Genomic DNA, 115343 nt, shown 5'->3' on the forward strand with positions numbered 1-115343 from the left:
GGGATAGAAGCCCATTGCTGTAAAGACATACCAAGCAGAAGTTTGTCCATTATCTTCATCGCCACAGTAGCCATCGGGATTTGGGGAATACATTCTATTCATCGTCTCTCGTAACCAGTATTGTGCTTTCCAAGGTGCTCCAACATGATTATACAAATAGATCATGTGCTGTATAGGTTGGTTTCCATGTGCATACTGCCCCATATTGGCAATCTGCATTTCACGGATCTCGTGTATAGGGAAGCCATAATAAGAATCGTCGAATACCGGAGGAAGATGAAATACAGAGTCTAGTTTAATTTCCATGGCCGCATGACCGCCCATCAGATTCGCTAATCCTTCGATATCTTGAAATACCGACCAGCTATAATGCCAACTATTGCCCTCAGTAAAGGCATCGCCCCACTTAAATGGATTGAATGGTGTAGCCCAAGAACCGTCCTTGTTTTTTCCGCGCATCAGCCCGGTGGAAGGATCGAATAGCTTTTTATAGTTGAAAGAACGTTTCTGATAAAAGTCAAGTTCCTCCTGAGGTTTATTTAGCGATTTGGCTAATTGATAGATAGCAAAATCGTCGTATGCGTATTCCAGCGAGCGAGCAGCATTTTCATGTATTTTTACATCATACGGTACATAGCCTAACTCATTGTAATATGTCGCGCCTGCGCGCCCTACAGCCGTCATCGGTCCTGCATTATTTGCGCCCTTCTTAACAGCTTCATATAAGGTTTCAATATCCTTCGATTTAACACCTTTTATCCAGGCATCTGCAACAATCGACGCAGAGTTATTTCCAACCATAATATTTCTATAGCCCGGGCTCGCCCATTCCGGTAGCCATCCGCCCTCTCTGTAAGCATTTGCAAGTCCCTCTTGTATCTTCTCATTCACATCCGGATACATCAAATTCAGGAATGGAAAAAGACAACGGAAGGTATCCCAAAAGCCTGTATCGGTAAACATATAGCCTGGAAGCACTTTTCCGTTATAGGGTGAGTAGTGAACGACCTGGCCTGCAGCATCAATTTCATAAAACATACGCGGAAACAAAAGCGAGCGATACAAAGCCGAATAAAAGGTGCGGATCTGATCGATGCTTCCACCTTCCACCTGTATCTTTGCGAGCTCGCTATTCCAACGTTCTTCGCCCTTTGCTACCTGTTCGTCAAAGCTAGTGTTATCGAGTTCTTTAAGATTGAGATTAGCTTGTTCGGGACTGATGAAGGACGATGCCACTTTAACGAGCAGCTTTTCCCCGGCATTTGCGGTTTTAAAACCAACCAGGGCGCCTACATGATTCGCTTGTATCTTCAGGCGGCCATCGGTTAACACGGAGTCAGCGAAGGTTGCAACGTTCGCAAATGGACGGTCGAACTCCATAACAAAGTAGTTCTTGAAATTATCCGGAACTCCGCCGCTATTCTTAGTGCTATAGCCGATGATCTTCTGCTCGCGAGGGATGATCTCGACATAGGAGCCCTTGTCGAAAGCATCGAGCAGGACGAAAGCAGAATCTGTCTTAGGAAATGTAAAACGGAAATATGATGCTCTTTCCGTCGGAGTTACTTCGACTTTGGTGTCATAATCAGCCAGATAGACGGAATAGTAGTGCGGCTTTGCAACTTCTGCTTTATGAGAAAAATAACTAGCGCGTTTATCCTGATCAAAGGTTTTATTGCCAACCATCGCCATCACTGAGAATTGCCCATAGTCGTTCATCCAAGGCGAAGGCTGGTGAGTTTGTTTGATTCCTCTTATTTTTTCAGCCGTATAAGTATACATCCACCCATCTCCCATCTTGCCGGTCTGTGGGCTCCAGAAGTTCATGCCCCAAGGCATTGCGACGGCTGGATAAGTGTTACCACTGGAAAGAAAATATGTAGATTGTGTACCAACGAGCGTACTAACCATATCAATGGGACGTTCGATTTTCCCTATCTTTTGTGCGTAAGTGCTAAGGATAGAGCTCCCCAATAGGAAAGCTGTAGCAAGAAGTTTTAATCGCATAGGCTTTTTAGGATTAATTCGTTGTCTAAATATAGAAAATATTCCTTGAAAATAGACTGCTAAAAGTATTTAGCCCTCGAAAGAAAGGATAATTTTGCCGAAATGATCTTTACGCTCGATTTGACGATGAGCTTCCTCCGCATTTCGATAATCGAATACCTGACTGACTTCTACTTTGAAGGTTCCATTTGCTATAAGTGGGATAACTTTTTCTTCAACCTCTTGTGCAAGCGATGATTTAAAAGCAATATCCCGCGCCCGAAGTGTTGAGCCTGTAAGGCTTATCCGCTTTTGCATAAGTTTTAAAAGGTTCAGTTCCACCTTGGCTCCCTGCATCGCATTGATATAAACCAAGCGCCCATCGGGATTCATGATTTTTATGTTCTTTGCAAAGTATTCTCCTCCAATCGAATCTAGAATGACATCCATGCCGATGTCCGCCAATGCCTCGACAAAATCTTCATCTTTGTATATTACTGCTTTAGTAGCGCCTAATCCCTCTGTGAGAAGCTTTTTATCGATGCTGCCAACCGTAGTATAAACATGAGCACCAAATGCTTTTGCGAGCTGTATCGCAGTTGTGCCGATTCCCCCTGCTCCGCCATGTACCAGAAAATTCTCTCCGCTCTGCAACTTGCCGCGCTGAAAAACGTTATGCCATACGGTGAATAAAGTCTCGGGAAGCCCAGCGGCTTCGACGAAGCTGACATTGCTAGGCTTCGCCATGCACATCCCTTCGTTTACCACAACAAGCTCGGCGTATCCGCCACCAGCCAATAATGCCATGACCTCATCGCCTACTTTGAAGTTGGTCGCCTCTGCCCCTAGCGCTTCGACGATACCGGAAACCTCTAAGCCTGGTATGTCCGCAGCAACGCCCTCAGGCGCGGGATAATTGCCTTTTCGTTGAAATACATCTGGACGGTTAATACCCGCAGCTTTCACACGGATCAACAGCTCATGTTTTTGAGGGATTGGATCTGGGCGTTCTTGGATTTTTAATACCTTCGGTCCTCCAAACGAAGTAATTACAATGGCTTTCATTATTTTTTATTTGGATAGGATTGCAATCTAATATTGAGAGTCAACATTAAATATCTTCCCAATCGATTGTTTCTAGATTCGAAAACGTCATTCCCGGCATACTCGGTCAATACACCCACGTTCTTATTTTGATCCAACAAATCATAGCATTGCAAGCGTAGCAATGCTAAATTATTCTTCATGAATGTATACTCCAGATAAGTGTTGATGATCGTTGGATTGACGTCACTTAACTCACTCACGTATCCTTTATAGAAACGTTGTGACATCTCCGCGCCTAAGACAAACTTGTTGCTGATATAACCTTTGCCCCCTAGGCTCAATAGAAAGGAATGCGCTGCAATTTTATTGCGATAAGGCAATTCGTAAATAGCCCTGTTTAGGAAATAATTGGTATTGAAAACCGACTCAAAATACTCATTCCAATTATAGCGAAATTGCAGGTTCTGATTGAAAAGCACTTGCCGGGTCGTACTTTTTCTCGAATCGATAAACGAAAGATTGTTGTAATATTCTACATCTCCATTCAAATCGAGTTGGAAATTGTCGTTGATAAACGGCGTATTGAACAGATAGTTCCATCGAACATCATAATATCCGTTTGTGTTTTCAAAAGACGTTTCCTGTATGGTCGACTCTTTCGATACGGACTTCTTCGTGCTGACGATCTTATTATTGATGAAAGTATAAGCAAAGCTGGTTTCAAAATATTGTCCCCTATTGGTAACAAACTTCCGCAAACTTGTGGATATCTTATTATAGAATTCCGCCTTCAACGCAGGGTTACCGACGATAATGTTTCGGGAATTGGAGTTATCACGAACCGGAGAGATGTGCAAGAAATTGGGCTGATTGTTTTTGCCGAGATAAGAGAACTGCAGATCCAGCTCGTCATTCACCTTGTATCGAATGTTTGTTGTCGGAATCAGGTTTACATTGCTGTAGTTATACGTTGCTGTATCTCCTTTAACTTTTCCCTCCAGGCTAAGAGGTTGTACGGAAAAGCCCAGATTCACACGGAATCTATTGTTGGGCTCGTATTGATAGTTTAAGCCTGTTTTAAAGCTTCTAAATTGATACGCATACTCGACGCCTAACGAATCGATTATTTCGAACGGTTCTTTTCTTACCACACGGCGCGCTTCGATATCCGTGATATCAATATCATACGACAATTCCAAAAGACTGTGTTTTAAGAAAGGCTCTACATACGAAATAGATGATTTTATCGTATTGAGGTCATTTCTCGCATCAACAATCTGTTCTTGTTCAAACATGCTGATCGAGGGATTCACACTGGTTGTATCATAGATGACGTAGCTTTCGTTCACACGTTCATCTTTTCCTATCGTTTGGAAATTAAATCGAAAATCGCCGACCAACTTTCTACCGGGCTTCTTGAAATACTTGGAATAGAACATCAGAACCTCCGCTGTCGGCGTAGAATTTACCGAACTATCCTTTTGCTCACCGCTCTCACTTACTCTGTAGTTCTGACGCGTCGTGTATTTATTGTTATCGACAAAAGTTCTGTTGTATGTGATCGTCGGCTTAATCTTAAATATATCCTGATTCTTGAACTTAGAATTAATTTCAAAAAACAACTTATGATAGTTATCCAAGGTGGTCGTACTATAATCCTCTTTCTTATGTATTTTAAAGTTGCTGAAAGAAGATGTTAATAGCGAGTTACCTTCCGTCAGGTTTTGACGGCTCTGGTAGTTATAGCCTCCGGATATCTGTATGTCTTTTCCCCAATTATCGGTAAAGTTGACCCCTATGGAGCCCAACTTATTCAATCCATCGGATTGATCTGCATAGTCGCCAAACTCACCCAAAGAGGTCGCTCTTCCCCCGGCGCCGTTGGGTGATCCAAATGCAAACAAACTCGTATTGGTATTATTTAACGACCCGACAACTGAGACTTCCTGGCCATCATTAAATTTGTTGATGCCCAAGCTACCGAGATATCGCTCGCGCGTTCCACCGCCAATAGTCCCTTGTCCGAATGTAATTTTCTTTTTGTTTTCCTCTAGATTGATATTGATAATCTTCTCTGGCTCGTTATTCTTAATTCCTTTCTCTGTCGATGCCACACCATAATCATTGATCACTTCAATTTGCTTTACGAACTCCGCAGGGAGATTTCTAGTCGCCGTTTGTACATCACCTCCAAAGAACTTCCGACCATCCACTTGCACCTGGGTGATTATTTGCCCATTATAAAATAGAGTCCCGTCACGTAACACTTGGAAGCCAGGAATATTCTTTAATGCTTCCTCCAGCAAGGATCGTTCTGGAAATGAAAAAGCTTTCATATTAAACTGAACAGTATCCCCCTTATTGACAATAGGAATATACTTCACTACGCGAACTTCAGGGATTATGTTGGCCTGCGGGTGGAGAGTAACCTTGGGCGCGAATATCTGATCTATAAATCGGTTGGAAGGAAAGGTCTTTTTGACAATTTGGTGCCCCAGCATACTATAAGTAACACTGATATGTTCACCCTTAATCTTATTGATTCGATAGAAACCATTTGCATTCGTCGTCACCACAATCGTATCTGCGGTACTGCTTAAGCGCACTGAAACTCCTTTAAGTCCCATACCAATGGTATCTACCACCAGTCCCTCAATGCTTCTGGCGCCTTCTTGCGCATGCAGCTTTGGAGAGATTGAAAGGCAGACCATCAGCACGGTCAAGATATAATACAGATTATGCACCTAAGATAGTTCCTATAGAGTAATTTAAATCTACTAATTCACAATAAATGAAATTTAACATTAAAACGTAGGAACTTAAAATTTTTGTATAAAAAAAGGGGCTAAAAATACAATTTTAGCCCCTTTTCTCAATTTTTTAACTTATTCACCGTCGAATGTTACTTTCACTAGATGGCGATCAATTTCCCATCTTCCTGTTCCTTCTTCTCCGATCACATCGAATAATTCAAGAATACGACGTGCAACATACTCTTCTTCAACTTGTTCCTCTAGGAACCATTGAATAAAGTTGAAAGTTACGAAGTCTTTCGCTTTCATACACTTATCAGCAATTTTGTTAAATTGCTCCGTCACAAACATCTCTTGCTCTAATGTTTGTTCAAATACACCTCTGAATGATTCAAAGTCTACCGGTACGTTAGTAACTTCTGGAGAGATCGCACGACCACCTCTTGCTGAGATATAGTTAAAGATCTTTAACATGTGAGCACGCTCCTCGTCAGATTGCTTTGCGAAGAATGCAGCTGCGTTATCTAATCCTTGATCGTCACACCATGCTGACATGGCTAAGTACAATGATGATGAGTGTGCTTCAACTTTAACTTGTGCATTTAATATGTTTTCAATCTCCTCAGAGATGGATGTTTTTAATTTCAATAAATCTTTCATAACAATTATATATAAAAATGTCCAGCGTGGATTGAATGAGTTTCAAATCCTACACTACAAAGATAACGTGTTACGATAAAAAATGTTCGTTTTTTCTGCAATACAAATTCAGTCTAAATTAGCTAATAACATAGCTAACTTATTTAGAACTAGTATAATTACAGCTTAGAATGTGAGTAGCGACCTGGAGTGTAGACAACTATGAATCACCCCATTAAGTTCGATCATAAACTTCGCTCCGGATAGGACTTCACGAAGCTGGAGAATCTCTTCTATCGATAGGATAAAACAACGCTCTGTACGGAAAGGCATGATGATCTCAAAGTCACCGTTACGAGATGAATCGGTGAGCATCGCTTCAAGATCGATGCTATCAATCTTCTTTTTAAAAGCGAAAAAATCTCTGACATTGAACGCCGTAGTGGCACCTTGAAATTCTAACCAATAACAATTTTGGCGACTACATTGGTAGACCGCGGCGTAATCGGATATAAATACTTCTTCAACGTTTGCTAAAGGACAAATCATGTTTTTCATTAGTCTGGAACAAATCTAAATAATATTAAGAATTAATCCAAATAAATAAACACGAGAAAAGTTTAATAAGCCTAAAATAAGGATTTGAACTTAAGATATTCATCTAAATATTTCTGTGTACTCACAGCATCGAGGTAAAATAATTTAGTACCAAATTCCACTTTTCGGAATTCCTCGTTTACTAAAGAGGTACTCAGGTGCTCTTCCAAAGCGTCCCATAATTCCTTTGCCAAAGGAATAAAAGCCAAATCTTTCATTCCATACGATCCTTTCCAGAATCGAATTTCAAAATCCGGATGCATGAGTTCATTTATAGCAGCAAGTAATTTATCTAAGTCTATTTCTCCATTGGAGTTAGCCAGCTGTATTGGTTTTTGATTGTAGATAAGACGTATTCCATTGTCTTCTAAAGTCTCTTTTTCAAGACAGCACATCTCCAATAATTCTTCAATCTTAAAAATTATTTCGTCGACAGCGGAATGTTCGTTTAACCACATCACTAGCTTGCTGTCGTCCATAAGGCTCCTCCCATCGACGCTTTTAACCAGCAATTCCAGTTTTTGTAATTTATTTAGGGGCATGTTGTTTGTTTTATTAACCTCAAGTTAGCAAGAATTCCTTGGGGATAAAACTATTAATTACCTATTTATATAGATAATTAACTACAAAACTACCAATCAAGTATTTGTCATGTACATACAAGAAAAATACGATCAGCATGAAGGAGCACATTTCTATTTTCACGAAAATGCTAGTTACACGAACTTTCATATTTCCGACGTAAAACGCATAACGATGAAAATATTTGAAGGACTCTAGTCAGACAGCCGCTCAGCAAAAAAGGCTGCCTAGTTGATAGACAGCCCTTCTCTTAGAGTATGTATTCCTTAGAATTCTTCTTCTTGATTTAATATTTCTTTGTGGTTACTTAAGTTTGTTCGGGTCTTTGTTTTGTGCTTATTAATCTGTCGTCGGATCGATTCGATAGCGATATCTGTAGCTTCCTCGAAAGTCTTTGCTTGTGCTTTAGCGAACAACTGGTTACCCGGCACATTGAACTTTAGTTCCACTACCTTGTTTGCTTCATCATCAACATTCTCTAAACGCAAATAACATGCGCCCTCAATAATGTTGTCCAAAAACTGATTTAACTTCTCTGATCTCTTCTTAATGAACTCAATTAACTTTTGGTCTGCATTAAATTTAATAGATTGCACTGTAATGTTCATTTTTCCTCCTTTTTTAAGCCTTTGGATGGGCTTGTTTATAAATTGATTTCAAACGTTCAGCTGAGTTATGGGTATATATTTGTGTCGCCGACAACCCAGCGTGACCTAATAACTCTTTAATTGCATTCAAATCTGCCCCATTATCTAAGAGCGCTGTTGCAAAGGTATGTCGCAGAACATGAGGACTTCTTTTCTTCTGTGAAGTGATCATACTGAGATACCTTTTAACAATTCTGTAAATGAGCTCCCGATACGCAGGCTTTCCTTCTTTGGTAACGACTAATTCTGGTATAATGTTTTGAAAGTTCTGTTGTTTTTTTTCCAACATGTACCTTTTTAGTTCTTCTAGTAAAGTGTTGTTGATAGGTGCAAAACGCTCTTTGCTCCTTTTTCCGAATATAAGTATTTTTTTATTATAAAAATCAACATCGATATCTTTGATCGTTACTAATTCCGAGACACGGATGCCGGTGCCAAAAAGCAGCTCTAACACAATAAAATCGCGCAAATCTTCGAAACTGCTCACCTCAGCGTCCATTTGGTCCAACAAGCTAACCATTTTCTCTTTTTCCACGACAGTTGGTAGTTTCTGCGGCACTTTCAATGCTTTAATTAAAGACATTGGGTTTCGGTCTACTAAACCTTCGCGAAGCATATATTTATAATACGACTTCAATGCCGAGATGGAACGGTTAATTGATCGAGCTTCCTTCTTGGACTCTCTTAGTGTTGAAAAATAATAACGGAGAAATTTGAAATCGATAGCGTCAAAGGTATAAGACTCTTGATCCACGAAAGCTAGAAATTGATCTATTTCCTTCTCATAGGCGGTCAAGGTATGCACCGAATAATGCTTTTCAAATCTAAGATATGATATAAAACTTTCTTTATACATTTCCTCTTCCCTTATTGGTAATATTAGGAATTATTTTCCGAATAAAATGTGATTTAACGCAATATAATTACTGAATTCGCTCATTTGACACGAAAATGAAAAAGGGCGAAGTGATGACTTCGCCCTTTCCATAGATTATATTAAAATTATAATTTGCTGTTCACATCAATTGCATTCAACTCTTCGAAAGCTTGAGTTAAACGCGTAACGAATGCTTCTTCACCTTTTCTTAACCAAACACGAGGATCGTAGTATTTCTTGTTAGGAGCATCTGATCCCTCTGGGTTACCGATCTGTCCTTGCAAGTAATCACGGTTCTTCGCTTCGTATGCACGAACGCCGTCCCAGAATGCCCATTGCATATCCGTATCGATATTCATTTTGATCGCACCGTAAGAAATTGCCTCAGCAATTTCCTCAGGTGATGAACCTGAACCGCCGTGGAATACGAAGTTCACTGGCTTCTCTGCTGTTAAATTAAATTTCTCACGAATAAACTCTTGTGAGTTATGAAGGATAACTGGCTGTAATTTCACATTCCCTGGTTTATAAACACCATGTACATTTCCGAATGCCGCAGCAACCGTGAATTTATCAGAAACTTTTCCTAATTCTTCAAATGCGTAAGCAACCTCTTCAGGTTGTGTATATAATTTTGAGCTATCCACATCGGAGTTATCCACGCCATCCTCTTCACCACCTGTTACACCTAACTCGATTTCCACAGTCATTCCTAGTGGTTTCATGCGCTCTAAATATTTTTTAGAAATCTCAATATTCTCTTCGATTGGTTCCTCAGAAAGATCTAACATATGAGATGAGAACAAAGGCTTACCATGCTGGGCATAAAATTTCTCACCGGCATCTAATAAACCATCGATCCATGGCAAAAGCTTCTTAGCAGCGTGATCTGTATGCAAGATTACGGCAACACCATAGTGTTCTGCTAATAAATGTACGTGCTGTGCAGCAGATACCGCTCCTAAAATGCAAGCTTGCAATCCATCATTGTTCAATGATTTACCTGCATAAAACTGCGCTCCACCATTTGATAACTGTATAATTACTGGTGAATTAACTTTTTTCGCTGTTTCCATTACGGCATTGATAGAATCCGTACCAATAACATTGACCGCTGGTAAAGCAAATTTCTCTCTTTTAGCAATCTCAAATAACTCCTGTACTTGATCGCCGGTTAAAACACCTTTGAAATCTTTTAGGCTCATAGTTTATTCGTTCTAAATATTTGTTGTGAATGCTTAAAGATAACGTTTTTTTATTATTCGAAAAAATATAGTGTAAAAATTACACTATCAGAATAACAGCCAGTAGATCCCCTTTAAACCAACAGAAACCATTTTTCTATACCATAAAATAATTGAAAAACACCATCTTTTTAAAATAACCTACCTAGGTATGCAACGTCAGACTAATAGCCATATTTAACACTATTTTGCGCCCCCTTAACGATGTATTTAATATCTTTATCCTGTTAGATTATTATTACCAAATTAATACAACATGTTACAGGTATACGGAATTAAGAATTGCAACACAGTTAAGAAAGCTCTCGACTGGTTAAATGAAAATAAGAAGGCCTATGTCTTTCACGACTATAAGAAAGAACCGGCGACTGTTGAAAAACTGGAAGAGTGGGAAAAAGAAGTAGCTTGGGAGTCCTTAGTGAACAAAAAAGGAACGACCTGGAGAAAACTCAGTCCAGAGGAGCAAGCAAAAGTAAAAGATGCGAATTCAGCGAATCAAGCACTATTATCAAACAACAGTATGATTAAGCGTCCTTTGATTGAATCGCCACAGGGCATTTTACTGGGCTTTGACGAAGAGGAATACAAAGCAAAACTTTAAACTTAACTATGAAAAGAACAATTTTTAGATGGGCGCTGGTGGGTCTCATGATCGGTTTTTACGGTCAGCAGGATAGTGTTGCCCAATCAAAAGAAAGTCAATATGATTATAAAGAGGCTTTCAACCCTATTTTCTACAAAAACAACGGCTCTCCTTATCGCTCGGCTTCCGGCAAACCAGGTCATCAATACTGGCAGAACGCAGCGAGCTATGATATTAAGGTTAGCTTGAACGACCAAACCCATGAAGTTAAAGGGACGGTCAAGATTTCCTATACCAATAACAGTCCCGACGAACTGGGTTTTATCTGGCTTCAGATCGAACAAAACCTCTTTAATCAAGAGTCTATTGGGCAGGCCACGGTTCCATTGAGCAACAGCCGATATGGGGATGCCGGCTCCAGCTTCAATGGCGGTTACCGCTTAAGCAATGTCAAAGATCAAAGCGGAAAAGAACTGAAAAACAGCATTAATGACACGCGAATGCGCGTCGATCTCCCAACTCCGCTTGCTGCTAATGGCGGTAAGACCGAGTTCAGTTTAGACTTTTCGTATATCGTACCGGAATACGGTGCTGATCGAACTGGAATATTACCAACCGCAAATGGCAATATTTATGCAATTGCACAATGGTATCCCAAGGTAGCGGTTTACGATGATGTATTGGGTTGGAACAGCCTGCCCTATACCGGACCGGGCGAATTCTATATGGAGTATGGCGATTTCAATGTAGAAATTACTGCGCCGGCAAATCATATCGTGCTGATGGGTGGCGAATTACTAAATCCGCAGGACGTTTGGACCAAAGAACAACTAGAGCGCTATAATAAAGCAAAAGATAGCGATAAAACGGTACTCATTCGCTCTGAAAACGAAGTTACCAACGCTAATTCCCGTCCACAGAAAAAAACTTTGACTTGGAAATACCGTCTAGAAAATGCTCGTGATGTCGCTTGGGCATCATCGAAAGCATTCATTATCGACGGTGCGAAAATCAATCTGCCGAGCGGCAAAAAGTCGCTTGCGCTTTCAGCATATCCAAAAGAAAGTAATGGTGGCAATGCATGGGAGCGATCGACAGAATATACCAAAGCGTCCATCGAATACTATTCAAAGAAATGGATGGAATACCCCTATCCTGTTGCTATCAACATAGCATCCAATGTCGGCGGTATGGAGTATCCCGCAATTGTATTCTGTGGAAACCGGGCAAAAGCAGCTAGTCTTTGGGGAGTTACCGATCATGAATTCGGGCATATTTGGTTCCCGATGATCGTCGGTTCTAACGAACGCCTGCACGCATGGATGGATGAAGGATTTAATACCTTTATCAACGACCTTTCAACAGAAGTTTTCAATAAAGGCGAATACAACCGCCCGATGGGAACCAAAAATTCGATGACGCAGGTCTTAATGAATCCTGCACTAGAACCGGTCATGACCACACCGCAGGGCATGAAGGAAAGGAACATTGGTATTCTTGCCTACTATAAACCTGCTTACGCACTTAGAATACTTCGCGATGAGGTTTTAGGAGCAGAGCGTTTCGATAATGCATTCAAAAAATATATTGAATACTGGGCATACAAACACCCTACGCCGGATGATTTCTTCCGTACCATAGAAAATGAAACTGGCGAAAACCTAGCGTGGTTTTGGAGAGACTGGTTTCTCAACAATTGGGCATTAGATCAAGCTATTACAGACGTTCATTACCCGGATTTAGATCCGACAAAGGGAGCCATAATCAACATCAGTAATCTAGGAAAAATGGCCATGCCTGTCGTAATCGAAGCGACAACCGCGAGTGGTAAAAAAGTGCGCACGAAATTGCCGGTGGAGATTTGGGAAAGAAACCAATCTTGGCGATTTTTGTTGAATACTACAGAGAAACTGAGCTCAGTAAAGATTGATCCGGATGGCGTTTATCCAGATAGCAATCCTGAAAACAACAGCTGGAAATCAAAATAGAATGAAAAGTCTTAAGAAAATATACATCATCGCCTTGTTGCTCATCAGCAATGTAGGCCTACTATCCGCCCAACAAATCAAAGGATTAGTCTTCGACCTAGAAAGCAGTCAGCGTTTGAGCGATGTGCAGATTGAAAATATCAGCAACAACAAATCTACGACAACCGCTTCCGACGGTAGCTTTAGCATCGAAGGAAAAAAGAATGACTACCTGGTATTAAGGGCAAAGGGCTATGATAGAGATACGGCCTTCATTTATCAAGACGGCGTCTCTAGAATTTACCTGGTGCGCGATAAAAGTATCATCCGTATTGATGAAGTGACGGTTACCCGTATGACAGATAGTCGCTTGAATACCGAAATTGAAAAAGCAAAAAACAATAGCAAAGCGGTTGAAACAAGTCAAAATCGGGGCGGATTGCGTGTGTCTCCTTCGCGCTTATTCGGAAAAGAAGCACGCATCGCTAGAAATAGTATCAAAATACTCGAGCTTGAGCAAGAGCAGCGCCTCGTTGACCGAACATTTACCGATGAACTGATCTTATCGCTTATCGCTATGCCAAATGATCAATTGGCTTTATTCAAAGATAAATATAGACCTACCTTTGCGTTCATTAAACAGGCGAGAAAAGAAGATTTGACTGCTTATATACTGGATTCATATGCAAAATTCAAAAAACAGTAAGTGCCATAGCGGGTCAAACTAAAACATACATCAATTGTTGTATAAATGCCTTGGCCGATGAAGTTCGCCAAGGCATTTTTATCTAAAAGCAAATACATATGAAAGTAGCATTAATTGGAGCCACAGGTTATGTGGGATCTCATATTTTAAAGGAATTAGTTGACAGGAACATCGAAGTGACCGCTATTGCGAGAGACGTAGAAGAATTAAAAAACAAAGATCATGTCTTAGCCGTTCAAGTTGACGTGAATGATGAAGGGCGTTTGGCGAGCGCATTAAAAGGGAACGACGCTGTGATATCGGCTTATAATGCCGGCTGGGGCAACCCGAATATTTATGATGATTTTCTGGTCGGCGGGCGCAATATCCTCGAAGCTGTCAAAGATGCTGGAATCAAACGCCTGATTGTAGTAGGTGGTGCGGGAAGCTTAAAAGTAGAAAACGACGAGCGATTAGTCGATACGACAGGGTTTCCAGGCGAAATTAAACCCGGCGCTTTAGCAGCAGCGGATTATTTGGACCTTGTCGAACGCGAGGATAAATTAGATTGGACGTTCTTCAGCCCTGCTATCGAAATGAACCCTGGCAATCCGGGGAAACGGACAGGCAGCTATAGAACGGCAATCGGGCATCCCGTATTCAATCATGAAGGCAAAAGTACCATCTCTGTCGAAGACGTTGCAGTAGCAATTGTAGACGAGCTAGAAAACAACCAATTTATCAAGAAGCATTTCTCGGCTGGCTATTAATTTAGCTAGCCAGCAACTTGCTGATCTTCAAATACCCAACTTCCAGCCTATCCTCCTCTGCATCTTCTGCAATCGCAAACTGCAGCTGATATTGTTGTTTAAATTCAGCCGGCAACATATCCTCTATCTGATAAATGTCATCTACATCGATACCATATTTATCATCAATATGTGAGGATTCATGATGTTTGTAGAAAATAGACTCCTTTGCAATTTTGCTAGCCTCAGCCAAATCATTCGCTACTACCAGGGTTTTGTAATGATATTCTTCCATGTCGTTGGGCTTATAACCCCCCAGATTAACAAAGAATAACTTCAAATCATTTGTCGCCTTAAACGCAGACTTATCCACTATGCGAACCTCATAATTTCCAACTCTTGTTACCTTACGCCAGGAATCTATATGCATTCTTCCCTCCAACGCTGGCCAAAAATTATGCATCGAAGGCACCAGGTCTTTCAGCTTATCGGCAATACCAAAAAAGACATCGTGCTGCTCCGTAAATCGATCTTCCGGCTTACCGCCAAGTACTAACATAAATAAATTCATAAGTATAGAATTTTAAGAAATTCGCCTTCAGTTTTTGTGCTATTAAAAATATAGGTTTTCAATGAAACTATGCTCAATCACTCGAATAAATTTTCAACGATAATCGCATCGTATCGTCAACCCTGCTGTAGAATGACAAAGGAGCAAACTCACGTCTGCCCCTCTGTACTAACCCTATATTGAATAAAAATAATGAACTATGGTTTCCATCCGCCTCCCAATGCTTTGTACACATTTACGACGGCGCTTAACTGTTGCTTTTTAGTTTCCAACAGCTCTAATTTTGCCTCCAATACTTCGCGTTGCGTTGTCAACACTTCTAAATAGTCCGCTCGTGCCGACTTAAACAAGTCGTTCGACACTTCAATGGATTTATTTAATGCGGCAACTTCCTGGCTTTTATATGCAAAGCCTTTCTCCAAATTATCAATATTCGAAAGCTGGGTTGAAACTTCCGTATAAGCATTCAGAATCGTCCGCTCGTAATTATAGATGGCTTGAATCTGTCGGGCATTTGCCGAGTTGAATTCTGCTGTTATTGCATTCTTATTGATCAATGGCGCCGCCAATTCGCCGGCTAAATTGTACAATAAAGATTCCGGCAGCTTAAATAAGAATGATGGCTTAAAAGCCTGCAGTCCCACACCCGCCGATAAACCAATGGAAGGATAGAACTCCTTGCGAGCCACTTGCACATCGAGCTTCGCTGCAGCAAGCTCATGTTCGGCCTGCATAATGTCGGGACGATTTCCCAACAGCTGGCTGGGAAAACCCGTCTTAACCGATGCAGGCACTAAATTCACAAAACTGTTCTGATCTCTTTCGATTGTCTGTGGATATCGACCCAACAGAAAATTGATTCTATTCTCCGTTTCTTTAATCTGCTGTAAAGTCGAAAACTCCATCCCCTTGGTCTTCGCGACCTCCGCTGTAAATTTCTGAACCGCCAACTCCGTTACGCGTGCTGATTCTTTCTGAATTTTTACAACCTCCAACGCATTTTCCTGAAGCTTTATATTTTGACGAATGATTTCCAATTGATTATCTAATGCCAAAAGCTCAAAATAAGAGTTGGCAACCTCGGCAATCAAACTGCTCAGCACAAAATTTTTCCCTTCGACCGACGCTAAATAGCGATTTACGGCTGCTTGCTCCGCATCCTTCAACTTCTTCCAGACGTCGATTTCCCAATTCGCATATGCGCCTAGCGTTAAATCGCCTAACGGATCGGGCATTTCATGACCTGGCCTGATTTCGGTGCTAGCGTCGCCCGCTCCCTGCGAGGTATAGCGCCCTACCTTTTCAATACCACCGCCCGCACGGATATCGACTTTTGGCTTTAAGGCACCTTTGCGCAATAGAATATCGTTCTTCGCAATCTCCAGCTCTTGCAGCGTGATGCGTAATTCCTGATTATTTTTTAGTGCCGTATCAATCAATGATACCAGCTGCGGGTCGTTGAAAAATGTTCGCCAGCTTAGGTTTCCTATATTCGTACTATCGACCTGCGCCGGCTCCGCAGCACCCGCATAAGAATTCGGTGTATATTTGTTTTCCTTTGCCTTCGTTGCTTGCGGTACTTTACAAGAACCGAGCAACAGGGCACAGGCAGCAATCGCCGCCCAGCCTCTCCAGGAATAATTATTTGTTGTCATAGATCTCTTCTGTTAATGGTCCTTCCTCTTCCTGTTTAATTAACTTTCTTTTGAATGCGATCGTTCCAAAGATGTAATACAAGCCCGGAATAATCAGCACCCCAAATACGGTCCCGAATAGCATGCCGCCTGCAGCAGCCGTACCAATTGTACGGTTACCAATTGCCCCTGGACCCGTCGCCATCACCAATGGGATAAGACCAGCAATGAATGCAAAGGATGTCATCAGAATCGGTCGAAAACGAACCTTTGCCCCTTCCATTGCCGATTCCAAAACCGTCATCCCTTCGGCATGCTTCTGCGCCGCAAACTCAACAATCAACACCGCATTTTTACCCAGTAGACCAATCAACATCACCAGCGCCACCTGCGCATAGATATTATTCTCCAAGCCTAGCAGCTGCAACAGTAAATAGGCGCCGAATATCCCTACTGGCAAGGATAAGATAACCGAAAAAGGCAAGATAAAACTCTCATATTGTGCCGCCAGAATCAGGTACACGAAACCCAAACAGATCAAGAAAATATAGATGGCTTCATTTCCTCGAGATACCTCATCCTTCGATATACCAGCCCAATCAATACCATAACCCTTCGGAAGCGATTTAGCCGCCACTTCATTGATCACCTGGATAGCCTCGCCGCTACTATAACCTTGTGCCGGCGAACCCGAAATCTCCGAAGCCATATACATATTATGGCGCGTAATTTCTGATAGACCATAAACGCGCTCCATATGCATGAAAGCAGAAAACGGAACCATTTCACCCTGATCATTCTTCACATACAGCTTCAAAATATCCTCCGGTAATGCCCGGTATTGCGGCAGCGCCTGCACCATGACCTTATACTGTCGGTCGTATTTGATGAAGTTGGTTTCGTAGTTACTACCGACCAAAGTCGAAAGCGTATTCATCGCATTGTCGATAGAGACTCCTTTTTGCTGCGCAATATCATTATCGATTCGTAGCATATATTGCGGGAAGGAAGCACTGTAGAATGTAAATACCGACGCCAATTCAGGGCGTTTGCTCAATTCTTTGACGAAATCTTTGCTCACCTCTTCCATCCTTTTGAAATCGTTTGAACCGTTCTTGTCCAATAAGCGCAATTCAAAACCTCCCGCAGCACCATAGCCCGGAACCGCCGGTGGACCAAAGAACTCAATCGTAGCGCCCGGAATTTCCTTCGCTACTTCTTCCAACTGTTCGATAATCTCGGTCGCCGACTCCTTGCGCTCGTTCCAATCCTTCAAATTGATCAAACAGGTACCTGTATTCGCGCCTGTACCCTCTGTCAAAATCTCATAGCCTGCTAGGGAAGAAACTGAAGACACACCATCTATATGCTCTGACTCTTCCTGCAATCTTCTTGCAACCGCATTTGTGCGCTCCAAAGTCGAACCCGGAGGGGTTTGGATAATGGCATAGATCATCCCCTGATCCTCATTAGGAATAAAACCCGAAGGAACACTGTTATTCAAGAAATAAACTCCAATACAAAAACCTGTCAATATCATAAAGGTCAGCGCACGCTTGTTCACAATCTTTTGAAGGATCGCGATATAGCGGTTCGACATCTTATCAAACCCACGATTGAAGGAGTCTAAGAACTTGTCAACGATTGATTTCTTCTTCGGTTTCCCATGATTATTCTTCAATAAGATTGCACAAAGGGCTGGCGTTAATGTCAATGCGACGATACCGGAAAGTATAATCGATGTCGCCATCGTAATAGAGAACTGACGATAGAAAATGCCGACAGGTCCGGACATAAAAGCGACAGGAATAAATACCGCTGCCATCAAAAATGTAATTGCAATAATAGCCCCAGCGATTTCGCCCATTGCCCGTTTCGTCGCCTTATACGCTGAAATATGATCCTCCTCCATCTTTTTATGGACGGCCTCGATGACGACGATGGCATCATCAACCACTACCCCGATGGCAAGCACCAATGCAAACAGGGTAATCAGGTTGATGGTAATGCCAAAGAACTGCATAAACATAAAGGATCCCACTAAGGAAACCGGCACGGCCATCGCTGGAATCAATGTCGATCGCCAATCACCTAAGAAAAGGAATACGACGATTGCAACCAATATAAATGCTTCAACTAAGGTGTGGATCACTTTCTCGATTGAGGCATCCAAAAATTTAGATACGTCGTAAGAAATTTCATATTTCAATCCTTTTGGAAAGGAACCTTTCAGCTCTTCCATTTTTGCTTTTACGTCTTTGATAACCTGCGAAGCATTACTACCGTAAGATTGTTTTAATACAATCGCCGCGGAAGGCTTACCATCTAAGGTCGAGTAGATATCGTACATAGCTGAACCAAAATGCACATCGGCAACATCTTTCAAACGCAACAATTCGCCGTTCGGACTCGCTCGTAAAACAATATTCCCGTATTCCGCCTCCGTCGTGAAGCGTCCGGAATATTTCAATACATATTCAAAGGATTGCGATTTGATACCTGAGGACTCCCCGGCACGACCCGGCGAAGCTTCTAAACTTTGCTCTTCTAGCGCCTTCATGACTTCCTCCGCAGAAATCTTATAGGCGGTCATACGGTCGGGCTTCAACCAAATACGCATCGCATATTCCCGGTTACCCAAGATGTCAGCCACACCGACCCCATTCACACGCTTCAACTCCGACATGATATTGATATCGGCGTAGTTATACATAAAATTGCCGCCTAGGTTCTCCTCTTCAGAATATAAGTTAATATACATCAACATGTTCGACTCCTCACGCGTAATCTTCACACCCTCACGAACAACGATTGGCGGAAGCTTATTCACGACCGAGGCCACCCTATTCTGCACATTTAACGATGCCTGATTCGGATCCGTCCCCAAGTTAAAGACCACCTGAATACTGGCCTCCCCGTCATTTCCGGCATCCGAGGTCATGTATTTCATCCCCGGCACCCCGTTGATCGCGCGTTCCAAAGGAATGATAACCGATTTGATCATCAATTCGCCATTCGCTCCAGGATATTCCGCGGTGATAGTCACCTTCGGTGGAGAAATTGAAGGAAATTGAGTAACCGGAAGTTGGGTCATCGCAAGGACCCCTAAGAACACGATAATAAGCGATATAACGATCGATAATACCGGTCTATTTATAAATCTAGTAAACATACTGTCTTCGTATTATGATGGATTATTCGGTTTTTAGCTTCAAATTCGAAATCGCATCATGCGGACGAACAACCGAGAATTTAATCTGATCGTCATCATTCACTTTCTGAATGCCTTCTAAGAGAAACTGATCATTGGCAGAAAGTCCAGCGCTAACCACATATAAATCTTGCAGACTCGAACCAATCTTGATTTGCTTGGACATCACTTTGCCCTGTTTATCCACCAAATACACATACTTCTTGTCCTGCAATTCATAGGTCGCCTTCTGAGGAATGATCATCGCATTCTTCATAGGCACCGTCATCTGCACTTTTCCCGTTTCGCCGTTCCGCAACAACTTATTCGGATTGGGGAATCGCGCCCGGAAAGCAATATTCCCGGTCTCGCTATCGAACTCACCTTCAATCGTTTCGACAACACCTTTTGCATCTAAAGGCTGATTATTTGCTAACAGCAAAGAAACATGCCGATCGCCGCGGTCGGCTACATGCTGCTGATAATCGAGGTACTCCGGTTCGGAAACATTGAAATAAGCAAACATCTGGCTGTTGTCGGAAAGACTGGTGAGCAACTCGCCCTCATCCACCAAGCTTCCTAATTTCAATGGAATACGGTCGATTGTACCATCGAACGGCGCGCGTACTTCCGTAAAGGAAAGGTGAAGTTTAGCAATCGCCGACTCAGCCTTCGCTTTTTCTAATTTCGCTTTAGACATGGCTAGCTCATTAGGCGAAACAACGTTCTTTTCGGCCAAATTCCTTGTGTTTTCCATCTCAATAGATGCCAAATCTACTTCAGCCATCGCCTTTTTGTATTCCGCTTCATACATTCTAGGCATAATACGGAACAACAATTGCCCTTTGCGAACCGACTGCCCTTCATCCACATAAATCTGTTCCAGATAACCTTTCTCTAGCGCGCGAATTTCAATGTTCCGCACAGATTTAATCTGCGACACATACTCCTTGGTAAAGCAAGTGTCCATCATCATAGCAGAAGTCACGGTAAACTTCTCTTCTTCTTTGTGTTCCTCTTTCTTGTGGGAACAAGCGACTTGACCTAACGTTGCCGCCAAGCCCATGAGCATCAATACTCTCTTCATTTTAAAAACAATATAGGGGGTAAACTAATTTTGACTTTAGAAAGCAGAATTGCTTTCAGTTAGGGTTGATTTCCGTCCTGAAATTAGCTTATCCAAATAAATGAGGGTATTTTAAAGCATACCATTCCCATTCCGGCAGAAGAAATTGCAGAAAAACGGAAATCGTCGAGCTTAAATCAATAAGCTACGCTTGGTAAGATACAGGGGGGTATTATAGTTCAGACTGAACGATGTCCGAGGTAAGGCATCGGGTTTACGGCCGAACTGAAAAACAATAAAAGTAAAACAAACTAAGCTGGCAAACATCGCCATCTGCAACTGTAAATCGGTGAGACTGTAGCTGTCTTCATTCTCATCGCCCAAAACATGATGTTCATCAGAGCCCTGATGTGTGTTGGATTTCGAAGAACTAAGCTGCTGCTGCGTGGAAGTTTGTGATTTTACTTTCAAATTCTGCGCCTCATGATGTTGCATGAAACTGATTGCAGGACGATAGGAGTCGCTCATTACCTCATGACTATTTCCACTCCGGATCAGGAGAAAGAAAAAGAAAAGAATTAGTGTGACTATCGCTCTCATATCGACGCCAAATATACTATAGGATTAAATACGTCAACCCGTCTTAACACTTTTTAACTAAAATAATTTTTCGAGCAGACTTCAATAGTATAATCCCCTTTCAAAGCCCTTTCAAACCCAATGTATAACCCAATCAGAACCGCTCTCAATTGGGTATGAAAGGGTTGTAAAAGGGGAGTAAATGAGTTGTGACTCGCCGAAGTCTTCATCATGCTACGTTCATGTTCTAAAGAGCAGATTAAAATTACGCAAACCATTTCCTTGCAACAATAAGAATACCAAATAGTTAATAAGCATAAAAAGCTACCCAATCGGGTAGCTTCTTACTCTTTTCGCACATGATTTTTCTTGCGACCATGAATAACGTTATTATGGATAGCGATTTACACTAGTAATTTCGTACGCATCGCACAATCAAGCCGTCATCTGTTGTAAATGTACTTGGAATTGGATAATCTATTCCTGAAGGAGATGAGATATCATTACGATAAATTTTTGCGCTAAACTTAGGACTCTCTTCAGAATTAACTTTCAATTCCAGGTATGCCCTATGTCCAGTAACACCCGACACCGGAGATAGCCAAATATAGACTGAGCCGGATTGAGCTTTTGCAGTCACACTAGGTTGAGCAATGCTATGGGTGTTAGTTGTGGAATTATAAGCTGCATAGCCTTTCATTTCAAAAGAAAGACGCTCCGACCATTGGTCTGGTGACGATTGACCATTCGTGTTCACGGTAAGCACGATCGATTTTGTTGCTTCATTAAATGTATGGCTTATGCGTCCAGTGCTGGCATAATCGTTGATATATTGTGCTAGCGCTCTACCCTGCGCGACTGTTGGATAACGCCACTTGTCGTTCAAGACGCTGCCGCCCGGTGATAAGCTTTGGCATGGATTCCCTGAATAATTCTCTATCACTCCCTTAAGCGGATAAAGATTATTAAACCTATAATAGGTGCTACCATATTTTGCGACTGATTCTCCATAAGATGCAACAGGAGAAGTAACACCATAAGGCAAGAACGTGCTTTGATAGGTCATAGATGCCTCATGGTTTCTATGTTGGAATCTAGTTAGACCTTCGTTGCCGGCGAAACCTTGTGAATCATCGTAATAAACATCTCCTCTTGACCAATTCGTATTTCCATTAGAAGAGGGTACTGCTATACCATTATCGAGCGCATAAATTGAAATGCTGGTGTATTTTCCGCGTCCCGATCTTACCTTATGCGTATAGGTTTTATTGAATACTTTAGGAGCCGATGGTCGGTCTAAAATCGTCCAGGTTTCTATGCTGGTATTAAAATTACTGATATAGTCCAAATCGCCATCAGGAACGGTGAAAAAGAAACCTTGATAAGAAGTATTCGGATAAGATGGTGTAAACGCGTAATTGTTGCGTGCTACAGCATTAACGGATGTCGCTATTAACTCCTTTTGCGAAAACGCTCCATTTTTCAAATTAAAGACTCCTTTTTTAAGCGTATTTGCCGCAACGCGAATATAGGGGCGTGCTGTAGCATTTCCAAGATAAGCGGCGTGATTTACTTTACCATTAAAACTTGATAAGTTTACCGAAAAACCCACCATAGCCATGGCATGCTTAAATGTAATCTTAACGTCCGTATTGGTTGTTTGAGTTGTTGAAGTTGCTGTTGTAAAGGTTCCAGAAGCATACAAAAAGTCTTCATTCTCCACGTTGAACTGCGGATTCGCTAGACTAGCCTGAGAAAGCGCTGGTAGCGGATCTGTTGCGTAATAGGAATAAGCATACCAACTATACGTTTTTCCTTGCTGTAGATTAGACGCCACTGGCAAAGTGCTACTACCGGCAACCCCATCGACAGATTCAACGAATTGACCATTACTATCGTAAACCAATACTCTGAAGGTTACCCCTGCTGTAAGCTGTCTCCCTGTTGGGAACCCGGCAGGGATGTAAGAATCGGGATATACTGGGGCTACCGCATATTTTTCAATGGATGATTTCGACTCTTTTACTTTGATATTTTTCGTCGAGTTTCCACCGAATTCTTCGGTTAAAATATAGCTATCAAACTCACCTCCTCGAATCAAGGTATCGTTCGATTGAAAAAGGGATTGACTATTGGATTTTAGCATGCCTGTGTTTGAAACACTAACCGGGCTCTCAGCTTCAGCACCTTCCAATTCTGTCTCGCCCTCCACAGTGAATGACACCTTTATCCCGGCAGCAGACTGATCCGAAATAGTTTCTTTTTTACAGGAAAACAATAATACGAATAGTGGGATGAAAAGTAAATATGATTTCATTTTTACAATAGTTAAATTAAATAGGCTTACCAGTTTTCGACCCCCAATACATGCGGATTATCATTTGCGTCATTTGGCGTGACATTCCAAGCTTCAACATCCGGCGAATTCGTAGCAGAAGGACCAATAAATGAGGCGGTAGCAGAACCTGTCGCTATAGAATGCTCATGACAAACTATACTTACGACAAGCCTAGGTGGTTCGTAGTTAAATTTCATATTTCAAATTAGTGTGAGTCGCAAAACTAACTGCTTAAATGGAATATTTTTTACAAACTTTTTATTAATTACTATATCGTAGTGAAAATCTTACAATAAACTAGTCTAAAAAAATAAAATATCACAAAAGCATAAAATTACACTCCTAGTTTATTTTTGTAAGTAGGTTTGATGAAGCCATGTTTTTGGGGACTATCGAAACTAATTTCATTAATTGCGATAGGTTCAAAGGTATTAAAAAGAGAAAGGGATGCAATCTGGCAATTACATCCCTAACTATTAACCAATTATAAACTTAAATTATGAGACAACAAATATAGAAATTTTTCTAATACTGTTCAAATAATTTTGCATGTTTTTGCATGTTTTATCTATCTGTCGACTTCACCAAGCACAATATCGATTGATCCTAATATTGCTATTAAATCAGCAATGAGCACCCCTTTTCCCAGTTCAGGCAGGACTGAGAGGTTGTTAAAACTTGGTCCTCTTGCTTTTACGCGTCTTGGAATATCTGTTTTCTCTGCTGTTACGAAATAAAACCCGAGCTCTCCTTTGGGGTTTTCTGCGCGAACATAGTAGTCTTGCACTTTTAGGTTGACTTTCTTCGGAACCAACGCGCGGGGATCAAAATCTGTTGTCCGTTTAAAATCAGTTTCTAATCGAGTAATACATTGCTCAATAATCTTTACGGACTCTTTGATCTCATCGACGCGTACTTTATAACGATCCCAACAATCGCCTAGTTTTCCCATCTCCCCTTTTCCGACAGGGATTTCAAAGTCTATTTCCGGATATACAGAATAAGCATCTACCCTTCTAAGGTCCCACTTTACGCCGGAAGCACGAAGCATTGGACCGGTGCAACCATAATTGATTGCCACATCCGCTGGCAACACCCCAATATTGGCCGTCCGGGAAATAAAAATTTGATTATTGGAGAGCAGGTCATCCAATTCGACTAACTTAGGCTTGAAATAGTCTATAAATTCCTGACAACGTGCTTCGAAATTAACGGGAACATCGTAAAACAGTCCTCCGATCCAAATATAGTTATATAGCATTCTGGATCCCGATGCCCATTCCAACATATTCATGATATGTTCGCGATCGCGAAAGCACCACATAAATGGTGTAAAGGCACCAATATCGATACCATAGGTTCCAATGGCAATCAAATGAGATGCGATACGGTTAAGTTCGCATACTAAGACCCGTATATATTCAATTCGCTTTGGTATTTTCTTCTCTATTCCAAGCATTCGTTCTACACCCATAACAAAGGCATGGCTGTTGTTCATAGATGCTAGATAGTCTAGCCTATCCGTAAAAGGAATGCTCTTGGTATAATTGATGGATTCAGCATGCTTATCAAAACAGCGATGTAAGTATCCTAGATGCGGGATAATATCTTTGACGATTTCTCCGTCAGTAATCAGCTCTAATCGCAGGACGCCATGCGTGGAAGGGTGCTGCGGCCCCATGTTGATGACCATTTCTTGGGAGGATACATTAGCAATCTTCTGTTCGTAATTCCTCAAGCCAGCTTCGTATTGTTCTTTCCCCATCTTACTTAACTGTTATTCCGTGAAAGGTTTCCGGATCCTCATAATCTTTGCGTAGCGGATAGCCTTGCCAATCATCCGGCATCAAAATTCTTCGCAGATCGGGATGCCCTTCAAAGTATATTCCCATGAGATCGAAGGCTTCGCGCTCATGCCAATCGGCAGTGCGCCAAATTTCAGAAACCGAAGGTAAACTGGGCAAAGCATCTGCCTGGCGCTCATTCTCCAATTTAACCTTTAGCACCAATTGCTTTTGGTAAGGAATCGAGGTGAGATGGTAGACAACTTCGAAATAATTTGCCGGATAATAATCCACAGCGGCAATATCAGCGAGAAGATCAAAATAATAACCTGCAGTATCTCGCAAGAACAAGCAGACCTGCTTGAGATAGCTAGGATCAATATAGAGCGCAGGTTGCAAACCGCTCTGCTGTACTTCGAGCACCGCATCGGCATGAATATGCTTTTGAAGATCGTGATGGATTTTTTCAATCATGTTAAGGCGCAATCCGTTTTACTGTCCATTTATCGGTTTCTGCAGTGTACACGATTCGATCATGCAAGCGACTGCTTCTGCCCTGCCAAAACTCTACCCGCGTCGGTATAAGAAGATACCCACCCCAATTTGCCGGGCGTGGAATATGATCCTCGCCAGCATATTGTTCTTCAATCGCCCTCACTCGAATCTCAAGTTCTGATCGATCGACCAAATCGTGGCTCTGTGGAGACGCAATTGCGCCTATGCGAGAACCGCGCGGACGGGACGCGAAATACTCGTCGGAATCCGTAGCTGGCAATTTTTCAACGTAGCCCTCGATACGCACCTGACGCTGTAATTCCGGCCAAAAAAACAAAGCGCTAACCGATGGATTCAATTCCATCTCCTGCCCTTTTCGGCTTTCGTAATTGGTAAAAAAACTAAAACCGTTTGCTTTGATGTCCTTCAGTAATACAACGCGAGAAGAAGGTTTAAGATCGGTATTAACGGTAGATAAAACGAGTGCATTGACCTCGACCACTTCACTGTGGCGAGCCTCATTAAACCACTTCTCAAATTGTTCGATGGGATTTCCTAACACATCCGATTCGCTTAAGCTACTCAGCGCATAGTCTTGACGAATGGCAGCAATCTCCTTATGTTGAATCGACATAGTAGATATTTTTATTCCTACAAACTTAACAAAATAGCGAACTTTTTGGCGTTTTATTGGTAAAATATATAGGTATTTAGAAACGATTTACAACTTTATTATATAAATTTGATACAAGGCAACATCAATTTAATTATGTTCAACGAATTTATCCCCAAACGTGGAAGCTTGATTTTATCTGAACCTTTTATGCTGGATCAGAACTTTGAGCGCTCAGTTATCCTTCTTTGCGAACATGACATGGAAACCGGAACCGTTGGTTTGATTCTTAATCATCGATCTATGCTATACTTGTCTGACGTAATTGAAGGGATGGATAACATGGAGGTTCCTTTGTATTTTGGTGGACCTGTAGAAGGGGACGCATTATTTTTCGTACATAAGGCTCATGACAAGCTCATGAGTGGCAATCACATTATTGACGATCTGTATTGGGGTGGAGATTTTGATCGTCTGAAAGATTTATTGAACGAGGGTTTGATCAGCAATGAGGAAGTTAAACTTTTTCTGGGATATTCAGGCTGGTCACCCGATCAACTAAATAACGAGATTCAGCAGAACTCCTGGGCAGTACACAATTCTTTCAATATTGATTTAGCCTTTATCACAGATGGTGAAGACCTTTGGAAGGAGGCTATTATCAGCATGGGACCAAAGTATGCGCATGTAGCGAACTTCCCGAAACGTCCGGAATTCAACTAAACTAGAAACAAACATCAACCATATGAAGAATACTATTTCTAAAGCGCTATTTTGCGCTGCTGCCACTACGTTCGTAGCGTGCAACGGTGCAAATTCTGCTGGGACAAACCCGGCAGATACCACAGCACAGGATACCACGAAACTACCTCCGGTAGAAACCAACAAAGGAAACACAGACTATAAGCCGGCTTTCGAAGGACAAACCCGTATTGCGGGCGTAAAAACAACAACTCCATTTGCAGGCAAAGTGGTTGCGGAAGGTTTGAAAAGTCCGTGGGGCATTGCTTCCCTACCTGACGGTCGCTTGTTAATCACCGAAAAAGAAGGCACGATGCGCATCGTAGATCCCGCAAGCGGAAAAGTATCGGATGCGATTACTGGTATTCCAAAAGTGGATACACAGGGGCAAGGCGGCTTATTAGGAATCACGTTAGACCCTGAATTCGAGAGCAACCGCATGGTTTACTGGGTATTCGCCGAGCCTGTATCCGGTGGAAATCATACTGCCGTTGGAAAAGGCAAGCTTTCGGCAGATGAGAAGAAGATCGAGGGCGCCAGCGTAATTTATCAAGCATTGCCAACCTATAACGGCAAACTGCACTATGGTGGCCGTATAATTTTTGACAAAGAGGGAAACTTATTCGTTTCTACGGGTGAGCGTTCTGATTTAGAAACTCGTCCGCAATCGCAACAGTTGAACTCTGCGTTGGGTAAAATCGTGAGAATAACGAAGGATGGCAAACCAGTTGCTGGAAATCCATTTGAAGGACAGGCGGATGCAAAACCCGAGATTTACAGCTATGGACATAGGAATACCCAAGGTCTGGCGTTTAATCCGGTTACCGGAGACTTATGGAACTCGGAATTCGGACCGCGCGGTGGTGATGAGATCAATATTGTATCGCCGGGCAAGAATTACGGCTGGCCAACAATTACATACGGTATTGAATACAAGGGTGATGCAATTGGCAACCCTCCTATCCAGCAAAAAGAAGGTTTAGAACAGCCTGTTTACTACTGGGACCCGGTGTTATCGCCAAGTGGTATGACTTTCTATACGGCGGACAATGTGCCTGAATGGAAAAACAACTTGTTTATCGCTGGATTGAGCAGTACGCACATCGCCCGATTGGTTATTAAGGACAACAAGGTTGTTGGAGAAGAGCGATTATTGCAATCAGAAGGCCAACGATTCAGAGACGTTATCCAAGGCAAGGATGGCGCCTTATATGCCGTGACTGACTCTGGAAAGGTATATAAAGTTGACAAGCAGTAAATCTGTATATTGACTGAATAATAAAAGGCGGATTGCAAGTTGAGCAATCCGCCTTTTTATTTTGATACAATAACAATTACTCGCTGATACACTACAATTATGGAGGTAATTAGGATGCTACATTTTTTTATTCCATGAAATAATATGTAGATAGCATTAACAACAAGCTTGATAAAAAGAATAAAATATAAACACTAAGAAATTTATTTTCTGTTTTTGTTATAATTATAATCTAAAAATTATTTACATTGCGAAACGTTACTTAATTTAATGAATGAAGTTAATCTTTCTAAGTTTAGAAACTATCGAAAAGAATATTGATTCTATTATTAATTTTTTCATATTAAGAAACAAATAAGTTTTTTTATAAAATAAAAATGGATGTTTTTTCTTTTATTTGACTTATATTTGAAATACACACCAACAAACGGATAATGTTTAAAATAATATAACATTACTATTTTTATAATTTAATACTTAATATTACGAAGTAATTCGGTTTATTCGGGTGTATAAGACGCATACGCATCTCTTTTTATTAAAGAACAATATGAATTCAGTTGAAAAACTCTTTATCAATCCAACTAATAAAAACCAAAAGCTCGCACGCACTGCGAAGAAGAAATTCAAAGTGTTGCAGGCTGTATATTTATTAGACCGCGCTTCAGTCAACGAACTGATGTTAAATCTAGACCTAAGCTTCCCTACCCTAAATACATTAATCGTTGATTTACTAGACCAAAAATTGATTACGCAGCATGAGCGTGGTGAATCTATTGGTGGTAGGAAGCCTAATCTATATCAACTGAAGAATGAGTTGTTTCGGGTTCTTTGTATCGAGATGGATCGATTCAACAGCAGCCTTTCGTTTATCGATAATAACGGCAATTTATTAGCAAGAACGCTACGCTATCCGTTGATGCTCAGCCGCGACGTTAGCAGCCTTCCGGCTTTTATCGATATTATCCGACAGTATGTTGCTGACCAAGGCATAGAATGGTCACAGGTGACGGGACTTTCGATTTCGATGCCCGGACTAATCAACAAGGACACCGGCGAAAACTATACCTTCTTCCATGCGGCGAACTTCAACCTGCAAACACATCTTGCGGAGACTTTCAATAAAACGACTTGTATTACAAACAGTGTGAATATTGCGTCGATTGCAGAAATGCATTATGGTCTTCTAAAAAATCGCGAAGAGGGCTTGGTTGTGTTAATTGATTGGGGAGTTTCCGTAGGCATTATTTCGGATGGTAAAGTGTTCCAAGGAAAGCATGGTTTTGCCGGGGAAATGGGGCACATCAGTTTTGTAGAAGACGGCGAACTGTGCTACTGCGGTAAACGTGGCTGTCTAGAAACTGTAGCCTCTGGCACAGCGCTCGTCAAGCGTGCAAAAAATGATATTGCAAACGGCACGCCTACATTAATTACCAATATGTTTAACGATCAGGATCTACGCCCAATTGACATCCTGAAGGCGGCAGTTGATGGCGACCAATACGCTATTGAGCTTATTTCTGATGTCAGCGCGCATTTGGGAAAGGCGATAGCGCAATTCCTTCAGGTTTTGAATCCCGAATGTATTGTCCTATCGGGAAGCTTTGCCTCCGCAGCCTCTTTGATCACCAACCCAATACAACAGCAGATACAAACTTATACGATGGGTAAAATATCGAAAGATTGTGAGCTATATGTTTCTGAGCTATCCGACAGAGGAGCGATTCTGGGGCTTAGCCGATTCTTTATTGAAAAATACTTCGCCGACAAACTGAAGCTAGCTTAAGCAATGATACTGTTAAGGTTAGGTTAGGACATAATTATATTTTGTCATTTTCCTAATTTTCGAAGGCCTTAAATTCGTATTCTACAGCAATCTTGATACCTTTGCGTATTAATTCCATGCTATGAGAGTATTTAATTTAAGGTCTTTCAACATTCTGTTGATCTCCACCTTAGTCCTGTTCGCTTCGTGTAAAACCTCGTATTACCAAGCTACAGTAAGCAACAAACAAATGCTTGCAATCGACAATAGTATCGCCGAAGACAGCAGCATTAGTAATTATATCGAGCCCTATAAAGTTCAGCTGGATGCAGCAATGAATCGTGTAATCGGTGTTGCACCGGAAAACATGATTCATAATCGCAATCTTCCGGAAACCAACTTAAGCAACTTCTTTATTGATGCATTATTGGCGATCGGAAAGAAAATAGATCCGGAAGTATCCTTTTCCTTGGCCACAAAAGACGGTATTCGCTCGAGCATTAAAGAAGGTGATGTAACGGTTCGAACAATTTTTGAATTAATGCCTTTTGAGAATTATGTTACGATTTTAGAATTAAAAGGTGCTGATGTAATAACCTTAGCGAATTTTATCGCGAAGTCCAATGGTCAACCTGTGGGTAATGTTAAAATAAAGATCAAGGATAAGCAATTAGTCGCCTTTAAGATTAATAACGAGGCCATCGACCCAAATAAGACATATAAATTAGTGACTTATGATTTCGTTGCTAATGGTGGCGATCATGTAGAAGGATTAAGCAATCCTATTCAGTCGCATACCTCATCGGAGCGTGTCAGAGAGGCTTTAATCAGTCATATTGAAGAGTTAACAAAAGCGGGTAAAAAAGTAGAAGCGAAATTAGATGGAAGAGTTGAAATCATTAAATAGAAGAGCATTCTTAAAAAGTTTGGCGGCACTGGGTGCCACAGCAAGCTTGGGCAGTCTTCCATTGGAAAGCTTTGCGAAAGCAAAGGATATTAAACTGACTATCCTACATACGAATGATGTGCATAGCCGTGTAGAGCCTTTTCCGATGGACGGGTCGCGATTCCAGGGATTAGGAGGTGTGGCGCGCCGCAGTACCTTAATCAAGAAAATCCGTGCAGCAGAGGACAATGTATTACTATTTGATGCAGGCGATATATTTCAGGGAACTCCGTATTTCAATGTGTTTGACGGGCAGGTGGAACTGGAGTTGATGTCCAAGCTAGGCTATGATGCCGGGACATTCGGCAACCATGAATTTGACAACGGATTGAATGGGTTATTGAAGCATTTTGATAAGGCTAATTTCCCTTTTGTGTCTTCGAACTATGACTTTACCGGAACCGTCATGGAAGGCAAAACAAAAGACTATTTAATATTCAATAAGCAAGGTGTGAAGATTGGAGTCTTTGCAGTCGGTGTAAATTTAGAAGGTCTCGTAGATCCAAACAGCTATAAAGGCATGAAGATTTCTGACCCAATCGAGGTTGCAAACAAAATGACGCCATTTCTGAAAAAAGAGATGAAATGCGATTTGGTCATCTGCCTGTCTCATATCGGCTATAGCTATGATACAGATCAGGTGTCGGATCTCGTCTTAGCAAAAAACAGCCGCTACATCGATCTGATCATCGGAGGCCATACACATACTTTTCTGGATAAACCTACCGAGGTTAAGAATCTGGACAACGAAATAACATTGGTTAATCAGACTGGCCGTTCCGGTGTGAACCTAGGTCGAGTAGACTTTATTTTAAACAAGCAGAAGGGAACCAAGAAAGTCTTGGCCCAGAATTATATCATTGACGCAAGTTTGGATAAAAAATCATTCGCTTAATCTAATTACGTCTTTAAATAGCATAACGTATTGAAATCACTTCTTAGACTCTATATAAATTCCTATAAAGGTTTATCTCCGGCAGCTTGGTTATTGGCATTGGTCATGTTGATCAACCGTACCGGCTCGATGGTAATTCCGTTTTTGGGGATTTACATGTCTGAGGAGTTACATTTCAGCAAGCCTCAGATAGGGATTGTACTGGGCTGTTTTGGATTGGGTTCGGTTTGTGGATCCTGGCTGGGCGGCTGGCTTACAGATCGATTGGGAAGCTATAAGGTCCAGATTTGGAGTTTAATTGGCGTAATTCCCTTATTTCTTATTCTCCCCAATTTCCGGACATTCGAAGGCTTAGCATTTATGATTTTCAGTCTTTCCCTGGTTGCCGATGTATTTCGTCCGGCAAACTCGGTTTCCGTTGCGCGTTATGCAAAACCTGAGAATATCACACGGGCTTATTCCCTAAACCGCATGGCGGTCAATCTAGGTTTTTCGATCGGCCCTGCATTAGGTGGATTTCTGGCTGGGTTTTCTTACGACTGGATCTTTTACGGTAATGCTATAGGTGCTGCTGTCGCTGCCGTAGTTTTTGTGTACTTCTTCCGTAATCGTGCGCCGAAGTCGAATCTTCAGGAAGTTCATAAGCGAAGTCTCGACAAGGATGAGGCTCCGGAACGTAGCGCCTACCGAGATGGCTTATTTATCGTATTCAGCGTATTCTGCTGCTTTTTCTCGATGGCGTTCTTTCAGTTATTAGGAACTCTATCTCTTTTCTATAAAGAAGTTCACTTGTTGAATACTGGACAAATAGGTTTATTACTAGGATTTAGTGGATTTGTGATTGTACTATTTGAAATGGTTTTGGTTCATCTAGTAGAACATCGATTCAGCGTTCGCCAAATTATGCTCTGGGGTACTGCCATCGCTGGACTCTCCTATCTGATGCTCAATATTGATTTTGGAATTGCTTGGCTATTCTTTGCGATGTTCTTATTGTCTACTGGAGAAATGCTGACCTTGCCTTTCACTGCAACAGTCGCCATTCAACGAGCGGGAAAAAGAAATCAAGGTGCTTATATGGGACTCAATTCCCTATCCTTTGCGACAGCGAACATCTTTGCGGCATACATCGGAACCTATTTGGCAGAACATTATGGCTACTCTACACTTTGGTTAGTGACTGGATCGACGTTGATCTTATGCGGGTTTGGCTTCTATTGGATTATCGGGAAGATGAAAACAGTTTAACCTACATTACGTTCGTAGGGAACACGTGTTGCAATGGAACGTCCGAGCGTAATTTCATCGACATATTCCAATTCACCTCCGAAGGAAATCCCACGTGCAATCGTACTGATCTGAATTTGAAACTCCCGCAGCTTACGGTATAAATAGAATATGGTGGTATCACCTTCCATTGTTGCGCTCAGGGCCAAGATTACTTCTTGAATTTCACCATTGCGAACACGTTCAACAAGACCTTCGATTTTCAGGTCCGCAGGTCCAACGCCCTCCATGGGAGAAATCAATCCACCTAAGACATGGTACACTCCATTAAACTGGTTGGTATTCTCAATGGCCATCACATCACGAGTGTCTTCCACAACGCAAACTAAGCTATGATCGCGTTTTTGAGAGCTACATATCTCACATGTATCGTGATCAGAAATATTAAAACAGGTCTTACAATACTTAATGTCGCTTTTCAGCCGATCCAACGAATTAGTAAAACGCGAAACATCAGCGTCAGATTGCTTCAACAAGTGCAAAACTAACCGGAGCGCAGTCTTCTTCCCTACCCCTGGCAACTTCCCAAACTCCTCTACGGCTTGTTCTAATAGTTTAGATGAAAAATTCATTCTCCAAAATTACAAAATAATAGGAAATAACAAGTGGTTGTATCATTAACGATGACAACCACATTCTTACACTATGAATAAAATTATTAGATGACTTTAGAAGTCCCTATAATCCCATGTTCCTCGGTAGGGTCTCGTCTTGAGATTGTTGGCATAAGCATTATCAAACTCCTCTTTTCTAGGATCCCATTTTAATGGCTTTTGAAGCTGATAAGCAATATTAATCGCATTACATACCGTAGCAGTGCGATGTCCGATTTCGACGTCGCATATTGGCTTAGAACGCTTTTTAATTGCGTCAATAAAATCCCTATAGTGGTTTTCGGAGTAATAGACTTTTCGGTCTTTTTCCGGAATAACGAGCTTTGGCAGGTTTCCCTTGTCAGAAGTTAGAAACTCTCGCGATACTTCAATCTTACCTTCCGTCCCTAAGAATTGAATAGCATTGAATTTTCCCCAAGATTTGTGATGTACTTTTATTCCATTCTTGTAAGTATAATACAGACCTTCTTTAGCGTTCGATTGATCTGGTGGAGTGAATGATACAGGGCCCGAATGATCCATATCAAGTGCCCACTGCACAATATCAAACATGTGTGCTCCCCAATCAGTGATATATCCACCGCCAAAGCCGTGGTATAGACGCCACATAGCCCACTCCTTTGCGTCCAATAAGGGACTCAGCACCGGATGGTATCCCCGATATAGCGACGGGCCAATCCACATATCCCAATCCAGATGTGCAGGAGCCTCCAACCAGGGCAAATCGCATTCTTTTACTGGCTCACCGACCGACACATTTACTTCTTTGATATCGCCGATGTAGCCATTTCGTATTAAGTCAGCTGCTTGACGGAAGTTGTAGTAAGAACGTTGCATGCTACCGGTCTGCAATACTCGCTTGTATTTGCGAACCGCATCGACCATCGCCCGACCTTCATCAATAGTGAGAGCAAGCGGCTTCTCACAATAGATATCCTTGCCTGCCTTTGCAGCATGAACCACGTGCAGGGCATGCCAGTGATCGGGCGATGCGATAATGACCGCATCAACGTCTTTGCGTTCTAACAATTCACGATAATCCTTATAGCCTTGTACCTGATGTCCTGATTTTTCGGCATTTGCTTTATTCGCATTCTCCAGAAATCGATTGAGTTTGCTGCTATCGACATCAGCCGCTGCAACGATCATGGTTTCTGGAAGCGCCATATGCCCTCTGAGAAGCGTACCTACTTGCTTCCCTACGCCAATATATCCCAAGTTAATGCGATCGCTCGGGGCTATAAAACCATTGCCCCCTAGTACGTGTCTCGGAAGTATTGTAAATGCTGCTGCAGCAAGTGCAGTTGAGCTAATAAATTTACGTCTGTTCATTCTTAGGTTTAGTTGTTTGCTCAAATAGGTTTATTTCCTAAATATAATTAGAGGCAGCCGATTTTCAAAATTGGGCATATCATTTGACTACATTTTCTTGATAAAAACAACGGTTTAACGTTCGAAAATTATTAAGAAAACGTTATATTACATCGAAGCTTCCCCATGGAAAGGAGGCTGAAAGGAATAAACAATTAGTATGATAAAAGACGATAAAATTAGAAACTCCTTTGCTAATAAGAATTGGCAGGAAATAAAAGTAAAAGACTCTTGGCAAATCTTTAAAATCATGTCCGAGTTTGTTGATGGATTTGAAAAATTAGCGAAGATAGGTCCTTGTGTTTCCATCTTTGGATCAGCGAGAACGCCAGATGAGCATAAATATTACCAAATGACGGTTGAGATTGCAAAATTGTTAGCGGAACGTGGGTATGGCGTGATCTCTGGTGGTGGACCTGGAATTATGGAAGCAGCCAATAAGGGTGCTTATAACGCCGGTGGAAAGTCGGTAGGCTTAAATATCGAGCTACCGCATGAGCAATTCCATAATAGATACATTGATCGCGATAAACTGCTAGAATTTAATTATTTCTTCGTTCGCAAAGTGATGTTCATGAAGTACTCTCAGGGTTACATCGTTCTTCCCGGAGGATTTGGCACTATGGACGAGCTGTTCGAAGCGATTACATTAATACAAACGGGTAAGATTGCTCGGTTCCCGATCGTCTTGGTTGGTTCAGAATATTGGAGTGGGCTATTCGACTGGATTACCAATACAATGCTGACCAACAAGTATATCTCGGAAGAAGATCTGATGTTGTATCGTCTGGTAGATACAGCCGAGGAAGCAACGGAACATATCTTCCGATTCTACGACAAGTATTTATTGAAACCAAACTTCTAATCCCAAAACGACAACATGTCACATACAGATTTAAAGAGCTATTTGCTCGGTAAGTGGAATCTTAGTTTTCGTGGATCCCAAACCGGCGAACATATCGAAGCTGATTTCCATCCGGAATGCGAAGGAAGGACCTATTATCAGTTCAATGAAGATCAAAGCGGTTCAGATAAGTTTTATATCTATAACGAAGGTTCTTGTGGGGAGCAGCCAAGCAGCAATTTCTCCTGGGAATTAAGAGACAATATACTCGTTCGGAATGAAAGCATTTCCGAAGAAGATTTTGTTGCTGTCGCAGAGTATGAAGTGTATCCCATTGATGAAAATGAAATGGAATGGCGCATACAGATTCTTTCCGATGATGAGGAACAACAGCTGTTTATGATGAAATGGCGTAGAGCAGAGTAAAAACGAAGTCCTTCCCCATAAAAAAATCCCCGCTGTTGGCAGCGGGGATTTTTATTTTCAATCAGTTTAAAACTGAAATCTCTATTAGAATGAATATCTCAAACCAACCATTGCACTCCAAGTAGTTGAAGTTCTAGTTGCTGGCAAGTATGGACGTTTAACCATTTCACCTTTATCATCCAATAACATTTGGAATTGAGGATTTGCAACTGCATTTCTGCTCACACGGCCTAAGATTGCTCTACCGTTAGTGTACATCCAGTCTTGAACTCCCCACTCCGAATTAAGTAAGTTTCCAACGTTGATGATATCAAGAGTAAATTGAAGTTTATCTTCTTTAGTTACTACATCTTTCAAGATGTTTTGAGTCCAACGAACGTCAAATCTGTTCAACCAAGGTAATAAGAAAGCATTTCTTGGTGCAATTTTACCTCTGTATTCTTCTAGATCATTCAAAGTGATATACTCGTCGAAAGCCTTTCTTTGATCTTCAACAGAATATCTAACCGATCCGTCTTTGTTAAGGATGTTAGCAAAGTTCAAATCACTAGATTCTTTAGGGATGAACGTTAAATCATTCGAAATACCATCACCGTTTAAGTCATAGCTGTGGTATAATGAATATCTTCCTTGGTGAGAACCGTTGTAATAAATACCTAATGTTGTGTTCTGAATCGTGTAGCTTAAGTTTGCAACAACGCGGTGCGGAACTGCGAAATCAGAAATACTTAAGAAATCTTGGTTAGGCGAGTTGATAACTGGAGAACCTCCCCATGCTGAACTTGCACTTGAGCCAGCATTCGCAGAAACTTCTTCTGCTTCTGAATACGTGTAGAACAATGATCCAGAAAGACCGTTCCATGGAGCAACTGAAGCACCAACCGTAGCTGAGAAAGCATAACCTTTAGACTTCGTATTTGTTAATACGGTCGCGTTGTTAGCACCGATCGCTGTGTTGTATTGGTAAGATGCTGCGTTTGGATAGAAATCTCTATCAACACCTGCATAGTCCATTTTCACAGTCGAAGCTTTTCTGTTCGCTCCTAATTGGAATACGCCATTGATATCTTTTGTATATAAGATGTCTGTAGTTAAAGTAACTGGCGAGTTAGGAATTTTGTAATCAGCAGCGATGCTTGATCTCCATACAGACGGCATTTTGAAGTTTTTGTCAACAAGAGCAAATGATGATGGAGCACCATCTTTTGGAGTCTTGATAAACACATTCTCTGCACCTGCAGGAACATTGTTCAAATGATAGTAGATATCTTCTGGGTGGAATCTAACATTGCCAATCCATCCTTTGATTTGATCGTATGATCCTGGCTCGATTGTATTTTGTAATACGCCGGCACCTGTTGGCATGTTAGTTAACCATACAAAAGGAACACGTCCTGTGAAAATACCTGTACCACCACGAAGCGTTAATGAACGATCTCCGAATACGTCATAGTTAAATCCTAAACGTGGAGAAACCATTAGCTTTTGGTTCGGCCATTTCCCAGAATTATAGTGCGTTGGATTTCCATCAACATCTAACAATTCCAACGCGTCGATTGACGGGTTAGCTGTTAATTTGTTCATGTAGATTGGCATTTCTAAACGGATACCAGCAGTAACGTTAAAACGATCTGTAACCGAAATACGGTCTTGTACGTAAGCTGATGCTAGTCCGAAGTTAATTCTAGAATAAGTATCTTGGTTCTCGTAAGGATAGGTCAAACCGTACATGATTGGAGCTACCTCTGCTGAAGTACCAGTTTTCAAGAAGTCTTCAACCGATGCATAACGGTAGTACCCTGTACCCATACGAGTATAAGAGTTACCAAATTTCTGAACGTCGAATGCGATACCTCCAGTGAATGAGTGCTTACCTGTGTTGTAAGTCAAGTTGTTTGTAAATGAGAAGTTATCGTTGATAACGTCATTTAAATATGAGAACAACTCCGTACCGAAACTGATGTAGTTACCACCTGTTGCACTACCATCCCAAATATCAACAAACGGGAATAATTTATCGCTTGGCGTTTTTCTTGTATCTTGAATCTTCGAGTAAGTAAACAAGAATTTATTAGACAATTGCGAAGTGAAGTTAGAGTTTAACTCAGCAGTAAATGAGCTAACGATGTTATTGAAAGCGTAGTTACCATTTTGGAAGGTAATCGAGTTCTCACTCACACGACCCCATGAAGAGCGTGGTTGAGGACCTGAAGAAGCATTCGCAACTTGCATAGACTCACCATTTAAGTAATTAAAACGGAATGCAGCCTTATGCTTATCATTGATGTTCCAGTCAACTCTTGCTAAGAATTTATAACCAAATTGCTCTGCTGTGTTTGCATAGCCTTCATAAGCACCCGGATCATAACCGAATTGGTTGATCAAGTGATTCTTAACTGCATCAAGGTCAGAACGTTTAACACGAGTAATATTCTTCTCGATGTTCATTGTTCCATCTTCGGAAGGAACCCAAAGGTTAGCTCCTGAAGCGTTGATACCTGTTGATTTTTCCTTCTCACCACTTACAAAAAAGAACAACTTGTTTTTAATGATTGGACCGCCTAATGTAAAGCCATAGTTTTGTTTTGTACCAGGCTCGTACTTGATGGTCTCTTTATTAATTTTAAAACCTGTTAAGTTTTCGTTGTTGTAGAAACCATAAATCGATCCGTGGAAATCATTAGTACCTGATTTCGTAACCGCGTTAATACCAGCACCTGTAAAACCAGATTGCGTGATATCAAATGGAGCAATATTTACGGAAATTTCTTGAATAGCATCAAGTGAAATAGGCTGAGCATTTCCACCTGGAAGCGCGTTTGAACTTAAACCAAAACCGTTATTGAAGTTTGCACCGTCAATTTGTAAGTTGTTGTATCTCGCATCTCTACCTGCGAATGAGTTTCCGTTTGCTTGAGGAGTCAAACGTGTAAACTCAGTAATACTTCTACTAACTTGCGGTAGTTCTTGAATTTGCTTTAATCCAACGTTCGTCGATGCGCCAGTTTTATTAACACGGCTTCCACTTCTCGTAACGACAACCTCATCAAGAATATTCGCTGAATCACCGAACACGGGGTTAAGAACGAATGGTTGACCTAATTGTAAGTACACATCTTCGTACACAACTGGATCTTGTCCAACGTATGTTACTTCGATACGGTATGGACCACCAACACGCATGTTGGATAAGTTAAAGCGACCCGCATCATTTGCAGAACCTGAGTAAGCAGTTCCTGAAGGTAAGTGGGTTGCTTTGATTGTAGCTCCTGAAGTTGTGGATCCATTGGTTTGAGTGACCACACCCGTCATGCTACTAGTGGTTACCTGCGCTTGGATAGTTCCGTAGCTCGCAAGAACCAAAGCAAAGAAAAGTAAAGATTTCTTCATATGGTTTGTTTTGTTTTCCGATGCAAAATTATAAAGTTAAATCATGTTCCGTTAATGCTTAACATAAACTTAATATACTAACAACCATAGATTTGCATTCTTTTGGCAAAATCGAGTAAACCAAAATAGTAAACATGACAACTTTTTATATTAACGACGCGCGTTGTTTAAAAAATTGATAAAAAAACTAGGCGAACATTATCAGTTTAACAAATTTTAACATTTTGTGAAATGTGGAAAAGTTTTTTCAAAATTTGAAGATAAAATGCGACGTTCGATAATTTGTAGCAAGGATTTCCAGCATTTTTATTCAAATCTAGTAGGATGTATATCAAAAACCTATCGACTCCTCTGGAAGCAGCGAGCGAGATGAAAGCTCTCGATGATCATTGAAAACCAACAACCCAAAAAAAGAGGGCGCAATATAAAACTGCACCCTCCGTCATTATGAACCACTAAACTAAACGAAACCTAAACTTGCTAATTGAAAATATAACGAAGGCCTACCTGAGCCGACCAACGCGATGAAAGGTCATGTTGGTAGTAAGGTTTTCCATCGTTCAAATTGCCAAGTCGATATTGCGGGATGTTCGTGTCCTTTTCAAAACTATCGAAAACAATCGGACGGAAACTATTATCCCAGAAACTTTGACCTCCTTGATATTGCTTACCCCAATTCTTGTTAACCAAGGCACCAATATTCATGATATCAACAGAAAGTTGAATTGTATTTTTCTTACCCCCTACATTCACAAATACATCCTGTAAGAATTTCAAGTCAAATTGATGCGAAAAAGGAGTACGATCGCCATTACGCTCAGCATACTGACCTCTTCTGCTTTTTAAGTATGGATTAGATTCTATATATTTTTCAAATTCCGCTGACTGCTCGGCAGCGGTCTTACCCTTAGGAATATCGACGAACTTAATTTCGCTCGCGTTTTTAGGAATATACATTAAGGAAAATTGATCGCTTCTTCCGGCTGAATGACCTCCCGGATCGCCCGCAATCATATAGGCAAAGCGGTTGCCCGATTGACCATTGTAAACCAATGATATCGTCGTTCCTAAGTTTCTCAAATATTCCTTATGGTATGATGCATAAGCAACAATTCGACTACCCGTACTGAAGGAATTGTGCCCCAAAGTAATATTGTTCGAACCATTGATGGTACCGGTTCTGTAGAAGTTCGATTGATTTTGTGAAGATGAACCTGAGAATAGATCCTTAGACTCCGTATAAGTATAAGCAACGGAAGCAAAGAATCCTTTATCAAAGTTTTTGGATAACTGCGCTGTTCCAGACCAAGCATAACCCTTGTTCACATTGTCTATGTAAATCACCTGCGTATAGTTTGGCAAAACAAGGCGTTTTCTTACATCTTGCTCATACATTAAACGGTTGTCTGCCCCTTCCAACTGTCCGATCGGATCTTTCACATTCAAGTCTCTAAAGCGGAAATTGCTTAAGTTTCTCGAGAACATCGCGTCTACCGTCGCCTGCACACCCCATGGTAATTGATAATCCACACCAAAAGATGCGCGTGCCATTTGAGGTAATTTCAGATCTTTGGCCAACACAGATATGTTCCCTGATGGTTTAAACTCCTCGGTACTCTTAGGCTGTTTATTAGCATCTGGAATAAAAGGAATGTTTGGCGCAACATTGCTTCGCACACTCGCCTGAACACCACCTAACAATACACCGCTCTGTGTATAAGCACCAGACGACCAAACAAACGGATATCGCGAAGTAAATATCCCAACACCACCACGCAACACTGTTGAACGATCCTTATTCACGTCCCAGTTAAAACCTACGCGTGGAGACCACATAAATGCGGTTTTCGGCATACGATTCGTCTGCACATCATAACGCTTCGCTAAAATCGAATTATTAAAATCTGTATTCTCCAAAGGACTGCTTGTATAAATCGGAATATCCACTCGCAGACCGGCAGTTAATTTAAAATTGCTGGCAACTTGAAAATCATCCTGAACATAGAAACCTAATTGCATCGCACTAACGTCTGCACCTTGTCTAGGATCCTCTGTATTACTATAGGCATACCTGAAATTGCTTGCTAGCTTGCGCTCAAAATTCTCGAGAGCAGTGTAGGGAGCATTTGTTGCCGGATTAATGTCGGTTACAGGCGAATCAGTGAACACATAACTGCCGAAGCCATTTCCGATAAATCCATTATACATTTTATAGAACTCATTATGTGTTCCAAATGTAACCGTATGGTTGCCCTTGAAAAGCGTCAAGTTATTGGTCAGCGTTAGTATATTCTGATTCAATTGGTTAATTGTCGAAAATGGCTCCGGACCGAGGTTGATATTCAAGTTTCTGCTGCTGATCGCAACACGTGGAAATGCCTCGCCCAAGTAGCCGCGCGGCTCGCGAACATTCGTGTAACCAACAACCAAGTTATTGGAGAGTGTATTTGAGAACCGACTGTTCAACTCTACGACAGCAGAATGGGTGTCACTTTTTCTATTGATACCAGCATTCTGAAAATTAGCCGTAGATGCATTGCGCCATATCTGAAAAGCAGAACCTTTCACATAACTATAACGTGCCGTCAACTTATGCTGATCGCTTAGGTTGAAGTCGAACCTCGTAAAGATCTTATCTGAATAATTATTGGATTCCAAGTCTAAATAGCCACCCGGTTCGTAACCCATTCCTTTAATGATCTCTGCGACTTTCTTCACCGCATCTAAAGAAACATTGGATGCGGACGTTCCTGGAAGGAACCCCAGCGGTGTAACATTCTCGGTGCGTTCATAGTTTGCGAAGAAAAATATACGATCCTTCATAATTGGACCACCTATACGGAATCCCATCTGCCGCTCCGTATAGCTCTCCAACTTCTTGCGAACCTCTTTATCTCTAACTAAATCCGGAGGAGTCATACCGGTTAGATTTTCATTACGCATAAAGTAATATGCAGAACCTTTCAGCGCATTTGTACCCGAACGCGTTACAGCCGAGATACCACCACCTGCGAATCCACTGGCGCGAACATCAAAAGGCGCCACTTGTACATTGATTTCCTCTATCGCGTCCAACGAAATTGGCGAGGTACCAGTACTTGCACCGTTGGTACCTGCATCATTCAATCCGAATACATCATTGCTAACGGCCCCATCAATCGTCAATTGATTAAAGCGATTATGCATCCCGCCAATTGAAATTGCCTCACCCCTAACGTCCGCTTGTGGCGTAAGACGCGTGAAGTCCTTAAGGCTCCGCGAAATTGTAGGCATACTTTGTAAATGACGATTCGAAAGCTGCGTGCTGGCACCGGTCTTTAGGTTTTGCCCCCGCCCCGCTCCTATGATGTCTACGGCATCAATGCTCGTCACATCATCACCAAATGTTGGGTTTAATTCAAAGGCTCTACCCAACTCGATAAATACATTGTTATAAACGATTGGTTCTTGCCCAACATGGCTGATTTCAATACGATAAGGACCACCAACACGCATACCCACCAAACTGAATCGTCCGGCCTCATTTGTCGAACCCGAATAGATCGTACCTGATGGTGTATGGATTGCTTTGATGCTAGCACCCTCCGTCATGATACCGCTATGTTGTTTAACAACACCCGTCATACTACTACTTGTAACCTGCGCTTGGACCGCTCCATAACTCGCAAGTACCAAAGCAAAGAATAGTAAAGATTTCTTCATTTGATTTGTTTTAAATTACAGGTTAAATATATAGAGCTTTTATCATAGTTTACTTGCCTTAACAGAAACTTAATAATTAAAAAATTTAATCTTTATTTTAATAGTAGTTAGTATTTAGACCTAGGGCGGGAATTAGATTTTAGACAATAGACATTAGATTTTAGACGTAAGGATGTGCAGGATCTTTCGTCATGGGTCTAAATACTAAGTACTAACTACTTTTTCTGAACCAGGAAAAAAAGGATTTTAGGATTGACAGGATCTGGCAGAAAGAAAAAAATATTTTGTTCAGTCGAATTAATAGAATTTAGACACGATCCTGTTTATCCTTAAATCCTTCCTTTCCTGGTTCAAGACAATCTGGTCTAATATCTAATTCACCCTTCATCCACTCAAACCCCTTACTTAACCCTTTCAAAGCCCTTTCATAACCCAATCATAACCGCTCTGAAAGGGCTATGATTGGGTTATGTAAGGGCTGTACATTGGCAGTAATACTTAGCAGTTATGCCTGATCCTGCTCAACCTTGAATCCTTCCTTTCTTGGTTCAAGACAAATAGTCTCCGTTAAAAGCGAAGTCCCCTCCTCATCGTCAAATAAAAAAGGAGCCTATGCAATTTAATGCATAGGCTCCGATTATTTTAGAACTTAAGAATTATCTATAAAATTTAGTCTAAATATGCATAGGTAATGCCATCGCCACCGCGGTCGGCATGTTCATCTTCAAAGCGAGTAACCTGATTGTATTTGCGTAAATAGTCGCGTATAAAGCGTCTTAAGATACCGTCACCTTTTCCGTGGATGATTTTTAGGGATGGGTAACCGATCATGACGGCTCTATCAAGCACAGTTTCTATTTTTTGAAGCGCATCGTCTGTTCGCATCCCGCGTACATCAACTTCTGGATGGAAGTCTGCCACACTCTCTGCCGAGATTGGGCGCGATTTCTTAACAGCCTTAGCCTTCTCTTTGCCGCGTAGCTTCTCTACCTTATTCTTTTTAACTACCGTACGCAGATCGCCCAGTGCAAGGATTAAGTTGTTTTTCGCGATTTCGATTACTTGTGCTTCATTTCCCGTTTCGAGGATGCGAACCCAATCGCCAATGGCTATCGGTTCGTCCGAAGCCTGCACAACTGTTGCTTTCGCCTGCTCCTTAGGCTTTTCTTTCAAAGAGTCCGACGCACGCTGTAGTCCTACGCGAAGATCCTTTGTCTTTTCCTTATCTGCCTTTGCCTGTTTGATTTCCGAAATGGTGTTTTCGACAAGCTTATTCGCATTTTTAATAATCTGCCGAGCTTCCTCTTTGGCTTCCTTTAAGAGACTATGTCTGTTTTCATCCAAATAAGTTTGTAGCTCTTTGACTTCCGATTGCTGGTTTAAAAGCTCTTTCTCACGCAAGGAAATCGCTGTCTTCGTATCGTAAATCTCCTTCTTCTCGCGCTCTAAATCCACTAATAAGGTATCCACTTTTTTCTGCTGAACACCTATTTTTTGCTTTGCCAAATGCAGTACCTCTTTCGGTAAGCCAATGTTTTGGGCAATCTCGAAAGCGTAGGAACTGCCGGGCTTTCCTGTCTGCAAAATATATAAGGGCTTCATCTGCTCATTGTCGAACAACATCGAAGCATTCTCTATACCTGCAGTATTGCTGGCAAAGACTTTTAAATTGGAATAGTGCGTCGTGATAACGCCCCGAATTTCTTTTTTATTTAAAACTTCCAATACCGCCTCCGCTATCGGCCCACCAAATTGCGGGTCAGTACCTGTCCCAAACTCATCAATAAGGACTAAGGTTCTAGCATTGGAAAACTGGGTGAAGTGCTTCATTTTCGATAAGTGCGCACTGTAGGTACTTAAGTCGGAGTCGATGGATTGATCATCGCCAATATCTGCGAAAAACTGTTTGAACAGCCCTAACTTCGAGGTCGGATCACAAGGGATCAATAAGCCCGACTGGAACATCAGTTGCAAGAGTCCAACGGTCTTCATACATACTGACTTACCACCGGCGTTTGGTCCTGAAACTAATAATACGCGATCAATAGCGTCGATCTTTAAATTTAATGGGACAACGGACTGATGCCCTTCCTGACGTGCACTAAGCGTTAATAAAGGATGCTTCGCATTGACCAAGCGGATTTCAGCTTCTTTAGACAATTCCGGCATTTCCGCGTCGATATCCAGCGCAAATAGGGCTTTGGCTCTAACAAAGTCTAGCTTAGTCAATAGTCCATGATAGGCAAGCAATAAAGGGACATGCGGGCGCAGCGTGCTCGTTAAATCGGTTAGGATCCGAATAACTTCTCGTCTTCGCTCAAACTCCAAGTCTCTAACTTTATTGTTTAAATGGAAAACCTCTTCAGGTTCGATATAAGCCGTTTGTCCTGTCGCTGACTCATCGTGAATCAATCCCTTGATCTTACGTTTATTCTCCGCAAGAATGGGAATACAAAGTCGGCCATCGCGAATCGTTAAACTTCCATCGGCGGTCCAGCCATTCTGCTGTGCCTGCTTATAGATGCTATCAATTCGTTTTCTCGCCTCCTGCTCGCTCTTACTAATTTGTTGCGTGATGTCTAACAATAAGCGTGAAGCATTCTCTTTCATCTTACCGCGTTCGTCGATCACCTGCTCGATACTGCGAACAATGCTTTTTTCAATAGGCAGGTGCTCAAATAATAGCTCTAAATTTGGGTATTGCTGTTCACGTTCATTAAAATATCTGATAATCGCATAAACCGTTCTCAGGGAAAGTAAGATTCGATAGAACTCATCTTCAAAAAGAAAAGCGCCTTCGACCTTTGCTTTTTCTATAATCGCTTTAATGGGATAGATATGGTCTACGGGTAATGCAGCATCATTGACCAACAAGTTTTTAAACTCATTTGCCTGACGCAAATACCGATCGATCAACTCCAGTTTTATTTGGGGTTGAATCTTATCCACCATTTCTTTTGCAGCCTCACTCAGGCATTTTTCCTTGATGAGTGCCTTTATATCTGTATATCCTAACTTATCTACTGCGTTCTTGGGGTATATCATGTTTTAATTTGCGGTCTCTAATGGCCTTCGCGGCTTTACAGGTTTTAATTGCGAACCGTCGGGAGTGCGCAATGGTCGTCTTATATCGGTAGGTCGCCCATTTCCAACAGGCTTTAACTCTTGTGGTTTTTCTTCCTGTGGCTGTACTTCTTGCGGTTGTGCCTCCTGAGGCTGTGCTTCCTGAGGCTGTGCTTCCTGTGGTAGATCTGAACTTGTAACCGTAGGCAGCTGTTGCTCAGTTACGTTTTGCGGCTGTGCTGCTGTCGCTGAAATCTGCGAAGGCTTCTCGTAAATATTGTTCTTCCAAATTATATCCAATCCTGTGGGCGATAGTGTTCGGCGCGTAACCTCGGCTATCCCATACGGCAATGTATCTGCTTTCGCGTTCATCAGGGAATTCATCCTTCCCTGCCACCTCAGGTTCTGGAAATTAGCGGTACGGATACTATCTGAAAATATGGCATTGCGTATCGAATCTTCCTTAATAAATTCATTTTCTTTTTCCTGCAATGACTTTACTACGCGATCATAGGTCTCCACCGACAAATCCGGATCACCATAGTAATAATCAAGATTCTTCGTAAACGACGCGGAATCTAAGCCATATTTGCTAAACAACTCATCATATAGCGGATCCATCAACCTCTTTGCACTATCGATAGGAATCGTAGTGAGGTAGCCATCAAGCACATGCACTTCGCCAAGCAGCTCGACCATGGTGTCTTTTTTCAATATTCCACTAGGTAGCCCTCTCTTGCAGGAACTGCTTATAAAAAACAACAGGATGAAACCAAATATTAATCGTTGCATTTTGTAAATTTGTACAAAAATACGCAAAAGCTTGCACAGCTTTGTATAAATATTCGAAGTGAACCCCAAAACATGATGAGCATTACATCCAACATACAGGACTTGCATAAAGAACTTGATCCAATTGGCGTCAAACTAATTGCAATTTCCAAAACAAAACCCAATGAAGATATATTGGAGGCCTACGAGGCTGGCCAACGCGCTTTTGGTGAGAACCAAGTCCAAGAGCTGGTAGCCAAACAAGAAGCCCTTCCTAAAGATATTGAGTGGCATCTGGTAGGCCATTTACAAACGAACAAAGTAAAGTATATCGCGTCATTCATCCATTTAATCCATTCCGTCGACTCCTTAAAAGTGTTGGAGGAGATCAATAAGCACGCTTTGAAGCACGATCGTGTAATCGACTGCTTATTACAGGTTTTTATTGCGGACGAAGACACCAAATTTGGTTTGGACCATGTGGAGCTAATTGAGCTTCTCCGTAGCGAAGAATTCAGCGCGTTGAAAAACATCCGGATTCGAGGATTAATGGGCATTGCTAGCAATACGGAGAATGAGCGAATCGTTAAAGAGGAGTTCTACGAGCTAAAAATGCTATTTGATGGTGTGAAAGCAATGTACTTCCGGAAAGATGATACATTCGATACGCTATCGATGGGGATGTCATCGGATTATACACTTGCCATCGAGCAGGGAAGCAACATGATTCGTTTGGGAAGTACCATCTTTGGAAAGCGTGTAATCAAACACTATAAAAACAAGTAATGGAGCTGAATATCCGCAGAGCAGAGCGTGAAGACTGCCCAAGACTATTAGAACTTATCAAAGAATTAGCTCTTTATGAGCGGGCTCCCTACGAAGTTACTGTTAGCATGACGGAGTTTGAAGAGTCTGGCTTTGGTGATAATCCAGTCTGGGGAGCCTTTGTGGGTGAGCTGGATGGCGTTATTGTCGGCATGTCACTTTACTACATCCGATACTCCACCTGGAAAGGTCGAAGATTATATCTGGAAGACCTGATTGTAACAGAAGAGGTACGCGGAAAAGGCTTTGGTAAAGTACTATTAGATCATACAATAGCGTTTGCTAAGTCAGAAGGCTATAGTGGAATGATGTGGCAGGTGCTGGATTGGAACGAGCCGGCAATAAACTTCTACAAAAAATATGATACAACATTAGATGGGGAATGGATAAATGTTTCAATTGATTTTAAAAAACACTAAACAAACAGCGCTAGTATTAGCATTATTGGCATCAAGCATCGCAGCTTGCCAAAGCAACAAGGTCGAAAATAGGAGCATAAGTCATCGAGGAAGCAGCATCAACTCCCGCACCGACACCCTATCCTATCAAAAATTAGAGGTAAAAAAAATAAGTCAATATTTTTCGGAAAACGATGGCACGATAGATACCACTTTTGTTCGTGTGACCTATCCGCGATTCGAGGACAGCAGCATGAACCAACTCATAACAGAAACTATTCTGTTGGAGGGGGAAGAGTCGATTGACCAATATGCGAATAACTTTATTGAAGGTTATGGGAATTTTATTGAGGAAAATGAGATCAGCTATAATCTTTCTTGGTCGAAGATAACCGACGTGGATATCGTGCTGAACAGCCCGCAATTAATTACATTAAAAAACATGACTTATGAGTTCTCTGGCGGTGCCCATGGCAACACTTTTGAACTAATAAACGTATATGATATAGAAAATTATCAAAAACTGGCATTAAATACGTTTATTTCCGAAAATAAGATGAAAGAATTTACTAAAATTGCAGAGAAATTCTTTCGCGAAGAAGAAGGTTTATCCGATACTGCAAGTTTAGACAAGGCATATTTCTTCGAAAATGGAAAATTTTCCCTCGCCGCGAACTACGGCATCAACAAAGAGGGACTCTTCTTTCATTACAATCAATATGAAATTAAGCCCTATGCTGCCGGAACGACAACCATTGTAGTTCCATTTGACGCCATACAGGATGTATTAACCGAAACAGGAAAGAACTATATAAAGCAGTTAAAAGATTATAATCATTCAATACAATAGCATAAATGCAAGTTTTTAAATTTGGTGGTGCCTCTGTTAAGAGTTCAGAAAATATCAAAAATGTAGTTTCTATTATCGAGAAATACAAAAACTCCGAACTACTAGTCGTTGTCTCGGCCATAGGAAAAACAACGGACAAGCTCGCCAAAATAACGGACAACTATGTAAAGCGAAGTCCTGAGGCCCTAACGCTCCTTGAGGAACTAAAGAACGAGCATTTCCAAATCTTAAACGAGCTTTTCGAGGATAAGACCTTCCCTATCTTCGATGATATTGCTAATACTTTTGTAGAAATTGAATGGATATTGGAAGAGGAGCCGCAAGATGATTATGATTATCTTTTTGACCAAATCGTATCTGTAGGCGAGCTATTATCGACAAAGATTATCGCGGGATACGGGCAATATATGGGTTTACCTGTCAAATGGCTGGACGCTAGAGACTATATCTTCACCGATAACACCTACCGCGAGGCAAATGTGGACTGGGTAAAAACAGAAGAGAAGATCCGTAAAGAGATACCTTCTATCCTTGATGATCATATCATCGTTACGCAGGGCTACATTGGTTCTACCTCCGAAAACTTCACCACAACACTAGGACGTGAAGGTTCCGATTATTCGGCTGCGATCTTTGCGGCTAGCTTAAACGCCGAAAACATCACGATCTGGAAAGATGTGCAAGGCGTATTGAATGCAGATCCGAAATGGTTCGACCAAACCGAGCTTATTCCGGAACTGTCCTACACCGACGCGATTGAATTGACCTATTATGGTGCAACTGTTATTCACCCGAAAACAATTAAGCCACTTCAAAACAAAAAAATCACGTTAAACGTGCGTTCCTTTTTGAACCCTGAGGCTCCAGGAACGCAAATTAAAACAACGAATCAAACACTACCGGTTCCTTCCTTTATCTTCAAGGTCAACCAAGTGTTTATCAACATCCAACCGCGCGATTTCTCTTTTATCGTAGAAGATAACCTAAGTTCCATTTTCAACGAATTCCACAAGCACCGCATCAAAATAAATATGATGCATAATTCGGCGATTAGCTTCAGCGTTAGTGTGGATGATACGGGGGAAAATGTATGGAACTTGCTTGATCAATTGGAGAAACGATACAAAGTTTCGGTTGCGACGGGCTTGGAATTGATCACCATTCGTTACTACAATCAAGAAACTATCAACCGTGTTTTGGTAAATAAGGAAATTATTCGCGAACTTAAGGATAGTTATACCTGCCAAATGCTGGTGAAGAACAAAGATGAATAAAGCAATTTTAGACAAAGAGGTTCAACATTTTATTAAAGCAAATCGCGAGAAATCGCCAACAGAAGTTGCTTTAAAGAAGAGCCCTTTCTCTACCGTTTCTTCTGCAGAACTTGCCTCCCAAATTGATGGATGGCAACGGAGCGTCCGAAAACTCCCTACATGGGCATTCAGTGAAGGGATTTACTATCCTGATAAGCTCAATTTAGAACAGTGCTCGTCGGAGCACACAGCGCTTATCAAACAAACCCTCATCCAGAAAGGTGCGCGTGTGATTGATTTAACGGGTGGATTTAGCGTAGACAGCTGCTACCTGGCACAGGAAGCATCCGAAGTAATCCACTGCGAGCTCAATGCGAATCTTTCTGAAATCGTTGAATACAATGCGAAGATTCTTCGCGTAAATAATATTAAATGTGTAGTTACCGACGGCATCAAACTCTTGGAGGAAAGCGAGGATGACGCATTTGATTATATCTACGTCGACCCCTCCAGGCGAGTGAATCAGGGCAAGGTATTTCTGCTGGAAGACTGCGAGCCCAATATTGTCGAACATCAAGATTTATTTTTTAAAAAGGCTCGTGTAGTAATCGCAAAGCTTGCTCCGCTCCTGGATATTTCAACCGCGTTGAACAGCTTGAAGCACGTAAAATGCGTGTATGTCATTAGTTTAGACAACGATTGCAAGGAATTATTATTTATACAAGAGCGTGGGTATACCGGCGAGACAAAGATTAAGGCGATCCGACTATTTCACGACCAGCTGCAGGATTTTGAATTCACCTATGCGGACGAGAAAGGTACGATTAGTCGCTTTTCTATGCCTCAGCATTACCTCTACGACCCCGACGTGGCAATCAGTAAGGCCGGCGCTTTCAAAATCGTAGGCAAATATTTCGGATTAGGGAAACTGCATCAGCATGCTCACCTTTATACCTCCGACAAGTTTACCCCTGAGTTTCCGGGTCGCATATTTGAAATCATCGAAGTAATCCCATACGGCAATTTTAAAAAGAATAACCCCTATCCTCAAGCGAATGTTGCTACGCGCAACTTCCCGGATAAGGTGGAACTCATTCGGAAGAAGCATAAAATTAAAGATGGCGGACAGATTTATCTATTCTTCACGACCGATATCAACAATAATTACATCGCTATCGCCTGTCGGCGATTGCGTTAAAATCCTACAATACTATTACAATAGCACATCGTATTTGCTCTTATCTTTGATTCTATGGAGCAGATAAAATATTCTCTTTTAGAATTAGCTAATGTTGGTAAGAATAAAACCATTGCACAGGCAATAGAACGCGCCAAAATCGGCGCGCAAACCATCGATAATTTAGGTTATACGCGTATATGGCTCGCTGAGCATCATAATATGGAATATGTTGCGAGCTCTGCCACGGCAGTATTGATCGGCCATATTGCTGCCCATACGCAGCATATCCGTGTTGGCTCCGGTGGAGTCATGCTCCCTAATCACTCTCCTTTAGTGATTGCGGAACAATTCGGAACCTTAGAAAGCATTTACCCAGGACGCATTGATTTAGGACTGGGAAGAGCCCCGGGTACCGATCAAGCGACGGCTATGGCACTGCGGAGAAACAACCTGAATACCCAGTTCTACTTCCGTGACGATGTGCAGGCCTTACAGCAGTATTTTGATGCTACAAATGCAACAGCAAAAGTTCGAGCGTTTCCTGGAGAAGGTTTGGACGTGCCTATTTGGATATTAGGATCCAGTACAGACAGCGCCTACCTCGCTGCGGAACTGGGGCTCCCCTATGCATTTGCAGCGCATTTTGCGCCTGCCATGTTGGAACAGGCAGCAATGATATACCGAACGCATTTTAAACCTTCCGAGCAATTACAGGAGCCTTATTTTATGGTCTGTGTCAATGTAGTCGCCGCAGACAGTCAGGAGGAAGCGGAGCTACTCGCAAACAGTGTATTTAACATGTTCGCGGGCATCATCACGAATCATCGAATGCCTCTATCGCCACCTACAGAAAAACCGATATATCACGGCATCTCGGAGATTGAACAAGCTGTTTCTAACATGACTAAGTGCACTTTTATTGGAACGAAAGACAAGATTGCAGAGGAATTAAGAAGTTTCGCTAATGAATTGCAAGCGAAGGAAATCATGATAACCAATAACATCTTTGACGATACTAAAAGACTTCATGCATTCGAGCTTATTGCGGATGCATTTAAAGTAGTGAATTCATAGTCTTCGCGCCGAGTATGATGGCGACAGAGTTAGGTTTAGGCTTTCCATTATACCACGACTCAACCATCGTTATCCTATAACGACAGAATTAAACGCAATAGTAAAACTAATAAAGTGCCTAGGTGCGATTAGTTTTACTATTCCTTATTTTAGTTAACAGCAAACCTAGATTAGCAACATTGAGCGCAACCCATGTTATAACATGTTTTTAAAAAAATAAGCTATTTATTTTTATTTAGATAACATTAATCGATTTTTATTGAAACTTTATCAAAGTTTACCAAAAATGGAAAACAAACTGTTTCTTATTTAAAGAGAAAATTTATATTTTTAGAACAGCATCTATGGGCTAATTGTTATGATTAGCGAACGTTTGAATATCATATATCAAAAAATTACGGACGAAACCTATGATTTGGAATTCATCTAGCTTAGACTCTGAACTCTTGAACTTACCTAACGAACTTAAATCGTTCGTTAAAACTGTAAATCAACTTCCAATCAGCTCTCCTACCGATTTCCATATCGCTATCGTTGGAGCAGGTCCAAAAGGTTTCTATGCTTTAGATACGTTCGTTAAACTTGGAAGGGAAAAAATAAATAATACATTACTCGGGAATCGAAAGATTCAGATACACTGGTTCAACAAGGACAATCATTTCGGAACAGGACCTAACTTCCACACCGATTTACCAGACTACTTTCTCGTCAATCGATATATTGCTGATATTACCTGCTGGGAGGAAGATGCGAAAAACGGCAATCCAAACCAGCAATCCTTGATCCAATGGTTGCAAAAACATTCTATATCCGCAAAAGAGCCTGCATGGGATCATTTATGCACGCGCGAATTATTGGGTTATTATTTTATTGATGCTGTAATTGCTGTAATTAAAGAAAAACACCCTTCGATTGAAATACAGCTAGTAAGAGAGCGGATTTGCGATCTCGATATCGTGGAAGACAAATCAATACTTACCGGTGCAGCAGGTGAAATACCTTTTCAATACGACTCCGTCATCTTAGCAACGGGCCATTCTTATGAAAGTACAAGCTTCTCCCATCTGAAACAAGATCCTGAAGCTTCCTACACAATTATCGACGAAGTTTATCCTGTTGAGCGACTAAGCGAGATTCCTGCTCGCGCAGATGTAGCTATCTATGGAACTGGACTTACTTTTTTAGATGCAATGCTCGAATTAACGGAGGGACGCGGGGGAATATTTTACAAGAAAGAGGACGAATACCATTACCTCAGTTCGGGACACGAGCCCATCATGTATCCGTTTTCACGTAGAAATCTGCCTAACATGCCAGTAAATGCTTACTCGAATTCCAATAAACGGACGCTCGCCTTCATGACGGACGAGTGGTTAAATGGTTTGCTGGCGCAAAATAGAAAGATTGATTTCATTGAAGAAATTATTCCAATCCTTGATCTCGAAGTAAAATATGCTTTCTATCCACTAATTCCTGAATTTAACGGACTTGATAATGAAAGTATTTTAGCATTCCTCCATGATGATAGCCAGGAGAAGTTGTTTAGTCTTTTTGCTTTGGTCAATCCCATGTTGTATTCGAAATTACCATTGGATACGAATTACCAAGAATTCATTTTGGACTTGAGCAATTACTGCTTACAAATGACAGAATTTGGAGAATTTCACAGCCCTATGGCTGCAGCGACGGCTGCACTGAGAGAAGGATTTGAGCAAATCGTAAAAATCAATAATGCTGTTGGTTTTACCGCTAATTCACAAAAAGCGTTCGAGGATAAATGGTTTCCAAATATCAATCATTTAGCTTATGGACCTCCACGCGAGGTCTCCGAAAAATTCTTCTGTCTGATGCGTGAAGGCTTTGTCAAGTTTATTTTCTCGGACACCGCCTCTGTTACACAGGCTGGCAACAGTATCCGATTAAAAAATAAATACATGGAAAAAGATTTTCAGTATTTATTGAATGCCCGAATCCAAAAGGGCAATCTGAGGATAAAAAATCATCCTTTGTATGATCGCTTGTTGAATAAAGGTATTATTAAAGAATGGGTGAATGAGCAGTTATCCACAGGAAAGATAGCTATAGATAAAAATGGAAAGCCTGCCGGATTGAAGGAACAACATAAAATTTATCTTTACGGAATACCAACGGAGGGCCAAGTTATTAGCAATGACTCGATTTTAAGAACACGAAATAACTTTGCTAAACCATGGGCAAAGGACACTTTGGCAACTTTTGAGCAAAAGTGTGCAGAACTAAACGTAAGAACGCTTTAAATCGGTCATAATATTATCCTATATATCACTTAACATAATCTTAATGCATTAGTAATGTTAACATCAAAATACTCCCCTATATTCGTATAAATAAAATTTAAAAGAAATGATTAAAGACGAAGTATTATTAGCAGAGATCAATACGATCCTAGTAGAATTCATGTATGATGGTGATGATTTTAATTCAGAAGAGGATTAAGGTCCCACCTCATACCTATTACTCCCAACCAATAACCTCCTATTAACTACAATTACTTTTCTAAATCTTACAGCAAACATAGATGATATCTATGCTTTACTGCTTTGTATCCTCGCCATCATTCTAGTATTGTCCATAAGGAATTATATAATATTGATATATTTGCTAGGCTAACCAAAATAGTTGATATGTTGCGATGAAGCCCGAAGCGTTATGCCCACCACGGGGCGCTGAAGCCACCGGTTAAAATTTAAAATCGATGACTTAGGTTTTAGGATGGCCATCAATCAAAATACAGAAAGGATTTTTCATGAAAGCTGAACTGTTAGATTTTAAGATTGAATCGAGCGATGAAATTTCTGCCCAGTTTTTAAAAAGGGAGATATTTTCATTTCGAGATGCTGCAAGATTTATACAAAATTTGGATTATGGACGAAATTCGGATAAAAACAACCTTAAAGCAGTTTTCATAGAAAATAAAGGAACCTGCAGCAGCAAACATACCCTCCTGAAAACTTTAGCAGTTGAAAATGGTTTCTATGGTATACAGCTGACTATAGGAATTTTTAGAATGAATGGTGAAAATACGCCGAAAATTAAGGATCGGTTATTAAAATATGATATCGATTTTATTCCCGAAGCACATACCTACCTCAAATACAAGGGACAGTATTTTGATTATACGAGAACAGGATCCTCTGCAAACGACTTCTTAGACGACCTTCTTTTTGAGGTTGAAATCCAACCGAACGAAATTGGAGAAGAAAAAGTAAAAATTCACCAAACGTTCTTAAATAACTGGGTGGATAAGAATCCTGAATTAAAATATTCAGCAAAAGAAATATGGGACATTCGTGAAGAATGTATTGCGGATCTTTCTAAATAATTCGTAATTTCTAACAATTATGCAAAAACTATCAACGATACTTTCAATCGCTATTTTATTAACTTTCACGCAGTGCAACTCAACGAGTAATTCGGCAATAAACAATTCCGAATTAGACACTACAGCTCAGCGGGTTGATTCGCTCGCATTAACGGAAAACCCCAGAGGAATCGAGGAAAATCAGCCCGACAGCCTTGTTGAGGGCCATATACTGTTACCAGCGAGCTATCGGATATGGGAGCAATCGGAATCCATCAGCAATATTATGGACAGCACTTGGCTTGCCCTTTATAAAAAAGGAGATCAATTCTTTATCGGCAAGATCAAATATAAGATTGAACATGCAGCCGAAGAGCCTTGCTCTGGCCAGCCTACAGAGACGATTCTACCGGAATACCGGACATACGCATTTTTCAATTTACAAGAAATGAAAGCTGGGGCAATCGATAGTATTTCAATTCAAAATTCAGTTCTGAATCCAAATGAAAGCTCTTCTTTTTCCTTCAACGGAAAGCAGTATAGCATCAAAGCCTCAGGAAGAGCTTTTGACGATCGTGAAAAGAATGGTGCCGGATTTTATAAGCTGGAACTCTATGAGGACAATCGATTAAGCCGTGTGATACTACAGCAAGATCAGTACAACGACACCCACACCGAAATTCAGTTCATTAGCGACTTTGATAAAGACGGGAAGCCAGACTTTATCTTTTCGAGTCCGAGAGATTATGAAGAGGAACGTGTAATTATCAACCTGTCCAATTCGCCTTATGCGTTTGAAGGCAGTCGGCAATTCGATTGCTAATTATCGTCCGTTCAACAAACTATGTTGGCTCGCAGTAAAGATATTACGAAAAACAATGTTAATCTCCTGCTCTGCTTGCGAAGCACGAATACCTAGTAGCGGAAATAGTTCTACGACCTGCAATCGCATATCCTTGACAAACGCTCTGGAAAAGCTCGCTAAATCCTCATATGGACCGTTATTACCTTCGAAATTGCTAGCAATAACATTCGCCCATATCGTCTTCGCCAGTGCGAAAACATGTTCTCTGCGTGCATTAAAATCAGTTTGTATAGTATCTAGCAGTTTGAACCTTTCCTTGCTGTATTGGCTCGCCCAATTCGGATCTTTAGACTTTTCGAAAAAATACTTCTCCACCAAATCTAGGAAACGGCGAAACATACCTACATAATTCACCAATAGAGTAATCTCTGCGAATGGCATAAAAGGGATATCAAACAATGGCGAATCCGATTTCTTTGCCGCAGGATCTAACAGGAACGCATTATTCTTTGCAACCTTTATATTTTGAAGCGAGAAACTATGGCTCGCGGTACATTCCAATCCAAATGACGTCCAATCATAATGAATCAATACCTGATCACGTGGTACAAAAAACGAAGATACCACTTGTTCCCCATCCTCATTGAGCACCGGCACGCCCTGATCCAATAAATTCGCATTTAAGGTAAAATGTGTCAAGTGTGGAGCGCCCGTAGCGTATTGCCACTCGCCCGAAAGGATATAATGTTCTCCATCCCAATTGGCAGTACCCGCAGCGCGACCACTCCCACCCCAGCAAACCGTTGGTTGACTGAAAATACCCTTCGCCAAGGATGGCTCCAAGAAGCCGGCGAACATATTGGCGCCAGAGCAAAGCGTTACTGTCCAGGTATAGCCTCCATCTACGTATGCCAGCTCTTCTAAAAGAGTCAAACCCTCTACCAGACTAGCTTCTAATCCGTCATAAACTTTCGGCACCCACAAGTTGAACCATTGGTTTTCATAGGCAAGCTTTAATGTGGCAGGCGCTAGTGATTTCATTTTAATCGCTTCAGCCTGCGACTCTTTAATAATTAGAATTTGTTCTGGAGTAAGCATGTGTAAGTTTTTCTTGATTTCGCATAATAAACTGCCATTTCAGGTAGCCGAAGATAGCAACAATAAATAAAAAGGAGGTCAACGCCGCAAATAGGTACAAATCTTTATGGACGAGCAATGGAATTGCAAAGGCATTGCTGATATTCAACAATATCCAATTCTCTATCTTTCGTTTGGCCAAGAGCCACATACCTGCCCATGCAGTCGAGGAAACCCAGGCATCCCAAACGGGAACATCCGAGTCCGTAAAATGACTCAATACCGAGTAAAGAACAATAAATCCAATAAAGACAATACCTAAAACAATCGTCCAATCTCGCTTATCGCAGCGCGTTATAGGCTGCTCCCGGGCTTCCTTATTCGTTACCCAATACCACCAACCATAAACGCTCATAATTAGGTAGTACATATTTAACGCAATCTCTGCGTAGAGTTTCGCACCGAAAAGCACATACATCCCTGATAGTATGCCGAGTATGCCGAAAAAGTAGTTAGACACTTTATTGTTCCTCGATAGAAGAACCTGAATGATGCTGCACACAACAGAGAACCGCTCCAGCGGCGTCGTTTGCAATAAGGCATCCCATAAATCCATAAAAAAAACACCCATAAATTATGTCCTCGAACAAAACTTATGGATGTTATATAGCAACAAGATCCTTTATCCCTACGCCAGCATTACCTGGATCAGGTTTTACCAATTAAGGTATTGGGTATAATCTCAGCCTATCCTAGCAAATGTAGGAGAAGCACCCCATAAGTTTAATAAAATCTATTTATCTAAATTCAACAAACGGTGCGTACGCTCGCGTGTCGATTGACATAGCGCTGCATCATCGTTAAGCTTTTTACCCCATGTAGGGATCATCTCACGCAATTTCTTGCGGTAGGAATCTGATTTCGCACGATCAGGAAAGCATCTCTTCAACAAGTTGATCATGATAGCAACCGAAGTAGAAGCACCCGGAGAAGCACCTAAAAGCGCTGCAATGGAACCGTCTGCACTAGAAACTACTTCCGTACCGAATTCTAGGATTCCGCCATGCTTAGGGTCTTTCTTAATCACCTGAACACGCTGACCAGCTTTTTCAATCTCCCAATCTTCCATTTTCGCGGTCGGCATAAACTGCTTCAACGCATCCAATTTATCCTGTGGCTTTTTCATCACTTCCGTGATCAAATATTTAGTTAACGGCAAGTTATCAAGTCCTGCAGATAACATCGGACGGATATTCGATAATTTAATCGACGCAGGTAAATCAAAGTAAGAACCTTTTTTCAAGAACTTAGTCGAGAAACCCGCATACGGACCGAACAACAACGCTTGCTTTCCGTCGATATAACGCGTATCTAAATGCGGTACAGACATCGGAGGAGCCCCTACCGAAGCTTTACCGTAGACTTTTGCATGATGCGCTTTAATGATATCCTCATTTGTACATCTCAACCATTGTCCACCAACCGGGAAACCACCATAGCCTTTAGCTTCAGGAATACCCGATTTCTCTAATAATAATAAAGAGTGACCACCCGCACCGATGAAAACAAACTTCGCAAGAATCTCACGCTTCTCGCCTGTTGCCAAATCTTTCACCTCGACTTCCCAACGACCATCATCCTCACGATCAATATCTTTCACCTCTTGATTCAATGAAAGCTTGATGTTATCTTTTCCATCCAAGTAGGAAACCAAATCTCTTGTTAAAGCACCGAAATTCACGTCTGTACCGATGTCCATCTTCGTCGCCGCAACTTGTTCATTGCTATCTCTACCGTTCATCATCAATGGTACCCAGTCTTGCAGCTGCTGCTTGTCTTCAGTATACTCCATACCTTTGAACAAGTTTTGTTGAGTCAATGTTTCAAATCTTGTTTTCAAGAAACGAACATCCTTCTCCCCAAAAACCGCCGACATATGTGGCACTTGACGTATGAAATGACTTGGATTCTTAATAATTCCTTTTTCAACTAGGTAAGACCAAAACTGCTTGGAAACCTCGTATTGCTCAGCGATATTGATCGCTTTGTCAATCTTAACAGAACCATCTGCTTGCTCCGGAGTATAATTTAACTCACAAAGTGCGGAGTGTCCAGTTCCGGCGTTATTCCATGCGTCGGAGCTCTCTGCGGCAACAACATCAAGACGTTCTAAAATCTCGATATTAATATCCGGACTCAACTCGTTTATTAAGGTGCCTAGTGTAGCACTCATAATACCAGCACCAATCAAAACGACGTCTACTTCCGTTTTCTTAGTTTTCTTACCCATGTGATTTTTAAATGAGTTACAAAATTAATATTCGCATTATATATAAGCGAATAATTTTGTCAGAAACATATCAGATATTTGTGATTTTATCAAAAATACCCAATTAACATTAGCGATATGCATATTTTTGACCTTAAAAAATAAATCCAAGCCTTCCTATTCGTCAACATTTTTTGTATTATGCAGTTTATTTTCCACTTTTGTGGTTAATTAAGTAAGCATTTAATAAGAATACATATGAAATTGTTAGCCGGAAAAACAGCCTTGGTAACAGGTGCATCAAAAGGAATAGGAAGAAAAATCGCTGAGGTATTCGCTCAGCATGGCGCAAATGTCGCCTTCACTTATTTATCATCTGTTGAAAAAGGACAAGCTCTAGAACAAGAGCTTCAGGCCTTTGGAACCCAAGTAAAAGGCTATCGCTCGGACGCCTCGAAATTTGATGAAGCCGAGAAATTAATCAATGATATCGTTGCTGATTTTGGAACGCTTGATATCGTAGTAAACAACGCCGGTATCACAAAAGACGGCTTACTTATGCGTATGACAGAAGAAAACTGGGACGAAGTCATCAACGTCAACTTGAAATCGGTCTTCAACGTATCGAAAGCAGCTTCGAAAGTGATGATGAAGGCGCGCAAAGGCAGCATCATCAACATGAGCTCCGTAGTAGGTGTTCAAGGGAATGCCGGACAGGCAAATTATGCCGCTTCTAAAGCGGGTATCATCGGATTCTCAAAATCCCTAGCTAAAGAATTAGGATCAAGAAATATCCGTACCAATGTTATTGCGCCAGGATTTATCCGCACCGAAATGACAGACGTATTAGACCCGAAGGTGGTTGAAGGATGGGAAGCAAACATCCCATTGAAACGCGCCGGAGAACCTGAAGATGTTGCAAACGCTTGTGTATTTCTAGCATCTGACCTATCAGCTTACGTAACTGGACAAGTAATTCCAGTAGATGGCGGTATGTTGTAGTAGCATTTAATAATTAGGAGAGGTACGAAGCAATCTTTGATAAATCAACAGATTATTTCGTACCTCTTTTCTTTTGGAAAAATTATAAAGATAGCTCCTTTATAAACGTTTCAGCATCCACGTAACCTACTAAACGCTTTAATTCGTGATTTTCAGAACTAAGTACCAAGTAAGTTGGATAGGCCTCAACCTTATATTTTTCAATTAATACCTTTCCTAATTCCGACTCACCATCTATTTTTATCGCTACGAAACTCTCTTTAAATAAACCGCCTACGATTTCTAAAGGAAACACTTCGATATCCATTCGTTTACAGGGGCCGCACCAAACCGCATAGAAATCAACAAAGACTTTTTTGCTTTCTCTTTCGGCTTTAGCAAACGCAGCAGATAGTGGCAATGCTTCAAATTTAACCCCATTCCTCCGACCTACATTCTTAATGATATTTATAGAACTCGTTAATCTCTTTTGATAAAACTCATTTTGATAGGGCAGAAATTTCTCCATTAGCTCTACTTGCTTCCGGTTAATAGCTAAGGAATCGGCACTTAGATTTGGTTTGAATTTTTCAAATTGAAAAAACTGCTGAATAGGCTTGAGATTCGGTAATTCCTTTTCCAACTCTGATAAGAATGCTAATTCAGATAGATCTGCATGTCTAAGTGAAGCGATTTTAAACAAAGGTTTGACTTCTTCATCATGTTCAATCTTTGCCTGCTGTATAAAATCTTTTATCGAATTATATAGAGAGTCTTTATTCGCTATCTGATGAAAATATGCACTCTCCGTAGCATACGCAACCAAATCTTTCCGTAATATCTTCTGAAAAAAGAAATTAACGACCGAATCACCCATAACTTTTCTATATGATTCCTGCTTTTCAATTAGATAATCAACTCGAGGGTGTTTCCTCTCGATAGTATATCGAGAGAAAACAAACCAATTCATAGGACTGGCTTTTTCCTTTTCCGAAAGACTTGCATAGTAGTCATCAATAATTTGAAATCCCTCCGATTCTTTTCCATCTTTCATGAGCTGATAGACATAGTCATTCACCAACTGAGGCGTTCTTTCTCCGTTTGTAAACCGTTTTGCGATCGAAACATCGGTTCTGGAACTATCAACTGTTTTAAGAATTGCATCTAGAAAATTGTCTAACGGCAATGCTCCTACAACCCTCCCAACCTCTTGCAAATTTACATCAGTAACAATGTAGCTTGGATATGCCCCGATTGTAAATCGTTTAGCTAAACCTTTACCTTCTTTTTCTGCATCCAACTTCAACAATATAAATTCCCGCCCTAAAGTAGACTTGGTTTTCGAGTGACCCAACACTTCGGCATCCATCTTTTTACAAGGAATACACCAATCGGCAAAGAAATCGATAATAATTTTTTTATTTTGTTCCTTACCCACTTTGAGCGCAGCATCAAGCGTATGGAAAACCTGAAAATCATGCGGCTGAACTTGTCCCCACGACAGGTGCCAGAGTCCCCCCAAAAAAAACAATACGATTATTACTTTTTTCATTTCACCTTAATTAGAAGAGTTTTTCCAACTCATATTGATGATTTTAGACAGACCTGTCCATTTGGCTTTTTCATCTTCAACCAATTCAATGGTATTCGTGTTGTTTGTCAATACCATTTTATGAATGGTCCCTTTTGTAATGGAGCTATAAGTTGCGACGTAAAGATCGGTATATACACCAGTCTGAATATCAGATTTGATCATTGTAATTTCATCACCAAAATCCTTGATCAAAATCGTCTTATCATTTCCGATACTATAATCGTACGCATATAATTTAGATCCATCTACAAAAAATAGCGCAGTACGCAAACTCGAGAAGGCATACAATGTTGATTTTGCCAAATCCGTTGAGCTACTGGTATTCACTGTATAACCGTTTCTTTTGACAGGTGTACTCGTTGATGAAAACTTATAAATAAAGTATTGTCCTGTCGTTTCGCTCTTCATCAATGCGAATGAGTTTCCTTGAAAAGATCCACCATCGGTATTTCTCGTATTTTCCGCATATACCATCGTCCTATCTGTTTGATTCCACGGAAAAGGGTCTGTTGGCCTATCACTTAAGAGGTTAACATTTGCGGCAGAGGAGCTAGCATAGACAAACCGTTTATTGTCCAAATCAAATAACGTGTAAGTACTGATGGAACCAGGACCGTGCATGATTTTCGGGAATACTTTAAAGGTAGGCGTATTGACCCCTGCTAATCTGTTCACGGGATTTCCATAGAAATCCTTGCCACCACTCGTCAAATCTGATGTGAAAGCATGGCCGGTATTTGTAACCACTATACGTCGCAAACTATTCACAATAGTGCCACCACGATTATTGATACGAGGAGCAATATCCATTGGGAAAATATTTTGTGGAAGATCATAACTTGTAAATAATAGAGACCTAAAAATGTTGTCTGGGCTGGTTTCAAAACTCGCAGGATCTACGAAATATGCATTTTCCTTGCCAATGATCCATTGCTTGTTTATGTTCGGTCGCGGAGGGTAAGCTCCGGTATGCAGGATATCCACTGCGCCCTTAAATCGTGCTGCACCATTCTCATGGGACAAGCCTTTAATAATCGTCGTATCATCAACAGACATCGCTATCATTTCCACTTCTACAAACCCTTCATCATCTTCTCCAATCAGCAAAAATCCTGTCGCAGAAGGAATCTTTATGCTCAACAAGGTATATCCAGACCAGACCACGCCCGTTTCTTTATCCTTTACTTTTAGATATAAGGTATAAATTCCCGGACTTGCCACTACAGGATAAACGAGATTTCGATCGGTCCCGATGACGGTTCCTTTTTTCGTATTAATATTCACATTTGCACTCGAAACCAACTTCCATTCATAGGTGTATCGATCGAGGTTATCGCCATCCATCGAAAATTCAATCACGGGATTTATGATCAGGGTATCCGTTTTATAGAGTAAACTGCGGTTTCCACCCAAATCTTTAATTGCAATTTCCGTTATGTCATGGTAGTTATAATTACCTAAATCTTTACTACAAGAAAGCATCAATAAGATGATTACGCTATAAGCATATATTATTTTTTTCATTTTTTTAAGGATTATAAGGTACACCAATCGTTGAAGTCCAAGAAACGCCACTAACCCACATTAATCGGCCGTCACTTTCCAAAACAGGCATTTTATTATCATATTGTTCTTGCAGATGGGCCCTCATCACCTGATTAACCACATCTCTTCGCGCATTCGGCATTGTACTAGCACTTCCGAAATCATCATAAATTAAATCCATCAATTCGCACATTAAAAGGAATTTTTTCACCGTAAATTCTCCCCAAAGTCCTCCCTCTTTCCCGGCGTTAGAAGCTCCCCACCACACGGCAGGTTTGGTAATCGCTCCATTCATTTCAATCATATGGAAACTAGCATCGAAAGTTTCCTTGCGCTCTGATTTATAATATGGAGCTAAATAATACCATGTGGGAATGGCGATATCGAAATCCTTACTCGGCATCAGATTGAGTCCTAGCGTTTTTATTTCTTCCAAAATATTATCCGACCTTAATAATTTGATTGGAATATCTGTGTACATCTCTCCTGCCTTTATAATAAAATTCGCTGCGGGAGCCTCATAATTTTCGCCAAGAATGGCTGTGCTACTATCCTGATTGATACGCAAGCCAAAGCTGCGATCGTAATCTTTCGGTCTTCCAGTTGCCATGACCCTAAGTTTGATCTCGGTCTCATCGCCCGGGATATTAATAAAATTTACGGTCGAAAAACTTTGGTATGGCCATTGGGTACTGTCTAAATGCACCGGTCCCCATTGTACTCCAAAATAGATTCCTTCCGTCCCTTCATACTTCATAAGTTCCTTTTCACAGGCGGAAAAAAGCAACAGAAAAAACAATAGACCTGGAATAATTTTAAATACTTTCATAGTTAATTTCTTTGACTGGTTTCACTTTCGGGTAGCGGGAATTTATAGTATCCTTTTTGCATCGGAACCCGATCTACACCAGGGCGACTAGGACTAGGAATGCTCGTCATTTGCTTCCGTTTGAAATAAAAGAATGACTGCCCTTCTCCCAAGAATTCTTTTAAATATTCATTTTCAATAACGAGGTTGAGTTCATCGGAGCTGCTTAACGTAATTTCAGGCAACCCGCGGTGAATATTTATTTTATTAATATATTCTGCTGATTCATCTAGCGTTGTTGCCGTTTCAGCAGCTATCAAATACATCTCTGAAATTCGAATCAATGGAAACATATAGCGGTAGGTGTTAGAAATCCCCTCTGTATCTGTAACATCTAAGTATTTCGTGAAATATAAAATCTCATTACTTGTGTTGTTCACGCGTTGTGCCCAGTGTAATTTCCTTCTGAAATCATTCTCATTCGGGTATAGCACCGGTACTCGCCCTTCTGCCACATTGCCGATGAAAGTCAATAACTGAAATTGATTTAACGTGTAGTTATATTGAAGATTCTGAATAGAAATACGGTTGGTATTGTATAGGGCGAATAGAACCTCGGTTGAGAAAATGCGATCTGGATAATCTCCTCGGTTATTTACGGCATCCGTCGTAATCCAAGGGAAGGTCTCAGATCCTGTAATTTGGCCTTTTTGAATTACTTCCAACGCCATCTCCTTTGCTTTTTGTTCATCACCGGCCCAGAGATATACGCGTGCCAATAAACCACATACTGCAAAATAGTTCATTCTATATTGCCGGTAGTTTAGCTTATTTGTATTGGGATCATCAAAATTTAATACACCTTTGGTCAGGATAGGATCTACATGCGTCAGAAGTTCTTTAGCATCTAGCAAATCCTTAATAACAAAATTGACCAACTCCTTATTGCTCATTAATGGCTGGACTTTCCGCTCATGCTGCGTCATGTAAGGCATAACTTCTTGATTTTGATCCTCCAGATAGTTGGAGCCAAACAGCCGTAGAAGATCGAAATGAAGAAATGCTCGGAGTGCGAGGCCTTCACCTTTGTAAATACCATAATAGATATCACCCAACATTGCTTTTTTATCATCAGCATGATACAACACCGCATTCGTATTGGCGATTAATTCATAGGCTCTTGACCATATAGACTCGATCCTTGATTTATATTCATCATTTGCAAAGTCATAATTTGGATATTGAGCAAAAATATGTTCCCGATTGCTGAGGTCGAAATATTGAGCCATGACATCCAACATCCCTCCCGAAAGGTTTGCACCATATAGCGCATTTTGATTCAGATCGGAATACACCCCATTTATGGCTACATTAAAGCCGTCTACGGAAGAGAATACTTGCTCTTCCAAAATATTGTCTTGCGGCTTCACGTCGAGAAAACTATTACAGCTTTCCATGATTAACAGAGCCGAAAAAAAATAGATGAGTTTTTTTATTATTCTTTTCATAATTACATACCATTAAAACCTAGCAGAGATGGAGAATGAAACCGTTCTGGCAAAAGGATAATTAATACCTCGCTCATTCGTTACGGTCGATAACCTAAATATTTCATTTAAATAGAGTCTTGATTGTAGAGACTGAAAACCAAATCTTTTAGTCCAGCCTCCATTAGCCTCATAACCAAAAGAAACCGACTCGCAGCTGAAAGTATTTTCATCAGCAATAAATCGGGAAGAAATTGGCGTTGGATTGGTTAACGAAATTCCTTTGAACTGCGTTTCATCTCCTTGCTTTTGCCATCTTTCGTATAGTGCGCGTCTATCTTGATTGCTCCGAAGGCCTTCGAGGGTTATGTTTTCCACTTTGTTAAATAAGGTGTTTAGGAAAATTTGCCCACCATATCGATATCGGAAGTTTGCCGAGAAACTGAAGCCTTTGTACGCGAGCATCGTACCTGCCACTCCTTCCCATGTAGGCGTTGAGTTTCCTAAGACTTGCTCATCCTTGAAATCATGAACGAATGTTTGAGTGCCGTCTTTCTTCAAAAATACTTCCCTTCCTGTCGCCGGATCAATCCCTAATGACTTCACAGCCCATAAATCAGTCGTACTTGCACCATCATAATATCGCTGAAGATTTCGACTCGTATTTTCCACATTGAGGTTATTGAGAGAGTTGCCGATATCATAATACGTTGATTTTAGATTCCGCGCGTTAAAATTGATATTCCAAAGCAGGTTTTCTTTAACAATCGCACGGTATGTGAAATTTGTAGTGAAGCCGGTTGTTTTTTGGGCACCCACATTTTGCGCAATTTGATTGGTTCCAGTAGAGGTTGGAACCTGCACATAAATCAATAAGGGATCTGTCGTTTTAAGGAAATAATCTACATTTAAATAGAACTTTCTATTTAGAATCTCGAGATCCAATCCGAAGTTACGATCTAATGTTTTTTGCCACTGCAAGTGCGGATTCCCCCAATCTCTGATGATGGCGCTTAGTCCAAAAGGATTCGGGAAGTTGAGGTTGTAAATGTAATTGTTCATGGTCATATAGGCATCGAAATTCTGATTACCAGGATTTCCGATGGACGACCGAATCTTGAACATCGACACATATTTGCTAAGCTCCGCCATAAACGCTTCTTGGTGCAAGTTCCATGCTGCACCGACCGCCCATGTTTTGGTGAATTTATTTTTCAAGCCAAACAGAGACGAACCGTCCACTCTATAGTTGAAATCAAACAAATACCGGTTTCGGTATGAATATCCAACATTAGAATAGTAACTCAACGATCTTCGATCGTTGAAGGTATAATTTGGACGTGATCCTGCTACATAACCCATTGAAAATTTGGGTGCCCAATATTCTTCATCTTTATAGCCTGCCACGGAATATGAACCCAATTCATTTTGGGATAAATTGGCACGAAAACCCATCAATGCGTTTAAGGTGTGGTAACTGTTCGTTCCGAACGCTTTGCCATAGGAAGTTGTAAAATCAAAATCGAAGTTTTTGGTCTGACCGTTCGATTCGGTATATCTTCCTTTGTTCTCGGTAGTTGAATTTATGTAAGCATTAGCAAACGGTGAACTGAAAATCTGTCCTCTGGAGTTACCTTTTGCAAAAGAAAATCTCCCTCTGATTCTTAATTCATCAATTAGACGCCAATCAGCCTCAAAATTATTGCGAAATTCTGTATTATTCCCTCTATTGAAGCTTTTAAGATAATAATCGTACATCGGATTATACAATTCTGTATTGGGTCCAAAAGCATTGACAAAGCTCTCTACTATCCTTAATATCTTCCCGCTCTCATCATATTTACGATAATATGGGTTCATTTTAGAAAATGCGGAGAAATCTACAGTGTTATTCGCATTCCTGCTATAATCAATGCTGAAGTTATTGGAGAACGAGAACCTATTTAGTCTATATATCAACCTAACATTTCCTCCAATCACATTTCGGTCCGATCCTTTCATAACCCCAAGATTATTTCCATAGTTGAAACCAAGGCCATACCTTACTTTTTGATCACCACCTTCAACGTTTAAATTGTGTCTGTTGGAAACGACTTTTCGCAGGGGTTCGCTCATCCAATAGGAATCAACACCTCTCTTTACGTCGGCTAATCTTGCATTGTATAATGAAGCTTGATATTCATCGATGATGACTTTATTCTCATCTAATTGACCATATAAGCCAGATAAGCGTTCAAAAGTTAATTTTTCTTCGGCATTCATCAGATTATAATCTGTTAAATCTGCGAAACTGAAATTCGTATTATTGCTATAGGTAAGCGTTAATTGTCCGGGTTTAGGCTTTACAGTTTCAATAACAATAACACCATTTGCAGCCTTTGATCCATAAATCGCGGTTGCTGCAGCGTCTTTTAATATGGTAATGGATGCGACCCGATCAATCGGCAAATCGAAAATAACGCGAATGTTAGACTCGAAACCATCTAAAATAAACAGGGGTTGGTTAGGATCGGTTCCAAATTGTTGCCGCAAACCGATCACACTAGTTTTGCCGCGCACATTCACGTCGGGTAATGCATTCGGATCCGAGCCAAGTAAATTATTCTCTTCAATCGCAAAAGCCGGATCTAATGATTTTAGGGCTACCAACACATTTACGTTGCTGACCATCTTCAATTCCTTAGCGGTATAAGTTTGGGAAGACCCTGAAAAACTTTCTTTATCCCTAGTATAAATCCCGGTGATTACCGACTCTTCAAGCCGAGTAATCTTATCTTCCAAAACGACTTCTACTGAACGACGATTTTGAATTCTCGCCTCTTGGCTCTGATAATTCACGTGTTTAACGAGTATAGATCTTGATTGTTCTGAAACTTGCGCAAGGAAAAAACCTTCCTCATTGGTTTGGCCCAAGGCTTTCTCATTTCCCGCTTCAAAAATCGATGCATTGGAAATGGGAGTGCCATCGATTGATTTTACAGTCACCCGCAGCGCGACCTGCGCCGTTTTCAAATTATTTGACTCCGATTTATAGATTGCAATGGTATTGTGCTTCACCGTAAAATCTACTCCCTTATCTGCTAGAAGCAAACTTAAAGCTTCCTCCAACGACTTATCTTTCAAATTAATGTCGATGACCTGCTTTTGGTCTAAGGTATTGTTGATATAAATGATATTAAACCCGGTTTGGGCTTTGATTTCCTCTAAGCATTCACTTAGCGTTTTGCCTTTTTGACTAATATTAACTTTTTGGGTTGAACTTGCATAACTGATTTGGAAAGTTAAGGCAAGTAAAATCCCGAGAACGTATTTCATAATTCTTTGATTTTGGTTATTTAATTGATTTATGTATCCGCAGGCTATATTCTATTTCACGATGATCCTCCTTTCTTTAATTTCAAATTGATTTCCTTTGACTAGGCTGATGGTTTCTAAGAGGGTTTCGATGTTTGAAAATTTGGATAATTCACCCATATATTTAACATTAGTGTCGGCATTTAAGTATTCCACCTCTACATTGTACCAATCCCCTACTTCCTTCATAATTTGTTTGATGTTCTTCCCCTTGAGATCAAAAACACCTGCTTTCCAAGCGGTAGATTTATTTTTATCGAAAATTTGTACTTGATATGTGCCGTTTTTCGCAATTAAGATTTCTTTTCCTGGATCTAAGACGACTCTAAAATTGCCATTAGAAACCTGTATTCTCCCCTCATAAAGGGAAGCTTGCATCTCGTTTTCCGATTTAGTATTGACGTTGAATTTTGTACCCAAGACGTTGATTACGTTTTGCCCTGAACGTACTTCAAAGGGTCGGCGAGTTTTTTCTTTCTGTACCTCAAAAAATGCCTCCCCTTCCATAACCACTTCTCTACCATTGGGATCAAACCGGGAAGGAAAAGATATCATCGAATTAGCATTCAGGGTAATTTTTGATCCATCTTCAAGTATAACTGCAAGGTTGGCACCTTTCGGAGCACGGATTTCCTGCCAACTTACTTGAGAACTTGGCAGAGGAATTATCCTAACCAATCCCGAATCCAAACGTTCGACCTGAACATCCTCGAATACATACAATGAATCCAATTGAAGACTTGCTAGGCTAATACTTTCTTTTCCATGAGTAGTTAACAAACCATTAAAACCTCCAGCTTTGATGGGCTCCGAAGAAACTTGCTGCTTTATCGATTGAAACTCATCGAGATTTGGTTTCGGAATAAAAAGCCAAGTTCCGATTATCAATAAGATGGCTGCTCCTGCGGCATAAGCCCATCGAAATCCTCTTTTAGAATTTACCTGTTGAAGAGCCTTTTCGCTGAGCAACTCCAATTCATGATCAGACCAATCCGAGTTAGACTTATGGTTAATTGAATTCAACCATTCGTCAAATATCTCCACCTCTTGTGAACTAGCTTTCTTATTAATAATTTTTTCTATAATTTTGTTAAAACTCCGACGTTTCATATTCCAGGCTTTAATTGATTAGTAACTTAACCTTTAACAAACACATAGTTTTTTTTTATTTTTTTATGAAATGGTAGAAATCGACTTAAATTTCGATGTACGACTGTTAGGATTGATCCAAAAAGATAGTGTTGAAGCCTTTAAGCTGGCTTATAATCAATATGCTCCTGGGTTATTGAGATATGCACTTAAAAAAATAGGCGACAAAGAAATTGCAGAAGACATTGTTCAAAACACCTATGTCGAATTATGGGAAAAAAGATTTGAGATTAAATCAAATATCTCGGGTTTCCTTTTCCAATCGTTGAAATTCCAAATTTTTAATTATTATCGATCAGAGAAAGTAAGAGATAAATACCTTCTGCACCTAAGCGTTTTTTTGGACGAAATCAATAAAGTCACACCGCATAAATACCTAGAAGCGAAAGAATTATTTCTAGAGATTGAAGCCCTCACGAAACAGCTCCCTAAACAATGTAGAAAAGTTTTCGTGATGAGTCGATTTGAAGTAAAGTCGAATGACGAAATTGCCGAAGAATTGGAGATCTCTAAAAGAACAGTAGAAAATTATATCACCCAAGCGCTCGCTTTTATTCGTAAGAAAAACCACTCTGCCTATATTGTACTGACCACTTTTTAACTTCCGTTAGATTCTATCTATATGGTTTCTTTTGACTACGCTTTTTCAGACTTTCTTCTCTTTTGTTTAGAAACAAAGATCAAACAAAGCTTGTTCAAGACATCGATTACCCATAACCCTTATAAAGCCCTTTCAAAACCCTTTCATAACCCTATCAAAGCCGCTCGTGAGCGGGTATGAATTGGGTCTAGATTGGTTATAATATAGAACTTACCTGAAGTAGTATTTATTAGTTAGTACTTAATAGTTAGACCCGATCCTGTCAATCCTTAAATCCTTCCTTTCTTGGTTCAAAAACAAAGTCCCTAAACCCCTTTCCCTTCCCTACATTTAATTATTTTTAACACACAGCCAACTCCCAAAACCTTAACTTTACAGAAAATTAAGACGCAACATTAACGTCATGGCAAATTTTCATTATCTTTTTTCGATTTTATTTCTTCTGTTTACTACAAATATCCAGGCCCAATCATCCCTAGAGCGGGAGATAAAAGAATATCAGGTTGCTATTAAAACAAAAAAAGGGATGGTCAAGGGGCTTTTGCAACAAGTTAACGAAGAAACTGTTGATGTGATTACATCGCGCGGTGCTCGCTCTATTCCGGCGGAGTCTATTAAGGAGATTAAGATAAAATTTGATAAAAACCGAAAAATTAAGGTATTCGAGGGAATGTCTGACACGGGGGTCGGCATTATCGCGACGTCTTTGGACGAAAATCGTTCTAATATTCGTCGAGGCGCGCTTGGAGCACCAATCTATGATAGTCCGGAGGATGAGCGAACCTTAACCGATGCTGCGGGTCAGGCATTGCTGGGAACCGCAACAGTCGCAACCGCTCTAGCCGCCGATCAGGTAACACGCTTGATTTACAAACCTAGTATAGAAGCATTTAAAGTAGGCTACAAACAGGAAAAGTTTACGGCTATAAAGAAACATTTGGCCTTATATAGTGTGGCAACACAGGCATCACCGAGCTACGAAAAGGAACTTAACGAGCAGCTGAAGGAGACGATAAAAGCGAAGAAAATGGATGTGAAAGATAATCCATTCCGCAACAAGGAATTGATTAAGAAAAGGTAGGGAATCCCTATATTTGCGTCAATGGAATTACTGGATCGCATTTTTAATATCCAATCGGACGAAGAATTTAACGCCTGCGCATTAGCTGTTTTTCAGCATCAGGCAGAACATACCTTAATCTACAAGCAATACTTGCAGATATTGGGCGTAGAACCGGGAAATGTTGATCATTATACCAAGATTCCGTTTATGCCGATTCAATTCTTCAAATCGCAAGATATCATCAATGCGGGATTAGAAACTGAGGTTGTTTTTAGCAGTTCGGGCACAACGGGAATGATTACAAGCAAGCATTTAGTTGCTGATGTCAGCCTATACGAACGAAGCTTTAGATTAGCTTTCGAGCAGTTTTATGGCGATGTCAAAGATTTGGCAATTGTTGCCTTGCTTCCATCCTATTTAGAACGTACCGGGTCTTCATTGATTTATATGGTAGACGACTTGATCAAGCATTCGGAACAGAAAGAAAGCAATTATTTCCTCTATAATCATCAAGATCTTTTTGAAGCTCTTCAGCAGCTAAAGGAAAAAGGCACAAAGACGGTTCTTTTTGGAGTGACCTATGCCCTTCTCGACTTTGTGGAGCAATATAGCATCGATTTTCCCGAGCTTATTATTATGGAGACCGGAGGGATGAAAGGCAAGCGTAAGGAGATGATCAGAGAGGAGCTGCATGCTATCCTCAAGGCAGGATTCGGTGTTCCGGCGATACATTCCGAATATGGGATGACGGAGCTGCTATCGCAAGGCTATTCTGATGGAGAAGGCTTATTTAAAACGCCTAATTGGATGAAAATTCTAATTCGCGATACCAATGATCCTTTGTCACTACTGGACAATAAAAAAACAGGAGCAATAAATGTCATTGATTTAGCCAATTATTACTCCTGTTCGTTTATTGCTACCCAAGATTTAGGAAAGTTCCATCAAGATGGTACCTTCGAAATCCTAGGTCGTTTTGATAATTCTGATATTCGCGGCTGCAACCTCTTGGTGCAATAGCTTATTGCAAGCTAGGGTCGTTAAACGTATTCCCCTGGTTTACATCGCCCGTTTCATACCCTTTTTTGAACCAGTATGCACGTTGCTCGGAAGTACCGTGCGTAAATGATTCCGGATGCGAGCTACCAGTCGCTTGCTCTTGAATGTGGTCATCGCCTACCGCTGCAGCAGCACGCATACCCTCAACAATATCATCATAAGTCAACTGTACATCGGATTTCTTGGTCGCATGATGCGCCCAAACGCCCGCATAAAAGTCTGCCTGCAATTCCGTCATTACAGAGATTTTATTATAATCACGCTCGCTCATTTTCGCGCGCATGGCATTCGTTTGATTTAATACACCAAAGACATTTTGGATATGGTGGCCTACTTCATGAGCAATCACATAAGCAAGTGCAAATTCGCCTTTCGCGCCAAAACGATTATTCAACTCTTTATTAAAGCTTAAATCCAGATAGATCTTTTGGTCGCCCGGGCAATAGAATGGTCCGAATTCGGAACGTCCGACCCCACAACCGCCGGTTTCGAAAGCGTCGCGGTAGATGGTCAATTTAGTAACGGGATATGATTTTCCATTTTCACGAAATATAGAACTCCATACGTCTTCCGTACTGGTCAAGACAACGCCGGCAAATTCTACCAATCGGTCTTCCTCCGGAGTCGACTGAAACTCGCCTTGTTCTGTCGCTACGCCACCTTGTTGTTGCGCTTGATTCAATAATTCGGTAGGATCGCCCCCCATTAAAAATCCGATAATCAATACGATTACCCCGCCAATTCCGCCTAAGGTTAGCTTCTGTCCTCCGGACATTCCCCTGCGATCTTCAACATTTCCGCTATTGCGGCCGCCTTGCCATTTCATAAGTATAAATTTATATTTTACAGTTTGTTTTTCTTCCTATACAAATTCTTTGCCACAACCACAATTCCCTACACTAAGGTAATATACATTCCCCTCATTTAAAATGCTTATCTTTGAAACAAATACTTATTACCCTTATTTATGTTAGTAGATGAATTAAAAAGTAGAAGTGAAAACAAGTGTGAATTGTGCAACTCTACTCAAGAACTCTCCGTTTATGAAGTCCCACCGGTGGAAATCCCTAATCAAGATAACAGCATTTTAGTATGTTCTGTTTGCAAAGGGCAGATTGAAAAAACGGAACAGATTGATCCTGAGCACTGGAAAGTTCTAGGCGACACGATGTGGTCACCTTATTTGCCGGTACAGGTTGTAGCTTGGCGTATGCTTAGCCGTTTGCGTAACGAAGCATGGGCAGCTAATAATTTAGATATTTTATACCTCGATGATGATGCCATCGCCTGGGCGAAGAAAACTGGCGATCATGAGGCAGAGGCCAATGTAGAGTTTCATCAAGATTCCAACGGTACACGTTTATTTGAAGGTGATACTGTAGTATTGATAAAAACTTTAGATGTGAAAGGTTCCAGTATTTCGGCGAAATTAGGTACCGTAGTAAAGAATATTAGACTTGTTCCTGACAATACCGAGCAAATTGAAGGCAAGGTTGAAGGGCAAACCATCGTTATACTTACAAAGTATTTGAGAAAGGGGTAGTTTATCCCAATAAATAAAAAGATATGAAGAGAGCATTGTTCATCATTGGTTTATTGGCATCTGCACATTTCGGAATGGCGCAAACAAAAGTTAGCGCCGAAGAGATGGAAAAGGTGATCGCTAAACCACAAACACAATTGTGGGACGTTCGTACGCCCCAAGAATTTTCTGAAGGACATATTCCTAACGCAGTAAATGTTGACTGGAAGGATCAGGAAAACTTTAAACAACAATTGGCAAATCTGAAAAAAGATCGACCAGTTTACATCTATTGTTTAGGTGGTGGCCGCAGCAAACAAGCATCCGAGTTTTTAACTAAAGAAGGATATACCGTTTATGACTATTCTGGCGGGATGATGGATTGGCGAAAAGCAGAGAAACCAGAGATAAAAACGAGTAGTGCGAAGGAATCTGCAGGAATGTCGAAAGCAGATTATGACCATGTAGTCAATTCTTCTAAAGTAGTTCTTGTTAACTTCTCGGCGGTTTGGTGTGCTCCATGCCAACAATTGAAACCAATTCTGCTGGATGTCGAGAAAAAACACAGCGACCAGGTGAAGCTGGTTAGAATCGACGCTGACAAGAATAAGGAATTAGCCAGAACATTAAAGGTTTCCGCTATACCTCAAATAAAGCTATACAAGAACGGTAAGCTATTTTGGGATAAAACGGGTCTGGCAACAGAAGCGGAGATCGTAGCGCAGGTTAAAAAGGCAAACAAGTAGTGAATCAACTCGCATTAATCGCTGGCTCGATACTAGGTATCCTTGCTATCATTCTAGGTGCATTCGGAGCGCACGCTTTTAAGAAGATACTATCCGAAGAAAGATTAAGTTCTTTCGAAGTCGGCGTACGCTATCAGATGTATGCGGCAATTACGCTACTGATTATAGGATACAACATGGATTTCGCCAGCACCAGCGACAATTGGGCCGTATTTGGAATCCTCTCCGGATGTATCTTATTCTCCGGCAGCATTTACTTCCTAAGCTTCAAAGACGTCTGGAAAGTAAACCTAAGGTTCCTAGGTCCCATCACCCCCATCGGCGGATTGCTGATGATCGTAGGGTGGGTTATGATTCTTTTGAATAGTATTTAGATTAGATTTTAGATTTAAGACATTAGATATTAGACTTTTTGCGCCGAATATGGCAAGTATAACTGCTTAACTCTTATCATTCTAGAGTTACGAAGAGCATTATACATCTAATTGTCTGTCCCTGAATAGTGTTGACCGTTTTTACAATTTATCAACTTGATCAAATATAGTTATTAGTGGTTTAGGAGACAATATCTCCCTAAACCACTTTTCTTCGAAACTCTCTGGCGACATCCTATGTAATGAGTTGTGCAGTCTTCGTTTATTGTACTGTTTGACAGCTCTATTGACCATTTTTTTTAAGCTTTCGAACGTCTTGGGCTTCCAATAATCCAGATACTCATTCTTGATGGTTCCATTGATCCGCTCAGCGTATGCATTGTCCTGGGCACTCTTGCCCATGCTCACCCTGCAATTATTCTCTTTCAACAGCTGCAGATAAGCTGTCGCATGATATTGGGCACCTCGGTCTGAATGATGATATTGGGGTGCCCCGTTATTCTTAAGGGCCATTCGTAGTGCCTTAAGATTAGCTGTTGACTGCATATGATTGGATACTTGATATCCAACGATCTTTTTGGTGTAAACGTCGATAATGAACACTCCATAGTAGAACCTATCGCCCACGTAGAAGTAGGTGATGTCCGATTGCCAAACCTGATTGGGAGTCCCTACAACCAAGCCATTGATCAGATTAGGGTAGGCTGTGGAAAGCCCGCGAGTCGTCCTGCGATAGTTCTTCTTGACCTTCAATCGATATCCTAAAGACATCATGGTCTCTATGAAACGATCTCTCCCCACAAAATCCGGACGGAGCATATAATACAGTTTTTCCACCCCACAACCGGGATGTTCCTTACGCACTTTATCCGCTTTTTCGATCAGCTCAGCGAATTGAACCTGATAACGGGAATGGCGAACAGCGCGCTGATGCACCGCCTGTTTGCTCATACCAACGGTTCTATAAAGCTGATTGAGGGAATAATCTATTTTTCCTGCGTGTTCCCGGAACCATCCGATGGTGGGGTGTTGAAATTTTTTCTGATATCGACCTTAAGATCCTCTCCAGCGATGTCGATCATCTTCTCCAAGAAATCGATCTTGATCTGCTTCTGGCCGATCATCCGCTCCAGTTCACGGATACGCTGTTCCATGGCTTTTACTTTGTGGGTGCTACTTGATTTCATCTCCATTATACGTTGTCCTTTCTCATTAAAGTTAGAAAATTTATAGATCCAATTATAGATCGTGGGATTACTTATTCCATAAAGCCGCTCTAACTGTAGAACACTCAACTTCCCACTCTCAAATAGGGAAACTATTTCCCGCTTAAAATCATCAGAATAAACCCGTGATTTCCTGATTAACCGCAAATTTGTTTGCATTTAGTACCTCCATTTTGTGGTCAACCTATTTCAGGGATGGACAAATGTCTTAAATCTAATGTCTAATATCTTATATCTAACTACTAACTACTAACTACTAACTACTACCTCGTACCATTCCAAATAAAGCTCCAATGCTTTTCTTTTATCAGCGTCTAGATGAAAATCGAGGTTTTCATTGAGATAGGTATGGTAATCGAAGTTGGGGTATGCTGGTAATCCATCGATAACGTCGTCGGGTCTGGAGACTCCGTCGGCTAGTGCGGCATTGAATTTCTTGCAGAAAGATTCTGGTAGTTCTTTGTTGGCTACCCATACGGCAAATGCGAATGGCAGGCCGGTCAATTCATGCCAGTAATGGCCTAGGTCGTAGACGTAGGGCACCTCTTCTTTTTTGCCGAATGTGCGATCGCCGATCAATACATAAGCGTCGGCTTCACCTTCGGTTAAAATTTCAACATCGTTTCGCTTCCAATAACGTTGCAGTAAGATGCGCGCCAATCCGTTGGAAGTTTTGGATTGCTTGTCCAACAAAAGAGTTTTAATCTCTTCGATAGGTTTATTGGAGAAAATAAAAACCGAATCGACATAGTTTTTCGTACCGATGCAGTAATCGCCAATAATGTAATAGTTGGACATGCTCGCAAGCGCTGCGACAGGTATAATACCCATATCAGCTTCGTCTTCCATAACTTTACGAGCACATTCGCTCGGATAGTCAACAGAAAGATCAATATCATTAATCACATCTGAGTTCCTGATACCTTGCAAAAATGGCAACGTGTTGGTATAAGAAACGGCAGATACTCTAATTTTTTTCATTCATTAAATTTTCTAAATGCTTGGTATTGTAGTAGTCTACAATGCTGAACTCATTATCTTCATACTCAAGAACATAAAGTGCGGTGTTGGTATGCGGGAAGTCGTCCATGTTGCAAACCGGCACATTCGTAAGATGGCATAGCATAATCCGCATCGCACGTCCGTGCATACAAACTAATACGGTTTCTTCCTCTTTATTTGAGAGGATGTGAGCGATGGCTTCCTTCTGACGAAGGACTAAGCTGTTCGGCGACTCACCATCAAGGATAGCAAGATCGAGGTCATTATTGCGCCAGGAGCCTACAACCTCTTCGAAGCCTTTGAGGATATCTTCGGTTTGCTCCTGCCCTTCATAAATACCCCATGAAATCTCGTCCAACCCTTCTAGCTCTTCCATCGGAATTCCCTGTGCCACAAAAGGTGCGACAGTCTGATGGGTTCTCAATAAAGTGGATGCGTATATTTTATCGAAAGGAATATGTTTATAAGCTTCGTAGAAAGCTTGGGCCTGCAATATACCATTTTCATTGAGCGGCGAATTAACACCTCTGCCTTGCACTATTCCCTTTAAATTTAAATCTGTTTGCCCGTGTCTTATGAAATATATGGTCTTTTTCAATCCTACCCCTTTTTTCTAAAAATTTCTGTTTTCAATAGCTATCAAGAATTGCCATCCTTGTAACGCTTTAACTGGAAATATGAAAGTCTTTTTAATTGACTACTGGTAAAGAATAATACTGCTTTTTAGGATTTTCCTCTTCAAACTGAACCTCATTATAGTCTGTAACTACGTTGTATAAGGTATCACGTTCGATAGGATGACGACCAACATGTTTGATCAATTCCACCAATTCCTTAGTAGACATAGCCGGGTTTTGCTCTTCGGCACCCGCCATACTATAGATCTTTGTGGTATCGTCTAAAGTTCCATCAATATCATCCACACCGAATGCTAAGGAAAGCTGAGCTGTATTTCTGGAGATCATTGCCCAATAAGCCTTGATATGCGGGAAGTTATCCATATAGATACGCGCAATCGCATAATTCCGTAAATCCTCAACAACAGATACCTCCGGAACATTCTCCATCTGGTTATCTTTATTTCTAAACTTCAACGGGATGAATGTTTGGAATCCGCCGGTTTTATCTTGTAGATTTCTTAAGCGCTCCATATGATCTACCCGATGCCAGAACTCTTCGATATGTCCGTATAGCATGGTTGCATTTGTATGCATACCCAACTTGTGTGCTTGCTCATGGATATCTAACCATTGCTCAGCAGTACACTTATCGTGGGCAATTTTTTCGCGCACTTCCGGGTGGAAGATTTCTGCTCCGCCGCCTGGCATAGAATCTAAACCGCATGATTGCAGGTATTTCATGCCTTCATAATGGCTAAGCTTTGCTTTCTTGAAGATATAATAATACTCTACCGGCGTTAGTCCTTTAATATGTAATTCGGGTCTATGTTCCTTACAACGTTTAAAAAACTCAGCATAGAACGCTAAGTTTTGCTTAGGAACAACTCCCCCAGTGATGTGTACTTCGGTTACTGGCTCATTGTCGTATTTACGTACGATGTCCATCATACCGTCCACATCCATCTCCCAACCATCGTCTCTATTCTTAATCAATCTTGAATAAGAGCAGAACTTACAGTCGTAGACACATACGTTCGTTGGTTCAATATGAAAATTACGATTGAAATAAGTGATGTCACCATGCTTTTTCTCACGGATATAATTAGCTAATACGCCAAGGTATCCTAATTCCGCATGTTCGTAAAGATAAACTCCTTCGTCAAAGGTGATACGCTGGTCGTTTAAAACCTTCTGCGCAATACTTTTTAGTTCTTCTGATAAATTTTTATCGTTCAATAAAAACGATAGCTTCTGTGTTGATTCCATTTCGCAGTCCTTACAATACAAATGTAGCAAAACCTACCCTAAAAAGCGATTGACTTAAGCCGTTAAGCCTCAGCAAATTGCTGCATATCAATCAGTCGCTTATATAATCCATTCTGCGCAATCAGCTCGAAATGTGAGCCTGTTTCTGCAATTCTTCCACCTTCCAATACAATAATTTTGTCTGCATTTTGGATGGTGCTCAATCGATGCGCAATGACTACTGTCGTTCTGTTTTCCATCAGTTTATACAGGGAGTCCTGTACTAAACGTTCAGATTCGGTATCTAAGGCTGATGTAGCCTCGTCTAAGAGCATAATCGGTGGGTTCTTAAGAACCGCACGCGCAATACAGATCCGCTGTCTTTGACCGCCGGAAAGCTTGGAGCCTCTGTCGCCAATATTCGTCTGATAACCTTCCTCTGTTGCCATGATGAATTCATGCGCATTGGCAATTTTTGCGGCCTTGATCACATCTTCTTCGCTTGCCTCCGTATTGGCAAAAGCGATATTGTTGAATATCGTATCGTTGAAAAGTATAGATTCTTGGTTTACTACGCCAATTAGATGTCTTAAAGAGTCTTGGTTCAGGTCGCGGAGATCCGTACCGTCCATCTTGATGCTGCCCGCCGTAACATCCATAAAACGCGGGATAAGATCTACTAAGGTTGACTTACCACCCCCGGAAGGACCTACGAGTGCCACGGTCTCTCCTTTTTGGATGCTGAGAGTGATATTGCGTAGTACTTCTTTCTCTTCGTAAGAGAAAGAAACCTGATCAAACTGGATCTTATCATTGAAGGAAGTAACGACTTTAGCGTCAGGTTTATCTTCTACTAGGTTCTTCTCATCAATAAGCTGTAATACGCGTTCGCCAGCAGCAATTCCGTTGTGTATATTACTGAAAGCATCTGTTAATGCCTTCGCTGGACGCATTACCTGCGAGAATATAGCGATATAAGCGATGAACTCGGATGCCGATAAATCACCATTTCCAGTAAGTACAAGATGTCCACCATATAATAAGATAATAGCAACCATGATTACGCCCAATAACTCAGACACTGGAGATCCCATCTGTTGTCTGCGAACCATACGGCGCATAATCGTAGCATATCGATCATTCTCTCCATTAAACTTCGCTTTTACATAATCTATCGCATTGAAAGATTTGATAATCTTTACACCGCTTAGCGCTTCTTCCAAATAGGTAATCATATTTGCATAGGTCTTCTGACCTTCCTGCGCTTGAGCTTTCAATGTTTTAACGATACGTGAGATAACGAAGGCTGAGAACGGAATAACCAATAAAGAAAATAAAGTCAGTTTAGTGGAGATAATAAACAACATCACTATATAAGCAATCAGTTGTAAGGGCTCTTTAAAAGCTACCTGCAGCGTACTGGTCACTGAGAACTGTACCACCTGAACATCTGATGCAATCTTAGATATAATATCTCCTTTACGTTGATTGGAAAAGAATCCCAAGTGAAGGTTCATAACATTATTGAAAACCGACTTTCTAAGGTTTAATAAGGTATGGATTCGTAAGTTTTCCATAACCCTTTGCGAGAGGTATCGGAATAAATTAGAGATAAAGACAGATGCGACGATTACTACACAGATATATTTCAACGCTTCGTAAGGGCCAAGTCTATTGTTCAAATCGTAGGCGAAGTAATTAAAATAGCCCATCAGGTCGAATGTACCCGTTGGTTTTTCAACAACTTCAACGACAGCATCTTGAGAATTAAATAAGGTATGGAGTAACGGAGCCAGCAATGCTAGATTGAGGGTACTAAACACCACCATGATAACCGTGCAGAGAAGGTATGGAATGGCGTATTTCTCAATAGGCTTCGCGAATGAAATTAATCTAAAGTATGTCTTCATGCAAAATACTAAGATTACAAATGTAAGAAATTTTGCAACCTTAGGCGTTTTTTGAGTTTTATAGGGTGAAATTGTTGCAAACTTATGTCATAATATTCCGTCCTAGGATCATCGGTTAACATAAATTTGCAACAAAGAGAAATAACTTAGCCATAGGAGATTATGAATCGGCTGAGCCTTCCTCGGTCAATGTGAAATCAATGTTTATACAAACTGGAATTCTCCTTCGTCACAATATCGATAGGCATATATTGTATGCGAGAGATCGGTCTTTTAGAAATAAAATGTTCAAACAATGTAGCTAAAGCTTTATACCCCAGTTCGAGCGGCTTTTGACAGATCAGGAAGTCGATACCTCCCCTTTCCACATAATCTATATTTTTGCTAGTATAGTCATAGCCCATAAGAATGATGTTGCTGATGGAATGCTCTTCAAAATAGCGGGCCACCCAATAAACCCAAGCATTCGTTACAAATATAACATCCAGCTCATTCTGCTGTAAGTACTGACTGAAATATACTTTGAACATATCGTAATTCTCTGCGTTTAAATCTAGTTTAAGGATATTCCAGCCCGCTTCCCTTTCAGCGAAGAAACTCTCAAATCCTGCAAGACGGTTTATCGTATGATCGATATTGCTGAATTCCCGCTGAATATTTAATACTAGAATTCGATCTTCTTTTCTTATGATGTATTGGCACAGGTTTGCTGCTAAACGCCCTGTTTGCCATTGGTCGGGCCCAATGAAGCTGAGCGGCTGAGATGACGGCAGATCATTGTTTATAAATAGATATTTTATCCTTTTCTCCTCGCAGCGTTTCACGAAACGTTCCGCTTCCGACGGAAAAATAGGTGCTACAATAACGGCATCTATGGCGTTTTCTAAAACCGATTCTGACATCTCTTTGAAATCCTCTGCGTCCTGTCGGTCAAATAGGAAGTAAGTCAGCTCTACACCGAAGTCCCCTAATTCGTTTAATGCCGATTGAATCCCTAACAGCGGCGCCCGCCAGTAATCCGTTTCGACACATTCCCTAGGCATAAGTACAGCAAAACGATGAACTCGCTTCGAAGCTAATCGCTTCGCTAGAATATTCGGTTTGTAATCCATGTCTTTTATGATCGATTCGATTTTTTCCTTGGTCTTGAGCGCAACACCAACTCTGTTATGCAATACCCGATCAACTGTGGCGATAGATACGTTAGCCCTCCGAGCAATTTCTTTGACGCCAGATAATTCCGTAGCTTTCATAGTTTTTAATTAATTTTTATGCTTTTAAAATTTATTTTTAACCAAAATAATAATTTTTAAGCAATGTATTCTCGTGTACATTAGACTTTAATTAAATATATTACGTTATTTAACATTAAAATTACTAACAACAGCAGTCCTTTAATTGGAATTAACAAGAAACTAACAATGATGACAATTATGACGATAACCGCTTGAAAATAAGCAATAGAAGATTGGACAAGGCTTTTAAATGGAATTTTGAAATAAATAGGGCAAAAATGCTGTAATTATTTAATAGAAATGATTTATTGACCGTAAGATTTCCTAATTTTAACGCCAAATTAGCGTAAAAATGGAAATAGAAGTTGCGAAACGTCTCCAGCATACGGAAGAGTATTACTTTTCTAAAAAACTGCGAGAGATCGACGAGATGAACAAGAACGGTGCACAGGTGATCAATCTGGGTATCGGAAGTCCTGATTTGCCGCCTCATCCTGAAGTAATCCAAGTATTACAGGAACAGGCAGCATTGTCCAACACGCATGGTTATCAAAGTTATAAAGGTGCTCCAGCACTACGACAAGCCATGGCAGATTGGTATGATCGATATTATCGCGTTTCGTTGAATCCTAATACCGAAATCCTCCCATTGATGGGCTCAAAAGAGGGAATCGTGCATATTTGTATGACCTATCTGCAGGAGGGCGACCAAGCTCTGATTCCTAATCCGGGATATCCTGCCTATGCGAGCGCAGTTCGCATCGCCGGGGCAGAGACTGTGTCTTATGAACTTAAAGCCGAAGAAAATTGGATACCAGATTTGGAAGCTTTAGAAAAAACAGACCTTTCTAAGGTTAAACTTATGTGGATTAATTACCCGCACATGCCTACCGGTGCTTTGGCTACCGCAGATTTCTTTGAAAAGGTAATTGCATTTGGAAAAAAACACAACATATTGATCTGCCACGACAATCCATATAGTTTTATTCTAAATGATCAGCCGCAAAGCATCCTGTCGATCGACGGTGCATTAGATGTTGCTATTGAGCTGAATTCGCTCAGTAAATCATCTAATATGGCAGGATGGCGTATTGGTATGCTGTCTGCGAAACAACAGCGCATAGACGAGATATTGCGCTTTAAAAGCAATATGGACTCTGGTATGTTCCTGGCCACACAACTTGCTGCGGCAAAAGCATTGCAACTGGATAAGTCATGGTACACCCAACTTAACGAAAGCTATAAGGAACGTCGCGAAAAGGTTTACCAAATTATGGACTATTTAGGCTGTACATATGACAAGAATCAGGTGGGATTATTTGTATGGGCGAAAGTTCCGACAAAATACGCCGACTCGTATGCATTAAGCGACGATGTTTTGTACAATGCGCAGGTGTTTATTACTCCTGGTGGTATTTTCGGCTCAGCAGGTGAACAGTATATTCGGATCAGCCTTTGTGCTAAACCGGAGGTATTGGATCAAGCCTTGGAAAGATTAAAAGGTAGATTGAGCAAATAGGCTCAATGCTAGCATAGTATGTTTTTATTATTCTGAATAAAATGAATATAGCAATTGTCGGAGTTGGTTTGATCGGTGGATCTATCGGCATTCGACTTAAAGAAACGAAGTTTTGCGAAAAACTGATCGGTGTTGAAAGAAATGAGACCAATCAGAAAAAAGCATTACAATTAGGATTGGTTGATGAAATCCAATCATTAGAGGAAGCATTAAAAAGCTGTAAAGTATTGATATTGACGGTTCCTGTGGATGCCATTATGGGAATACTCCCCGGCATGCTGGATAAAGTGACCGATCAGGTTATCATCGATATGGGATCTACAAAATCAAATATCTTACATTTGATTCAAGATCATCCAAACCGAGGTCGCTATGTAGCTGCTCACCCGATGGCCGGAACTGAATATTCAGGTCCAGAAGCCGCTATTCCGAACCTTTTTAAAGATAAAATGATGGTCTACGTGGAAGCATTCAAATCGGATGAGGATGCCTTCGAAATCGCAGATAGTATTACCGATCAATTAGAGATGCAAACTTCTTTTATGAATGCTGAAGAGCATGATATGCACACAGCATATGTTTCTCACATTTCACACTTAACCTCTTTCGCCTTGGCTTTAACTGTACTGGAGAAAGAGAAATCCCAAGGACGTATCTTCGAACTTGCTGGTTCGGGATTTCAGTCAACCGTACGTTTAGCAAAATCCTCTCCCGACATGTGGACTCCGATCTTTAAACAGAATCGAGCCAACGTACTGGAGGTGTTAGAGGAGCATATCAAGCAGCTTCAACATATTTACGATAAGATCGAGAAAGAAGATTATGAGGCTGTGCATAAATGGATTAAAAAATCAAATAAGATCAAACGTATAATTAAGTAATCATGTTGGAAAAGAAAACACTCAGCAATGAGCTTGTAAAGCTTATTCCGATGATCAAAGAAGACTATGAATGGGTATATGCAGCGGCATCAGATCCTAAAATATGGGAACAGCATCCGGATACTCGCCGCTATTCACCTATCGGTTTTACAAAATACTTCCAAAAGCTCATAGCAACCGATATTCCTTATTTGATTATAGATCAGCAAACGGAGCAAGTAATCGGTGCAACTTCTTTCTATGAGTTCAATGAGGAAGAAAAGTCGATTGCTATTGGGTATAGCTTTTTGAAAACAGAATATTGGGGCGGAGAGTACAATAAATCGATAAAGAAATTGATGCTAGACTTCGCATTCGAACAAGTTGATAAGGTGATTTTCCATGTCAGGAAAGGTAATTTACGCTCGCAGGCTGCCTTATCAAAGATCGGTGCAATAGAAGAATCCGAATACCCAGCCAAGGACGGTTCAGGGGTTCAGGTCCAATATTACATCCGCAAAGAAGATTATTAACAATTAAAACGAAAAGAGGCTGCAAATATCAGCCTCTTTTCGTTTTAATGTAAGTGTATATTTTCAAGGGCCATCAGAAACCCCATTTCCTTTTAGCCTCAATGAACACACGATACTTCTATCCGTTCGAACGCTCTGTCATCACCATCAGCATCAGGCTTAACACGAAACGTTCATCGTCAATATCTTTGGTGGTTTGCTTATAAACTGTAAATTTTCTCCCGAAAAAGGACGGTTCTTTACGAATTTCGAACATCGGCTCACCAATTTCGTTCTTAAGTATATAGGAAGGATTAAATACATATCCAGATAGCATTCCTATAATCGGCAACTCACCGAACAGACCGTCCCAGAACTTCGTCCAAGGATTCTTTTCTGTAATCGTATGATCGTGCTTATCGGCTTCGTCAATAAGATTAAATGTGGATCGCCATAGTGATTTAATAGACTTTCTACGAACCTTCCCTATCACGCGTTTTTCATGATCATAGATTGTGAAGGTCTGCTGAAAATCAATGAGCTTATTGGAAATAAACTCGTACAACATCTCGCTCTTCGACCGATCACGATAGACCGTAATATGGTCGCGCCATTTAAAAATCTTTTCGCGAACGTAGTAAATGGTGTTCCCATCGCCGTCCGTCGCTTCAAAATCGTTCGATAGCGTCGTCACGCGAAACTTAAAGTGTATTGGGTATTTGAGGTCCCTCATAAGTAAATTTATACTCTAAAATAGAAATAATCTTAATATTTCCATTTCAGTTTATCGAACAATTTAGACCATAGCCAAACGGGCCCTATTGTCAACAACTTAATAAACGAACTAGCGTCCTGATTATCCTTATTCTTATTCCCAACCAAGAACATAATTAACAGCCCGACTATAGCGAGGATTGAACAAACTAAAATAACGGATGGGCCACCGTCTCGCTCGACATATTCCAGTTGAACGATGAAAAAGCTCATAACACCAATACAGAATAAGACTGCATATGATAAAGTAGGCGCTAATTTTAAATAGCAGTAAACAACGATGGCTATAAAGAAAGAACCCCAATTCAAAAAGGTATGAGCATTCATCTTAACCAGGAACTCAAATTGTGGAAATGGTATCATCCAAATTAATCCCATGATACCAAAAAAGGCTAAGGTAAGCCCTACGCTGAGTGCGGTAAAATTCGAACCCCCATAGGATTGATCTAGCTCATAAAAGTACTTCTCTACTGGTCGGTTAACCTTTGGTGATTTATTCACTTGTTTGGCCTGCTTTTTCATGCGGCAAAAATAAGGATTATAATATACATAATTCGCCAAACATCAAATTATGACTATTTATTGAACAGAAATTTATGAATCACAATACTTCCAAGTATCCATTCAAACACCAACAGGAATGAAAGTCCTTAATGCCCTTGAAGAACAGAAACCTTAACCAAAAAAGAGGGCCGTCATTAAATCTGACAGCCCTCTCAAAAATTCAAATAAAAATCTATTTCGCATAAGACACGGAGCGTGTCTCACGGATTACTGTTACTTTAATCTGACCCGGATAAGTCATTTCCGTCTGTATTCTGTTGGAAATATCTGCGGCCAAAATCTCCGCTTGTGCGTCCGAAACTTTCTCACTTTCAACAACAACACGAAGCTCACGTCCTGCCTGAATAGCGAAAGTTTTTTCTACCCCTGGATACGAAAGCGCTAAATCTTCCAGCTCTTTCAATCTTTTGATGTAACTTTCCACCACTTCTCGGCGTGCGCCTGGGCGAGCACCAGAAATAGCATCACAGGCTTGGACAATCGGCGAAATCATTGAAGTCATCTCGATCTCGTCGTGGTGAGCACCGATAGCATTACATACATCAGGATGCTCTTTATATTTCTCCGCCAACTGCATACCTAAAATCGCGTGAGGCAATTCTGGATTATCATCGGGCACTTTACCGATATCGTGCAATAAGCCAGCACGTTTCGCATGTTTAACATTCAAACCTAACTCTGAGGCCATCGTAGCAGCAAAGTTAGCAACCTCCCGAGAGTGTTGTAATAAGTTCTGACCATAAGACGAACGATAGCGCATTCTACCTACCATACGGATCAGCTCCGGATGTAAACCATGAATACCCAAGTCGATTACCGTACGTTCACCAATTTCCACAATCTCATCTTCGATCTGCGTGCGAGTCTTCGCTACCACTTCTTCGATACGTGCAGGGTGGATACGACCATCCGTTACTAATCTATGCAATGATAAACGGGCAATCTCACGACGTACTGGGTCGAATCCCGATAAGATAATAGCCTCCGGCGTATCATCAACGATAATTTCAACACCCGTAGCAGCTTCTAGCGCGCGGATATTACGCCCTTCGCGACCAATGATACGACCTTTGATTTCATCGTTTTCAATATTGAAAATGGACACCGTATTTTCGATAGCAGCTTCTGTCGCCGTACGTTGAATAGTTTGGATTACTACTTTTTTCGCTTCTTTAGATGCTGTTAATTTAGCCTCATCAACGATATCTTTGATTTGCATAATCGCTTGCGAACGCGCTTCCTCACGTAAAGAGTTAACCAATTGTTCTTTCGCTTCTTCAGCAGAAAGACCGGCAATGCTTTCCAATTGCTTAATGTGTTGACCTTTTAATTGCTCAACCTCTTCTTTTTTCTTCTCATTCAACTCAACCAACTGGTCAAGTTTCTTAGACTTATTATCTAATTCTTGTTTCTCACGATTCAGATTCTCCAACTTTTGGTTCATCGATTGCTCCTTTTGGCGAATCGTGTTTTCCTTTTGAGCGACCGTATTATTACGTTGGCTTACTTCTTTTTCATGCTCCGCCTTCAACTGCAAAAATTTCTCTTTTGCCTCCAACTGACGTTGCTTCTTATTATGCTCAGCTTGTTGTTCTGCATCTTTGATAATTTGCGCAGCTTTCTCATGAGCCGTTTGCTCCTGTTTTTTGAAAAGCATCTGCAACAAATATCGTCCAATAAACACACCCACAACAAGTGATATTATTATTGATATAGTAGTTGATATCTCCATTTTTTATGATTTATATATTAATGTAATAGTGATTTTTTTCCAAAAAAAAACCGCAATTAAATTATCAGGTATCTAATATTATTAAACTTCGATTACACATGATTTGAGCGTTTGATCATGACCTAGATGGCTTTCGCAAAATGGCCTTCATCTGTATATTGCTCGTGATATTGAAGCGTTAAGTTTAAAATAGTGACAACCCGAATTTAATTGCGGCAAATTCGTCGTTATAAGCTCTAAATGTAAGAACGGAAACGTTTTATTTTGAAAAGAAACTTGTCAACATATTATCCAATTCATGAACCGCATTTTCAATACCGGAGTCTTGGCTCTGTGCATTCTTCTCTGCTTTTATCATCCCTGTCGCATATTGCAATACGCACATGGATAACAAATCTTGCTTATCACGAACTGCATAATTATCCTGCAATTCTTTTATTTTTTCGTTTATTAACTTCGCTGCATAACGAATTACTTCCTCCTCTTCCGTTTCAACGCGAAGTGGGTATAATCGATCAGCGATATTTATTTTTATGGAAATTTCTCCCATGTTTCTTGAGCTTAAAAACGTAACAAGTCCTAACCTAAACCTCTACTCCTACTTCAAAAGACTTATACATTTGTCTATTTCTCGCACAAAATCGTTAATTTTTTGTTTTGTGTCAAGTATTTTTTCATTTATGGCTTCTTTATCGACCGAAGAATCGTCTAATGTTTTAGCTACTGCCAGAGCTTTCACTTTCTCTTCCAGCTGTTTAACCTTATCAGAACTCGTATCGAACGCCACTTGCAAAGATTGAACTTCTAACTTCAATAAGTCGTTTTCTTCTTGCAAAGCTTCACACAATTGAATGAGATTTTTCGTTTTCTCAACGATAATATTCATTTGGGAAGATAATGACGCCATATGTTATGTTTTTCGCAATTTAATGTGATTAACGCACAGATGCGCCAACCTCTTTCTCAAAGTTAATAATTAATTTTTGAATTATGCCATCAATTTGTTTATCGGTCAAAGTTTTATACTCGTCCTGCAAAACAAAGCTTAAAGCATAGGATTTCTTGCCCTCAGGTAACTTATCCCCTTTATAAACATCAAAAATTCCAACCTCTTTTAACAGCTTTTTCTCGGTTCTATTTGCGATTAATCGCAATTGTTCAAAACTTACGCCCTCATCTAATAACAACGCTAAATCACGACGTACAGATGGGAATTTAGATACCTCTTTGTAGGTAATCTTGTTCTTCTTGATGACCTTCAACAATAAATCCCAATCGAATTGCGCAAAGTAAACTGCACCATCAACGTCAGCCTTTTTTAGATTTGCTTTCGCGACAGCACCAAAGGATACTAAAGCCTTCTCCCCTTTGCGGTAAGTCAATCCAAAATCAAAGTACGGCCCTTCATATTCCTCAACACGGATCCCTTCAATCTTCAAACGTTTAACGATCGCATCTACAGCCGACTTCATATTATAAAAATTGACTGCATCCGATTTCGTATTCCACTGCTCTGCTTCGTTCTTTCCGGCAATCGCCAAAGACAATAATTGCTTCTCTGCATACCAATCGCCATCTGTATTGTATGACTTCCCTAGCTCGAACAGCTTAAGGTCAGCATGCTTACGCTTTTGGTTATAACCAATAGCTGTCAACGACGAAAACAATAAGTTCTGGCGCATACAGTCTAAATCGCTACTCAATGGATTCAACAACTTAACTGCCGTTTCTGCATTTTCCAAATAATCAGCCTTGGTCAATGAATTGGAAAGAATCTCACGGTAGCCATTGCTAATTAACAAATCAGCAATCTGATTTAAAACAACCTCTCTGTCAGGTTTTTCAGACGTATTAAGTGAAGCCTTAATTTGTGTATTCAACTCGATATTATTATATCCGTAAATACGCAACACTTCCTCAACAACATCCACTTCTCTTGTCACATCCACCTTGTATGGAGGCACGACAACATCAAAACCTTCGGATGTTTCATTCTGGATTCCAATACCTAGATTCACGATAATATCACGAATGGTCTCTGCAGGAATCGCCTTACCAATCACCCTTTGGATATTCTTATAAGTAACAGGGAATTCAAACGGCTGAATCGGCTCCGGATACAGATCAACGATTGTAGAAGAAATCTTTCCACCAGATACTTCAGCGATCAGTTTCGCTGCTTTTTTCAACGCTAAAACCGTGATATCAGGATTCACGCCACGTTCGAAACGGAAAGATGAATCTGTTTTTAATCCATGACGCTTCGAAGTTTTACGAACGCTAACCGGGTTAAAGTATGCTGATTCTAGGAAAATAGAAGTTGTCTCCTCCGTTACACCAGACGCTGCACCTCCAAATACACCTGCAATGCACATCGGCTTTTCGGCGTCAGCAATCACTAAGTCTTCTGCGGAAAGCTTACGCTCGATACCGTCTAAAGTAACAAAGATCTCCCCCTCAGCAGCTTTACGAACAATAACTTGATTACCAGCCATCTTATCTGCATCAAACGCATGTAAAGGTTGACCTAAATCATGTAAAATATAGTTCGTGACGTCGACAATATTATTGATCGAACGAACGCCTATTGCATTTAATTTATTCTTTAACCATTCAGGGGATTCCGCAACTCGAATACCCGTGATATTTACACCCGCATAACGTGGAGCATCCGCGTAGGAATCAACGCGTACCGCAGTACCCGTTTCCGAACCTGCAATAACATCATCTACCTCCACAGCATTGACCGGAATCTTGAAATAAGCTGCCAGGTCACGAGCAACACCTAAGTGCGATGCTGCGTCAGCACGGTTTGGCGTCAATCCAATTTCATAAGCATAATCATCTTCCATATTGAAGTATGATTTAACCAAAGAACCAACAACCGCATCTGCGTCTAACTCAACGATACCCGCATGGGAACTGCCCAAACCAATCTCATCCTCGCCGCAAAGCATCCCTTCGGAAACTTCACCACGAATCTTGGATTTTGTAATTTTAAAAGGTTCGCCGTTGCTAGGGTGACATGTCGTTCCAACAGGAGCAACAATTACTTTCAACCCTTGTCTAACATTTGGAGCACCACAAACAATATGTAAAGGCTCTCCCGAACCAACATTAACCGTAGTAACTTTAAGTTTATCCGCGTTCGGATGCTGCTCACAAGTCAACACCTCGCCCACTAGCAAACCTTCTAAGCCGCCCGGAATACTTTGCTCTACTTCTAAAGACTCTACCTCTAACCCAATGTCTGTCAGGATTAACGATAATTCTTCAGGGCTTTTATCGATTTGTATAAAATTCTTTAACCAATTATATGAAATTCTCATCGTATCGTTTTTGCAAAGCACAAAGATAGGACTTTGTGCCGAAATCTAGGGCTAAAATCACGACAATCTTGTCGCTATATAGCCTTATTTACCTGTTTTTGTAGATTAATTTAAGCGAGAAAAATTTAGATGACCTTGCTTACCAGAACATCCAATCCGCACAGGCGCTCTAAATGTTGGTAGTCCAAGCCGTAATAGCTTTTTAAGCTGGCTAATTTCGCCAATATCTCCTGTTGTCTTTCATCGGAAATCGCCTTCTTCTCCGCAACAATCATTACGTTCTTAGGCGTATGCTGATCGGAAACAAATTGCATAACCTTTGTGTCATAACCATAGTAATTTAGAATCAAAGCACGAATGCTGTCTGTAAGCATTTCAGCATGTCGTTCCATGAAAATCCCATACTTAGTCATAAAGTCTAAATCATTCTTTGCTTTTACGCGCTCCAACTCGCGGCGCACCTGCTTGTGGCAACAAGGAGCCACCACGATCAACGAAGCATGATCTTGAATGCCTTTGAAGATCGCATCGTCTGTAGCCGTATCACAAGCATGCAGGGCAATTAAAACATCGATATTCTTCGCCGACGAATAATTCTCGATAGTCCCCTCCTCAAAGTGCAATTGATCAAATCCTGCGCGCTCGGCAATTGCATTACATAACTCAACCAGATCTTGACGAAACTCCACCCCTACGACCGAAACATCACGTTTCAGCTCAGAATGCAGGTAATCATACAGTGCAAAGGTCAAATAGCCTTTTCCTGCACCCATATCGACAATTTGCAAGGCGCGATCCTTCGGAAGGTTTGCAAGCGACCCACTCAAAATTTCTATATAATGGTTAATTTGCTTCCATTTATCTTGCGCATTCTTATAAACCTGCCCGTTAGCATCTGTAAGTTTCAAATCGTGCAAGTAGGATTTCGAAGAATCTTGGAGCCTACGCTCCTTTTGTTTATCATGCCTTAGGTCAACCTCAACTGCTGCGGAAGACGCTCGCTTAAAGCCTGCCCATTCCGCTTTTTTATTCATCTGCATTTCCAGTTGCTGATCAATACACTGCAGGACCACCGAACGGAAACCTTTGAAGTGCACAGCTTCTACCAACACGTCAAACCCATCCGGTAAACTATAATTCTTCGTGATGTCGCGCGTCTGATAGCGATAAACAAAAGACATTTTCAGCTCACGTTTGATTTCCACAAGCTTAACATACAGATTCTTCAAGCCTGCTTCCTGCCCCTTGTAATTGCTCAACGTAAGTTTAACAAGTGTCTTATCTTTGATACTCTGTTTTAATAGCTCGATGAAATCTTGGTATACTGCCATGTCTTAAAAATTTGAAACAAAGATAGGAATCATCAGCCTAAAATGTACCTTTGTATATGCAAAACCCAATTGTTAAAGCCGTCTTCTTTGATATCGACGGTACATTAATCAGCTTTAAAACACACGAAGTCCCAGACTCTACGGTTGAAGCAATTAAGGAACTACAAAGCAAAGGCATTAAAACAATTCTTTCTACCGGCAGATCGATCAATAGCATCGACCATCTGAAATTTCTAGACTTCGACGGGTTTATCACGTTCAACGGTGGATATTGTCTGACCAACACGAATGAAGTTTTATTTCGGAAGGCAATTGACAAGGAAGATATCCAATCGGTGATGAATTATGCAAAGCAGAAGCCGCTGAGCTTTTCTTTCATGTCGGAGCAGGAAATAACCATCCATGATGTAACACCGGAGATCGCAGGTATGTATGCACACTTGAATCTTCCCGTTCCTAAGCTTGTGGACATGGATTTAGTGGACAGCAGCAGCATCTTGCAAACCAATATATTTTTAGGACCAGATGAGGAAGAAGAATTCATGTCCACAGTTATGCCGAATTCTTTGGCTTCCCGTTGGACACCGCTCTTTGCTGATGTCAATCCGAAAGGGCTAAGTAAAAAAGTCGGAATCGACATTTTCTGTAAGCATTTCGGCATCGATATCGAAAACACGATGGCATTCGGCGATGGTGGTAATGATATTAGCATGCTGCAGCACGTAAAAGTTGGCGTAGCGATGGGCAATGCAAATCCAGAAGTCAAGGCAATTGCCGATTATGTAACGGATGAAGTGGATGAGAACGGTATTTGGAATGCACTCAAGAAGTTTGCGGTGATTTAATAGCGTTATCCGTTAAAAAGAACAATAATATACCCTTCAATAGGTATATAAATCTTGGGATTGATACCCTATTTTTGAACAGAAGAACTTAGAAAATATCTATAGTTTGGATTACTTTTACTGAAAAGGGGTCGATGTGAATCGACCCCTTTAGTATTTCTATTCTAAAACTACCTGTTTTCAAAAACCTTCAAGAACATTTGTCCCCGTTGTTTTTTCCCTGAAAACGGTAAGCTGTTTTATACGACGATATCTTCTTTGGCAACCAGATAGCGCTCTGCCTCCAAAGCAGCCATACAACCCGTTCCGGCAGCAGTAATCGCTTGGCGGAAGATATGGTCTTGAACATCACCACAAGCAAATACTCCAGGAATATTCGTAGCAGTACTATCAGCTTTAGTGATTAAGTAACCTGTTTCGTCCATATCCAATATGCCTTGGAACAGTTCCGTATTCGGTTTATGACCGATAGCTACGAAAAATCCGGTGATATCTAAATCCGTAAGTGCTTTTGTTTGGTTATTGATAACGCGTAAACCAGTCACAACCTGTCCGTCGCCTAAGATTTCTTGGGCCTCCGTATTGTATAGCACCTCGATATTTGGCGTATTCATTACACGGTGAACCATTGCTTTCGAAGCACGGAACTCGTCTCTACGCACCAACATATATACTTTCTTACAAAGTTTCGCCAGGTAAGTTGCTTCTTCAGCAGCCGTATCACCTGCACCGACGATTGCAACATCTTGATTCTTAAAGAAAAATCCATCACATACCGCACATGCCGATACACCAAACCCATTATATTTTTGCTCCGAATCTAAGCCTAACCATTTTGCTGTCGCACCCGTTGCAATAATCACAGTGTCAGCAGTGATGGTTTTAACTCCATCGATTTCTACGGTATGAATACCGCCATCTAAAGAAAAATCTACTTTTGTCGCATAGCCAAAGCGAACCGAGGTACCGAAACGCTCCGCTTGCGCGCGTAAATCCTCCATCATAACCGGACCAGTAATTCCTTTTGGATAGCCTGGAAAGTTATCAACTTCGGTTGTTTGTGTTAATTGTCCACCCGGTACCATTCCTGTGTAAACAACAGGTTTTAAATCCGCGCGTGCAGCATAAATGGCTGCAGTATAACCTGCAGGGCCTGAACCAATAATTAGGCAGCCTACGTGTTCTACTTCTTGTTCTGTATTATTCATAATCTTTATTTATATCTTCTACTTCTTAAATTTCCCTTGCAATTGCGCCAGCATATCTGAGGTAATTGGTTTAGGCTCTTCACGTTTTACAGGGCGTCGGCTCTCTCCCTTCTCCGTGATAACAGCAGGCTTTGCAGCCTTCTTTGTATTTTTATAATTGGTCCAGATTTCTTCCAATACTTGTTTCGTGTACAATGGGAAATCCCCATTCTGCATCCATGCATAGTAACTCGGTTCCACCTCAAAAACATCGGTGACCTTCTTACCTTTATGTTTCCCGAAATTAATCGACGGATCGCCGTCCTCATCATAAACGATACGTCCGGCAAAATCTACAGGCTTGCTCAAATTCGTAAAGGTATGCAAGGCTTGCACATCATTCACAACCGGCTTGCTCACATTCCCATGTTTATCCTCGAAATCAGCGCCCTCGTATTTAGTCAACTGTGCTTTTAACACCGCGTAGGTCGCACGAACATCCGCCTCCGCATTGTGGGCATTCTCTAAATTCTCACCACAGTAGAATTTATAGGCTGCCTTCAATGTACGCTGTTCCATTTGGTGGAAGATATTCTGTACATCCACAAATGCGCGTCCCGACAAAGTAAATGGAACGCCAGCACGCAAAAACTCCTCCATTAACATCGGCACATCGAACTTATTCGAATTATAGCCCGCTAAATCCGCATCACCAATAAATGCAACAATCTCCGCAGCACGCTCGCGAAAAGGCGCTAAGTCTTTAACATCCTCGTCATAAATACCATGAAACATAGAGGATTCCGCTGGAATCGGCATTTCTGGATTGATACGTAAGGTTAAAGTTTCTTCCTTCCCTCCCGGTGACACCTTCAAAATAGACACCTCAACAATTTTATCCAATGAAACATTGACTCCCGTTGTTTCTAAATCAAAAAAGGCCAACGGGCGCTTTAGGTTCAATTCCATGTTCTTTGTAGATTTATGATTTTATGCAAACTGTACAAAAGTACAAAAACTATTCTATTAGATTTAGAATCGTTTCATTTTACTAAATTAATTCAATGTAAAATTTTTACTTACGAAACTTAACAATTAGATTTGCAAGCAAAATGAAGAAGCTGCTTCTATATCTAATGATTCCCATAATGCTTTTGCAAAGCAATATGACCCTATTGATATCAGCTTCCTTCTACTACAACCAAAACTATATTGAAAAGTATCTCTGTATACAACGCAATATGGAAAACAACTCCTGTCATGGGCAATGTTATCTTGCCAAAAAGCTAAAAACCCAGCAGGAACAAGAGCAGCAGAACTTCAAATTGAATTTCCACGAAGCCTTCACTCAACAAGAACTTGCATTCTCATTCGTATCTCCCGAATATCCAAAATTCTTAGAACTGGACTATGCACTATTCCAGTCTAACATGAATCCAAAGGATATCTCCTCAAACCTATTACGTCCACCCCTCGTTTAACTGAACCCCCTAAAATGCGTAATGGCTTTAGTTCCAAACTATTGCCCATAAATTTCTATAATTTACATTCAGTTAAACAAAACCATGAATATCAAATTCCTAATGGCTAGCCTATTGCTTGTAGCCACATTATTCTCTTGCTCAAAAGAAGACATCAAATACGAAAACAATAAAAATGGCCAGCTAAAGCTTAAATTTGACCATATCGTTGGCGGCAAATCATTGGTATTGAACGATTATACCTATAGCAACAATAGCAATGAGCAATTCAACGTTGAATTGGTCAAATACTATGTGAGCAACATTAAACTGACCAACGAAAAAGGTGAAGAATATGCCTTACCAAAAAAAGAATCCTATTTTTTAATCGACGCAGCCGATAAAGCGTCCCTATTTCCGAAGTTCAATATCCCCGAAGGCAAATACATCAATCTGGAGTTTGTTCTAGGGGTCGACAGTATCACGAATACTTTGCCGGTAGAGGAACGCACCGGTGCCTTGGACATTTCGAAACACGGAATGTACTGGAGCTGGAACAGCGGTTACATCTTCTTTAAAATGGAAGGAACATCGCCAGCTTCGACGTCAACCGACAAAAAATTCCGCTACCATATCGGCCTATTCGGCGGTTATGACAAGCCGACAAAGAACAATATTAAAACGATTAAAATCGATCTGAGAAAGGCCGGCGCCGCAGAGGTAAAGGAAAACTTGAGTTCGGATATACATTTAATGGTGGATCTTGGAAAAGTCTTCGATGCTGACAACAAGATTAGCATTGCTAAAAACAGTACCGTCATGGTCTCAGGACCCAACGATTTGATCGCAGCAAACTATGCTAGCATGTTTACTCACGACCATACCCACAACTTTCAGAAATTAAGTAATGAATAAAACCAGTCTGCTGGTTATGGGATTTATTCTATCGATCATCCTCGCCTGTCAAAAGGCGGATGATCTTATTGACGAAACCTTCATCACGTTCGTCAAACCAGCGCATTTCCCAGAGCCTGTCTACAACTTTCCAGGAAATCCAATCAGCAAAGAGAAGTTTGAACTCGGTAAAAAACTATTTTATGACCCCATCTTATCTCGGGATAATACTATTTCTTGTGGTAGTTGTCATATCGCTGCTAATGCTTTCACCCATCATGGTCACGACGTCAGCCACGGGATTGACGATCGATTGGGGATTCGCAACAGTATGTCTATAGTCAACATGGCATGGACAAAAACATTCTTTTGGGACGGCGGGGTGTTTGACTTAGATCTATTTTCCGTAGCGCCCATAGAAAACGTGGTCGAGATGGATGAGAAAATGCCTAATGTTTTAAAGAAATTGAATAATTCTGCTGAATATCGCGGTCTCTTTGAAAAAGCTTTTGGCAGCCCCGAAATCAGCAGCAGCAATATGCTGAAGGCACTATCACAATTTATGTTAATGCTGGTATCAGACCAATCCAAATACGACAAAGTCATGCGCAAAGAGGCACAGTTTACCGATGAAGAACTGGCAGGTTATACAATCTTCAAATCCAAATGTAGCTCTTGCCATACCGAACCACTTTTCACGGACGGATCCTACCGTGATAATGGTATTGGCGTCAACCCGGCAAAAGATCAGGGCCGCTTCGAAATATCACAGTTAGAAAACGATAGATTAAAATTTAAGGTTCCTACGCTCCGCAACCTCGCCTATACAGAGCCTTATATGCACGACGGTAGATTTAGAAACCTACAGGCCGTTATCAACCACTATAGACGCGAGGTGCAACAAACGCCCAACCTAGACCCGATACTGAAAAAGACAGGAGGAATTGATTTAAGCGACAACGAAGTAAACCAACTACTCGCATTCCTCAATACACTCAACGACGAAACTTTTGTAAAAAACCCTTTATTCCAAGAATAAAATGAAGAAATTATTAATATTACTTAGCTTAATTACGGCTATCCAAACGAGTAAAGCATGCGATATCTGCGGATGTGGTGTCGGCGGGAACTATATCGGACTCCTCCCCGACTTTACAAAACGCTTTGTCGGTGTGCGATATCAATTCAACCGATTAACTACACAATTAGATATTAACGGAAATAGGACGGCATTATCCACCGACGAAAAGTATCAGACTATGGAACTTTGGGGCGCCTGGAACATTGGCCAAAAATGGCGTGTACTCGCCCTACTACCCTACAATTTCAACGAAAAATATACCGAAGGAAGTGATCTATTGCGGAAAAAGAATGGAATAGGTGATATCACCTTAAACGGCTATTACAAACTATTCGACCAATCGAACACATCTGCGAGCAATAAATTGGTCGTGCAATCGCTTTGGGTTGGGATGGGTGTGAAACTCCCAACCGGATCGTACGACGTTGCAGAGCAACAAAATGCCACGGCAACAAATCCAAATATGTTTCAGTTGGGAACAGGAAGTCTGGATTTTATCCCCAGTTTAATGTACGACATCCGAATTCAGGACTTCGGTATCAATGCCAATGCGAGTTACAAAATAAACACAGAGAATAAGGATGATTACCGCTACGGTAACAAAATCGCTGCAAATGCTTCCGCCTATTATAAAATAGCCTTAGGATCGGATAGCCGACTCGCCCCCAATGCAGGATTATCATTCGAGCGGCAACAAAAAGACCATGCAATGGGTTTTAAAGTAGAAGAAACTGGCGGACATCTCGTGAATGCTTCTATGGGGTTAGAGGCAAATTTCAAACGAATATCCGTTGGCGCATCTTTCCAAACTCCGATTCAGCAAGAATTGGGCAAAGGGAGAATTGACGCAGGAAATCGAGTGCTAACACATGTGTCATTTTCTTTCTAGGGAAAGATGCACTTTTGAATTCCAAAAAAAAGCAGCTCGTTGAGCTGCTTTTTCCGTATCATGGATATTTTAGAAACTAGCCTAAAATTTCTTTCAATTTACTTACCTGGTGATCCACCAACTTCTGTAAGGGACCTGAGGCCATCATTTTCATCATCATATTCAACTCTGCTTCGATCACGAATGTCGCTGTAGTCGTTGTTTCTGATGCCGGCTCCACTTTCCAACGCAAGGTAATAGCAAATGGTGCCTCCTCGGAAGGAACACTGACCAGTTCCTTATTTTCAATACGTTGACTGATGCGCAAAGCTAATTTTGCCATGTTCTTAATGGTAAATCTAGCCTCGTCAGCAGTTGATTCCCAATTGTAAATATTCTCGGGCATCAATTGCTCATGATTATTTAAATCTGCCAGGAAGTTATAAACCTCCTCAACAGGTTTGCTAATAAGCGTAGAATTCTGTATTACTGTCATAAGCTTAAACTTCAGGGCTCCAGTTTGCTGGATCTTGTCGCCATTTCTCTAATAATTCGATATCAGATTCCATAATATAACTATTTGATGCAGCTACACGAACTAAGGCATCATAATTACATAAGCTATGGAATGTACATTTTGCTTCTTCGAAGTTCTTGCGAGCCTCATCAAAGCCATAGGTAAAAATCGATACTAAACCAACGACGTTGCAACCTGCTTCACGCAATGCTTTAACGGCGATTAAGCTACTCTTACCCGTAGAAACTAAATCTTCGATTACGACAACACGCTGTCCGCTGCTCACTTCTCCTTCAATCATGTTCTGACGACCATGATCTTTCGCACTGCTACGCACATAAGAAAAAGGTAGACCCAAATCTTGCGCAACCAATACACCCTGCGGAATACCCGCAGTTGCTACGCCAGAAATCATATCTACTGATCCAAATTCCTCTTGAATCAATTGTGATAGCTTCTGACGGATGTACGTACGAATCGATGGATGTGATAAAGCTACACGGTTATCACAATAAATTGGAGACTTCCATCCCGATGCCCATGTAAAAGGACTTTTAGGTTGTAATTTTATTGCTTTAATTTGCAATAAGGATTCTGCAACTTTTTGTTCAACCTCATTTAAATAATTCATGGCACAAATTTATAAAATTTATATGAACCAATCTCTGTTAATTTTTGCAGATTTTGCTCCAAAAATCAAAGGCAACATTCAAACGATTGGTTTACAAGACATTGATTTAGAAAAACTTTTTAACCAATCGCTAAACAAGGCAGAAAAAAACATCTATCTACACATCCAGCCAAATATTGAAAAAGTATTTAAATCCTTTATCGCCAATATCCGAATCATTAAAGCTGCAGGCGGACTGGTAAAAAATGGTGAAGGCCAGTACCTCTTTATCCATAGACTTGGGAAATGGGATCTGCCGAAGGGAAAAGTCGAAGAAAACGAAAAAATGAAGGAAGCAGCATTGCGCGAAGTGGAAGAAGAATGCGGCATCAAAATAAACTACCTGGGCAAAAAAATAGAGACAACTTACCATTGTTACACCATGCGCGGCAAATTCGTACTCAAACAAACAAAATGGTACGAAATGGGCGCCAACAAAATCCCTAAACTAACCCCTCAACTCGAAGAAGATATAGATCAAGCCATCTGGGTCAAAAAAGCCAACCTCGATAAAATTAAAAACGATACCTATCCGTTGATATTGGATGTGATACAAGGAATCTAATAGTAGTTAGTATTTAGTAGTTAGTATTTAGACCTAGGGCGGGAAGTAGCGTTTAGAAATTAGATGTGAGATATTAGACATTCTTATTTTTCTGAACCTTAAATCCTTCCTTTCCTGGTTCAGACAACCTCTAATATCTAATATCTAACCCGCCCAAGGTCTTAATACGAACTAGTATATACCAACGACAACTCAAACCCCTTGTAAACCCAATACAAACCCAATACAAACCCCAATCAAACCCGCTCGTGAGCGGGTTTGATTGGGGTTTGTAAAGACTATAAAAAGCTATTGAGTGGACGTTGCTCTAACCTTGCCACAAAACGGCATTAATAAGGTTATTTTAGGATTTCGTTTCTGGAGAAAGGGGTTTCTCTTTTCGGAAGACAATGAACAATAAGGTTACTACGCCTAATAGAACGGGGTAATATAGGTACTGCATGATGTCTATTGGCGATAGGAGCGGCATTTTCCGTTCGGAAAGAATGATATTGGCTGCTGCTAGCGCTGCTAGAATTTGCGCGCCATAAGGGACCAAGCCTTGAATAAAACATGAAATTGTATCTAGAATACTGGCGACACGCTTCCCATCTAAACCATTCTTATCGGATATTTCTTTTGCGATAGGGCCAACAATTACAATGGTGATGGTATTATTTGCAATGGCTAAGTTGACCAAACCTGTCAAGAAAGCGATGCCGAGCTCGGCTCTTTTCTTGGAATGGATTCGTTTGGTTACTGCGTTCAACAGATATTCTATTCCGCCATTTAATCGAATGATGCCTACGACGCCACCAATAATCAGACACAGTATACTCAATTCAAACATACCTGCGAATCCATCGTTTATGGATTTCAGAACTGTTAGGAAATCAACGGAATTGCTTGCCAATCCGATTGCTGCAGCGACAAGAATGCCTACCCCTAAGGTGAAAATTACATTGAGACCTAATAAGGCGAGGATGAAAACGACTAAGTAGGGAACGATTTTGATCAGTTCGTACTCCCCCACCGGAATCTGCTGTAAGTTCTTCACCAAATCTTGCCCTTGAAATGCATAGATGATAAATACCAAAATAGCAACAGGTAGCACCATCTTAAAATTAACTTTGAATTTGTCGCGCATGCCGACATCCTGCGTGCGCGTTGCGGCGATGGTGGTATCTGAGATAAACGAAAGGTTATCGCCAAACATCGCACCTCCTATTACGGCGGCTAAGGCGATTGGCATTATGCCGGCAATATTTTCTTCCAAACCTACTGCAATGGGCGCTAATGCGACAATTGTTCCCACCGATGTACCCAAAGAGGTCGAAATGAAACAGGCAACCAGAAAGAGTCCTGCAATGATAAATTGCGGCGACACATAGGTCAAAGCAAAATTAATAGTTGAAGATATCGCTCCAACATTCTTGGAAAGTTCGCCAAATGCCCCGGCTAATAAAAATATAAGGATCATGATCAGAATATTCTCATCGCCCGAGCCCTTTGAAAAGTGCTTCAGCTTCTCCGCGAATGGCACCTTTGGGAATTGAAAAAACGCCACAAACAATGCTAAGACAAAAATCACAAGAACGGGAAGCGCGTAAAAATCACCTAAAACATAAGATCCGGTGAAGTAAACGACAACAAAGAATATTAGTGGCAGTAAGGCCCAGAAATTGCCTTTCGACATAAGATTAGTATTGGTAAAACGTACAAAAGTACTATTATTCTAGTAGAACACCGGAGAAGAGAAAAAAAAACTATAGAACAACTAGGGTATTATTCCATAATCAAAAAAAACATTGACGTTTCCATTGTCACATAAACGAAGACAAATTACGGGATTCCTTTGATAGAACACACATTTTAGTAGAAACATTCCCGTTTCTGAAGGAAGAACAACGAGAATGAATTGCTTGATGGGGATCGAAAACAAATACTTTCAGAAAAAAAGTGTAACTTTAATGTTAATCACCATTTTAAACGCAATATTAAATCAACATGAAAAGGACACCATTGACGAACCTGTTCCTTTTACTTTTTGTTGCAGTCGTTTTACTATTCGCTACGACTTGCTTCGGAATCCATTAAAAGCAGAAAACACAAAGAGGAACAAAGGTTTGTTTCTCTTTGTGTTTTAGCGCCCGGCGATCAACTCCTATAATTCTTAAAATCCCTAGCATTAGGTATTTCTACAGCTTCAGTATTTCGCTAACTTACCCTTAATGTCAAGCGATTGTACCGCAGCAATATCGATGAGAACTTAAAGTTTCGCATTTCTTGTCAGAATATAAAAATACATCGAGCGGTAAAGCCCTGGGCTCTTCATTGGGCTGACCTACAATATCTTAAAAGAATAGTTCAATACCCTTAATCATTTACCTACGAAAACAATAAAACAGTAAAGAGGCTGCTTCGCAAGAAACAGCCTCTGTTTTTTAATTGGTCGATTTTAGTATCAAATAAGGAAGAAACATAAAAGTTACCCCACTCTAAAATCTTATATCTAATATCTTATTTCTAATTCCTAGTCTCTTTTTTCCCAAAAATCAGCATTCTTTATACCAATTTCTTTCGGATCGAAGTCAGGGTTCACAATTCCTTGCTTTCGCTTCGCCTTATAATCTTTCCACACCTTCATGGCGATTTTGCTCATCAGAAGGATGGCAATAATATTCACCCAGGCCATCAGTCCGACACCAATATCACCGATCGCCCAGGCGGTATCCGCCGTTCTAATCGTACCATAATAAACAGCAATTAGGAAGGCCACCTGAAAAACACGTCCCACGATGGCACGTACTTTATCGTTTTTAATGAGGTAGACGATGTTGGTATCGGCGTAATAGTAGTACGCCATAATCGTGGTAAAGGCAAAAAAGAATAAAGCGATAGCGACAAAACTGTCTCCAAAGCCAGGGAAATGATGCGAAACAGCAGCTTGCGTAAACCCGTTGTAATCCACGCCCGGAAGATTCTCTTGCAATAAAGTCGTCGCTTTACCAGCTGCGTCGGTATTCGTAACATTATACATTCCTGTGAATAGAATCATTAAAGCAGTAGCCGTACAAACGAAAAGGGTATCCACATACACAGAGAATGCCTGTACAAGGCCTTGCTCAGCAGGGTGGTTAACATCTGCTGCTGCAGCCGCATGTGGTGCTGTACCTTGCCCCGCTTCATTCGAATAAATCCCACGTTTTACTCCCCAAGCGATTGCCATACCGATTATACCTCCAAAGGTTGCATCCAAGCTAAATGCGCTGCTAAAGATTAAACCAAAGACTTCAGGGATCTGCTGATAATTCATCGCAATGATAACAAGTGTCATCAAGATATATCCGCCAGCCATAAATGGTACTACAAACTCAGCAACTGTACCGAGGCGCTTTACCCCTCCAAAGATGATCAAAACTAATAAAAGGACAACTGCAATACCCGTGTAGGATGTTGGGATTGCGAAAGCATTATTGATTGATGAAGCAATTGCATTACTTTGCACACCCGGCAACAAAATTCCGGCACTAACAATCGTTAATACAGCAAATAGTATCGCATACCATTTAACTCCTAATCCCTTCTCAATATAGTAGGCAGGACCACCGCGAAATTCGGAACCGTCCTTTTGTTTGTAAACCTGTCCTAGCATAGCTTCTACGAATGCGGAGGCGGAACCTAGAAAGGCAATGACCCACATCCAGAAGATTGCACCCGGGCCACCATAGAAAATCGCCGTCGCCACACCAATGATATTTCCAGTTCCCACACGCCCAGAGATTGCTAAGGCGAAAGCTTGGAAGGAGGAAATACCTTCATCGCCTTGCTTTTTCGCAAAAAGCAGCCGAAGCATATCTTTTAAGTACGTAATCTGTAGGAAACCGGTACGGATAGAAAAATAGAGACCCGTACATAAACATAAATAAATAAAAATATCACTCCATACAAGGGAGGAAATACTGGAAATAATATTGTCCATTAATTTGGTTTAATTGTTTATCAATAGTGAAATATGCGTAAAGAAACTACTTTTTTTGCGAATAATAGAAATTTAATTTTGATTTGCCCCTCCCAAAAAGCATATCTGAACAGTTGGCACGGAGAAAAAATATTACACAATAGCTTGTAAAGTATCACTGATAATCACTTTATTTACGCACAAATTATCATTCATGAGAGCCTTGATAAAATTTGCCTGCATGGGCATGCTACTATTTTTCGTGACATCCTGTGCAACGGTTAAGAATGCGGAGATCCGAAACTTGTTGCAGCATAGTAACTGTAATCAACGAAACGTATATAATTATACGGAATCGGATATTGCTACGCCGCTTCATCTTCAGAAAATTTCACCTGAACTCAGTAGTAAATTAAGTCATAACAGCCTTAACATCGCCAATGCTATTGGACTCATCCCGACGCTTGAACGTTACACGAGCTTAAAAGCGAATCAGGCGAACCCAAATACCGATCAGCGAATTGAACTGTTGGAACTTAAGCAAGATATAGATCACAAGATTAATCTTTCTTCGTTAGAAATATCGGCTATCTCTTCAGAAATGGATTGTGAAGAAGAGCGAACCAGCCAGGTTGCTAATTATCTTTCAGGCATCGCCGACAAGCGCGAGACGAAGCTGACCATCGCCGCAATCGTCGTGGGTGCAGCTGGAGCTATATTGACGGGTGGTGTTATTAAGAATGAAACTGCTGCCAATGCTACCGGCATATCGACGGGTATCGCAGAAGCTACTTTCGGTTTCTTAATGTTCTTTGATAAGGCGTCGATTGAATTCCAACATAAACGAAATGCGTTGAAAGAAATTTGGTTCGGCAGCAAAACATCGGAGATCTTCCCTCCTGCTGTTTGGTATTATCTAAACTATGCAAATCCGGACTATGATGTAACCACCTCATTTCGCGAGCAGATTATCGAAAAATGGACTCACCTCGGGCAGATTGACAAAGAATCCAGTGATGAATTGGTTAAGCTTTATTTCGGCGAAGGCGGAAAGTACTCAAGTGAGCAATTGAACAACAGAGCAGATATGTATGACCAATTGGAGTCAAACATCAACCTGATGAAACAAGATTTGAAAGCCCTCGCCTTAGAATTGGATAAGTATTAAGATGATTATTTAGCGTCTTGCGTTTTATCGACCACTTCTTTCATCTTAATATCATAAACCGCAGGATCGTATTTCATAAAAGCCCCGGTTGCTGCGTCTATCCCCCATCCGAAAATATTAATTAGGTTTCCGATGGTAGCAAAATTATAAAAAGTATTTGGACGGAACTCAAAAGGAACGTAGCCCTCTTTTCTCAAGGTGATGGTCTGTCCACGAAATCCTTTCCTAAGCTTCACGGGCATAGGTGTAACACCTCGCTCAAAACCATCCACTTCAATCGTCGCCCCTTCTGGATTGGATTTAATCATGACGTCTTGCTTTGTACCTGTAAAGACTGTAGCACAAGAAGTGAAAACTAGAATACTTCCAATAATTAATAAGCGCTGTGTGTATTTTATCATAAGTTTATATTGAATTAATATTTTTATTTTCTGATAAGCTATTTTTAATCAAAAATATCATATTAATTTTAATTTACAAGGTTACTTTTGGACATTCATGCCATAAAACCTAGCTAAAACGTTATTTTTTAATATAAAATCAAATATTACATCAGAAATAAGCAGAAAAATTCTGCCAATAAAACATCAACATTAATTTAATAATAACTTAATATTTGAAGTTTATCGGTTTTTTTGTATATTACAATAACCAATTGATTAATAGTTTTCCCTACTATTTAATTATACGACGGTTTCTACAGATTGCATTTTATAGTTAGTTACAAAACTTATAGCTTATTATGAAGAACCGATTACTCAAATTATCCGATGCTGAATTATTGAAACTTGGAGTTCATGGCAACGAAATGGCTTTATCGATTATATTCGATAAATACTTTATTCAAATACACTCCTTTGCAAACCAATTATTAAAAAACAGCGACATAGCGAAAGAAATTGCGATGGACGTTATGCTTAAGATGTGGCAAAAAAGAGATCTGATAAAGATTGAAGGAGATCAATCCCTCCAGCCCTATATGGTTAAAGCGGCGAAAAATGCCGTTATCAATTTCCACAAAAGCAAAAGGCTCCCCACAGAATCCATTTCGAACTTACAGCTCTCTGCAGCGTTAGCGTATGATTCCAGTGCTGACGCACAGCTCAATCTTAAGGAACTAGAAGAGAGAGTCAGCCAAATTGTCGAAGGCCTTCCTGAACGACGGAGAATGGTATTTTGTTTAAGCAGACAGGATGATATGTCCTATGCCGAAATAGCGAAAAAACTGAATATTTCAGTAAATACCGTGCGCAATCAAATCAGCGCTTCACTCGCCTACGTGAAAGGTAAACTGAACGAGTTTAAAAATCTGTAAACTCTGTAAACAGAAAAAACTCTTATCCTAATCTGACACAACATAGATTAGGATAAGAGTACTTTATTGCTTACTCAAAGTAACTTCCAAACTCTCCGGTAAAATAGAGATCAGCTTGTTCGACACTTTTAAACTGCCCAATAACATTGTCGCCGGCATCATAGTAATCTATCGTATATTGCTTATTCGGGAATAGCCCAATAAGCCCGGCAACGGATGCCTCAATAAACTCCGCATTGGCATGTGGCGTATTTCCCGCTTCAAAAGGCAGCCGTTTTAGCGTATAGACGCCGGCATCAGTTTTTTCAAACGAGAAAGGAAAGGTTCCTAAAAAGATACTGCTGCCTCGTTGAAAATACAGTTTTAAATCGACGGTATTAGCCTTTGTGTTCAACTCGAAGGCCATCACTAATAGATAGAAGCCTCTTTCAGTGAACAGCTTGTTCGTAGCCCCCATCCAAACATCTAGGAAAGAGGTAGACCAACCCGGCAACTCCTCTATAAATATTGGTGAAGGCAAAGACAGAATAGGCGTCACTTCTTCACCCAACATGATATGCAAGGGGATTACCGGTAGAGTTGCGCCTAGTAGGTCATAACGCGTAGTTTGGTTTTTCTGCAGATAAAAAGACTTTTTCTCTGTATCAAAGTTCAAATCGCTTATCACCTGGCTACCTATGCGAAGAGGCGTCTTTAGTCGGATTTTTTCAAGCCCATAGGCATAATCAGTCGTACTAAACTTAAGCTGTTTATTTTCGACATATAAAACACGAATACTGCGCGTATCGGGATCAATAATAAATTGAACCGGGATATTGCCCTCTGCGATGAAATAAAAGAATCGTTGGCTATCAAAGAATTCAGACAAATTGCCGAAGGCATTACTCAGCTGACCTGCTTCATATTTTTCGGCAACTTCTGCTTTCATATTGATCAACTTTAATTCGTCTCCGAATCTATTCCCTCGAAGAATTAGCGTATCTCCTTTCATCATTTCGAAAGCATAGGAAGTATCGGCGCCGACATTTCTAAACCCTTCTTTATGCAGTATATCATCCAAATGCGTACCGGCAGAAAAAATAAGGCTTGCGTTAGTTGATTTTCCTTCTAATCTATAAGTGGCAGCCTTAATCTTTTTAGCACTCTCCTCCGTTAAGTCGACCAAGGATAGCGCCTTCCCATCCTTCGTCAACTGAAGATATAGGTTATAGGTTTTTCCTGCTTTCGGATTTAGCATTGCTTCCCAATGCGACGATCCGCTATCCAAAGCTTTTTGAAAATTCGCGAGCAAATCTTCTGAACTCGGAAATACCTCTACGACATCATAGGCAGAAGACTTATCCTTTTTACAAGACAGGACAGAGAATGCGACTAGTATAATCGTTATTAGTTTTTTCATAACTTTTTAATTTAATTCGCCAATAAATTTGAATCCGGCTAAATTCTTATTCTCGCCGCTCGCTCTAATTTGTGTGGCTGTCAGATCATAATTAAATTCAAATTTCCCTTGATGAAAGCCTTCAATGATAGGCTTAAAGGCATTCTCAAGCACTTCCGCATTCCCGTAAAGAGGCTGCTCGTAATTCAATACGAACTGGTCTCCGTCCATGCGATAGGTAAAGATGTACAGCGCCGAAAAGTTATTGAAGCCTTGTCTAATAATCTGGTTCACGACCAAGACCTGTTCTTTGATGTCAAATACTAAATTCATCTGTGGAAATATGGTTCCAGCAGCTAAAGCTGACCTCGCTGCAGTTAGAAACGCCGTTCTTCGTGTATTAAACTCCGCTCCACTGCCTACAACCGCTTGTTCCATTGGGACGACGATAGACATATACTGCACTCCTAATATTTTGTTCAACGGTAAAATCGGCTCAGCCGCAGATTGAATCGGCAGGCGCTGTCCAGCGTTCATTGCGACAACAGTATTATCGTTTAGTCCAAGAACAAACTTTTCCACATGTAAGTCGTCAAATACGAAGGCTTCCTTTAGAACAATTTCATTGAGTCCGGAAAAGGCAAAACCTAGAATCTTGGTTTCCAGTTTCGATCCATTTATATAAACGAAGGATACCTCTTTGGTTACCAGGTTCAATGCTGTACTGACCCTTACCCCCGACTTCGTATTGAGATAAGGGAATCGTGCAGTTTTGTTGTAGTTTTCAGCAACGGTGCGTAAATTGTTCAGATTTCCGTTACTATAGGCTGCTGATTCTTCAGCATTCGCTTTCACCAATACCAATTTACTTTTGGACAAACTACCGACTAACTCTATTGTATCTGCACTAAGTTTTTTGAAGTTGAACTCGAAATCAGAAAACATCCCCCATCCCGGCACCCCATTAAGTATCGCAGGATCGGGATCTGCCAATAGATGCATGTAGGAGTACGTGTCAAAATAAAGTGCCGGTGTTGTTACGGCTTTTAATCTAAAGGAACTTTCCTTGGATGTTGTACCTGTGGCATTGTTAATATCCGAATACATGGTTACCCGGTTTTTATCGTTAAATTTTAGATAAAAGCCAAAACCTCGGCCCCTATCGGGGTACAGATGTGCTTTCCAACCATGCTCTGCAGAAACCAATGTTTTTTCAAAGGATACCAAGGCTTCTCCCAACTTTTTGTCTGGACGCTCGCCTTCAAATTCATTCTTCTTACAGGCGTAACATAGAACGAGAAGACTTAAAATTATCCAAGCTATATATTTTTTCATGCTGTTTAATTTTGAAATGATGAATGATGGTTACTGCGCAAGAAAGGCTGCCAAGGCTGATTGCGTTTCTCGCTGTAAGGCTCTGAAGTCGATTTGATATTGTTTTGTGAAATAGTCGACAATCATAGCTTCTTTCTTCCTCAGGATTGCTTTCGCTTTCGCCGAAACATTAGCTTTATTGACCACTGCATCAAAATGAGCTTGTCCGTATACTAATAGAAATGAGACAGTTTCAACAAAATCTTCATCGGCATTCGCCTTCGCATAAGCCGATATCAAGCCCTGTTGATGAGCAACATCATCTGTATTATTAAACCAGGTCGCCGTATACCATTCCGGGTTCAAAGCCTTCCATTCCAGTGGATATAACTTTGTTTGATGTAATATGTGTGCAAACTCATGATGCATGGTGTGCAGCATCCGCTCCACTTGCGGCTTATCTTTCGCATCAAATTCATTCAACAGAAGCAAAACGATCTTCCGACCTCCTTCGGCCTGTCCTAACACGATTGTACCATCATTATTCCATTCCGCACTACCCGCTAAGACAAACTGCTTTGGCGCATATTTCTTGATGAACGAGTCTCCTGCGACTTTTACATAAGGCTTGATCCATATTTCACGAACAGAAGACATAGAAGGTTGAATCTTTTCCTCCCGAATTGGAACTATACTCTTGACATAGTTTAGCTCGTAAGGGTCCCAGCGATATTTAACTTCAATATTATAGGGGTCTAAAAACTCCTTCTTCAACCAATCGTCAATAGGGCCATTGACCCAGGTATCTCCTCCAAGCCCTAGAATTGGAGTTTGCTTTATCTTTTCTTCTTTGCTACAAGCGCTCAAGAACAACGCTAGCAGAAGGATCAAATAGGGATTGATGTTTTTTCTTTTCATAATTAGCGAGGATTTAATTCTATACCAGAACTTTGCGCTTCTTGCGGTATTTGGAACACGCGCATCGGATCATTGACACCCAGCACGAGGGTTTCATTGTCTGAAGTCTTATGGGTAACCGGTAATTTATGACGGATAATATCGAACCAGCGTTGTCCTTCAAAAATAAAATCCACACGCTTGAAATCTAAAACACACTGTATTGTCGCGCGTTTCAGATCTGCGGTTTTGTAAAAAGCCAACAGTTTTCGGTCTGTGATATTGTGTAATTCCGGAACATATATTGGAATTGAGAAGCTATATATAATACGTTTGGATGCGAAATCATTTAGATCCTTTATTGCATTATCAAATCTTGACAATTCAGCATATGCCTCCGCCCTATTAAATAATACCTCCTCCGCAGTAAACAATGGAACCATATTATACGGTATTCCAGTCTCAGCATTCAATGTTTGACGAACAAAGTGCTCCCTAAATTTCGGAATATTCAATGTGGTCTCTCTTCCATATATATTATATGCCCATGAACCGTCCGTTACATTGGAAGTTGTAAATAGTTCATTCAATATATCATTTGTCAGGCTATAGCGATAGAAGGCGTAGTTCCTCCCCCAAACAGAAGGGGCTTCTGCCAATAATAGATTCGCAGGATTTTCAGCCCTGGTGTATTGAGCTTGCAGTTCATAGTATTGAAGAGAACGGTAAGCTTCCGAGTTAATAGCGCGGAGATTTGATGCAATATCCCCTCCAACGAATACTTGGTCCGCATGCTCGATCGTTTTTTCGTATTCTTTTTTGAAGAGGTAAAAGCGCGTTGCAAAAGCATGTGCCGCAGAAACCGTAAAATGATATTTTGGGGCCTTCTTATAAGCTGCGTTATCTAAAAGTGGCAGTCCTTCTAACAGATCCTTTTCTATTTTATTATAAGTTTCCGCTACTGTACTACGTTCATATTTACCAATAACCACTTTACCGACTTCGGTAACATAGGGAACTCCTGGATTAGTTGCTGCAGTAGTTGCGTCATAAGGTTGTGCAAAGAAATTGACCAACATAAAGTGCGCATATGCTCTAGCGACTAGGGCTTCCCCTCTGTAAGGTCTATATGCAGGATCATCTCCCGCCTTTTCGATCGCCTCTAACGCATGGTTTGCAGCAGCAATAGCCGCATAAGCTGCATTCCAATAGTTGGTAGGTGAGTCCCTGTTAATATCTGCGACATCTTCAAATCGATAAGGTGCTGAATTTATGATTTCTACCGTTCCGGCACCCTTGTCTCCGGCATTATCGGTCATCGCCTCTGTAAAAGTGATATAGCTTGCTTGTGGATAGGCCGTTGCGAGAAGTTCTGCAACTTTCTCTACCGAATTAAGCTCCGTACGCATATCGGGATTTACATCCAGGAATTTATTACACGACTGTAAAAAACCTAGCGCAGCAATCAGAGATAGCGTGAAAATCTTGTTTATAGTTTTCATATTCGTATGGTTCTAAATTCCAAGTTTAAGTGATAGCGTAAATTGACGAGGGATAGGCATAGCAACCCCACCCGAGCCAAAGAATTCAGGATCCTGCCCATTCAAATCTTTATCTGAATAGATCAACCATAAATTATTTGCTACTAAGCTCAATGAAGCTGATTTTAAAGTCGAAGCTTTAAGCATTTTCTGCGGAAGATTATACGAGAGCATCACTTGCTTCAGTCGAATAAAATCGCCTTTCGCGACACGTCTAGTGGAATAGTTATAGTTATTGTAAGGATAAGAACCGATGATATCAGCATTCTCACGACGGTCCAATATGGATGGTTCTGCATCATCGCCATACATCAGCCATCGATTTAAGAACTCATCCGGCGTGGCGTCAAGCTCGGTATACGAACTTCTGAATGCCGGACGAAGCCTGACAACATTTCCCGTACTAAATGTGACTAATGCAGTAAGTCGGATGTTCTTATACTGGAATCCGTTGAAGAAACCACCAGTAAACAATGGATCGATAGAACCTTCATATACGAGGTGTGATGTATTTAGATCTTGTAAAAAGACTCTGGGAGACTCCTCGCCCTTCTCGTTCATGAATTTAGGCATCCCTTGTGTTTGATCAAGCCCTTTGTAATCTAAAGAAAATAAGCCTCGTTGTGGATAGCCCACCTTTGCTCCGCCGTCGCTATTGACCAACGACCAAATATTTGGTTCATTACGTAGGTTCGTAATCTTCGATTTATTATATCCGAAGTTAAATTGCGTATCCCATTTCCAATCTGTTTTGTCTAACAACTTTACACCCAAGGTTCCCTCTACTCCAT

At 40.8% G+C, this 115343-nt stretch carries 100 protein-coding genes and 1 riboswitch (2 of these 101 only partly in view); of the genes, 39 read left to right on the forward strand and 61 right to left on the reverse strand.

Annotated elements, in window-relative coordinates:
• From QYC40_RS09180 to fbaA, 9 genes are all read right to left on the reverse strand, one after another.
• Nucleotides 1–2007: the 5' portion of a GH92 family glycosyl hydrolase gene (locus QYC40_RS09180; RefSeq protein ID WP_301989947.1), read on the reverse strand. It extends 282 nt beyond the left edge of the window; the window shows 2007 of its 2289 coding nt (coding positions 1–2007); it begins with the start codon at nucleotides 2005–2007; its stop codon lies beyond the left edge, outside the window.
• A 69-nt stretch (nucleotides 2008–2076) separates the two neighbouring features.
• Complete coding sequence (locus tag QYC40_RS09185) at nucleotides 2077–3051, reverse strand: NAD(P)H-quinone oxidoreductase (RefSeq protein ID WP_301989948.1); 975 nt, start codon at nucleotides 3049–3051, stop codon at nucleotides 2077–2079.
• The gene (locus QYC40_RS09190) at nucleotides 3051–5777 is read right to left on the reverse strand and encodes an outer membrane beta-barrel protein (RefSeq protein WP_301989949.1); all 2727 of its coding nucleotides are present in this window, start codon (nucleotides 5775–5777) and stop codon (nucleotides 3051–3053) included. The genes QYC40_RS09185 and QYC40_RS09190 overlap by 1 nt, the downstream gene beginning before the upstream one ends.
• Nucleotides 5778–5918: 141 nt before the next feature.
• Complete coding sequence (locus tag QYC40_RS09195; protein WP_301989951.1) at nucleotides 5919–6446, reverse strand: ferritin; 528 nt, start codon at nucleotides 6444–6446, stop codon at nucleotides 5919–5921.
• A 165-nt stretch (nucleotides 6447–6611) separates the two neighbouring features.
• Nucleotides 6612–6974, reverse strand: coding sequence for a hypothetical protein (locus QYC40_RS09200; protein ID WP_301989952.1), 363 nt, complete (start codon nucleotides 6972–6974; stop codon nucleotides 6612–6614).
• Between the two features lie 80 nt (nucleotides 6975–7054).
• Entirely contained in the window at nucleotides 7055–7564 is a 510-nt protein-coding gene (locus tag QYC40_RS09205) for a hypothetical protein (protein WP_301989954.1), read from the reverse strand.
• 306 nt (nucleotides 7565–7870) lie between these two features.
• On the reverse strand, nucleotides 7871–8212 hold the full coding sequence (locus QYC40_RS09210; RefSeq protein WP_301989955.1) for an HPF/RaiA family ribosome-associated protein: 342 nt from the start codon (nucleotides 8210–8212) through the stop codon (nucleotides 7871–7873).
• A gap of 13 nt (nucleotides 8213–8225) precedes the next feature.
• Nucleotides 8226–9107: a tyrosine-type recombinase/integrase gene (locus QYC40_RS09215; RefSeq protein ID WP_301989956.1), complete on the reverse strand. Its 882-nt coding sequence runs from the start codon at nucleotides 9105–9107 to the stop codon at nucleotides 8226–8228.
• A 146-nt stretch (nucleotides 9108–9253) separates the two neighbouring features.
• Nucleotides 9254–10333, reverse strand: coding sequence for a class II fructose-bisphosphate aldolase (fbaA, locus tag QYC40_RS09220; protein ID WP_301989957.1), 1080 nt, complete (start codon nucleotides 10331–10333; stop codon nucleotides 9254–9256).
• A gap of 295 nt (nucleotides 10334–10628) precedes the next feature.
• Here fbaA and QYC40_RS09225 point away from each other — a divergent pair, with 295 nt between their 5' ends.
• The 4 genes from QYC40_RS09225 (at nucleotide 10629) to QYC40_RS09240 (ending at nucleotide 14377) form a co-directional block, all read left to right on the forward strand.
• On the forward strand, nucleotides 10629–10973 hold the full coding sequence (locus QYC40_RS09225; RefSeq protein ID WP_301989958.1) for an ArsC family reductase: 345 nt from the start codon (nucleotides 10629–10631) through the stop codon (nucleotides 10971–10973).
• Nucleotides 10974–10981: 8 nt separating this feature from the next.
• Nucleotides 10982–12943, forward strand: a complete 1962-nt coding sequence (locus tag QYC40_RS09230; RefSeq protein ID WP_301989959.1) for a M1 family metallopeptidase — start codon at nucleotides 10982–10984, stop codon at nucleotides 12941–12943.
• Nucleotide 12944: 1 nt separating this feature from the next.
• On the forward strand, nucleotides 12945–13628 hold the full coding sequence (locus tag QYC40_RS09235; RefSeq protein ID WP_301989960.1) for a hypothetical protein: 684 nt from the start codon (nucleotides 12945–12947) through the stop codon (nucleotides 13626–13628).
• 98 nt (nucleotides 13629–13726) lie between these two features.
• Nucleotides 13727–14377, forward strand: a complete 651-nt coding sequence (locus tag QYC40_RS09240; protein ID WP_301989961.1) for an NAD(P)-dependent oxidoreductase — start codon at nucleotides 13727–13729, stop codon at nucleotides 14375–14377.
• Nucleotide 14378: 1 nt separating this feature from the next.
• Here QYC40_RS09240 and QYC40_RS09245 read toward each other — a convergent pair whose 3' ends face one another.
• The 10 genes from QYC40_RS09245 to pdxH form a co-directional block, all read right to left on the reverse strand.
• Nucleotides 14379–14927, reverse strand: coding sequence for a DUF1543 domain-containing protein (locus QYC40_RS09245; protein WP_301989962.1), 549 nt, complete (start codon nucleotides 14925–14927; stop codon nucleotides 14379–14381).
• A gap of 197 nt (nucleotides 14928–15124) precedes the next feature.
• Nucleotides 15125–16582 carry a TolC family protein gene (locus tag QYC40_RS09250; protein ID WP_301989963.1) on the reverse strand — a complete coding sequence of 486 codons (1458 nt, stop codon included), beginning with the start codon at nucleotides 16580–16582 and terminating at the stop codon, nucleotides 15125–15127.
• Complete coding sequence (locus QYC40_RS09255) at nucleotides 16569–19733, reverse strand: efflux RND transporter permease subunit (RefSeq protein WP_301989964.1); 3165 nt, start codon at nucleotides 19731–19733, stop codon at nucleotides 16569–16571. The genes QYC40_RS09250 and QYC40_RS09255 overlap by 14 nt, the downstream gene beginning before the upstream one ends.
• A gap of 22 nt (nucleotides 19734–19755) precedes the next feature.
• Nucleotides 19756–20838 (reverse strand): efflux RND transporter periplasmic adaptor subunit, encoded by a 1083-nt coding sequence (locus QYC40_RS09260; protein ID WP_301989965.1) that lies wholly within the window; start codon nucleotides 20836–20838, stop codon nucleotides 19756–19758.
• 171 nt (nucleotides 20839–21009) lie between these two features.
• Entirely contained in the window at nucleotides 21010–21417 is a 408-nt protein-coding gene (locus QYC40_RS09265) for a hypothetical protein (RefSeq protein WP_301989966.1), read from the reverse strand.
• A 388-nt stretch (nucleotides 21418–21805) separates the two neighbouring features.
• Nucleotides 21806–23713, reverse strand: a complete 1908-nt coding sequence (locus QYC40_RS09270) for a hypothetical protein (RefSeq protein ID WP_301989967.1) — start codon at nucleotides 23711–23713, stop codon at nucleotides 21806–21808.
• A 26-nt stretch (nucleotides 23714–23739) separates the two neighbouring features.
• The gene (locus QYC40_RS09275; protein WP_301989968.1) at nucleotides 23740–23931 is read right to left on the reverse strand and encodes a hypothetical protein; all 192 of its coding nucleotides are present in this window, start codon (nucleotides 23929–23931) and stop codon (nucleotides 23740–23742) included.
• Between the two features lie 371 nt (nucleotides 23932–24302).
• The gene (locus QYC40_RS09280; RefSeq protein WP_301989969.1) at nucleotides 24303–25499 is read right to left on the reverse strand and encodes an NADH-quinone oxidoreductase subunit D; all 1197 of its coding nucleotides are present in this window, start codon (nucleotides 25497–25499) and stop codon (nucleotides 24303–24305) included.
• Between the two features lies 1 nt (nucleotide 25500).
• Nucleotides 25501–25992, reverse strand: coding sequence for an NADH-quinone oxidoreductase subunit C (locus tag QYC40_RS09285; protein ID WP_301989970.1), 492 nt, complete (start codon nucleotides 25990–25992; stop codon nucleotides 25501–25503).
• A gap of 1 nt (nucleotide 25993) precedes the next feature.
• Nucleotides 25994–26647, reverse strand: a complete 654-nt coding sequence (gene pdxH, locus QYC40_RS09290) for a pyridoxamine 5'-phosphate oxidase (RefSeq protein ID WP_301989971.1) — start codon at nucleotides 26645–26647, stop codon at nucleotides 25994–25996.
• Between the two features lie 135 nt (nucleotides 26648–26782).
• Between pdxH and QYC40_RS09295 the strand changes: the two genes are divergently transcribed.
• The 6 genes from QYC40_RS09295 to QYC40_RS09320 all read left to right on the forward strand — a co-directional run bounded on the left by QYC40_RS09295 (nucleotide 26783) and on the right by QYC40_RS09320 (nucleotide 33479).
• Nucleotides 26783–27349, forward strand: a complete 567-nt coding sequence (locus tag QYC40_RS09295; RefSeq protein WP_301989972.1) for a YqgE/AlgH family protein — start codon at nucleotides 26783–26785, stop codon at nucleotides 27347–27349.
• Nucleotides 27350–27371: 22 nt separating this feature from the next.
• On the forward strand, nucleotides 27372–28625 hold the full coding sequence (locus QYC40_RS09300; RefSeq protein WP_301989973.1) for a PQQ-dependent sugar dehydrogenase: 1254 nt from the start codon (nucleotides 27372–27374) through the stop codon (nucleotides 28623–28625).
• 550 nt (nucleotides 28626–29175) lie between these two features.
• Nucleotides 29176–30411 carry an ROK family protein gene (locus tag QYC40_RS09305; RefSeq protein WP_301989974.1) on the forward strand — a complete coding sequence of 412 codons (1236 nt, stop codon included), beginning with the start codon at nucleotides 29176–29178 and terminating at the stop codon, nucleotides 30409–30411.
• A 121-nt stretch (nucleotides 30412–30532) separates the two neighbouring features.
• Nucleotides 30533–31297: a 5'-nucleotidase C-terminal domain-containing protein gene (locus QYC40_RS09310; protein WP_301989975.1), complete on the forward strand. Its 765-nt coding sequence runs from the start codon at nucleotides 30533–30535 to the stop codon at nucleotides 31295–31297.
• Entirely contained in the window at nucleotides 31272–32231 is a 960-nt protein-coding gene (locus tag QYC40_RS09315; protein ID WP_301989976.1) for a metallophosphoesterase, read from the forward strand. The genes QYC40_RS09310 and QYC40_RS09315 overlap by 26 nt, the downstream gene beginning before the upstream one ends.
• A gap of 30 nt (nucleotides 32232–32261) precedes the next feature.
• Nucleotides 32262–33479, forward strand: coding sequence for an MFS transporter (locus QYC40_RS09320; RefSeq protein ID WP_301989977.1), 1218 nt, complete (start codon nucleotides 32262–32264; stop codon nucleotides 33477–33479).
• Here the strand turns inward: QYC40_RS09320 and recR are convergent.
• The gene (gene recR, locus QYC40_RS09325) at nucleotides 33476–34090 is read right to left on the reverse strand and encodes a recombination mediator RecR (RefSeq protein ID WP_301989978.1); all 615 of its coding nucleotides are present in this window, start codon (nucleotides 34088–34090) and stop codon (nucleotides 33476–33478) included. The two genes, QYC40_RS09320 and recR, sit on opposite strands and share 4 nt — an antisense overlap.
• 96 nt (nucleotides 34091–34186) lie before the next feature.
• Nucleotides 34187–35464 (reverse strand): Gfo/Idh/MocA family protein, encoded by a 1278-nt coding sequence (locus QYC40_RS09330; RefSeq protein WP_301989979.1) that lies wholly within the window; start codon nucleotides 35462–35464, stop codon nucleotides 34187–34189.
• A gap of 199 nt (nucleotides 35465–35663) precedes the next feature.
• On the opposite strand from QYC40_RS09330, the gene QYC40_RS09335 reads away from it, so the two are divergent.
• Both QYC40_RS09335 and QYC40_RS09340 read left to right on the forward strand, forming a co-directional pair.
• Entirely contained in the window at nucleotides 35664–36368 is a 705-nt protein-coding gene (locus QYC40_RS09335) for a TIGR00730 family Rossman fold protein (protein ID WP_301989980.1), read from the forward strand.
• A gap of 15 nt (nucleotides 36369–36383) precedes the next feature.
• Entirely contained in the window at nucleotides 36384–36773 is a 390-nt protein-coding gene (locus QYC40_RS09340; protein WP_301989981.1) for a lipocalin family protein, read from the forward strand.
• An 84-nt stretch (nucleotides 36774–36857) separates the two neighbouring features.
• On the opposite strand, the gene QYC40_RS09345 is transcribed toward QYC40_RS09340, so the two are convergent.
• From QYC40_RS09345 to QYC40_RS09360, 4 genes are all read right to left on the reverse strand, one after another.
• Nucleotides 36858–40163: a TonB-dependent receptor gene (locus QYC40_RS09345; RefSeq protein ID WP_301989982.1), complete on the reverse strand. Its 3306-nt coding sequence runs from the start codon at nucleotides 40161–40163 to the stop codon at nucleotides 36858–36860.
• A gap of 480 nt (nucleotides 40164–40643) precedes the next feature.
• Nucleotides 40644–43865: a carboxypeptidase regulatory-like domain-containing protein gene (locus QYC40_RS09350; protein WP_301989983.1), complete on the reverse strand. Its 3222-nt coding sequence runs from the start codon at nucleotides 43863–43865 to the stop codon at nucleotides 40644–40646.
• A gap of 669 nt (nucleotides 43866–44534) precedes the next feature.
• Nucleotides 44535–46910 carry an endonuclease MutS2 gene (locus QYC40_RS09355; protein ID WP_301989984.1) on the reverse strand — a complete coding sequence of 792 codons (2376 nt, stop codon included), beginning with the start codon at nucleotides 46908–46910 and terminating at the stop codon, nucleotides 44535–44537.
• Between the two features lie 3 nt (nucleotides 46911–46913).
• Nucleotides 46914–47720 (reverse strand): DUF4296 domain-containing protein, encoded by an 807-nt coding sequence (locus QYC40_RS09360; protein ID WP_301989985.1) that lies wholly within the window; start codon nucleotides 47718–47720, stop codon nucleotides 46914–46916.
• A gap of 75 nt (nucleotides 47721–47795) precedes the next feature.
• Here QYC40_RS09360 and QYC40_RS09365 point away from each other — a divergent pair, with 75 nt between their 5' ends.
• From QYC40_RS09365 to QYC40_RS09405, 9 genes are all read left to right on the forward strand, one after another.
• Entirely contained in the window at nucleotides 47796–48485 is a 690-nt protein-coding gene (locus QYC40_RS09365) for a YggS family pyridoxal phosphate-dependent enzyme (protein WP_301993701.1), read from the forward strand.
• Entirely contained in the window at nucleotides 48485–48943 is a 459-nt protein-coding gene (locus QYC40_RS09370) for a GNAT family N-acetyltransferase (protein ID WP_301989986.1), read from the forward strand. Before QYC40_RS09365 ends, QYC40_RS09370 begins: the two co-directional genes overlap by 1 nt.
• A complete protein-coding gene (locus QYC40_RS09375; protein WP_301989987.1) occupies nucleotides 48915–49772 on the forward strand; it encodes a DUF3298 and DUF4163 domain-containing protein in 858 nt (285 codons plus the stop codon). The genes QYC40_RS09370 and QYC40_RS09375 overlap by 29 nt, the downstream gene beginning before the upstream one ends.
• Before the next feature lie 5 nt (nucleotides 49773–49777).
• Nucleotides 49778–51046, forward strand: a complete 1269-nt coding sequence (locus tag QYC40_RS09380; RefSeq protein WP_301989988.1) for an aspartate kinase — start codon at nucleotides 49778–49780, stop codon at nucleotides 51044–51046.
• Entirely contained in the window at nucleotides 51039–52223 is a 1185-nt protein-coding gene (locus tag QYC40_RS09385; RefSeq protein WP_301989989.1) for a class I SAM-dependent methyltransferase, read from the forward strand. The genes QYC40_RS09380 and QYC40_RS09385 overlap by 8 nt, the downstream gene beginning before the upstream one ends.
• 54 nt (nucleotides 52224–52277) lie before the next feature.
• The gene (locus QYC40_RS09390) at nucleotides 52278–53279 is read left to right on the forward strand and encodes an LLM class flavin-dependent oxidoreductase (RefSeq protein WP_301989990.1); all 1002 of its coding nucleotides are present in this window, start codon (nucleotides 52278–52280) and stop codon (nucleotides 53277–53279) included.
• Nucleotides 53280–53689: 410 nt separating this feature from the next.
• Nucleotides 53690–55555, forward strand: coding sequence for an FAD/NAD(P)-binding protein (locus tag QYC40_RS09395; RefSeq protein WP_301989991.1), 1866 nt, complete (start codon nucleotides 53690–53692; stop codon nucleotides 55553–55555).
• Between the two features lie 509 nt (nucleotides 55556–56064).
• The gene (locus QYC40_RS09400; RefSeq protein ID WP_301989992.1) at nucleotides 56065–56640 is read left to right on the forward strand and encodes a hypothetical protein; all 576 of its coding nucleotides are present in this window, start codon (nucleotides 56065–56067) and stop codon (nucleotides 56638–56640) included.
• Nucleotides 56641–56659: 19 nt separating this feature from the next.
• Nucleotides 56660–57442 (forward strand): hypothetical protein, encoded by a 783-nt coding sequence (locus QYC40_RS09405; RefSeq protein ID WP_301989993.1) that lies wholly within the window; start codon nucleotides 56660–56662, stop codon nucleotides 57440–57442.
• Here the strand turns inward: QYC40_RS09405 and QYC40_RS09410 are convergent, their stop codons facing one another.
• From QYC40_RS09410 to QYC40_RS09420, 3 genes are all read right to left on the reverse strand, one after another.
• Nucleotides 57443–58522: an acyl-CoA dehydrogenase gene (locus QYC40_RS09410; protein WP_301989994.1), complete on the reverse strand. Its 1080-nt coding sequence runs from the start codon at nucleotides 58520–58522 to the stop codon at nucleotides 57443–57445.
• Nucleotides 58491–59132 (reverse strand): nicotinamide riboside transporter PnuC, encoded by a 642-nt coding sequence (gene pnuC / locus QYC40_RS09415; RefSeq protein ID WP_301989995.1) that lies wholly within the window; start codon nucleotides 59130–59132, stop codon nucleotides 58491–58493. Before pnuC ends, QYC40_RS09410 begins: the two co-directional genes overlap by 32 nt.
• A 36-nt stretch (nucleotides 59133–59168) precedes the next feature.
• A riboswitch (TPP riboswitch) is annotated at nucleotides 59169–59289 on the reverse strand.
• A 5-nt stretch (nucleotides 59290–59294) separates the two neighbouring features.
• Nucleotides 59295–60791, reverse strand: a complete 1497-nt coding sequence (locus QYC40_RS09420; RefSeq protein WP_301989996.1) for a malate:quinone oxidoreductase — start codon at nucleotides 60789–60791, stop codon at nucleotides 59295–59297.
• 237 nt (nucleotides 60792–61028) lie between these two features.
• Between QYC40_RS09420 and fabG the strand changes: the two genes are divergently transcribed.
• On the forward strand, nucleotides 61029–61772 hold the full coding sequence (gene fabG, locus QYC40_RS09425; RefSeq protein WP_301989997.1) for a 3-oxoacyl-[acyl-carrier-protein] reductase: 744 nt from the start codon (nucleotides 61029–61031) through the stop codon (nucleotides 61770–61772).
• A gap of 82 nt (nucleotides 61773–61854) precedes the next feature.
• Here fabG and QYC40_RS09430 read toward each other — a convergent pair whose 3' ends face one another.
• The 6 genes from QYC40_RS09430 to QYC40_RS09455 all read right to left on the reverse strand — a co-directional run bounded on the left by QYC40_RS09430 (nucleotide 61855) and on the right by QYC40_RS09455 (nucleotide 71649).
• Nucleotides 61855–63303: a thioredoxin fold domain-containing protein gene (locus QYC40_RS09430; protein ID WP_301989998.1), complete on the reverse strand. Its 1449-nt coding sequence runs from the start codon at nucleotides 63301–63303 to the stop codon at nucleotides 61855–61857.
• A gap of 6 nt (nucleotides 63304–63309) precedes the next feature.
• A complete protein-coding gene (locus QYC40_RS09435; RefSeq protein WP_301989999.1) occupies nucleotides 63310–64869 on the reverse strand; it encodes a PKD-like family lipoprotein in 1560 nt (519 codons plus the stop codon).
• Nucleotides 64870–64873: 4 nt separating this feature from the next.
• Nucleotides 64874–65719 carry a DUF4843 domain-containing protein gene (locus QYC40_RS09440; protein WP_301990000.1) on the reverse strand — a complete coding sequence of 282 codons (846 nt, stop codon included), beginning with the start codon at nucleotides 65717–65719 and terminating at the stop codon, nucleotides 64874–64876.
• A 2-nt stretch (nucleotides 65720–65721) separates the two neighbouring features.
• Complete coding sequence (locus QYC40_RS09445) at nucleotides 65722–67155, reverse strand: RagB/SusD family nutrient uptake outer membrane protein (RefSeq protein WP_301990001.1); 1434 nt, start codon at nucleotides 67153–67155, stop codon at nucleotides 65722–65724.
• A 63-nt stretch (nucleotides 67156–67218) separates the two neighbouring features.
• Nucleotides 67219–70500, reverse strand: a complete 3282-nt coding sequence (locus tag QYC40_RS09450; RefSeq protein ID WP_301990002.1) for a SusC/RagA family TonB-linked outer membrane protein — start codon at nucleotides 70498–70500, stop codon at nucleotides 67219–67221.
• Between the two features lie 51 nt (nucleotides 70501–70551).
• Entirely contained in the window at nucleotides 70552–71649 is a 1098-nt protein-coding gene (locus QYC40_RS09455; RefSeq protein WP_301990003.1) for a FecR family protein, read from the reverse strand.
• A 70-nt stretch (nucleotides 71650–71719) separates the two neighbouring features.
• Between QYC40_RS09455 and QYC40_RS09460 the strand changes: the two genes are divergently transcribed.
• From QYC40_RS09460 to QYC40_RS09470, 3 genes are all read left to right on the forward strand, one after another.
• Entirely contained in the window at nucleotides 71720–72289 is a 570-nt protein-coding gene (locus tag QYC40_RS09460; protein WP_301990004.1) for an RNA polymerase sigma-70 factor, read from the forward strand.
• Between the two features lie 403 nt (nucleotides 72290–72692).
• Nucleotides 72693–73370, forward strand: coding sequence for a hypothetical protein (locus QYC40_RS09465; RefSeq protein ID WP_301990005.1), 678 nt, complete (start codon nucleotides 72693–72695; stop codon nucleotides 73368–73370).
• Nucleotides 73371–73391: 21 nt separating this feature from the next.
• Nucleotides 73392–74372 (forward strand): acyl transferase, encoded by a 981-nt coding sequence (locus QYC40_RS09470; RefSeq protein ID WP_301990006.1) that lies wholly within the window; start codon nucleotides 73392–73394, stop codon nucleotides 74370–74372.
• A gap of 1 nt (nucleotide 74373) precedes the next feature.
• Here QYC40_RS09470 and QYC40_RS09475 read toward each other — a convergent pair whose 3' ends face one another.
• Complete coding sequence (locus QYC40_RS09475) at nucleotides 74374–75237, reverse strand: neutral zinc metallopeptidase (RefSeq protein WP_301990007.1); 864 nt, start codon at nucleotides 75235–75237, stop codon at nucleotides 74374–74376.
• A gap of 186 nt (nucleotides 75238–75423) precedes the next feature.
• Here QYC40_RS09475 and QYC40_RS09480 point away from each other — a divergent pair, with 186 nt between their 5' ends.
• The 3 genes from QYC40_RS09480 to QYC40_RS09490 are packed head-to-tail and all read left to right on the forward strand — an operon-like array spanning nucleotide 75424 to nucleotide 77053.
• Entirely contained in the window at nucleotides 75424–75954 is a 531-nt protein-coding gene (locus tag QYC40_RS09480; protein WP_301990008.1) for an alkylphosphonate utilization protein, read from the forward strand.
• Nucleotides 75955–75977: 23 nt separating this feature from the next.
• Nucleotides 75978–76679 (forward strand): thioredoxin domain-containing protein, encoded by a 702-nt coding sequence (locus QYC40_RS09485; RefSeq protein WP_301990009.1) that lies wholly within the window; start codon nucleotides 75978–75980, stop codon nucleotides 76677–76679.
• Nucleotides 76679–77053: a DUF423 domain-containing protein gene (locus tag QYC40_RS09490; RefSeq protein WP_301990010.1), complete on the forward strand. Its 375-nt coding sequence runs from the start codon at nucleotides 76679–76681 to the stop codon at nucleotides 77051–77053. The genes QYC40_RS09485 and QYC40_RS09490 overlap by 1 nt, the downstream gene beginning before the upstream one ends.
• A 141-nt stretch (nucleotides 77054–77194) precedes the next feature.
• Here QYC40_RS09490 and QYC40_RS09495 read toward each other — a convergent pair whose 3' ends face one another.
• From QYC40_RS09495 to QYC40_RS09525, 7 genes are all read right to left on the reverse strand, one after another.
• Nucleotides 77195–78004 carry an IS3 family transposase gene (locus tag QYC40_RS09495; RefSeq protein WP_301990011.1) on the reverse strand — a complete coding sequence of 270 codons (810 nt, stop codon included), beginning with the start codon at nucleotides 78002–78004 and terminating at the stop codon, nucleotides 77195–77197.
• Between the two features lie 35 nt (nucleotides 78005–78039).
• Nucleotides 78040–78438, reverse strand: a complete 399-nt coding sequence (locus QYC40_RS09500; protein ID WP_301990012.1) for a transposase — start codon at nucleotides 78436–78438, stop codon at nucleotides 78040–78042.
• Between the two features lie 90 nt (nucleotides 78439–78528).
• Nucleotides 78529–79260 (reverse strand): menaquinone biosynthetic enzyme MqnA/MqnD family protein, encoded by a 732-nt coding sequence (locus QYC40_RS09505; RefSeq protein WP_301990013.1) that lies wholly within the window; start codon nucleotides 79258–79260, stop codon nucleotides 78529–78531.
• Nucleotides 79247–79879: a histidine phosphatase family protein gene (locus tag QYC40_RS09510; protein WP_301990014.1), complete on the reverse strand. Its 633-nt coding sequence runs from the start codon at nucleotides 79877–79879 to the stop codon at nucleotides 79247–79249. Before QYC40_RS09510 ends, QYC40_RS09505 begins: the two co-directional genes overlap by 14 nt.
• A 91-nt stretch (nucleotides 79880–79970) precedes the next feature.
• Nucleotides 79971–81167: an aminofutalosine synthase MqnE gene (gene mqnE, locus QYC40_RS09515; protein WP_301990015.1), complete on the reverse strand. Its 1197-nt coding sequence runs from the start codon at nucleotides 81165–81167 to the stop codon at nucleotides 79971–79973.
• 62 nt (nucleotides 81168–81229) lie between these two features.
• Nucleotides 81230–83056, reverse strand: a complete 1827-nt coding sequence (locus QYC40_RS09520; RefSeq protein WP_301990016.1) for an ABC transporter ATP-binding protein — start codon at nucleotides 83054–83056, stop codon at nucleotides 81230–81232.
• Between the two features lie 197 nt (nucleotides 83057–83253).
• Nucleotides 83254–84309 carry a LacI family DNA-binding transcriptional regulator gene (locus QYC40_RS09525; RefSeq protein ID WP_301990017.1) on the reverse strand — a complete coding sequence of 352 codons (1056 nt, stop codon included), beginning with the start codon at nucleotides 84307–84309 and terminating at the stop codon, nucleotides 83254–83256.
• Nucleotides 84310–84643: 334 nt separating this feature from the next.
• Here QYC40_RS09525 and QYC40_RS09530 point away from each other — a divergent pair, with 334 nt between their 5' ends.
• Genes QYC40_RS09530 through QYC40_RS09540 form a run of 3 tightly spaced genes read left to right on the forward strand, consistent with a single transcriptional unit; the run spans nucleotide 84644 to nucleotide 87203 of the window.
• On the forward strand, nucleotides 84644–85810 hold the full coding sequence (locus tag QYC40_RS09530; RefSeq protein ID WP_301990018.1) for a pyridoxal phosphate-dependent aminotransferase: 1167 nt from the start codon (nucleotides 84644–84646) through the stop codon (nucleotides 85808–85810).
• A 41-nt stretch (nucleotides 85811–85851) separates the two neighbouring features.
• On the forward strand, nucleotides 85852–86691 hold the full coding sequence (locus tag QYC40_RS09535) for a prephenate dehydrogenase (RefSeq protein WP_301990019.1): 840 nt from the start codon (nucleotides 85852–85854) through the stop codon (nucleotides 86689–86691).
• A 2-nt stretch (nucleotides 86692–86693) separates the two neighbouring features.
• Nucleotides 86694–87203: a GNAT family N-acetyltransferase gene (locus tag QYC40_RS09540; RefSeq protein ID WP_301990020.1), complete on the forward strand. Its 510-nt coding sequence runs from the start codon at nucleotides 86694–86696 to the stop codon at nucleotides 87201–87203.
• Between the two features lie 118 nt (nucleotides 87204–87321).
• Here the strand turns inward: QYC40_RS09540 and QYC40_RS09545 are convergent, their stop codons facing one another.
• The 7 genes from QYC40_RS09545 to QYC40_RS09575 form a co-directional block, all read right to left on the reverse strand.
• Nucleotides 87322–87915 carry a hypothetical protein gene (locus QYC40_RS09545; RefSeq protein ID WP_301990021.1) on the reverse strand — a complete coding sequence of 198 codons (594 nt, stop codon included), beginning with the start codon at nucleotides 87913–87915 and terminating at the stop codon, nucleotides 87322–87324.
• 32 nt (nucleotides 87916–87947) lie between these two features.
• Nucleotides 87948–88478 (reverse strand): hypothetical protein, encoded by a 531-nt coding sequence (locus QYC40_RS09550; protein WP_301990022.1) that lies wholly within the window; start codon nucleotides 88476–88478, stop codon nucleotides 87948–87950.
• A 214-nt stretch (nucleotides 88479–88692) separates the two neighbouring features.
• A complete protein-coding gene (rny, locus tag QYC40_RS09555) occupies nucleotides 88693–90252 on the reverse strand; it encodes a ribonuclease Y (protein ID WP_301990023.1) in 1560 nt (519 codons plus the stop codon).
• Nucleotides 90253–90511: 259 nt separating this feature from the next.
• On the reverse strand, nucleotides 90512–90802 hold the full coding sequence (locus tag QYC40_RS09560; protein WP_301990024.1) for a cell division protein ZapA: 291 nt from the start codon (nucleotides 90800–90802) through the stop codon (nucleotides 90512–90514).
• 48 nt (nucleotides 90803–90850) lie between these two features.
• Entirely contained in the window at nucleotides 90851–91159 is a 309-nt protein-coding gene (locus QYC40_RS09565) for a hypothetical protein (protein WP_149526428.1), read from the reverse strand.
• A gap of 28 nt (nucleotides 91160–91187) precedes the next feature.
• The gene (gene pheT, locus QYC40_RS09570) at nucleotides 91188–93581 is read right to left on the reverse strand and encodes a phenylalanine--tRNA ligase subunit beta (RefSeq protein WP_301990025.1); all 2394 of its coding nucleotides are present in this window, start codon (nucleotides 93579–93581) and stop codon (nucleotides 91188–91190) included.
• A 125-nt stretch (nucleotides 93582–93706) separates the two neighbouring features.
• Nucleotides 93707–94912 (reverse strand): SAM-dependent methyltransferase, encoded by a 1206-nt coding sequence (locus tag QYC40_RS09575; protein ID WP_301990026.1) that lies wholly within the window; start codon nucleotides 94910–94912, stop codon nucleotides 93707–93709.
• Between the two features lie 56 nt (nucleotides 94913–94968).
• Between QYC40_RS09575 and QYC40_RS09580 the strand changes: the two genes are divergently transcribed.
• Nucleotides 94969–95757: a Cof-type HAD-IIB family hydrolase gene (locus QYC40_RS09580; protein WP_301990027.1), complete on the forward strand. Its 789-nt coding sequence runs from the start codon at nucleotides 94969–94971 to the stop codon at nucleotides 95755–95757.
• A 239-nt stretch (nucleotides 95758–95996) separates the two neighbouring features.
• Here QYC40_RS09580 and trxB read toward each other — a convergent pair whose 3' ends face one another.
• Complete coding sequence (trxB, locus tag QYC40_RS09585; protein ID WP_301990028.1) at nucleotides 95997–96965, reverse strand: thioredoxin-disulfide reductase; 969 nt, start codon at nucleotides 96963–96965, stop codon at nucleotides 95997–95999.
• Between the two features lie 18 nt (nucleotides 96966–96983).
• Nucleotides 96984–97913 carry a 3'-5' exonuclease gene (locus QYC40_RS09590; RefSeq protein ID WP_301990029.1) on the reverse strand — a complete coding sequence of 310 codons (930 nt, stop codon included), beginning with the start codon at nucleotides 97911–97913 and terminating at the stop codon, nucleotides 96984–96986.
• 197 nt (nucleotides 97914–98110) lie between these two features.
• Between QYC40_RS09590 and QYC40_RS09595 the strand changes: the two genes are divergently transcribed.
• The 4 genes from QYC40_RS09595 to QYC40_RS09610 all read left to right on the forward strand — a co-directional run bounded on the left by QYC40_RS09595 (nucleotide 98111) and on the right by QYC40_RS09610 (nucleotide 101268).
• Nucleotides 98111–98425, forward strand: coding sequence for a hypothetical protein (locus QYC40_RS09595; RefSeq protein WP_301990030.1), 315 nt, complete (start codon nucleotides 98111–98113; stop codon nucleotides 98423–98425).
• A gap of 84 nt (nucleotides 98426–98509) precedes the next feature.
• Nucleotides 98510–99319 (forward strand): MbnP family protein, encoded by an 810-nt coding sequence (locus QYC40_RS09600; RefSeq protein ID WP_301990031.1) that lies wholly within the window; start codon nucleotides 98510–98512, stop codon nucleotides 99317–99319.
• The gene (locus QYC40_RS09605; RefSeq protein WP_301990032.1) at nucleotides 99312–100337 is read left to right on the forward strand and encodes a cytochrome-c peroxidase; all 1026 of its coding nucleotides are present in this window, start codon (nucleotides 99312–99314) and stop codon (nucleotides 100335–100337) included. Before QYC40_RS09600 ends, QYC40_RS09605 begins: the two co-directional genes overlap by 8 nt.
• A 1-nt stretch (nucleotide 100338) precedes the next feature.
• Nucleotides 100339–101268 (forward strand): transporter, encoded by a 930-nt coding sequence (locus tag QYC40_RS09610; protein WP_301990033.1) that lies wholly within the window; start codon nucleotides 100339–100341, stop codon nucleotides 101266–101268.
• A 76-nt stretch (nucleotides 101269–101344) separates the two neighbouring features.
• On the opposite strand, the gene QYC40_RS09615 is transcribed toward QYC40_RS09610, so the two are convergent.
• The gene (locus QYC40_RS09615) at nucleotides 101345–101743 is read right to left on the reverse strand and encodes an SRPBCC family protein (RefSeq protein ID WP_301990034.1); all 399 of its coding nucleotides are present in this window, start codon (nucleotides 101741–101743) and stop codon (nucleotides 101345–101347) included.
• A gap of 4 nt (nucleotides 101744–101747) precedes the next feature.
• The gene (gene pyrE / locus QYC40_RS09620) at nucleotides 101748–102395 is read right to left on the reverse strand and encodes an orotate phosphoribosyltransferase (RefSeq protein ID WP_301990035.1); all 648 of its coding nucleotides are present in this window, start codon (nucleotides 102393–102395) and stop codon (nucleotides 101748–101750) included.
• On the opposite strand from pyrE, the gene QYC40_RS09625 reads away from it, so the two are divergent.
• The gene (locus QYC40_RS09625; RefSeq protein WP_301990036.1) at nucleotides 102394–102999 is read left to right on the forward strand and encodes an NUDIX hydrolase; all 606 of its coding nucleotides are present in this window, start codon (nucleotides 102394–102396) and stop codon (nucleotides 102997–102999) included. The genes pyrE and QYC40_RS09625 overlap by 2 nt on opposite strands.
• Before the next feature lie 343 nt (nucleotides 103000–103342).
• Here QYC40_RS09625 and QYC40_RS09630 read toward each other — a convergent pair whose 3' ends face one another.
• Nucleotides 103343–104674: a Na+/H+ antiporter NhaC family protein gene (locus QYC40_RS09630; RefSeq protein ID WP_301990037.1), complete on the reverse strand. Its 1332-nt coding sequence runs from the start codon at nucleotides 104672–104674 to the stop codon at nucleotides 103343–103345.
• An 837-nt stretch (nucleotides 104675–105511) separates the two neighbouring features.
• A complete protein-coding gene (locus QYC40_RS09635) occupies nucleotides 105512–106960 on the reverse strand; it encodes a sodium:alanine symporter family protein (RefSeq protein ID WP_301990038.1) in 1449 nt (482 codons plus the stop codon).
• A 193-nt stretch (nucleotides 106961–107153) separates the two neighbouring features.
• Between QYC40_RS09635 and QYC40_RS09640 the strand changes: the two genes are divergently transcribed.
• Nucleotides 107154–108107: a hypothetical protein gene (locus QYC40_RS09640; protein WP_301990039.1), complete on the forward strand. Its 954-nt coding sequence runs from the start codon at nucleotides 107154–107156 to the stop codon at nucleotides 108105–108107.
• Nucleotides 108108–108112: 5 nt separating this feature from the next.
• On the opposite strand, the gene QYC40_RS09645 is transcribed toward QYC40_RS09640, so the two are convergent.
• On the reverse strand, nucleotides 108113–108508 hold the full coding sequence (locus QYC40_RS09645) for a PEGA domain-containing protein (protein ID WP_301990040.1): 396 nt from the start codon (nucleotides 108506–108508) through the stop codon (nucleotides 108113–108115).
• A gap of 341 nt (nucleotides 108509–108849) precedes the next feature.
• Here QYC40_RS09645 and QYC40_RS09650 point away from each other — a divergent pair, with 341 nt between their 5' ends.
• Nucleotides 108850–109422 carry a sigma-70 family RNA polymerase sigma factor gene (locus QYC40_RS09650; protein WP_301990041.1) on the forward strand — a complete coding sequence of 191 codons (573 nt, stop codon included), beginning with the start codon at nucleotides 108850–108852 and terminating at the stop codon, nucleotides 109420–109422.
• 70 nt (nucleotides 109423–109492) lie between these two features.
• On the opposite strand, the gene QYC40_RS09655 is transcribed toward QYC40_RS09650, so the two are convergent.
• The 5 genes in view from QYC40_RS09655 to QYC40_RS09675 are tightly spaced (at most 30 nt apart) and all read right to left on the reverse strand, a layout consistent with a single transcriptional unit that may run on beyond the window.
• Entirely contained in the window at nucleotides 109493–110821 is a 1329-nt protein-coding gene (locus tag QYC40_RS09655) for a DUF4302 domain-containing protein (protein WP_301990042.1), read from the reverse strand.
• A 6-nt stretch (nucleotides 110822–110827) separates the two neighbouring features.
• Nucleotides 110828–112135 (reverse strand): DUF4302 domain-containing protein, encoded by a 1308-nt coding sequence (locus QYC40_RS09660; RefSeq protein WP_301990043.1) that lies wholly within the window; start codon nucleotides 112133–112135, stop codon nucleotides 110828–110830.
• A 30-nt stretch (nucleotides 112136–112165) separates the two neighbouring features.
• The gene (locus QYC40_RS09665; RefSeq protein WP_301990044.1) at nucleotides 112166–113032 is read right to left on the reverse strand and encodes a putative zinc-binding metallopeptidase; all 867 of its coding nucleotides are present in this window, start codon (nucleotides 113030–113032) and stop codon (nucleotides 112166–112168) included.
• A 2-nt stretch (nucleotides 113033–113034) separates the two neighbouring features.
• Nucleotides 113035–114513, reverse strand: a complete 1479-nt coding sequence (locus QYC40_RS09670) for a RagB/SusD family nutrient uptake outer membrane protein (protein ID WP_301990045.1) — start codon at nucleotides 114511–114513, stop codon at nucleotides 113035–113037.
• Between the two features lie 12 nt (nucleotides 114514–114525).
• Nucleotides 114526–115343, reverse strand: partial view of a SusC/RagA family TonB-linked outer membrane protein gene (locus tag QYC40_RS09675; protein ID WP_301990046.1) — the final stretch only. It continues 2551 nt past the right edge of the window; only the last 818 of its 3369 coding nucleotides appear in the window; the start codon falls outside the window, past its right edge; the stop codon is at nucleotides 114526–114528.

Source organism: Sphingobacterium sp. BN32, from assembly GCF_030503615.1.
Taxonomy (GTDB): Bacteria; Bacteroidota; Bacteroidia; order Sphingobacteriales; family Sphingobacteriaceae; genus Sphingobacterium.

What these genes read in the sequence shown, in the direction of transcription:
- QYC40_RS09370 (WP_301989986.1), top strand. Translation starts at nt 48,485, where the DNA reads ATGGAGCTGAATATCCGCAGAGCAGAGCGTGAAGACTGCCCAAGACTA.
- QYC40_RS09605 (WP_301990032.1), top strand. Translation starts at nt 99,312, where the DNA reads ATGAATAAAACCAGTCTGCTGGTTATGGGATTTATTCTATCGATCATC.
- QYC40_RS09470 (WP_301990006.1), top strand. Translation starts at nt 73,392, where the DNA reads ATGGAATTACTGGATCGCATTTTTAATATCCAATCGGACGAAGAATTT.
- QYC40_RS09615 (WP_301990034.1), bottom strand. Translation starts at nt 101,743, where the DNA reads ATGACAGTAATACAGAATTCTACGCTTATTAGCAAACCTGTTGAGGAG.
- QYC40_RS09660 (WP_301990043.1), bottom strand. Translation starts at nt 112,135, where the DNA reads ATGAAAAAATATATAGCTTGGATAATTTTAAGTCTTCTCGTTCTATGT.
- trxB (WP_301990028.1), bottom strand. Translation starts at nt 96,965, where the DNA reads ATGAATAATACAGAACAAGAAGTAGAACACGTAGGCTGCCTAATTATT.
- QYC40_RS09610 (WP_301990033.1), top strand. Translation starts at nt 100,339, where the DNA reads ATGAAGAAATTATTAATATTACTTAGCTTAATTACGGCTATCCAAACG.
- QYC40_RS09270 (WP_301989967.1), bottom strand. Translation starts at nt 23,713, where the DNA reads ATGAAATCATATTTACTTTTCATCCCACTATTCGTATTATTGTTTTCC.
- QYC40_RS09400 (WP_301989992.1), top strand. Translation starts at nt 56,065, where the DNA reads ATGAAAGCTGAACTGTTAGATTTTAAGATTGAATCGAGCGATGAAATT.
- QYC40_RS09295 (WP_301989972.1), top strand. Translation starts at nt 26,783, where the DNA reads ATGTTCAACGAATTTATCCCCAAACGTGGAAGCTTGATTTTATCTGAA.
- QYC40_RS09205 (WP_301989954.1), bottom strand. Translation starts at nt 7,564, where the DNA reads ATGCCCCTAAATAAATTACAAAAACTGGAATTGCTGGTTAAAAGCGTC.
- QYC40_RS09625 (WP_301990036.1), top strand. Translation starts at nt 102,394, where the DNA reads ATGGCACAAATTTATAAAATTTATATGAACCAATCTCTGTTAATTTTT.
- pheT (WP_301990025.1), bottom strand. Translation starts at nt 93,581, where the DNA reads ATGAGAATTTCATATAATTGGTTAAAGAATTTTATACAAATCGATAAA.
- QYC40_RS09430 (WP_301989998.1), bottom strand. Translation starts at nt 63,303, where the DNA reads ATGAAAAAAGTAATAATCGTATTGTTTTTTTTGGGGGGACTCTGGCAC.
- QYC40_RS09595 (WP_301990030.1), top strand. Translation starts at nt 98,111, where the DNA reads ATGACCCTATTGATATCAGCTTCCTTCTACTACAACCAAAACTATATT.
- QYC40_RS09305 (WP_301989974.1), top strand. Translation starts at nt 29,176, where the DNA reads ATGAATTCAGTTGAAAAACTCTTTATCAATCCAACTAATAAAAACCAA.
- QYC40_RS09550 (WP_301990022.1), bottom strand. Translation starts at nt 88,478, where the DNA reads ATGAAAAAGCAGGCCAAACAAGTGAATAAATCACCAAAGGTTAACCGA.
- QYC40_RS09300 (WP_301989973.1), top strand. Translation starts at nt 27,372, where the DNA reads ATGAAGAATACTATTTCTAAAGCGCTATTTTGCGCTGCTGCCACTACG.
- QYC40_RS09560 (WP_301990024.1), bottom strand. Translation starts at nt 90,802, where the DNA reads ATGGGAGAAATTTCCATAAAAATAAATATCGCTGATCGATTATACCCA.
- QYC40_RS09230 (WP_301989959.1), top strand. Translation starts at nt 10,982, where the DNA reads ATGAAAAGAACAATTTTTAGATGGGCGCTGGTGGGTCTCATGATCGGT.
- QYC40_RS09545 (WP_301990021.1), bottom strand. Translation starts at nt 87,915, where the DNA reads ATGAGGGACCTCAAATACCCAATACACTTTAAGTTTCGCGTGACGACG.
- QYC40_RS09225 (WP_301989958.1), top strand. Translation starts at nt 10,629, where the DNA reads ATGTTACAGGTATACGGAATTAAGAATTGCAACACAGTTAAGAAAGCT.
- QYC40_RS09265 (WP_301989966.1), bottom strand. Translation starts at nt 21,417, where the DNA reads ATGAGAGCGATAGTCACACTAATTCTTTTCTTTTTCTTTCTCCTGATC.
- QYC40_RS09440 (WP_301990000.1), bottom strand. Translation starts at nt 65,719, where the DNA reads ATGAAAGTATTTAAAATTATTCCAGGTCTATTGTTTTTTCTGTTGCTT.
- QYC40_RS09500 (WP_301990012.1), bottom strand. Translation starts at nt 78,438, where the DNA reads ATGCAAACAAATTTGCGGTTAATCAGGAAATCACGGGTTTATTCTGAT.
- QYC40_RS09260 (WP_301989965.1), bottom strand. Translation starts at nt 20,838, where the DNA reads ATGAAGAGAGTATTGATGCTCATGGGCTTGGCGGCAACGTTAGGTCAA.
- QYC40_RS09385 (WP_301989989.1), top strand. Translation starts at nt 51,039, where the DNA reads ATGAATAAAGCAATTTTAGACAAAGAGGTTCAACATTTTATTAAAGCA.
- QYC40_RS09410 (WP_301989994.1), bottom strand. Translation starts at nt 58,522, where the DNA reads ATGCTTACTCCAGAACAAATTCTAATTATTAAAGAGTCGCAGGCTGAA.
- QYC40_RS09565 (WP_149526428.1), bottom strand. Translation starts at nt 91,159, where the DNA reads ATGGCGTCATTATCTTCCCAAATGAATATTATCGTTGAGAAAACGAAA.
- QYC40_RS09245 (WP_301989962.1), bottom strand. Translation starts at nt 14,927, where the DNA reads ATGAATTTATTTATGTTAGTACTTGGCGGTAAGCCGGAAGATCGATTT.
- QYC40_RS09390 (WP_301989990.1), top strand. Translation starts at nt 52,278, where the DNA reads ATGGAGCAGATAAAATATTCTCTTTTAGAATTAGCTAATGTTGGTAAG.
- QYC40_RS09670 (WP_301990045.1), bottom strand. Translation starts at nt 114,513, where the DNA reads ATGAAAACTATAAACAAGATTTTCACGCTATCTCTGATTGCTGCGCTA.
- QYC40_RS09590 (WP_301990029.1), bottom strand. Translation starts at nt 97,913, where the DNA reads ATGGAATTGAACCTAAAGCGCCCGTTGGCCTTTTTTGATTTAGAAACA.
- fbaA (WP_301989957.1), bottom strand. Translation starts at nt 10,333, where the DNA reads ATGAGCCTAAAAGATTTCAAAGGTGTTTTAACCGGCGATCAAGTACAG.
- QYC40_RS09355 (WP_301989984.1), bottom strand. Translation starts at nt 46,910, where the DNA reads ATGATATACCCCAAGAACGCAGTAGATAAGTTAGGATATACAGATATA.
- QYC40_RS09525 (WP_301990017.1), bottom strand. Translation starts at nt 84,309, where the DNA reads ATGAAAGCTACGGAATTATCTGGCGTCAAAGAAATTGCTCGGAGGGCT.
- QYC40_RS09495 (WP_301990011.1), bottom strand. Translation starts at nt 78,004, where the DNA reads ATGAGCAAACAGGCGGTGCATCAGCGCGCTGTTCGCCATTCCCGTTAT.
- QYC40_RS09630 (WP_301990037.1), bottom strand. Translation starts at nt 104,674, where the DNA reads ATGTCGAAAGGCAATTTCTGGGCCTTACTGCCACTAATATTCTTTGTT.
- QYC40_RS09235 (WP_301989960.1), top strand. Translation starts at nt 12,945, where the DNA reads ATGAAAAGTCTTAAGAAAATATACATCATCGCCTTGTTGCTCATCAGC.
- fabG (WP_301989997.1), top strand. Translation starts at nt 61,029, where the DNA reads ATGAAATTGTTAGCCGGAAAAACAGCCTTGGTAACAGGTGCATCAAAA.
- QYC40_RS09315 (WP_301989976.1), top strand. Translation starts at nt 31,272, where the DNA reads ATGGAAGAGTTGAAATCATTAAATAGAAGAGCATTCTTAAAAAGTTTG.
- QYC40_RS09335 (WP_301989980.1), top strand. Translation starts at nt 35,664, where the DNA reads ATGATAAAAGACGATAAAATTAGAAACTCCTTTGCTAATAAGAATTGG.
- QYC40_RS09540 (WP_301990020.1), top strand. Translation starts at nt 86,694, where the DNA reads ATGTTGGAAAAGAAAACACTCAGCAATGAGCTTGTAAAGCTTATTCCG.
- QYC40_RS09520 (WP_301990016.1), bottom strand. Translation starts at nt 83,056, where the DNA reads ATGAAGACATACTTTAGATTAATTTCATTCGCGAAGCCTATTGAGAAA.
- QYC40_RS09460 (WP_301990004.1), top strand. Translation starts at nt 71,720, where the DNA reads ATGGTAGAAATCGACTTAAATTTCGATGTACGACTGTTAGGATTGATC.
- recR (WP_301989978.1), bottom strand. Translation starts at nt 34,090, where the DNA reads ATGAATTTTTCATCTAAACTATTAGAACAAGCCGTAGAGGAGTTTGGG.
- QYC40_RS09275 (WP_301989968.1), bottom strand. Translation starts at nt 23,931, where the DNA reads ATGAAATTTAACTACGAACCACCTAGGCTTGTCGTAAGTATAGTTTGT.
- QYC40_RS09635 (WP_301990038.1), bottom strand. Translation starts at nt 106,960, where the DNA reads ATGGACAATATTATTTCCAGTATTTCCTCCCTTGTATGGAGTGATATT.
- QYC40_RS09640 (WP_301990039.1), top strand. Translation starts at nt 107,154, where the DNA reads ATGAGAGCCTTGATAAAATTTGCCTGCATGGGCATGCTACTATTTTTC.
- QYC40_RS09340 (WP_301989981.1), top strand. Translation starts at nt 36,384, where the DNA reads ATGTCACATACAGATTTAAAGAGCTATTTGCTCGGTAAGTGGAATCTT.
- QYC40_RS09365 (WP_301993701.1), top strand. Translation starts at nt 47,796, where the DNA reads ATGAGCATTACATCCAACATACAGGACTTGCATAAAGAACTTGATCCA.
- QYC40_RS09505 (WP_301990013.1), bottom strand. Translation starts at nt 79,260, where the DNA reads ATGAAAAAAATTAGAGTATCTGCCGTTTCTTATACCAACACGTTGCCA.
- QYC40_RS09535 (WP_301990019.1), top strand. Translation starts at nt 85,852, where the DNA reads ATGAATATAGCAATTGTCGGAGTTGGTTTGATCGGTGGATCTATCGGC.
- QYC40_RS09405 (WP_301989993.1), top strand. Translation starts at nt 56,660, where the DNA reads ATGCAAAAACTATCAACGATACTTTCAATCGCTATTTTATTAACTTTC.
- QYC40_RS09665 (WP_301990044.1), bottom strand. Translation starts at nt 113,032, where the DNA reads ATGAAAAGAAAAAACATCAATCCCTATTTGATCCTTCTGCTAGCGTTG.
- QYC40_RS09645 (WP_301990040.1), bottom strand. Translation starts at nt 108,508, where the DNA reads ATGATAAAATACACACAGCGCTTATTAATTATTGGAAGTATTCTAGTT.
- mqnE (WP_301990015.1), bottom strand. Translation starts at nt 81,167, where the DNA reads ATGGAATCAACACAGAAGCTATCGTTTTTATTGAACGATAAAAATTTA.
- QYC40_RS09210 (WP_301989955.1), bottom strand. Translation starts at nt 8,212, where the DNA reads ATGAACATTACAGTGCAATCTATTAAATTTAATGCAGACCAAAAGTTA.
- QYC40_RS09445 (WP_301990001.1), bottom strand. Translation starts at nt 67,155, where the DNA reads ATGGAAAGCTGTAATAGTTTTCTCGACGTGAAGCCGCAAGACAATATT.
- QYC40_RS09655 (WP_301990042.1), bottom strand. Translation starts at nt 110,821, where the DNA reads ATGAAAAAACTAATAACGATTATACTAGTCGCATTCTCTGTCCTGTCT.
- QYC40_RS09345 (WP_301989982.1), bottom strand. Translation starts at nt 40,163, where the DNA reads ATGAAGAAATCTTTACTTTTCTTTGCTTTGGTTCTTGCGAGCTACGGA.
- QYC40_RS09575 (WP_301990026.1), bottom strand. Translation starts at nt 94,912, where the DNA reads ATGGCAGTATACCAAGATTTCATCGAGCTATTAAAACAGAGTATCAAA.
- QYC40_RS09360 (WP_301989985.1), bottom strand. Translation starts at nt 47,720, where the DNA reads ATGCAACGATTAATATTTGGTTTCATCCTGTTGTTTTTTATAAGCAGT.
- QYC40_RS09435 (WP_301989999.1), bottom strand. Translation starts at nt 64,869, where the DNA reads ATGAAAAAAATAATATATGCTTATAGCGTAATCATCTTATTGATGCTT.
- QYC40_RS09420 (WP_301989996.1), bottom strand. Translation starts at nt 60,791, where the DNA reads ATGGGTAAGAAAACTAAGAAAACGGAAGTAGACGTCGTTTTGATTGGT.
- QYC40_RS09395 (WP_301989991.1), top strand. Translation starts at nt 53,690, where the DNA reads ATGATTTGGAATTCATCTAGCTTAGACTCTGAACTCTTGAACTTACCT.
- QYC40_RS09330 (WP_301989979.1), bottom strand. Translation starts at nt 35,464, where the DNA reads ATGAACAGACGTAAATTTATTAGCTCAACTGCACTTGCTGCAGCAGCA.
- QYC40_RS09530 (WP_301990018.1), top strand. Translation starts at nt 84,644, where the DNA reads ATGGAAATAGAAGTTGCGAAACGTCTCCAGCATACGGAAGAGTATTAC.
- QYC40_RS09375 (WP_301989987.1), top strand. Translation starts at nt 48,915, where the DNA reads ATGTTTCAATTGATTTTAAAAAACACTAAACAAACAGCGCTAGTATTA.
- rny (WP_301990023.1), bottom strand. Translation starts at nt 90,252, where the DNA reads ATGGAGATATCAACTACTATATCAATAATAATATCACTTGTTGTGGGT.
- QYC40_RS09285 (WP_301989970.1), bottom strand. Translation starts at nt 25,992, where the DNA reads ATGATTGAAAAAATCCATCACGATCTTCAAAAGCATATTCATGCCGAT.
- QYC40_RS09380 (WP_301989988.1), top strand. Translation starts at nt 49,778, where the DNA reads ATGCAAGTTTTTAAATTTGGTGGTGCCTCTGTTAAGAGTTCAGAAAAT.
- QYC40_RS09280 (WP_301989969.1), bottom strand. Translation starts at nt 25,499, where the DNA reads ATGGGGAAAGAACAATACGAAGCTGGCTTGAGGAATTACGAACAGAAG.
- QYC40_RS09240 (WP_301989961.1), top strand. Translation starts at nt 13,727, where the DNA reads ATGAAAGTAGCATTAATTGGAGCCACAGGTTATGTGGGATCTCATATT.
- QYC40_RS09200 (WP_301989952.1), bottom strand. Translation starts at nt 6,974, where the DNA reads ATGATTTGTCCTTTAGCAAACGTTGAAGAAGTATTTATATCCGATTAC.
- QYC40_RS09350 (WP_301989983.1), bottom strand. Translation starts at nt 43,865, where the DNA reads ATGAAGAAATCTTTACTATTCTTTGCTTTGGTACTTGCGAGTTATGGA.
- QYC40_RS09185 (WP_301989948.1), bottom strand. Translation starts at nt 3,051, where the DNA reads ATGAAAGCCATTGTAATTACTTCGTTTGGAGGACCGAAGGTATTAAAA.
- QYC40_RS09465 (WP_301990005.1), top strand. Translation starts at nt 72,693, where the DNA reads ATGGCAAATTTTCATTATCTTTTTTCGATTTTATTTCTTCTGTTTACT.
- pyrE (WP_301990035.1), bottom strand. Translation starts at nt 102,395, where the DNA reads ATGAATTATTTAAATGAGGTTGAACAAAAAGTTGCAGAATCCTTATTG.
- QYC40_RS09250 (WP_301989963.1), bottom strand. Translation starts at nt 16,582, where the DNA reads ATGACAACAAATAATTATTCCTGGAGAGGCTGGGCGGCGATTGCTGCC.
- QYC40_RS09600 (WP_301990031.1), top strand. Translation starts at nt 98,510, where the DNA reads ATGAATATCAAATTCCTAATGGCTAGCCTATTGCTTGTAGCCACATTA.
- QYC40_RS09195 (WP_301989951.1), bottom strand. Translation starts at nt 6,446, where the DNA reads ATGAAAGATTTATTGAAATTAAAAACATCCATCTCTGAGGAGATTGAA.
- QYC40_RS09485 (WP_301990009.1), top strand. Translation starts at nt 75,978, where the DNA reads ATGAAGAGAGCATTGTTCATCATTGGTTTATTGGCATCTGCACATTTC.
- QYC40_RS09650 (WP_301990041.1), top strand. Translation starts at nt 108,850, where the DNA reads ATGAAGAACCGATTACTCAAATTATCCGATGCTGAATTATTGAAACTT.
- QYC40_RS09310 (WP_301989975.1), top strand. Translation starts at nt 30,533, where the DNA reads ATGAGAGTATTTAATTTAAGGTCTTTCAACATTCTGTTGATCTCCACC.
- pnuC (WP_301989995.1), bottom strand. Translation starts at nt 59,132, where the DNA reads ATGGGTGTTTTTTTTATGGATTTATGGGATGCCTTATTGCAAACGACG.
- QYC40_RS09475 (WP_301990007.1), bottom strand. Translation starts at nt 75,237, where the DNA reads ATGAAATGGCAAGGCGGCCGCAATAGCGGAAATGTTGAAGATCGCAGG.
- QYC40_RS09215 (WP_301989956.1), bottom strand. Translation starts at nt 9,107, where the DNA reads ATGTATAAAGAAAGTTTTATATCATATCTTAGATTTGAAAAGCATTAT.
- QYC40_RS09255 (WP_301989964.1), bottom strand. Translation starts at nt 19,733, where the DNA reads ATGTTTACTAGATTTATAAATAGACCGGTATTATCGATCGTTATATCG.
- pdxH (WP_301989971.1), bottom strand. Translation starts at nt 26,647, where the DNA reads ATGTCGATTCAACATAAGGAGATTGCTGCCATTCGTCAAGACTATGCG.
- QYC40_RS09455 (WP_301990003.1), bottom strand. Translation starts at nt 71,649, where the DNA reads ATGAAACGTCGGAGTTTTAACAAAATTATAGAAAAAATTATTAATAAG.
- QYC40_RS09450 (WP_301990002.1), bottom strand. Translation starts at nt 70,500, where the DNA reads ATGAAATACGTTCTCGGGATTTTACTTGCCTTAACTTTCCAAATCAGT.
- QYC40_RS09580 (WP_301990027.1), top strand. Translation starts at nt 94,969, where the DNA reads ATGCAAAACCCAATTGTTAAAGCCGTCTTCTTTGATATCGACGGTACA.